Raw genomic sequence first — 115,343 nt, forward strand, 5'->3', positions numbered from 1 at the left:
TGCGCACGCTCAAGTCCAAGCTTAACGCTTTTCTTATACTGAAAAAACCAAGTGGCGAGACGCCGATGGCGGCCGAATGCTGTTTGTCAAAAGTACGGCACACGCCGTCGGAGTACCACAATGACCAAGCGAAGCGCCATGACTGCACTGATAGCCTGCATCCTTACGTTAATTGCCGTGTTCATCGTGCTGAATTTACTGCCCGGCGAAAATCGCATCGAGACCCAACTCACGCGCCAGTACAACACCGAAGACCCGCAATTCCGGCGCTCGATGGGCGTCCTGCTAGGGCCGCCTGTTCTGGAAGGCAATGCAGTCGAAGTGCTGGTCAACGGCGACGCGATCTTTGCCGCCATGCTCAAGGCGATCCGCGGCGCGCAAAAAACCATCACGTTCGAAACCTATATCTATTGGTCGGAATCGATCGGGCGCGAGTTCAGCCAGGCGCTGATGGAGCGCGCGCGGGCCGGCGTCAAGGTGCACGTAATGCTGGACTTCATCGGCAGCGTGAAAATGGACCCGGCCAGCCTGGACGCGATGAAACAGGCCGGCGTGCAGGTTGAGCGTTATCACAAACCCGTGTTGTGGAAACTGGCGCGCCTGAACAACCGCACCCACCGCAAATTGCTGGTGGTCGATGGCGCGGTCGGCTTCACCGGCGGCGTCGGCATTGCCGACCAGTGGCGCGGCAACGCGCAAGATGACAAGCACTGGCGCGACACCCATTTCCGGGTCGAAGGCCCGGTGGTAGGCCAAATCCAGGCTGTGTTCGTCGACAACTGGACCAAGGCTACCGGCCGTGTGCTGGACGGCATGGCGTACTTTCCGCCGCTCGAGCACGCCGGCACCAATGCGGCGCAAATGTTCAGCAGCTCGCCCACCGGCGGCAGCGAAAGCATGCAACTGATGTACCTGATGGCGATCACCGCGGCCCAGCACAGCATCCATTTGTCGAGCGCGTATTTCGTGCCAGATGACCTGACCGTGAAGACGCTGGCAGATGCGGCCAAGCGCGGCGTGAAGATCCAGATCATCACGCCCGGCACGGCAATCGATTCCGAAGTGGTGCGCAGCGCTTCGCGTTCGCGCTGGGGCGAACTGTTGCAGGCAGGGATAGAAATCGCCGAATTTCAGCCCACCATGTTTCATGTCAAGGCACTGGTGGTGGACGCGTTGCTGGTGTCGGTTGGCTCGACCAATTTTGACAACCGGTCGTTCAGCCTGAACGACGAAGCGAACCTGAATGTGATCGACCAAAACTTTGCGCTGCGCCAGATCGCCATTTTTGAGGACGATCTGCGGCGCTCGAAAACCACCACCCTGCAGGCGTGGCAGCAGCGGCCCTGGCAAGAAAAAATCACCGAACAAATCGCCTCGCTGCTGGGCTCGCAATTGTGACGAAAAAAATGGAATTCACCGCCAGATTCGCATTAGCCGCAAAAACGCATGCTGCGAACGCCGCGGATGCAGCAAGCGCAGCCGACACAGTGGATAATTGATGCAGGAATGGGAATGAGGAGTCGTCATGAATCGTCGCTTAAACCGTCGCTTATCGATCCGATATCTGTCCAGTCTGCTGCTGGCTGGCAGTCTGCTGCCTTTTGTCACGCGGGTCGTGGCAGCGCCCGCTCTGAAGATATCCAAGTCTGAATGGCAGAAATTGTTGCCAAAAAGCAGCTACGCAGTGCTATTTGAAGATGCCACCGAGCAGCCGCGCAGCAGTCCGCTGGACGCTGAAAAGCGCGCCGGCAACTATGTTTGCGCAGCCTGTTATCTGCCGCTGTTCAGTAGCGCGCAAAAATTCGATAGCGGCACAGGCTGGCCCAGTTTTTTCGATGTGTTGCCGGCTGCAGTTGAAAAACGCAGGGATTTCAAGCGGATTCTGCCGCGCACCGAATACCACTGCGCCCGTTGCGGCGGGCATCAGGGCCATGTATTCAACGACGGCCCGAAACCGACCGGGCTGCGCTACTGCAACAACGGCGTCGCGCTACAGTTTGTACCCTCGGACCGCAAACTGCCGGAGCTGCGAACATGAAAACAATACTGCAAGCCATCATGCTGCTGCTGGCATGCATGCAGCCGGGCTCCAGCGCACTGGCCCAGGCGGGCAGCGCCGCCAGTGCAGGATCAGCGCCGACGCCAACGGCAACCGCGATTTTTGCCGGCGGCTGCTTCTGGTGCGTCGAGGCCGATTTTGAAAAACTGCCCGGCGTACTGTCGGCGCAATCCGGCTACACCGGCGGCGGCACCGCGAATCCGACCTACGCGCAAGTCAGCGCCGGCGGCACCGGACATGCCGAGTCGGTGCGCGTTAGTTACGACCCCGCCAAAGTCAGTTATGCAACGCTGCTGGATTATTTCTGGCATCACATCGATCCGACCGTAAAAGACCGCCAGTTCTGCGATGTCGGCAATCAATACCGCAGCGCGATTTTTTATGACAACGATGCGCAGCGAGCGGCAGTCGAGGCCAGCAAGGCGGCGCTGCTCAAAAGCGGACAGATCAAGCAGATTTACACCGAAATCGTGCCGGCAAAGCAGTTTTACGTCGCCGAGGAATACCACCAGGATTATTACAAGAAGAACCCGATCCGCTATCGCTTCTACCGCGCCAATTGCGGCCGCGACGCACGGGTGGCGGAAGTCTGGGGTGGCAAGCACTAACTTCTGTATTGTTCTGATCCAGAATGGTGCTGGCAAACTGGGCCGAGCGCGACAGAAGCCAGTTCTGGCCGTAATTGAATTATACAACATACTGGATAACGTATATTTAATAACCGCATACAAATAATGCTGTGAAGCACATGTTTATTGGCATACTCCCGCATAAATCATCAGTTAAACGACCACGTATAAAACGAATCGAGAGCGGTGCTGGTGTCGGTTCTGGCTTGAGCGATAAACGCTTGCTCAGCATGTAGCGCAGCTTGACTAGAGTCGATGCGCCGCTGACGCCTTGCTCGAACGTCAAAAATGCAGGCGACGAGATGCGCTTGCCGAACGTCAGCACGGTGCTTTCCAGTACTTGCGCACGGCCAATGCCGAATTCGTCGAGGCCGATGGATTGCGCCACCCTGCACAGGCATCTGTTACCGCCGGTTCGAAGGCACCTTGTTCTTCCGGCAGATATTTCAGCCCGCAAACTCGACACAATTACGTCCCTTTTTCTTGGCTCGGTAAAGTGCTGCATCCGCCTTGGCCAAAGCAGCATAGACATCTGTTATGTCAGTGCCCACCATGGCTAACCCGATGCTGGAGGTCATTGATAACGCAACTCCTTCATTGTTCAGTATCTTGCTTGCCCGAATTCCCTGGCAAAGACGTTCCGCCACTGCCCACGCACCTTCGACAGTCGTGTTAGACAGCAAAATGGCGAATTCATCACCACCAAAGCGACCGAACAAATCGATATCCCGCAGCACCTTTTGGCAAACATTGACAAACACAACAATTGCCTGGTCACCAATGGCATGTCCGTGGGTATCGTTGATGTGTTTGAAGTGGTCAATATCAAGCATGAGTACAGCGAGGCTGGAGTTGTATCGCCGAGCCCGTTTTAATTCTATTTCAGACCTGGAAATAAAATAGCGTCGATTGGCAATCCCAGCAAGGGGATCTGTATTGGCCATTTCCGAGAGCGTTTCCTGTTGGCACATCAACGCCCAGTGTTCGCGCAAAATGAAGATCGCCATCCCCCAGAACAGCAGCAGAGCGATCACCTCCCCCCATGCACGCTGTCGCCAACCCGCCAGCCAGTCGGTATCTGCCTCGCCGAAAACAATGATGAAGGGCAGATCATCAACCTTGCGCACTCCATACAGACGACTTTCACCATCAAGAGGAAATCGAGAATGGAAGGTCGTGTAACTCTCGCCGGACGCAATGAACGCTCTGATCTGCGGATGATTTATTGTTTTTCCCAGCATTTCCGGCGCTGCCGGCTTCCTTGCCAGCAAGCTAAGCCACGTATCTGCGATCACGATGGTGCCATGCGGACCAACCGACACCTGCTCAAGCCATTTGGAGAAAAATTCCAGGTCAACGGCTATGCCTGCCAAACCGTGAAACCCGGGTGAAGCGCCCGGAAAGCGTCGGACCTGTGTGATAGACAGCCGCCCCGCTTTGCTGAGATACATGTGCGAAACAAATGTTTCGCGCTGCGGCTCAGTCTGAGATATCAGGCACCATTCTCGTTGACTGGCATCAACGCCTACCTTGGCATTCGTGTGAGTAATGATGCAATGTTTGTCGCTAAGTCCAACTCCAACGGCATTGGGTAGCGTTTTCCGCTTGACATCAATAAACTCCGAAATACGGGCATGCTGCATCGTGTCTGGATAGGGATAGCGGAGTTCTGTCAATGGCACATGGCTGACAATGTCACGCAACACATAGTCCGAGTTCTGCATCGATCCCTTGATCCACTCACTGACCAGATAGCTGGCATTGGCCACCCGCAACCGGGTGGCATTTTCTTCATTGAGATACGATAAGCGAAGATCGTATGCCGCCACTACAGCGAGTGCCAGACAAAAAAATATGCAGTAGAGAACGCTTTTGCGGTATTCAGGCATCACAGAACCTTGGAGAGACGAGAGACATTCTCGCGATTACAGAGCAAGGAAAATCAATCACCCGAGTCTTGACCCGATTGAATCATTAATGTCTCGCTCCGCAAGTAAGTCTCGCAGGGATCCTTCGTGTGTGTTGTCGAATTTTACAGTTCTTCGTGGAAATATGGCGAAAATGTCATACTTAACGGCACTATATGCTTCAGATTCACTCAGCTTCACCCATAGCGTTACTGTTGGTAATGCTGCAATCGTATGGGCAACGGCCACTTGAGAGTCTGACTTGCAGGCGGCGTTTGCCGCCGCGACTAAAACTTCACGCTCATCTCTAACGGTGGCCGCGCACCGGCAAAGTACCAGATAGTCCAATCACATGGCCGGATGACCGCAATGAAGGTAATATTCGGCCGGCCGCTCTTGGCCGACTGCGCTCTCCCAAAGCACCAACTCACCCCACACCTTATGCGTCAGCTAGCTTGGCGCTCGGACGCTCCGCGATACGGTCGCGCCAGGCTTGCAGATGGGTCATGCCTTCCGCGCCCGGTCTGAACTTGATCAATCGGGCGAATTCAACGGCGCAGAACGCGGTGATGTCGGCGATGGTGAATCGCTCGCCTGCGACGTAGGGACGCAATGCGAGTTGGCCATCGAGCCAGCGCGCAATCTCCCGCACTTTCTGGCCCTGCGCTGTGCCGTAATCGGGAAACTGGGGTTGTTCAAGCACCGCCAGCCCCGGATGGGTGTGACGCACGCAATTGGCGATGCTGGCAAAAAAATTGAACTCAATCTGACGATCTGCCATCTCGATGAAGGCGCGCTCTTCCCCATCGCGCCCCATTAAATTAGGCTCTGGATAGACCGCCTCAAGATAGGTGCAGATGGCCCGCGATTCGGCAAGGAAGCGGCCATCGTCAAGCTCCAGCACCGGCACCGTTGCCAAGGAATTACGCGTCAGGAAATCATCCTTCTTATGCTCGCGGCTGTTCAAGTCGACCAACTGGCGTTCCATGTCGCGCACGCCTTTTTCCGCCAGGAACATATCCACCCGTCTTGGGTTCGGCGCACGCGCCGATGTGTAAAGTTTCATGATTTCTCCTCTGATTGGAATGCTATTTTTGAAAACGGCACTACGCCGCTGTTCTGCTGTTCTGTGATTGGCCCATCTCCACCATCTTGCGCGCCTCTTCGGAAAATTTCTGCGCGGCAGCATCGTCATCGCGCACATCCAGGTTCGAGGGTGGCATCAGAATGCCGCGCTGCACAGCTGGCCGGGCGCGGATCAACGCCAGCCACCGCTTCAGATGCGGGAACGCCTCGACCGGCACCCCCGACCATCGGTGCGTACGGACCCAGGCCCAATTGGCAATATCGGCAATCGAGTAATCTCCGGCCAGATATTCATGATCCTTCAGATGCCCATCCAGAACCCGGAACAGGCGCGTGCATTCACCCTGGTAGCGATCAATCGCCGGCTGGATTTTTTCAGGAAAATAACGATAGAACACATTTGCCTGACCCATCATCGGACCGATGCCGCCCATCTGGAACATCAACCATTGCAGCACGCGTGATCGGCCCTGCGGATCGCCCGGCATCAGCTGTCCAGTTTTCTCGGCAAGATAGATCAGGATCGCGCCCGATTCAAAGATCGCAAAATCATCGGCAGCGTGATCCACGATCGCCGGAATGCGGCCGTTGGGATTGATCGCCAAAAACTCCGGTTGTTTTTGCTCATGCTCGCTAAAATCCAGCACGCGCATCGTATAAGGCAGTTGCAATTCTTCCAGTGCGATGGATATCTTGTGGCCGTTCGGTGTGGCGGCGGTAAACAACTCGATCATCTTGCGTCCCCTCCCGGAGTCTTATTTAAAGTGAAAGTGCGGTGTGGCTGTTAGGTTAAACCACTTTTTTATTCCTTGGCCATCAATGAAAAATGCAGCCTTTTCAGGGTCGGCACGGAAGTTTTTTACGCATCAAAAAAGATATATTTCAGAATGGTGATGCATGCCGGACCCAGCGGGCAACTGCAACTTCATGTTGAATCGGCAATATTCTGAACTTACCCGGTTACGCGCTCTCTGAAAGTTGTATAAGATTAATTCCTTTCAGGAGACCCAATGCGCAAAATTCTTCTTCCTTTTATTTTCATATCATCATTGCTGGTGTCAACAGCACACTCGGCGGAAAACAACATGCGTCCCGGATTATGGGAAATGACAACGACCTCAGATCTGTTGCGGCTAGTGCCGCAGATTCCGCCAGACCAAATGCAAAATTTGATGAACTTGGCCAGGCAGAACGGAATTGATATGCCGCAGATTCAGAATGGCGCGGCAACGTCCGAGGTGTGCATTACCCAGGAAATGGCGGATCAGAAAATTCCACCTGATTTTTACCAAAATCAATCGGGCTGTACCGCTAAAAACGCGACTCGTATCGGAAATAAATACAGATTGGAATTCACTTGCGACAACGCTAACCTGAAGGGAAATGGAACAGCGGAAGGGACTTTTACCAGCCCGGAGCGCTTTTCAGGACGCACTGAGTTCGATGGCGTTGCACAGGGAAATCCTCTCAATGAGCATGCCGATACCAGCGGCCGATGGGTTAGCGCACGCTGTGAAGCAGCCAAGTCACCGCAGTGAACTTGCGTGAAGCGGCCAGGATACCGCTGCCCGCAACCACGGCCTGAAAGGGCCGCAGCGCGATAAACTTCATGGGTACAACGCAGTAACAGCGCGCTTTCAATGTCCAAAATAAAATCAAAGAGTTCCAATATGCGTGAACAGAGAGAGCGCCTCAAGGTCCTCAGTGCCGGCATCTTCAGCCTGATCCTGGTGTTGGGCGTTGCCCGTTTTTCCTATACGCCCTTGTTGCCGCTGATGCAGCAGCAAGCGGGGCTTGGCGTTGCCGCAGCCGGTTGGCTGGCGGCCATCAACTACGCCGGCTACCTGAGCGGAGCGATCATCGCTTCCCTCATCAGCGACCTGGTGCTGAAGGATCGGCTGTACCGTATCGGCATGGTGCTGGCCATTGCCAGCACCGCGGTCATGGGCCTGACCACGGACATCACCATCTGGGCCCTGTCCCGGTACATCGCCGGCCTCAGCAGCGCCGCCGGCATGCTGCTCGGGACAGGCCTGATCCTGAACTGGCTGATCCGCCACAACCACAGGAGCGAATTAGGCATTCATTTTGCCGGTATTGGCCTGGGCATCGCTGGCTGCGCCGCCGCGGTGACGCTGTTCAGTCCGTGGCTGGACTGGCGCCAGCAGTGGTTCGCTTTTACCGCCCTCGGTTGTCTGCTCCTGGTGCCCGCGTTGCGCTGGTTGCCCGCGCCGGATCGAAGCAGCTTGACGAAAAGCGGGCAGAAGATGGAAGACCATCCGCCGAGCCCGCTTTATCTGCGCATCTTCATGGCCGCTTATTTCTGTGCCGGTTTCGGCTACGTGGTGAGCGCGACCTTCATCGTCGCCATCGTGAACAAGTTGCCGGGACTGGCCGGACAGGGCAACCTGGTGTTCCTGGCGATCGGGATTGGCGCCGCGCCGGCATGCATCAATTGGGACTTGATCGCCCGCCGCACCGGGGACCTCAACGCCCTGATATTGGCTTCCACACTGCAAATCATAGGGATCTTGTTGCCGGTCATGGTCGGCGGCCTGTTTGCCGCTCTTTTCGGGGCCTTGCTTTTCGGTGGAACGTTCATCGGCATGGTGAGCCTGGTGCTGACCATGGCGGGCCGCTATTACCCGACCCGCCCGGCCAAGATGATGGGCAAGATGACGCTCTCTTACGGCGCAGCCCAGATCGTCGGCCCGGCAATCACGGGCTCGCTGGCCGCCCACCTTGGCAGCTATAACGCCGGTCTGTACTTTGCGGCTGGGGTGATGGTCGTCGGCACGCTGCTACTGCTGGCGCTCAAGGCCGTAGAAATGCGCGATGCTACGGCTGTGGCCTCGATCCATGCGTCCTGCCCGCGACACTGAACCCTGCTCAACGTCCGGGCGCAGGTGTGTCGGAAATTTCGCGTTAATTGCGCATGACTGACGGCTTAATAATATTAATAAGGCATTAATACTTGAGTCGGTAGCCGGTCTTGAATATCCACGCCACTATCGCCAGGAATGCGGCCAGAAACACCACGGTCATGCTGAGGCTGACCGCAATACTCACATCGGCATTGCCGTAAAAACTCCAGCGGAATCCGCTGATCAGGTAAACCACCGGGTTGAACAGGCTGATCGTGTGCCAGATCGGCGGCAGCATCTTGATCGAATAAAAGCTGCCGCCGAGGAAGGTCAGCGGCGTGATTATCAGCAGCGGAACCAGTTGCAGTTTCTCGAAATTGTCGGCCCAGATGCCGATGATGAAACCGAACAGGCTGAAGGTCACGGCCGTCAGTACCAGAAACAGGATCATCCAAATCGGATGCAACACCTGCAGCGGAACGAATATCCCGGCCGTGGCCAAAATGATCAGGCCGAGCAGTATCGATTTCGTCGCTGCGGCGCCGACATAGCTGACCACGATCTCCCGATACGACACTGGCGCAGACAGCAGCTCGTAGATGGTTCCAGTGAACTTGGGGAAATAAATTCCGAAAGAGGCATTCGAGACGCTTTGCGTCAGCAACGACAACATGACCAGTCCCGGGACGATGAATGCGCCGTAGCTGATGCCGTCGATCTCGGTGATGCGCGAGCCTAGCGCGGCTCCGAAGACCACAAAATACAGCGACGTCGAAATCACCGGGGCGACGATGCTCTGCAACAGAGTGCGCCAGGCGCGCGCCATCTCGAACATATACATGGCGCGGATTGCGTGGAAATTCATTGTTCAGCCTTTATCAGATCGACGAAAATATTTTCAAGCGAACTCTGTGTGGTTTGAATATCCTTGAATCCGATGCCCGCTGCGCTCACGGCGTTGAGCAGCGAAATGATGGTGACCCTTTCCCCTTCCGTTGCGTAGGTATAGATCAATTGACTGCCATCGCCCGATAGGTTCAGGTTGTAGGCGGCAAGTTCGCTCGGGATGCGCTCTAGCGGTTGCTCCAACTGCAGCGTCAGCAATTTCTTGCCTAGTTTTCGCATCAGTTCTTTCTTGTCCTCAATCAGCAGGATCTCACCCTTGTTGATCACGCCGATTCTGTCGGCCATATCTTCGGCCTCGTCAATGTAATGGGTGGTCAAGATGATGGTCACGCCGCTATCCCGCAGCGAACGCACCAGTTGCCACATGTCGTGCCGCAGGTTGACATCGACGCCGGCGGTCGGCTCGTCGAGAAACAGGATCTGCGGTTCATGCGACAGCGCCTTGGCAATCAGCAAACGACGCTTCATGCCGCCGGACAGGGTGATGATCTTGTTATCCTTCTTGTCCCACAGCGACAAGTCCTTGAGAACTTTTTCGACGTAGGCGGGATTGGCCGGTTTGCCGAACAGTCCACGGCTGAAGGATACCGTCGCCCACACTGTTTCGAAGGCATCGGTGGTCAGCTCTTGCGGCACCAGACCGATCAGGGATCGCGTGGCGCGGAAATCAGTGACGATGTCGTGCCCATCAACCCGCACCGTTCCCTCGGATATATTCAGGATGCCGCAGATGCAGCTAATCAGCGTAGTCTTTCCGGCGCCATTGGGACCGAGCAATGCCAGGATTTCTCCACGGCGGATCTCCAGATTGATGTTTTTGAGGGCCTGATAGCCAGAGGCGTAGGTCTTGCAGAGATTTGCTATGGATATGATGTTTTGCATGAGCCGATCGATTTTGTAAACTGACAGTACGCACGGAGTACGAAATATGAAAAGCATTGTCCACGAAAGACACGAAAAGCACGAAAAAATGCACAACGATCAGCTTCGTAGGTCGGGTCAGCGTAGCGTAACCCGACATTTGCGGCTACGAATGTCGGGTTACGCTACGCTAACCCAACCTACCAAAAACCGTTGGAATACTTGTTCAGTTTTCTCGTGACAGGACCGGTGTTTCTGCAAATATAAACATACTGGATGACGTATATTTAATAACCGCATACAAATAATGCGGTAACGCACATGTTTATCGACATACCCCCTACAAACCATCAATCAAAGGGCCAGGTATAAAACAAATCGAGCGCGGTGCCGGTTTTGGCTTGCAGCGAGAAACGCTTGCCGAACGAACGTCAGCACGGTGTTTACCAGTCCTTGCGCGCGGCCGATGCCGTATGGGCCGGACCGCATCTTCAAGGATCGCCAGTAGGAGCAGGAGTTAGCGTCAGCTGTCCGCAGGCTCTGCCGGTTTTGCGCCAGAGTCGAGGCCCCATTCGAGCCAGTCCGCTCCAAACAGTTCAGCCGGATGCTGCGTGCGCTCGGACCCGTTTCCGCAGGCTAGGGAACCGACAGGACAATACTTGTCGCATCCCCAGCAAAGTCGTTCGGGATGCTCTGGATTCAAGGGAAATTTCTTTGCCATTTGGGTACCTTACTTCTGATGAGTAGCGTTCAGGCGCGATCAGTTAACGGCGCACATGGAACACACGCAGCACAAAATGCGGCAGCATCTATTGCACGCATTCATTAACCAATGGTGTATCCGCCGTCGACTACGATTTCCTGCCCATAGATATTTTTCGCCGCGTCCGAGGCGAGGAAAACGGACGTTTCGGCAATGTCTTCTGGCAGGCCGAACGCACCCAGCATCAGCCGCGCATTGATTTTTTCTGCGACTGCATTGAGGGCGTCGGGGGGCAGCCCAACTGTTGCCCACAAATTTGTGGCGATCGGGCCCGGTGCGATGGAATTGACGCGTATGCCCTTTGGCGCGAGTTCCGCAGCCAGGGTCTGCGACAGGGATTTGAGCGCTGCCTTGCTGGCGCTATAAATTGCCAACCCGGGGAATCCCACCTGCGTCAGAAAGGTCGTAATGAACTGTATCGAGCCGCCCTTGCGGATGTGCGGGACAAACAGGCGCGCTGTCTCGGCCGCACCGAACAGATTCACCGAAAACTGCGTCGCGAATGCGGCGGCCGTACTGTCTTCAAAGGAAGCAACGCGGGCAATGCCGGCATTCGGCACCAGGATATCAATTGCGCCAACACTTTCAACGACGGTCTTGAGCAAGCGTTCCAAGTCTTCCTGTCGGGTGACATCGCCGATCACAGCGCTCACCCGGCCCGGGCTGGCTGCTTCCAGCGCCCGCAGGCTGTCGCCATTGCGTGCAAAAGCAACAACCTTCGCCCCTTCAGCGACAAAATGTTCAACAATCGCGCGGCCGATGCCACCGCTCGCTCCGGTTACCACTGCAATCTTGCCGTCTAAACGTTTCATATATATTCCCGAAAAATTGTTCTGCGTTGTGATGCTTATCAGTCACTCCTCTAATTACTCTAACATAGATATATGTAAAGTATATCTTTTATGGCGTGTCGAAGCAGAGAGCGTTTGAGCAATCGCGAAGTGCGGTCAGCCCAGCGCCAACTTCTGTACGACGCAAAGATTGTGGCGCTGGAACTGGTTTAAATGCACCGCGCGGTTACCGCCGGCAGTTCTTCATTAGTATGCCGGCTGCATAGTTACGATTATGTGGAAAACTTCCTGTGACTATAAACATACCGGTCAATGTATATTTAATAACCGCATACAAATAATGCGGTAATACACATGTTTATAGGCATACTCCCGCACAAATCATAAATCAAAGGATTGGGCTACGTTCTCAAACACTGCGCAACCGGCGGCGCCAGACGCAGCAGCGCGTGATCGAGGTCCTTTGAATAAGGTAGGCCACAATGAATGCACCATTAATGCACAACAGCATCCAGTTCACCTTTGATGTAGCGCTGCGCCATCCGTTCCAGCGGTGTGACCTTTATCTTCGACGCCTGTCCGGCTGAGCCGAACGCTTCAAAGCGCACTTGGCATATTTCCTTGGCTGCTGCCGTGGCGTCCTTGAAAAACTTGCGCGGATCGAATTCGGACGGATGCTGGACCATGCTGCGGCGCATTGCGCCGGTCATTGCCAGGCGGATATCGGTGTCGATATTGACCTTGCGCACACCGTGCTTGATACCTTCCAGAATTTCTTCAACCGGCACACCATAGGTTTCCTTCATGTCACCGCCATACTGGCGGATGATGTCCAGCCATTCCTGCGGCACGGAAGAGGAACCGTGCATCACCAGGTGGGTATTGGGAATGCGCGCATGGATTTCCTTGATACGGCTAATCGCCAGAATGTCACCGGTAGGCTTGCGGCTGAACTTGTAGGCGCCATGGCTGGTGCCGATTGCAATCGCCAGAGCATCCACACCGGTTCGCTGGACGAAGTCGGCGGCTTGGGCAGGGTCGGTCAGCAATTGGTCGTGCGTCAGTATCCCCTCCGCGCCGGAGCCGTCTTCCTCACCCGCCTGACCGGATTCGAGCGAACCCAGACACCCCAGCTCACCCTCGACCGATACGCCGATGTAATGTGCGAAGTCCACCACCTTGCGGGTTACTTCCACATTGTAGTCATAGGACGAAGGCGTTTTCATATCTGTCATCAGCGAACCGTCCATCATTACGCTGGAAAAACCGGAACGGATCGAAGCCTGACATACCGCAGGGCTGCCGCCATGATCCTGATGCATGCAGATCGGGATATGCGGATAGGCTTCCACCGCTGCTTCCACCATCTTGCGCAAAAATGCTTCACCAGCATATTTACGCGCACCAGCCGAGGCTTGTAGGATCACTGGGCTGTCGCAAGCATCTGCCGCCTGCATGATGGCGAGAATCTGTTCCAGATTGTTGACGTTAAAAGCAGGCAGACCATATTGGTGGTCGGCAGCATGGTCTAGCAATTGGCGTAGCGATACGAGGGACATGTAAATCTCCTTAAAGGGTCTGAGGTATCAAACATTGAATTTTTCACCGACACGCACGATTTTCAACGTGTTCGTGCCGCCAGCAGTATCGATCGATTCACCAACCGTCAACACCAGCAGATCGCCGTGTTTGACCACACCGTTCTCAAGCAGCAAAGTTTGGGCATCAACCAGAAGCTGATCCCGGTTTTTGGCATGGGTTGGCATTAGCAAACTGCGTACATCACGGTATAGCGCCAGCCGCGTATAGGTTGCCGGATCAGGGGTAATGGCGTAAATAGGAACACCGGAGTTCAAACGGCTCATCCACAGTGCGGTCGAACCCGATTGGGTCAAGGCAACTATCGCCTTCACTTTCAGATGATGCGCGGAAAACAACGCCGCCATGGCAATCGACTGATCGATGCGCGTAAAACTCCGATTTAAAAACTCCTGATCGAGCCGCACCGGCAGGGATTTGTCTGCCGCGATGCAGGTGCGCGCCATCGCCTGCACCGCTTGCACCGGGTATTTTCCTGCAGCGGACTCGGCGGACAGCATCACGGCGTCGGTGCCGTCCAGAACGGCATTGGCTACGTCGGATACTTCGGCGCGTGTGGGGATGGGCGATGCAATCATGGATTCCATCATCTGCGTCGCCGTGATGACCAGCTTGTTCATCTCGCGTGCAACACGAATCATGTGTTTTTGCAGTGCCGGCACTGCTGCGTCCCCAACTTCGACGCCAAGATCGCCACGCGCCACCATGATGCCGTCGGATGCCTCAAGAATTGCTTCCAATGCCGCGATCGCTTCTACTCGTTCTATCTTGGCTATCAACATTGCACGCCCGCCATGCTGCTGCATGATTTTCCGTGCGAGTTGCATATCGGCAGCGCATTTAGGAAAGGATACGGCCAGGTAGTCCGCACCCATTTTCGAGGCGATTTCAATATCTTCAATATCTTTGATTTGCAATGAGGGTGCAGTCAGTCCGCCGCCTTGCTTATTGATGCCTTTATTGTTCGACAGAATGCCGCCGTGACGTACCGTGGTGGCGATACGTGTGCCGTCAATTGCTATGCAATCGAGGACGATCCTGCCGTCGTCCAGCAACAGCACATCTCCTGCTGAAACGTCTTGCGGCAGTTCCTTGTAATCGATGCCGCATTGGGATTCATCACCTGTTACGCATTCGGAATCTAGTACAAATGCTGCTCCTGCAACGAGCGTCACCTGGCCGTTCTTGAATTTTCCAATGCGAATCTTGGGACCCTGCAAGTCGCACAGGATGGCGACAGGACGTCCGATACGCGCCGCTATCTCTCGCACCATCGCAGCGCGGTTCAGATGTTCTTGCCCGGTTCCATGAGAAAAATTCAGCCGTACGACGCTTACGCCTGCCTCAATCATAAGCTTCAAGGTGGCCGTGTCGTCGCAGGCCGGCCCTAGCGTGGCTACAATTTTGGTGCGCTGTGTAAATAGAGTATCCATCATCAGATGCTTGCACGCTGTTTGAGCGCTTCTATGGCGGGGAGTGCCTTGCCTTCAAGAAACTCCAGAAACGCACCACCAGCTGTCGAAATGTAGTCGATCTGGTCTGCGATACCGAATGCATTGATCGCGGCGACGGTATCGCCCCCTCCAGCAATGGAGTAGGCCGGAGAGTCGGCAATTGCCCGGGCCAACACGCGGGTGCCTTCCGAAAATGCCTCGAACTCGAATACACCCACCGGGCCGTTCCAGACGATGGTACCGGCTGTTTGAAGCGTACACGCCAGCGCTGCTGCGCTGTCCGGACCGATGTCGAAAATCAGATCATCGGATTCAACGTCTTTGATCGATTTAATGCTAGGCGTTGCATCAGCAGAGAAGCGTTTGGCACATACCACGTCACTTGGCAACGGCACGGCCGCGCCACGCTTTTGCATTTTGTTAATGATGCGACGAGCTTCCTCCACCAGATCAGGCTCCGCCAGCGACTTGCCAATTGGCGTGCCTTGCGCCAGCAGGAATGTATTGGCAATCCCACCACCGACAATCAATTGATCCACCTTGTCAGCCAGCGCTTCGAGGATGGTGAGCTTGGTCGAGACTTTGGAACCAGCAACAATCGCCACTAGCGGTCTCTTGGCGTTCGCCAGCGCGGTGGTCAAGGCGCCCAGCTCGGCTGCCATCAGTGGGCCTGCGCAGGCAATTTTGGCATGACGGGCGATGCCTTCGGTGCTGGCCTCGGCACGGTGCGCGGTGCCGAACGCATCGTTGACATAGATGTCACATAGCGATGCCATCGTTTTTGCCAGCGTGGTGTCGTTGCTTTTTTCACCGACATTGCCACGGCAATTTTCGAGTACGATCACCTCGCCCGACGATACGTCAAAACTGCCATCAATCCAGTCTGACACCAATCGCACAGGTTGACCTAAGTGCTGGCTTAAGCACCGCGCAACCGGCGCGAGTGAATCACGCGGTAACAGCGCACCCTCGACTGGACGTCCCAGATGCGAAGTCACCATCACCCGCGCACCAGCATCGCGTGCGAAACGTACCCCCGCCATCGCAGCGCGGATACGCGTATCGTCGGTAATGTTGCCGGCGGCGTTTTGCGGCACATTGAAGTCGGCCCGAATGAAAACGCGTTGTCCGGCCAGTTGCGCAACGGAAAAATCCGTCAGTTTCTTGAATTGCATAGTGATCATCGCTTTTCTAGTTTGAAATTCGAGTAACATCAATCAGATCGAAACGACAACATTACGCACTGTCGAATGACCGCATCAAGCGGCAGACGCTATTATTATTTCCGCTATTACTTCGCCGCCATCAACGCAACCGTAGTGTCGAGCATCCGGTTCGAAAAGCCCCACTCGTTGTCATACCAGCTACCAACCTTGACCAGCTTGCCGGATACCTTGGTGAGAGACTCATCAAAGGTACTGGATGCCGGGTTGTGATTGAAATCCGCGCTTACCAAGGGTTCGTTGGTGTAACCCAAAATCCCTTTCAGTGCGTCTGAGGTGGACGCTTGTTTCATGATGGCATTGACTTCGGCGATGCTGGTTTCCCGTTCGGAGATGAAACTCAAGTCCACCATCGAGACATTGATAACCGGCACCCGTATCGCATAACCGTCGAGTTTTCCATTAAGTTCAGGCAGCACTAGTCCCACCGCTGCGGCCGCACCAGTTTTGGTCGGAATCATGCTCATCGTGGCCGAACGAGCGCGGCGCAGGTCTTCGTGCATCACATCAGTCAATACCTGATCGTTGGTATAGGCATGGATGGTGGTCATCAGGCCCGTGACTACGCCAATTTTTTCGTGCAACGGCTGGATCAGTGGCGCCAGGCAGTTGGTAGTGCAGGATGCGTTGGAAATGACGGTGTCGCTTGCCTTGAGCACCTGGTGGTTCACGCCATACACGATCGTCGCATCCACATCCTTGCCGCCGGGTGCGGAGATGATGACCTTTTTCGCACCGGCTTTAATGTGTGCCGACGCTTTTTCTTTGGTTGTAAAAAAGCCTGTGCACTCCAGGACCACATCCACACCCAGTTCGCCCCAAGGCAGTTCGGCCGGATTGCGGTTGGCCAGCACGCGTATGCGGTCGCCGTTGACTACCATGCAGTTGCCTTCTACCATCACACTGCCGGGGAATCTGCCATGCGTGGTGTCGTATTTGGTCAGGTGCGCATTAATTTCCGGGTCGCCCAAGTCGTTGATCGCAACGATCTGAATGTCATGCTTTTTATTCCCTTCGTAAAGGGCACGAAGTACGTTGCGGCCGATGCGGCCATAGCCATTGATGGCGACTTTGATGGTCATAGTGTCGTTTCTCATTCTGATTACAGGGACGACTGTGCAAGCAGAGCCGGTAATTCATTAAAGGATTCAATCAAGGCGTCACATTGCATGCCGCTGTATCCATCCGGTCCCGGGTAGCCGTAGCGCACGATATAGACCGGCATCCGGGCGGCGCGGGCAGCGATGACATCGACTGCCGAATCCCCCACCATCCACGATCTTTCCGGACTTACCTCCAGCACGCGGCAGGCATGTAACAGCGGCTCCGGTGCGGGTTTCATCTGCGGTATGGAGTCGCCACCCACCAGGATGTCAAAATACCCATCCAATCCGGAGATCTGCAGCAAAGATTCGGCAAATTCAAACGGTTTGTTAGTGACACAGGCCAGCCGATAACCTGCCTCTTTCAATGCCATCAGACCCTCTCGCACGCCAGGAAACACGGTACCGAAGTGACCGTTTGTATCCCGATAATGCGCATAGAACATTTCTTGCGCATACGGCTCATCAAATGTGTCGGAAATGCCACTGGCATGAAGTATGCGACGCACCAAATTGGGCACACCTTTACCGATGAAACTACGCACCGTCTTGAATGGCAAAGGCGGTGAGTCCAGTTCGTCCAGCATCCGGTTGGCAGCCGCAACAATGTCGGGTGCCGTGTCTAGCAGCGTGCCATCGAGGTCGATCAGGACCGCACGCGGCGATGTATCGATGCTGTTCATTAGCAACCCTTGATCACAGCAAGCGCACATTCGGCCATATGCGCAGGCGTCAACTTGAAGTGCTCATACAGTTGTTCCGCAGGAGCTGATTCACCGAAGGTATCGATACCGATGGCGATGCCGTTTTCTCCCACGACTGCGCGCCAGAACCAAGTCACCCCTGCCTCGATGCTCACGCGAGGAACACCCTTTGGCAAAACACGGTTGCGGTAGTTGGCATCCTGCGCATAAAAAGCTTCAACGCATGGCATAGAAACCACCCGTACGGCAGCGCCTTTTTGGGTTAATTGCACGGCTGCCGTCGCAGCTATTTCCACTTCAGAACCCGTCGCAATCAGCACCACCTGAGGCTTTGCGCAATCGATCAATACATAGCCGCCACGAGCGATATTGCTGACTTGCTCAGGATTACGCTCGAAAGGCGTCAATGCCTGGCGCGAAAGCACGAGACAGGTCGGGCCATCCGCACGCGTGATTGCCGCTTGCCAGGCGATGGCGGTCTCGCCCCCATCGCATGGGCGCCAGAGCCGGTTATTGGGAATCAAGCGCAGGCTGGCTGCGTGTTCAACCGGTTGGTGTGTCGGTCCGTCTTCACCCAGGCCGATAGAGTCATGCGTAAGGACATGAATCACGCGCTGTTTCATCAGCGCCGCCATGCGGATCGCATTACGCGAATAATCCGAGAACGTCATGAAAGTGCCGCCGTACGGAATAAAGCCGCCATACAGTGCCATGCCATTCATGATGGCGGCCATGCCGAACTCGCGCACGCCATAGCTCAGGTAATTCCCGCTGCCATGATGATTGACCCACACCGATGCCTTGACATTGGTCAGGTTGGAGCCGGATAAATCCGCCGATCCGCCAAAAAACTCAGGTAGCGTCGCCGTGATATGTTCGAGCACAATTTGCGAGGCTTTGCGGGTTGCCACCTTCTTGTGCAGTTCGCCAGGAGTATTGATCAGCTGCGCAAACTGCTCGGACAGCGCCGCGGGCAGGATGCCTGCGGTACGGCGGGCCAGTTCGGCGGCCAACTCGGGAAACGCGGTCCGATAAGCAGCAAAACGCGCTTCCCATTCGGACTGAAAGGCGCGACCGACGTCGCGCGCATCCCACGCCGCCGCCATCTCCGGCGGCACCTCAAACGGTGCAGCGGTCCAGCCTTTTTGCTCGCGCATCGCCGCAATCTCCTGGGCGCCAAGTGGGGCACCATGCACATCGTGGCCCCCGGCCTTGGTCGGTGCGCCCTGACCAATCGCGGTTTTGCAGCAGATGATGGTAGGTCGGCTGTGTTGCGACTTGGCCTGCCGGATCGCGGCGTCGAGCGCTTCGACATCATGTCCGTCGACAGCAGCGATCACGTTCCAGCCATAAGCGGCAAAGCGCTTGGGTGTGTCGTCGTTGAACCAGCCTTTGACGTTGCCATCGATGGAAATGCCGTTGTCGTCGTAAAAACAGATCAACTTGCCTAATCCGAGCGTACCCGCCAGCGAGCACACCTCATGACTGATACCTTCCATCAAGCAACCGTCACCCACAAACACGTAAGTGTGGTGGTCGATGATGGCATGACCCGGACGGTTGAAGCTGGCTGCCAGCATTTTTTCCGCCAGCGCCATGCCGACTGCGTTGGATAGTCCCTGGCCTAGCGGTCCGGTCGTGGTTTCGATACCCGGCGTCATGCCGACTTCCGGATGGCCCGGTGTTTTCGAATGCATCTGACGGAATTGTTTGATTTCCTCGATCGGCAAGTCGTAACCGGTCAGATGCAAGAGCGCGTAAATCAGCATGGAGGCATGGCCGTTGGACAGCACGAAGCGGTCGCGGTTGATCCACTTCGGGTCTGCCGGGTTGTGGCGCAGATGGCGCCGCCATAACACATCGGCGATTTCGGCCATCCCCATCGGGGCACCGGGATGACCGGATTTCGCTTTCTCTACCGCATCGGCGGCCAAAAAGCGCAATGCGTCTGCGGGGGTGGCGCCGGTAATCACCGCTTTGTCAGGAGCATTCATGAGAAACCTTTCTTAAAGTGTGCCCAGAGCGCGCTTTTTGCGCTCCATCATGCGCAGGATGAAGGGCGTGAAAATCAACTGCATCGCTAATTCCATTTTTCCGCCCGGCACCACGATGGTGTTGGCGCGCGACATGAATGAATCGGCCATCATATTCAGCAGATACTGAAAATCGATTCCCTTCGGATTGGCGAAGCGGATCACCACAAAGCTCTCGTCCGGTGCCGGGATTTCACGCGCAATGAACGGGTTGGAGGTATCCACGCAGGGCACGCGCTGAAAATTCACATGGGTGTGTGAGAACTGCGGACAGATGTGGTTCACATAATCCGGCATGCGACGCAGGATGGTATCGGTGACCGCCTCGGTCGAATAGCCGCGCTTGGACTTGTCGCGCCACAGCTTTTGAATCCACTCCAAATTAATGACCGGCACCACGCCGATCAACAGATCGGGATGCCGCGCGATATCGACCTTATCGTTGACCACGCCGCCATGTAACCCTTCGTAAAATAGCAGGTCGGTATCGGCGGGTAAATCCTCCCATTGGGTAAAGGTGCCTGGTTCCTGCTTGTACGGGGCGGCCTCTTCAGTATCGTGCAGATATTTGCGACATTTGGCGGCGCCAGTCTCTCCATAGGTGCGGAACAGGGTTTCAAGTTCCGCAAACAGATTGGTATCTGGACCGAAATGACTGAAATTCATATCGCCGATTTGTTCAGCCGCGGCAAGTTTCACCTTCATTTCGTTACGGTCATAGCGATGAAAACTATCGCCTTCGATAATGACCGAGCGCACGTTCTCGCGGCGAAAGATATTTTCAAAGGTACGGGTAACGGATGTGGTACCCGCGCCGGACGAGCCGGTAATGGCAATAATTGGATGGCATTCAGACATGATGTGCTCTCGAAAAAATTAATTAGATCCACGGAACAGGCTGCGCTCATTGAATAGCGGATTCGGCAGATCATCCTTCTGCGGCGCATTGTGATAGCTCTCGATACGCTCGACTTCATTGCGCGAACCAAAGATGAGACCGATACGTTGATGCAGCGACGTCGGTTGCACTGCCATGATCGATTGACGACCGGTACTGGCTTTACCGCCTGCCTGTTCCATGATGAAGCCGATCGGATTAGCTTCGTACAGCAGCCGTAGTCGACCTGGCTTGTCGGGGTCCTTACAGTCGCGTGGATACATGAACACACCACCGCGCATCAGAATGCGGTGCGCTTCGGCCACCATGGAGGCAATCCAGCGCATATTGAAGTCCTTACCGCGCACCCCTGCTTTACCGGCCATGCACTCATCCACATAGTGTTTAATCGGTTCTTCCCAGAAGCGGCTATTCGATGCATTGATGGCAAATTCATTCGTATCTGGCGGGATTTGCAAGCTGGGATGGGTCAAAATGAATTCGCCCAAATTAGGATCGAGGGTGAAGCCGTTGACGCCGTTCCCCACGGTCAGCACCAACATGGTTGCTGGCCCATATATGGCATAACCTGCAGCAAGCTGCTGCGCACCCGGTTGCAGGAAATCCTTTTCGCTGGCGCTTTGGATACCATCTGGTGCGCGCAGTATCGAGAAAATACTACCCACCGAAACATTGACGTCGATATTGGAAGAGCCATCGAGCGGGTCAAACACCAACAGGTATTTTCCCTTGGGAAACTGGTCTGGAATCTGATACGGATACTCCATTTCTTCGGATACCATTCCGGCCAGTTGGCCGCCCCATTCCGTGACATGCAAGAAAGCATCGTTACTCATGACATCGAGTTTTTTTTGCGTCTCACCCTGGACATTGACTGAGCCGCCTGCGCCACCCGCATTGCCGAGTACACCGCCCAGCGCGCCAAAGGCCACAGCACGCGCAATGCTCTTGCATGCCAGCGCAACATTCAAAATCAAGCCATTGAAATCGCCGCCGGCTTCCGGATAACGGCGCCGTTCTTCAATCAAGAACTGGGTCAGGGTAGTGCGGTTCTGGGTCAATGGCATGATGATCTCCGATGTGTTTTTATAGGGTGAAGGCTTGCGCGCGTAGTTGCTGCATGATGGTGCGGTAACCTTTATCTGGGTCCGGTGCGCTAAAAACTGCACTACCGGCTACAAAGGTATCGGCTCCAGCTTGTTGAATAACACCGATGTTGTCTGCCTTGACGCCGCCATCGACCTCAAGCCAGATGTCTTGACCGCCGGCAGCCTGATGGGCATCAATACGAGCGCGTACTGCTTTTAGTTTTGTGAGTGTGCTGGGGATAAACTTTTGGCCAGCAAAGCCTGGATTGACGCTCATTAACAGCACCATGTCGATTTTATCCATTACATAGTCGAGCAAATCCAGTGGCGTGGCGGGATTGAATACCAACCCGGCCTTGCAGCCATGCTCGCGGATCAGGCTGAGCGTGCGATCGACGTGGCGGCTCGCTTCCGGGTGGAAGGTGATGATATTGGCGCCCGCCTTCGCAAACAGTGGAATCAGCGCATCCACCGGTTCGACCATCAGATGCACGTCGATCGGGATCGTCACATGCGGGCGGATCGCTTCACACACCAGCGGGCCGATGGTCAGATTGGGCACGTAGTGGTTATCCATCACGTCAAAATGGACCAGGGCGGCCCCGGCGGCTTCGATGGCGCGCACTTCTTCTCCCAGCCGGGAAAAGTCAGCAGAAAGAATCGAAGGTGCGATGCGAATGTCTGACGTTTTCATTTTATGCCGCCTCAAATAAGGTGCCGTTATGCCAGCGCCGTAGCGCTGCCAAATCGACCCAGCGCTGGTCTGCACCGGGAACATGCTGGCCCATCGGTTGGTCTGGATCACCCAGATGCGGCAGCACAAGAAGTGCATCGTTGAACTGATGTCCGACCGTATAAGCGGTTGGCGTGATCAATGTCGGTATTCCCGCCGCACGGGCAGCGCGCAGGCCATTCTCCGAATCTTCGAAAGCGAGGCATTCTGATGCAGGCAGCGCGAGTACTTCGAGTGCGGCCAGATACACATCCGGTGCAGGCTTCTTGTTTTTGACTGTGGACCCATCGCATACGGTGACAAATAGACTGCGCCAATCGCTGCCTAGCGGCGTGCGCAGCAGCGCATCGATATTGGCAGGCGTGGTGGTGGTGGCGATCGCCATCGGCATCTGCGCTGCATGGGCTTCGCGAATGAGTCGCAGCATGCCGGGGCGCAAGGAGAGCTTGCCGCCACTGACCATGGTTTCATAGTGCCGCGTCTTGATGGCATGCGCCGCGGCTATCATTTCCTTGACCCTGCTGCCGCCTGCCTCGTCCGGATCGATCATGTTCCAGTAATACTGGAGTCGTTCCTTGCCACCTGCCACGTCGAGCAGGCCGGCATAAAGAGACTCGCTCCAGTGCCAATCGGGGCCGACCTCGGCAAACGCCGCGTTAAATGCATCGCGATGCGCGGTCTCGGTATCGGCCAGGGTGCCGTCCACATCAAAGATCAGTGCCTTTAACATGCTGCTTTCTCCTTCGCATCGGTCTGCGGGTTTGGCTTTGTAAATACGCGACTGGCCAGCAGATCAGGTGCAGTGATGGTCGTCAGTAATAAATCATCAGCTACCGCAGCTGAGTCTTGCATCAGTCGTGACGCATGTCGCAGCCGCGCCCGATCCAGTGCATTACGCACGCTGCGTGCGTTGGCAAAGTGCGGTTGCGCCATGCGACGTTCCAGATAGTCGGTAAATACACGCGTCGCATCGTCGTCAAAGCGGTATTGCATGGTTTCCAGCATCAGGTCGGCGATCTGCCCCAATTCACCGACGCCGTAGTCAGGAAAATCAATATGATGGGCAATACGTGACGACATGCCAGGATTGGATTCGAAAAACTTATCCATGCGGTCCTTGTAACCAGCCAGAATGACCACAAGATCATCCCGGTTGTTTTCCATCACTTGCAGCAGAATTTCAATCGCTTCCTGACCGTAGTCACGTTCGTTTTCAGGGCGATAAAGATAATAAGCTTCATCGATGAACAACACGCCGCCCATCGCTTTCTTCAGAACTTCCTTGGTCTTGGGCGCGGTGTGGCCGATATATTGACCCACCAGATCGTCGCGTGTTACCGAAACCAAATGCCCTTTACGGACATAACCCAGGCGATGCAATATGGCTGCCATACGTAAAGCAACGGTCGTTTTCCCTGTACCTGGATTACCAGAAAAACACATATGCAGGCTCGGAGCTCCCGCCGAAAAGCCGCGTTCAGAACGCAGTTTGTCCACTAACAACAATGCTGCAATGTCACGGATGCGTTGCTTGACCGGCGCCAGGCCAATCAACTCACGGTCCAGTTGCGCCAGTAGTTCCGTAATGCCTGAACTGGCTAGTGCCAGCGCAAACGGATTTGCTGGTGCGGCGGGTGTGATGTTCGGCGTTTGCATGATGAACTCGATATAAAGACGATGAAAGACGGATCAGTAACGCGCACCCTCTGGCTTGGCCTGCACCGCATAGCTCTCGATGCTGTAACGAATCGTGCGGCCGGCCTCCTCATGACGGACCAATCGAAAGCCTGGCTCGACTTCAGGACGGTTGACGATAAACGCCATCACCAGAGATTCCACGCCTTGGCGGGAATCAAACGCCGTCATGCGAATGTAATAGTTGGCAAATGTTTTACGACAGTTTTTCAGTTCCAGCATGATCCCGGCCGGGTCGCGCAGATCGAACATCGGCGGCCCGAACATTTCCCAATAGGTATTGCGTGGATGTGGGTCGTCGGTATATTCGATTGCCAGCGCCCAGCCTTTACCGAGGCAATAATCTATCTGTTTGGTGATTTGCTCGTCGGTCAGATCGGGCAAAAATGAAAATGTGCCTTGTGTAATTCGCATGATATTCCTCTTCAATTCTTTGTATGAACGTGCTTGCTTGCGTTAGGAAACGGAAGCCGTTGGGGCAAAATCAGACGTATCGGTTGAGGTGTAGTTGAATGAAATCTCACCCCAGGTATCGAGCGCCGCTTTCAATGGCGTGCACCATTTGGCAGCATCACGCAGAATTTCTGGCCCTTCGTTCTTGATATCTCGGCCTTCGTTACGTGCCAGTACCATGACTTCTAACGCTACACGGTTGGCGACTGCGCCCGCTTGAATGCCTTGCGGATGACCAATCGTGCCGCCACCGAACTGCAACACCACATCATCGCCAAACAGGTCCAGTAACTGATGCATCTGCCCTGCATGAATCCCGCCGGATGCGACTGGCATGACCTTGCGTAATGAGCCCCAGTCCTGATCAAAGAAGTTACCGCGTTGTAAGTCGACTTTGGTTTGCGTGTCGCGGCAAACGTTGTAATAGCCCTGCACCGTCATAGGGTCGCCTTCGAGCTTGCCGACTGCAGTCCCTGCGTGTAGATGATCGACACCACACATACGTAACCATTTAGCAATCACACGGAACGATACGCCGTGATTTTTTTGCCGCGTGTAAGTGCCGTGTCCGGCGCGGTGCATATGCAGCATCATGTCATTCTGCCGGCACCAGTTGGACATGGATTGGATAGCAGTCCAACCGACCACCAGATCAACCATGACGACAACCGATCCCAGATCTTTGGCGAACTCGGCACGACGGTACATTTCTTCCATGGTAGCGGCGGTAATGTTCAAGTAATGGCCTTTAACTTCACCCGTGGCAGCCGATGCGCGATTTACTGCCTCCATTACAAACAGGAAACGGTCACGCCAGTGCATGAATGCTTGCGAGTTGATGTTCTCGTCGTCCTTCATGAAATCAAGACCGCCTTTCAAGCCTTCATACACTACGCGACCGTAGTTGCGTCCTGACAAGCCCAGTTTTGGCTTGGTGGTTGCGCCGAGCAGAGGACGTCCAAATTTATCCAGGCGTTCACGTTCGACGATGATGCCGGTCGGTGGGCCAGGGAAGGTCTTGATGTAGGCAACCGGAAACTTCATATCTTCCAGGCGCGCTGCTTTCAACGGTTTGAAGCTAAAGACGTTACCAATAATGGAAGCGGTAACGTTGGCAATCGAGCCTTCTTCGAACAGTGACAGGTCGTAAGCTACCCAACAGAAGTATTGTCCTGGATTATTCGGCACCGGATCAACCCGATACGCTTTAGCGCGATACATGTCGCATGCTGTCAGCCGGTCAGTCCATACGACAGTCCAGGTGGCCGTTGATGATTCACCAGCCACTGCTGCTGCGGCTTCGATCGGATCGACGCCATCCTGCGGCGTGATGCGGAAAACGGCCAGCACATCGGTTTCCTTCGGCACGTAGTCGGCATCCCAATAGCCCATCTGTGCGTACTTAAGAACCCCGGCTGAATAGCGTTTCTTAGAATCCGTAATTTGTGTTGCTTCGTTGCTTCCCATCGCGCTCTCCTCAGTTGGGCCGAGGCCCGTTTGACTTCCTATGGACTTCACTATATAAAACGAATAGCATCAGGTCTAATAAATAAAAATTTAAATTTCATCAGTAAATACTTATAGATTGACAAGTCATGCGCCGCTATACCCTCCGCCAACTCGATACCTTTCTCGAAGTCGCTCGCCAACTGTCTATTTCGCGCGCGGCTGAAAAGCTGCACGTCACCCAGCCGGCGGTATCGATGCAGATGCGCCAACTCGAAGAAGCGGTCGGCATGCCGCTCTATGAGCAGACCGGCCGTAAAATTCGGCTCACTGATGCCGGGCAGGATTTTCAGCAGTACGCGATTGCTGCCATTGCGCAGTTGAAGCAACTGGAAGATGCGATGGCGGAACGGCGTGGCATCAAGAAGGGGCGCGTTGAACTGGCAATTGTCAGCACGGTGAAGTATTTCGTGCCGATGCTGCTGGTGCGCTTTCGCAAGAAGTTCCCGGACATTGAAGTGGCGTTACAAATTCACAACCGCGAGAGCATCGTGAACCTGCTCACGCGTAACGAGATCGACCTGGTGATCATGGGACACACTCCTGACACTATCGAATGTATCTCCACTGCATTTGCAACCAATCCGATGGGAGTTATCAGTGCACCAGAGCATCCTTTGTCGCGCAGACGTCATGCGCCATTGTCAATGCTGAACGAGCAAGATTTTGTGGTGCGGGAAAGCGGTTCTGGCACCCGAAAATTAATGGAGCAACTGTTTGCCGAATATGGAATAAACCCGCATATCGTGATGGAAATGCCGAGCAATGAAACCATCAAACAGGCTGTCATGGCAGGTATGGGGCTTAGTTTCCTGTCGCTGCGCACCACCCGACACGAGCTTGCGTCTGGCCATCTTGTGCTGTTGAATATTGAGGGTTTGCCGATTGTGCGCCACTGGCATGTTACGCACTTGGCATCGAAACGGCTTTCGCCGGCAGCCAGCGTGTTGAAGTCCTTTATGATTGAAGAGGCAGGTCCGCTGATCAATCTCTGGGCGTAATATCGACGCAGGACACCTACTCGGACGGCGCCAGCGGCAGTTCGATCACGAACTCCGCACCACCCTCTGGATGGTTGCGCGCATACAGCTTACCCACGTGCTGCTCGATGATGCCGTAGCTGATCGAAAGCCCGAGGCCCGTTCCCTTGCCAACGGGCTTGGTCGTAAAAAACGGGTCGAAGATGTGAGCCAGATGATCCGGCGAAATTCCGCTGCCATTGTCATGCAGGAAAAGCGAAACGACGTGTACATCAACCTGCGCCGTAATCCATAACTGCGGCGTAACGATACCGGCCGCCAGTGCAGCATCGTACGCATTGGTGATCAGGTTCATCAGCACTTGCAGCAGCTTACCGGCATTCCCCATCACGTTCAACTCTGCACCAGGCGTCCAGTGCACGATAAATTGGGGGGCGACTCCTTTACTGATCCAGTGAATAGCTCGTTCGATGACGCCGTTCAGATCGACCTTGATGCGCTCTTCCCGATCCACTGCGGAAAAGCGCTTGAGGCCATTAACGATGTCTGTGGTGCGGTGTGCGCCTTCCAGCGTACCCTCGATCAGCGAAGGCAGATCGTGCAGGATGTGGTCGATACGCAGCTCCTCACGTAAGGCGAGCAGCCCTTTTTGTGATGCCTTTTCATGCAGCGCCGTCATATACAAGGTCAGTCGTTCGCTGTAGCGCTTGAGCGCATGCACGTTACCCAGAACAAAACTGATGGGATTGTTTAACTCGTGCGCGACACCCGCAACCAGCCGCCCGAGCGACGCCATTTTTTCCGAATGGAGCAATTGCTGTTGGGTGCGCTTGAGTGCTTCGTGGGTATCGTTCAGCTCCCCATACGCCCGTTTGAGCTCGCCCATCGGCCGTCCCACGAACACATAACCGACCAACTTTCCGAGGCTATCCCGCCTCTGCGTACAGTTCACATCGACTGGCACCGCACCGTGCACGGGATGGGCCAGGTTGATCTCAACCACCTTACTGACAGCCTGCGGCGAGGTTTGTTCGACGACCCGACGGATGGTGTCGATGCTGGCGGAATCGGCCAGCAATTGATAGATCGGCATGCCGCGCAGATCATCCTCACCCACACCGACCAGCTTACGCAATGCGGCATTGGTTTCTTCGATGTCGCCAGCCCGATTGCAGGCGACCAACACATCCGACATGGCCGACAGCACGCTGAAGATGAACTGCTGCGAATCTTCAAGCTGTGCGTTTTTTTCTTCGAGGACGATCTCGTCTTTGACCAGCTGCGAATAGACTTCGTCCATTTTATGGATCACGTCCATCCACGTCGCCTCGTCGATGCCCTCCATCGGCAGCGCCGCGGTCGAGGCAACTGCATCGCTGGAGAGAGAATCTTCGGAAATTGATTTGCGATGCGACATGACCGACTTCAGAAAAATATCAGCATTAATGCACGGTGCAAACCATGCAGGGGTCAAACGAGCGCACGATATGCTGCACCGCCACCGGCGTCTCCTCGCCCGGCCGTACCTCAGCACCAACCAGCGCCGCTTCCAGCGCGCCGGGGACGCCCTCGGCATCGCGCGGCGAGAAGTTCCAAGAAGTAGGGGCGATGATCTGGTAATTGGCAATTTTTCCTTTGCGGATCGATACCCAGTGCCCCAGGCTACCGCGCGCAGCTTCCGTCAATCCCATGCCATCGGCATGTTGCGGCAAGGTTTCCTCTATAAAATAAGGAGTATCGGTACGCAAGGACTTGATCCATTGTTCCATCGCCGGCACCACCAGTGCCAGTTCCAGCAATCGCGCCAGCACACGGGTATAAACGGTCCCGCCGCAGCGCTTCACCGCATCGTGGATCAGCGGATGCCCATCGACCAGTTGCCGCGCCAGCGCCCCGGTTTCGAGTACCCGTCCATTAAGCCGGGGCGCCTTGTTCCAGGTGTAGGCATCGGGTTTGTCGATATCGGGCAAGGTCACGCCTTGGGTCGGATGCCGCGGTCCGCCGGCATCCGCCAGCCAGGCATGGGTGGCGTCTTCGCCGATCACGGCAGTATCCAGTGGCAAGCCCTGGTCGAGCAGGCCATCCCAGACCCCGCGCGCAAACGTCAGTTCACCCTCCGGCAACGGATAAGAACCATTCGACATGTACAGTCCTGGCCCCCGCCCCATGTGATCCAGGCCGATCTGCCAGGCCAGTGTCAGGAACAGGCGCAGGTCGCCATGATCCGGCGCGGCGGCAGCATGCCATTCGCGTAGTGCCGCTTCGCTGTCAATAGCGGCAATGCGTTCCAGTTGTGTGCCGAACAGGATCTGCTCCAGGAATGCCCGGAATTCGCGCACGCGTGCCAGCAGGCGAATACGCTCACCGGCATCGACCGCACGCGATGAGCCGGTCGGCTGGATCGAGTGCGTATGCGGCCATTTGCCACCGAGGGTCCCGAGCAGCGTGAACCACCGCTGGCGCGCTGCCAGTGCCAGTCGTGCGTGCTGCCCCTGTTGCGCCGTAAAACGTTCTTGCACGGCCGCATGCCACGACTGTTGTGCGTAATCGGAGCGCGTAAAATCAGGCATGAAAAAAAGGTAAAAATGGGTCAGATGATCGGCCAGATTTTCCGTCGCCAGCATCAGGTTGGTGACCAGTTGGCCATTCGGCGGCGGTGTCACACCCATCGCATCGGCCAGCGCACGCGCCGCCGCTACCGATTGTGAAACCGAACAAATACCGCAGATGCGCGGTACGTAGATCAGCGCATCCATTGCCGGTTTATTCAGCAGAATTTGCTCAAAGCCACGATACATCGGGGCATTGACATGCGCGCTTTGGACTCGGCCATCGACGATTTCCAGACTTACTTCGAGGTCGCCTTCAACCCGATTGAACGGGCCGACAATCAATCGTGTCATAGCATCCTCATTTCAGGCGTGTCTTGCGAATGGCAGGTACCACCACCAGGTGGTCGGCCGTCGCGTTTTCGCGCACCCGTTTGGGCGTAGCCGATTTCGACAGCGATGCCAGCGCAATAAACCAGGCTTTTGGCATATCGGTCGGCAGGCCAATCGGGATGCCGGCGATTTTCGGCGTGACATGAAATGCATGGCCGGGCTCTTCGAAACCGGGCTCGGTACAACTGATACAGGCATAACCGCCGCGAGTGCAGGAACCATCGCCATTCCACAATCGCGTATTGCAGTCGGCATGCACCTGCGTGCCCTTGCAACCCATATGCTCCATCATGCAGCCCAAGTCGGACGGCTTTTCTGCGCTGGCTTTAAATTCATAAAATTCGTTGCGGGTGCAACCGTGATGCACCAGATGATCGGCATAAAAACGTGGCCGCCCAAGTGCATCCATCTGGCTTGCATCAAACAGTTCAGCCGCCAGAGCCATCAAGGTTTCGAAAACCCAATTCGGATGCGTCGGACAGCCCGCGACATTGATCACCGGCAGCCCGGTACGCGAGCGGTAGTCCGCACCCAATAACCCACCAATCTGGTCGCCTTCATATTGCAGACCGCAGGCATCGGTCGGATTGCTGCCGGCCGCCGTAATGCCGCCATACGCGGCACAGGTGCCGACCGCCACCGTGTAATCAGCCACCGCCGCCAGCGCCTGTACCCATTCGATCATCGGTTTGCCAGTGCCTGCCAGGATATGAAAACGACCAGTGCCATGCGGTCCACGCAGCATCGAACCTTCCACGCAAAGCGCATGCAGCGGTATCTCGCCGTCAATGCAGGCGCGCAGGAGTCGCAAGGCATCGGCACCACTCTCGATCGACAGCGACGGATGCCACAGCATATTGATGCCGGCATCGGTAAGCGCGCCGAAAAAATCTGGGGTGTCGGCACACAGCAGCGACATGCTGCAACCGCCGCAGCCGCCAGACTGGAGCCACAACACGTTGAAACCTGCTTTTTTCGTCACAAAGGCAGTAGAAGACCTCATTTTTTCTCCAGTCCCAAACGGACCATTTTGTTGCGCAAGCCGACCCGCGACAGGCCCAGTTCCTTCGCGGCGTGCGTCTTGTTCCAGCGCAATCGCAGTAGCGTTTCTTTCAGGATGGCCGCCTCAACCACGTCCAGTCGCTCCTGCAAGGTTCCGCTGTGCGGCATATGCATGCCTGCTGCGCCATTAATATCGGCCGTCGTGTCAGGCTGGCCTTGCAATACTTTACTGGAGAAGGCCTGCGCCGTGATGAACGTATCGTCGGACAGCGTCAAGGCGACTGCCCGATAAATTTCGTTACGCAGTTCGCGGATATTGCCTGGCCAGCGATAGGTAATCAGGCTCGCCATCGCATCGAGTGCAAAGCTGCGTGCCGACAATCCCATCTCTCGCGAAGCCTGGACCAGCAGTGCCTCGGCGATCGGCACGATATCGCCCGGACGTTCACGCAGCGGCGGCATGGTCAGCGTCATGGAGGCTAGCCTATAATACAAATCCTGGCGAAAGCGACCTGCGTGGACTTCCTGTTCCAGATCACGATGGGTGGCGGCGATCACCCGCACACTAACCGGAATCGCATGCGTAGCGCCTACCGGACGGATTTCACCCTCCTGCAAAACGCGCAACAGCTTGACCTGAAATGCAAACGAGGTATCGCCGATCTCATCTAGCAACACGGTGCCGCCATCGGCACGCTGAAAAATTCCGATATGGTCATCGTAAGCGCCCGTAAACGATCCGCGCTTGTGCCCGAACAATTCAGATTCGAGCAAGTTATCCGAAATGGCACCACAGTTTTCCATCACGAATACACCTTCTGCACGCGGACTCGCATAGTGAATCGCACGCGCCAGCAACTCTTTGCCGCTGCCTGACTCGCCCAGCACCAATACCGACAAGTCGTAACGCGCTACGCGTGCGGCCAGTTCACAAATGCCGTCCATCGGGCTGCCGGCCACCCGAATGATGCGATTGAAGTCGAATGTATTCTGGAGCTGGGTCTGTTTTTCTGCAGTACGCGCCAACAACACTGATGTGCTGGTACGCAGATCTAAATCCAGACGGTGCATCTGCAGTTGCAAAATGCGCGCCTCAACAGCACAACGCACCGCATCCAGCAAGTGATCCGGCATCCACGGCTTCAATATATATTGATAAACGCCGGCGTCATTGATACCGGCAATGATGTCTTCAGAATCTGTATAGCCGGAGAGGATGATGCGTACGACATTGGGCCAGCGCTCGCGCACTTCCTTTAGAAATTGCACTCCGGAGGTGCCTGGCATGCGCTGATCACACAAGATCACGGCGGGTTCGTGACGCTCCATCGAGATACGTGCCTCGTCGGCGGAGCCAGCCGTAGATACATTAAAATCTTCTTCGAGCGTACGCCGAATCGCATCCTGCGAGCCGGTTTCATCATCAACTACCAGCACACTCGGCAAGTTATTAACGCCAAAACCGCTCATGATGCGACACGCGATTGAGGCGACGATCCAGTACGGTGGATCGCCAGATGACGCGGCGTCCAGGCATGGGGCATCTTATGCACAAAATGATAACGCGCTACGTGGTAACTCGGATCGAAGCCATAAAAATTACGGCGTATACGCGCCAGCTCCTCTTCGCGATAGCGCTGCAAGGGCTTGACTGCTTCATCCCGTCCGCGCCGGGCACGTTTGGCGGCAAGCTGTGCCTCGAAATCCTCCGACTGCGCCAGCGCCGACGCACGCACCCCAACCTCATTGAAAAATGCAGATGCATCTTGCCCGAATACGGCATCGACCAAACCGATCCTGAGTGCGTCCGAAGCTGCCAACGGAAGCCGGTCCTGCATCAGCCCGCGTGCACCCTCTGCGCCAACGCGCTGCGGCAACAGATAAGTCCAATATTCGGAGCCATACAGATTACCCATGTTTTTGTAATGCGGGTTCAACAAAACATTCTCGTGCCCCCAGACAAAATCGGCCGCCAGTGCCAAAAATGCGCCTCCCGCTCCGGCGTTGCCACGCAACGCTGACACTGTGAGGTGATCGGTGGCAGTGAGTATTTCCAGTGCAAGGTCATCCATTGCATTGATGTTATTCCAAGATTCGTCGGCGGCACTTTCGGATGGGCGGTGCGCCGCCGCTTCGATACGGTTCAAGTGTATGCCGTTACTGAAAAAATCTTCTCCTCCCAACAATACCAATACACGCGTCGGGCGCTGCCGGGCAAATTGGACGGCTGCACGCAAGTTCTGACATTGTTCGGTCGACATTGCACCATTGTAAAAATCAAACGACAGAAAGCCGACCAAACCGTCTTCACGATAACGCAATTCGCCCCATTCATCGAATGATCGCATCAACTCTGCCGGCCGTTCAGGCAACTGCGCGACGTGTTCTGGGAAGCACTGCGCGACCGGCAACTTGAATGGCTTGTCGGCAGCATCATCCGTTTGCAGAGGACGGGCATGACCGATCCAGACACCACCATCGATGGTTCGCCGCAATACTGCATGATCGCGCCGGGCGACGATCTCACCCGCAGCACCCGCCACGGAGGCCAGTACTGCCGAGGTGGCGGGATGGGCGTCGTACAAATAACAGGGCACATCGAACAGGCAATCCAACACGCCAGGTACGCTGTCTGCACTGTATATTTTTGCCAGAACCTCCGCGCTGCAATCGCGCTGCCAGTCGATCCTACGCTGCGTCTGTGGCAGCGATGGCCGCAAACGCCCGCCAGCAACCGCCATCTCCGCCAGTGGCAACGGCCGTGTACCGGCAGCGAATTTTTCGACTGCCGCCAGCACTGCATGCACCGCTGCATCTGTCACTTCGGTGCGATACACACTACTTTTTTTGGTGATGCGCAATGGAAAATTGACGTGCGCCCAAATATCACCGCCATCCATTTCTGCGTTGGCTTGCAAGACCGTCACGCCCCATTCGGCTTCTCCGTCGAGTATGGCCCAGTCGAGCGCCGAGGAACCGCGGTCGCCGACAATCCCCGGATGCACCACCAAGCACACATGCTGCTGCCAGATCGAGGCCGGGATCGCTCGTTTCAAAAAGGGCGCGACGATCAGATCGGGCTTGAACAAGGCCACCGCTTCTTCACTCACTGAATCAGCGATATCGAGCTCAACAGACACCAGATGCCCGCACCCGCGCAACGCCACAAACAGCCGTTGCGTCAGGCTATTAAAACTATGCGTGAGAAAAAGTATGCGCATGATCAGCAGATACGCGGCAGTTGCTCGCCAGACAGCCAGTCGACCACGCGTCGTCCGCCGAAACGGGTCCGCATCTGCACGAAGCCATGCGGATCATCGGTTACCGCGCCGATGCGCGCGGCATTTGCGCCCAGCGGATGCGTGCGCATGGCCGCCAACAGTTGTTCGGCGTCTTCCGCTGCGCAGATGGCAACCAGTTTGCCTTCATTGGCGACGTACAGCGGGTCGAGTCCGAGAAATTCGCATGCGGCATCGACTTGCGGCGACACCGGAATCGCCGTTTCCTCCAGTTCCATGCCGACACCGGATTGTTTGGCAATCTCGTTGAGCGTGGTGGCCAGCCCGCCACGCGTCGGGTCGCGCAAGACGCGCACGCCCGGCACCACCGCCAGCATGTGCGCGACCAGGCCATGCAGGGCCGCGGTATCAGACAGAATTTCAGTTTCGAAGTCGAGCGATTCGCGTTTCGACATGATCGCCACGCCATGGTCGCCGATCGTGCCTGAAATCAGAATTACGTTACCGGCACGGGCGCCGGCACCGTCAATGACAATACCGGGCGGCACCACGCCAATACCGGTGGTGGTAATGAACACGCCATCGCCCTTCCCGCGCTCAACGACCTTGGTATCGCCGGTAATGATCGGCACGCCCGCCTCGCGCGCTGCTTGCGCCATCGAGTCGACAATGCGCTTGAGTTCCGACAGAGCGAAACCTTCTTCGATGATAAAACTGGCAGACAGATACAACGGCTGGGCACCGGACATAGCGACATCATTGATGGTGCCATGCACCGACAGGCAGCCAATATCGCCACCAGGAAAAAATAATGGCGACACCACATGCGCATCGGTCGCCATCACCATGCGACCGGCAGGCACCGTAAAACTGGCCTGATCGTTACCCTGACGCAGCCACTCGTTATCGAATGCGGCAAGAAACAATTCTTCAATCAGCTGCGCCGATGCGCGACCGCCGGCACCGTGTCCCATGTCGATGCAGCCCTTCTTGAAGTCGAGCGAACGGACATAACTTTTTTTGACCACGCTATTCATGCTGCCACCACTGCGATGTCCCTGAATCGACCGTAAGAATAATGCGCGGCACAGGCTCCTTCACTCGAAACCATGCACGACCCCATCGGATTTTCCGGTGTGCAGACGGTACCGAATATCTTGCAATCGACAGGTTTCTTCACCCCGCGCAGGATCGCGCCGCATTCACAAGCCTTGTTATCGGGCACAGGCTTGTAAGCAAGGTCGTAGCGCCGCTCCGCATCGAATTGTGCATAATTAGACCGGATGCGTAATGCGCTGTATGGCACTTCACCCAGGCCGCGCCATTCGAATGTCGGTCGCAGCTCAAACACCTCGGACACCAAAGCCTGCGCGGTCAAGTTGCCATGAGCACTCACCGCACGGGCGAATTCGTTTTCCACTTCGCAACGGCCTTCATTGACCTGGCGAATCAGCATCAGGATCGCCTGCATCACATCGAGTGGCTCGAAGCCGGCGATCACCACTGGCTTGCGGTATTCCTCAGCAAAATGCACATACGGATCGGAACCGATGACTATGCTCACATGGGCCGGCCCGATGAAGCCGTCGATCGGTACAGTGCCGTAATCGCGCACTTCCGGCGACTCGAGAATATGCGTGATGGCCGACGGCGTCAGCACGTGGCAGCACAAGACACTGAAATTATCGAGGCCGCGCGCGTGGGCATCGCGGATCACCAATGCCGTCGGCGGCGTGGTGGTTTCGAAACCGATGGCAAAGAAGACCACTTCACGTTCCGGATTCTCTTGCGCGATCCGGAGTGCATCCGAGGCCGAGTACACCATGCGGATATCACCGCCGCGCGCCTTGGCCTTGATCAGCGACATCCCGCCGGAGGCCGGTACGCGCATTGTGTCGCCATAGGTGCAGACAATCACATTGCGTTCCAGCGCCAGTGTCAATGCGTGGTCGATGCGGCCGATCGGCAGCACACAGACCGGGCACCCAGGGCCATGGATCATGCGCACGTTATCGGGCAACAATTCGCTCACTCCGTAGCGCGAAATCGCATGCGTATGACCGCCGCAAAATTCCATGAAACTGTAGTTCCGTACCGGATTGGTTTCAATGCGGATGCGTGCGGCGATTTTTTGCGCGATATCGCCATCGCGAAATTCATCAATGTATTTCATGATGGGAGAGCCTCCGCAGAGTTCGATTCAAACATTGCCAATTCACCGAATAACGCCAGCGTGCGCAGCGCCTCTTCCGGATCGAGCTTACCGATGGCGTAGCCGACATGCAGAATCACATAATCACCCACTTCCACGCTATCAAGCAGCGCGGTGGAAATTTTCTTGCGTACGCCAGACAGGTCGATCATGGCCTGTTGATTGGACAGCACTTCCACGACACGAACAGGGATTGCTAAACACATGGGATGACCTCATTAAAAAGCAATTCAGAATCGTACGAACTGTGGACAGCCATCAATTGCTGACGGGCGACCCAAGCTTGACCGAGTGCCAACCCGGAGTCGCCGCAGGAAACCATTTGCGGCAGCAAGACGCGCAAGCCGCGTCGTGTCAATGCGGCGTGCAGGCGCCCGGTCATGATGCGGTTCAGGAAACAGCCGCCACCAAGAACGATGGTGGCCGCAGATTGGACACTAGTGGCCTGGTCAATCCATGCCACCAGCGCATCCACCAGCGTCAGATGGAAGAGTGCTGCACCACGAGCGATGGCTTGCGGATTGCCGTGATCGGCCAGCGCGAACAGGCTTGCCAACAGCGGCCGCAAGTCCAGGGTGCCATCTGCATCAAGCGTGTAATTCCCAGTATGTTCCGTTTCGCCATGATCGGCCAAATACGCTACCGCCATTTTTTCCAGCGCGATCGCCGCTTCCGCTTCAAACTGTTGTTTGACGCTGATTCCGAGGGCACCCGCTGCCGCATCGAACCAGCGGCCGGCACCCGTCGTTGCCGGGCAATGAATGCCGCGCTCCAGCATGGCCTGCACGGTACGCGCAGCCATCAGGCCGACACTACCAGAAAACCGTTGCGTGACTTCATCAGCGCGGCCCAGCGCATGCAAGGCGGCGGCAGCCATGCGCCACGGCTCACGCGCAGCGACATCGCCGCCGGGTAGCACCAGCTCCTGCAAATGTCCGAGACGCTGCCATGCCGCGCCATCCACCCGCAACAACTCACCACCCCACGCAAGCCCGTCCGTACCCAGACCGACGCCATCAAGCGCCAGACCAATGACCGCTTCCTGTAATCCATACTCGGCCATCGCCACGCCGATGTGTGCATGATGATGTTGTACGGCGATTGCGGGCACACCAAGCTGCCCTGCGATGCGCAGTGCCAGACGCGTACTAAAAAAATCTGGATGCAAGTCATGTGCGACCGCCACAATCGCACCCTCTGCCTGCGCCACCAAACGATGTACCGAATCTTCCAGCGCAACGCAATTGGCCGGATCGTCCAGATCGCCATGCACCGGAGTCCAGCGCACGCCGTCGTCCTGCAGCAGACACGCGGCATTCTTGAGCCAAGCGCCGCAGGCCAATATCGCCCCCGAAGCAGCCTTGCTCGTCGCTGGCAATGGTTGCAGTATCATGATCAAACCCCGCCTGCCTGCACCTTGAGTGCAGCCAGTTCGGCTTCCAGTGCAGTGATGCGATCTGTCAGCAGTTGTGGTGGTGTAGAGTCTGGCGCTCCGCCCACGCTGCGATGACCGGCCTCGATCCAGTCGAGCCATGCATCCATACCCTCCCCGCTGACCGCTGACAATTGCAAAATTTCTATCTGCGGATTGACACGCCGCGCGTACTCGATGCAGCGCGCCACATCGAACTGCAGATGGGGCAATAGATCCGTCTTGTTAAGCACCATCAAACGCGACACTGCAAACATATCGGGGTACTTGAGCGGCTTATCCTCGCCCTCGGTCACCGACAGGATGACGACCTTCGCTGCCTCGCCAAGATCCCACATCGACGGGCAAACCAGATTGCCGACGTTCTCGATAAACAAGATACCGCCCGGCTGCGTCGCCTGCGGTGCATCGTGATGATGTAAAGGTAGACGTGAGAAGGCATCGCTGACCATTTGTGCATCCAGATGACAGCCTTTGCCGGTGTTAATCTGGATTGCCGGAACACCGGTGGCACGGATGCGGTCGGCGTCGAAGCTAGTCTGCTGATCGCCTTCGATCACGGCAACCGGCACACCGCCAGCGCGCCGGTTCAAGGCGTCGATGGTCGCGCACAGCAATGTGGTCTTGCCGGAGCCGGGACTCGATACCAGATTCAATGCAAGGATGCCATGGCCGGCGAAATGCTCTCGGTTGTGCGCCGCATGGCGATTGTTTTCACCCAACACATCTTGTTCCAGGCGAATCGCCCGCGCTTGACTCATCCCCGGTACCGAGACGTTGGCAAGACCAGCGCCATAATGCAAATCACCGCTCGCGGCATCGACTGCCACATGATCCGCGGCATGGTGATGCTGCTGCACACCGTCATGTCCATGCGGATGAGGGTGATCATGCGCATGGGCTTGTTTGTTAGCGATTTCCGGCTGACCGGCCTGTTTGTCGTTCGCGCATCCACATACAACACACATGGCGCATCTCCTTTTTCGATTTGACGTCTGGCAGGTTTGACCTGTCTCGTTGATTCTACTGATGTTCTGCACTGTTAGTGCTCCCCCTCTCCTGCGGGTGGCGGGTGGCAGAAGGGGAGTGAAGCAGACTTCCTGTCAGATGGCTGCCATCATCCAGGCGCCGCTGGCGGCCACCATCGCCCCCGCTGCGCGTAACAACCAGCCCTGTTTATCCATGCCCTTACCAAGTACAAGACCTACGCCATGCAAGACTGCAGTGGACACGATGAAGCCGATGCCGTATTGCCATGCGCTGCCCAGCTGAGGCATTTCGGCACCGTGGGCATAGCCATGAAAAATGGCGAACAACGCCACGATCGCAGCACCGATTGCCGGCGTAACACGTACCGAAAACGCAATCAGGCACCCCAGTACCAGCACCGACATCGCGATGCCAATTTCGACCATCGGCAATCCAATATTAACCATGCCGGCACCACCGGCAACCGCCATGAGTCCCACAAAACTGGCTGGCACTAGCCATGTTGCACGACCGCCCAACTGATATGCCCAGACCCCGACTGCGACCATTGCCAGCAAATGATCAAGACCGAATAGTGGATGCGCGACACCCGCCATCAAGCCGCCGCCATGACCCGGATGGGCATTGGCTACGCCACAAAACACTACGGCGGCCAGAGCGATGCACCCACGAATAAATTTACTGCTCATATAATTCTCCTGGAATATAAATTTGATATCAATGCTTCGGATGACGGTGTGATGACAGCGGCCCTCATCATCTGAAGTTACCTATCTGACGTTACGCAGATCTACTACAAGTGAAAATATTGTCCACGAAAGACATGAAAAGCGCGAACTGGAGCCGGCGCAGAGAGTGTTTATATAATAACGGAGTATGCCAATTTTCATGGCAATTACCGCTTATATTCATTGCGTAAGCTAAATATACCCATGTTAAAAGAGGCCATAATCCACCCCTTTCCTACACCAGAGCGGCCGTTTTCTGCATATGCCATTCACAATGCGTAAGGCCAGTTAATTATCTTCAACCATCATGTCAAGGACCCGCAATTCACTACCGCTAGTGGCCTTTAGTTGGTAGTTGCCGCAGTGCTCGCAAGCATCGCCGTGCGCCAGCATCGTCACGGTGGTTTTGCATTGCAGGCACCACGCCTGACCGGCAGGTGTCTCGATTTCGATGCAGGCATGCTGCAGGCAGGTATCCTGCGCCATCACTTCCAGCGCAAAACGCAAAGCCCGCACTTCCACACCGCACAAGGTGCCTGCTTCCAGTCGTAGCAGCGTGACACGGGCAAAATGCTCGCGCTGTTCCGCTGCTTCGACGATCTTCAGAATACCGCTGGCGAGACTCACTTCATGCATGGATTACAAGCGCCCCCTGCCGCCGGTCTGGATATAAGTTAACAGTTCGTTTTGCTGACGATTAATGGCAGTTAATGTACTGTGAACACGCTTGATCACGGCGCGCATGAAATTGAATATAAGCTCCGGGTTTTCACTGATCAATGGGGCGATGTCAGCCTTGTTAAAACTGATCACACAGGAGTTTCCTAACGAACGCACCGTATCGGCGTGGCCGGAACCATCAATAAAACTCAGCTCGCCGATCAGGTCGCCTTTTTCGAGAACATGCAAAATACCAGGCGTCTGTTTTTCCTTGGACTCACTGGTAATTGCCAGGCGCCCCTTGGTGACTATGTAAAAACTGTTGGTTGACACGCCTTTTTCACACAGCACTTCATCATCTTCCAAATCCAGCTTCTGCGCCGCCCTCTCTGCCAGTATCTTTGCGCCATGTTCGCCGATATATTGGCCAATCGGTGCGTTATAAATTAATTGTGTCAGCTCTTCAGTATTTGTTTTCATTATTTTTCCAGATAGTGGTCATGAAAAAGCACGCGCCAAAATTGGCGTTGGTAAGCGCTTGTCTGTTGTCGGAGAACGCTCCATTGCAGTACGGCTAAACTGACTGGCCGCATGATCCAGATTTTTTTTCGCTTGTTCTGTGAGTCCGAGTTGCAGCTCCCATTCATAACCACGGATGGCGAGCACATACACTTCAGGTATGTTGCCGAATACCTGCTGACACGTTGCCATCACGGTTTCTATCGACATCGTGTGCGAAGTGAAACTGAAATCCATTTTCGGCTCCGCTTTGTACAAGCGAAAACTATCCAGCGTCGTATCCTTTGACGCATCGATAAATAACACCCGCTGTTTATGGCTGATCAAATCAGCGTCTTCCAAGTTAAGGTGATAAAACTTCACTTTTTCCGCTTTTGGGCAGGCAGACGTTGTTTCAAGCCAGTCGATAAATTCCCAGCCAAGGCCATCATCCTGACGTCCGATATTACCTATCCCGTAAATCAGGGCTAGCTCATCATTAAAATAATCCAGCGTGAGATTACTTTCTGCGTTCATCAATTTGATTTCCTTTCGCGTCAAGCAGCGTCACTTCCAGTGGCATTTCACCTAGAGCATGGGTGGCACAACTCAGGCAGGGGTCATACGCCCGAATACCGACCTCGATCGCGTTCATCATGCCTTCCGTGATCTCGGCCTTGCCGCCCAAGTATTCTTCGGCCACGCTACGCACGGTACGATTCATTACCTGATTGTTTTGTGTGGTGGCGACGACCAGATTGGCGAAGGTAATATTGCCTTCCTTATTGGCCTTGTAGTGATGCAGCAAAGTGCCGCGCGGTGCTTCCACCACGCCCACTCCTTCACCCGTCCACATCACATCCGTTGCGGTGACCACCAGCTGATCTTTTTGTAGATCCGGATCATTCAACAACTCCTTGATCAATTCGGCGGAGTGCAGAATTTCGATAGCTCTGGCCCAATTGGTATGCAAGGTCTTATTACTGGACTTGCCTTTGTTATAGGAATGAAATTTTTCCAGCGCGGCTTGTGACAGTGGCGTTGAATACGATTTTGTGACATTCACCCGCGCCAATGGGCCAACTCGCACCGAACCTTTTTCCCGACCGAGTTCCTTCAAGAACGGGAACTTCATATAGCTCCATTCTTCCGTCGCTTCAGAGAAATGGCCAAGATAATCGTGATAATCCAATTCGCGAACGACGTTCTTGTCGTTATCAATAATGCGCATCTTGCCGTGGTAATAGTCGACATCGCCATTATCGTCAACCAGGCACATGTCCAATGCTGGTGCATCCCCGAAGGTATCCACCATGGCGCGGTTTTTCTCATGGAAGTCATAAAACAGTTGCAGGCCTTCCATCGCATATTCGATAACCTTATCAATACTGGGAAGGCCAGCATCACCTTTGATGAATCTATCCCGTACTTCAGCAGTTAAATTGTTATTCACGCCACCGGGAATGGAACTGATGCCGTGCATTTTCTTACCCAGTACCGCCTGAATGAGTTCCTGTCCCCATTTGCGCAGCATGACAACCCGTTTAACCAGTTCCGGATTAGCGACCGCCAAACCCAGCACATTGCGCTTTTCGGGCGCCGCATCCATACCAAACAGCATTTCCGGCACGATCAGGTAAAAATAAGCCGTCGAGTGAGACTGCAGTTGCTGTGCGTAATGCCCTAATCGACGCATCTTCTCCGCAGTGGGGGTAATCAGATTATGTGTGGAATAACCGACACCCACCATATCATCCAGTGCTTTAGCTCCACACAGATGATGGCTGACAAAACAGATTCCACAAATACGCTGCAAAAGCATCGGCGCTTCCCAGTAAGGATGCCCCTGAATGAATTTTTCAAAGCCACGAAATTCAACCACGTGCAATTTCGCATCAATGACATTGTTATCATCATCCAGATGGATGGTGACTTTTCCATGCCCTTCGATACGGGTAACGGGGTCGATAATCAGTTTCCTGCTCATAATAGATATCCTTTTAATCGTATCGATTCATTGATGTAGGCAGATTCACTGCGCGTCCATTTACAAGGTCATCCAGTACCTTGAAAATAGCATCTCCATCAGGTGGGCATCCGGGGATAAAGTAATCCATCTTGACCACTTCGTGGCAGGGATAAACTTTGGTCGTTATCCTTGGGATATCAGGATGATTGGGAATAATGGGGATTACACCAGGTACGGCGGTGGCAGAATTGATATAGGCTTCCTCAAGACAATCGGTGAGTGACTCTTGATTACGCATGGCAGGTACGCCACCCCAGACAGCACAGGCACCGACCGAGATCAGGATGTCGCAATTCTCACGGAAATGTTCCAATGTCTCAATGTTTTCTTCGTTGGCCACGCCGCCTTCAACAAAGCCAACTACACAGCGTTCTGGAATGCGTTTGACGTCGGTTAATGATGAACGCAGAATGGTGACCTTATCCAAAAGGCCCAAAAGCCGTTCATCCATATCAAGAAATGACAGAGTACAGCCCCAGCAGCCACACAAGCCAATCATGGATACGTTGATTTTTCCTTCCTGGCTTGCCAGAAACGCAGCATCCGCTGGGGTTTTAGGTAAATCGTGACTGAACATTACGTTGTCAGTAGGATTAACTTCCTTCACAGAATGATTGCTCATTTATCGCCTCCCTCTAATGCGCGTTCACGTACCGACTTAATATCGAATTTTCGTTTCCCGATCGGATCATTGAAGCCAACCTTTTTTTCAATAATTGTGCCGACCGGACAAAGATCAACTGCACGAGTAACTTGCTCAGCAGTCATTTTATTGGCGAGTTCAGCATTAATTTCAATGCGTGCGTTAGTACCACGGCCGCTAATACTGAAGATTTTTTTTCCTGTTTCTTCATCACGAACAAATTCCACGCAACGCTGACAAAAAATACAACGATCCCGCTCGAGTAGAATCTTTTCGGACCCATAATCTTTTTGCCGTGATGTGAATCGATATTCGAAGCGAGACACCATCATCCCGACTTCGTAACCCACTGCCTGCAAATCACAGCGACCACTTTTTTCACAGCTTGGACAGTTGTGCGTACCTTCTGCAAACAGGCTTTCAACCAGCGCTTTGCGCATATCCGTGATTTCTGGCTCGTTGACCTCGACTTCCATCCCGTGAGCGACAGGAACGGTACAGGCAGCGGCAGTTGCGCCGCCCACTTTCACCGAACAAACGCGACAGGTTCCTAAGCACGGTTGGCCTTTCAGATAACAAAGCGTCGGAATGTAAATGCCATTTTCCGAGGCGACATCGACCAGATTGGCGCCTTTGCGGGCATTGATATTTTTTCCATCTATTTTGATTTGAATCACGATTCAATTCTCCTATCGTTCAGCGCCGAGATCGCTTCCAGATATCCCCTGCGACTTTCTTTCAGATCAAAGGAAGGCAGTAGCGGACCATCCTGCTGTACCAGTTTTGCCTGATATAGCTCAGGGAATTTTTCCAGTGTCGTAAGTATCGGTTTAGGTGACGTGCCGCCCAGTCCGCAGCGACTTGTCTTGCGCACCAGTTTGCCCCAGACGACCACTTCATCCAGATCTTTTTGACATGCCTTGCCGTCAATGACACGGGTGATTTTTTTGAACAAATCGACATTGCCGGAACGGCAGGGAACACAAATTCCGCACGATTCATTGACAAAGAACTGCATGAAATGCTGAACGATGGCAAGCAGATCACGGGAACGATTAAATATCATGAACGACCCGTTACAAGAGAGGTCTTCCAACGCAATGGCCCGATTGCCATCCTTTTCAACCGAGACGCAATCGCCCGACGGACCACTGATTTGTACTGCCCACGGATCTTTGGCACCCACTTTTTTCAACACCTCGTTAAGTGTGATGCCCCACTCGATTTCATAGATGCCTGGCGCATCGCAATCACCGGAAATACTTAACAGCCGGGTGCCTGCCGATTCGTCGGTACCCATGGATTTAAACCAGGTAGCCCCCTTTTCCATGATGCTGGTTACTGCCACAAAGGTTTCGACATTATTGGCACTCGTTGGCTTGCCGAGATAACCGATATTGACAGGGTAAGGCGGTTTAACACGCGGTGTGCCGCGTTTGCCTTCCATGGATTCGATCAGGGCAGTCTCATCACCGCAAATGTAAGCGCCCGCCCCCATCTGGATACGGATGTCGAAATCGAACTCCGGCTTTCCGCCAATGCCCTTACCCAGCAGGCCAAGTGCACGGAAATCGGCCAGCTGCTTTTCAAGATAATCCTTGAGATAGTAGTATTCAGAGCGCATGTAAATGATGCCTTCTTGCGCACCGATGGCATAACCGGCAGTGATCATGCCGAAAATAACTTCCTTGGGAGACTCCATCAACAAAACCCGGTCCTTGAATGTACCTGGCTCGCCCTCGTCCGCATTGCAGATGACAAATCGTGTTTTCTCATCGTTATCTGAACAAAGGCGCCATTTCAGTCCCGTTGAAAAGCCGGCACCGCCGCGCCCACGCAATCCCGATTCCGAAACAATGTTAATCACCACTTCAGGACGACTGCCAAGTAGCTGATCCAACAAGGTTTTGAAATTCTTTTCCTCTTGAAAAAATAACGTACCTCGTTCACGAATGTTGGAGTCCACCATCGTATTAACGTACGCTAAGGTATCGCTTGCCAAACCATCAGGATTGACGATGTGCGCGGGAAATTCCCCACCCTTTAAACGACTGATAATCTGCGACACTTTTTCCGGCGTTAATCGCGTGAACACCTCTTTGCCAATCAGCATTGCGGGTTCTTGGTCACTTAGGCCGATACAAGATGTTGTTTCCAGGCCGAATGTTCCTGTGGCATCTTTTTTACCAAAGACACATCCTGTTTCTTGTTCAAGCGCATCGTAGACAGCCTGATAACCATGCATTTTTGCGATAACCGTGTCACTTAAATAAATTTGATGCTTTGCCGGAGGCTTGCCAAGAAAAAAATGATAAAAAGAATAGGTCTCCCGTATATCCAACTCAGTCAAACCGAGTTTGTCTGCCATTTCTGGTAACAATTCATCTGGAATGTAACCCCACTGATGCTGGATATCCCAAAGAATATCCATTAAGCGGGTTCTGTCTAAATTGTGATGCGCAAGTATTTCGTGAATTTTTTCCATAAACTTTTAGTCCCATCTAAAGTTGATCACAAATAAGGCGGGGGCAAATAAGTCATTTTTATTTAACTTATAAAGCAACCAGCTATTTAATCGAAATATCAAATAGTTGGTTCGCCCATTGCATGCGCTATTTGCAGCACAAATGATGGCCCGAGCCCCAATGAGGTAGCTGTCAGTGAACAGCACTTTAGAAAACTGCGACGTGAAATACCTTGACGCCGCATGACCTCATAAAAAGTTTCAATCATTTGAAATCTCCTCGATATTCATTGTATTTTTTAAGTTACCCCGCTCCCGTCAATTGTTCTAATGGATGCTGCAACCGCATAACCATATGACAGGACTCCTATTAATGGGCAACTTCCGTGCCACAGCAACAAGGGTGGAAAAAATAGGCGAAAAGGTAGTATTTTTGGCGCATTGCCTGCCGACAATCGCTTTATACACAGTGATGTGACGATCTATCTAATCAGTAGGCAGTACAAAATGGAAGGCTGCTAACCGGCTGCAAGCATGGTGCAGTGCAGAAGAAACTCTCAGGCTGGAAAATTTAAACGATTAGATTTTATAGTTCTGTCACATTAATTTTCCTGATTAGTTACCTACCTCAGAGAACCGTAATTTTGTTGGGGGCTGAGGCTTCGTAAGAAGCGGCGCGTGTCAAGGTGGCCGGGGTCCGGCGAGGCGGTCAGATCTACACATGGCTCACCGAACGCACAACCACAGGTGTCAACGGATCGTTCAGTGGCACGAACTATTCGAGGGTCGAATTCACGTACCTTGGTAATGGGGTCTTTGCACCACTGATGAACTATGCTGGCGAGCTAGGGGATTTCACGGTTAATAGGCTTCACGGTCATCCTATACCCGCTGGATCTTGCTGCCGCCCCGCCCGGGGCTCATGCATCGTCACTCAGGTAGGCGTCTGCTTATGCTTGCTTCGTACCATCTTTGCAGTAGTGTGGGTGCTGACCTCAAATTGATTAGGAGCGCCAATTTGAAAGTACCAGGCCAAACACTCCCACTAGAAATAGCCTGTCACAAGAACTGATGAAGCCGGGCGGTCATTCCAGGGTCGGCCCATCGCACTGGATTGATCAATTCAGCGCTACACACACAAGGCCAACTCATGGCGATGGCGGCGTCCAACCGAGCCGCCGCCGGCAACTACCTCAGGCGAAGATGCCTCTGGCGGCAATAATCTTGCTGCCGTTTTGTCCTTGAATCTGCCAAGTGATTACTTGTAAAAATTCCTGTAACAATAAATATACTGGATAACGTATATTTAATAACCGCATACAAATAATGCGGTAACACACATGTTTATCAGCATACTCCAGCAAAAATCATCAATCAAAGGACCAGGTATAAAACAAGCCATGCGCAGATTGTGCGACTGATCAGCAAGGCGCTGAATCACCAATCAGTGCCAGGCGAGCATCTGGCAACCGATATGGCGGATTTAATGCTGCATGGTTGATTCACGCGCTTGTCCTTATCGCTGTTACGGGGTAGTTTGGCTAACGTGATTTTAAAAGGGCCTTTCATGCGTGTGCTATCACATCATATTGCGATACGTGTTATCGAGAATGAACATGATCGGTTGTCGTCTGTGACCCAAGGCATGCAGCATTTCGTGCGTGCCATCAACAAGGGCAAGAAAGCGCCGGACCCCAAGGTATTTCGGGCAATGCTCGTATACATTAGCGAGTACCCGCACAAAGTGCATCATCCGAAAGAAGATCAATACCTGTTTGCTCGGTTACGCGAGCGTACCAATCGAATCGATCAGACTCTTGAAGTACTGGAGTCTCAACACAAGCAAGGCGAGTCGCAGTTGTGCGCGCTGGAACTCGCGCTGACGCAATATGAGCTTGAGGGCGCCGCAGCATTCCAGTCATTTTTTGACATGGTGGAAACATATGCCAAATTCTATTCCGATCATATGGGCTTGGAAGAAGATGTGGTTCTTCCCGCCGCCATCAAATTCCTGACGCCGGATGACTGGGCCGTGATCGATGCGCAGTTTGCTGCCAATGCGGACCCACTTGCCGGTAGTGGATACAAGGAGAGCTTGGACAAACTGTTTTCACTGATTGTGAACATCACGCCTGCACCGGTTGGGCGCGGGCCTGCAACCTAGTGCGTAGGTTGGGCTAATGCTGTATCAGCCCAACGTCCAATGCGACAAACCGACTGAGAATCGTAGAGCGAACATACCGGAGTCACCTACTTTTTCATCATCAATCTCACCATCAGGAAATCGCGAAAGAAGATACGACTGAAAGTAAGGGGTATGTCGATAAGGGCACAATAAATGAATAAGCCTCGTTGTTTTTGTGGGTGGGGATGTTGGGCTGATACAGCATTAGCCCAACCTACCGTACTAAAAGCAACTTGCAGGCTGGCTTTCGGATTTGGTTTACCTGACCGTTATGCGTCATTTGTAAGAGATAGAATTTGACCCAAAAGATACATTCGACTTGCTCCAAACTGGACGCTCATCGTTGGAGTTGAACATCCAGTTAAGTTGCGGCATAGCTAGCCACCTTTCGCGCAAATAGCCAAAACGCCAGAGCACATGGGACAGCAAAGATAAGCAAATCCAGTGTCCACAAGGTCTGTTCAAATAGTGCAAGGCCAGCGAATTTTGCTTTTAACATCAGAGAATTTAAGCGTTAGATTTGGCAGCAATGGTTAAAGCTCGTTCCTTGTGAAGCATGTATGTATAGCTGCGAATAACTTACGAATCCATTCAGGGGATATCTTCTGGAAAACGACAACTACACCTTCGGCTTCACGATAGAGAAGCAAGGTGGAGAAAGAAAACATGATAAGCATAGCGGACACAAATACCAGCGCACGTGCTCCTTGCCAGCTCAAGCCAGTCCACTGGTTCCATAGTCCAAAGCCAGCTATGGGCAAAAAAATTCCTGAAACAACTGCGAACGACTTTACCAAACTCCAGATGAAAAAGCTTATGCCTCCCTCGATGAGCAAAGGAGTCGACGCACTGCCAGATAGGCCGCTCAAAACATAACTTAATAGTTGCGGTAAGGTGATGAGCGCCAAAATAGCGGAAAAGATTTGGAGGTCTGCATTTAGATTACACATGAAATCAAATAGATTTTTGATCCTCGCACCTGCGCTTCCTTGGAAAGTGCCGTGTTCGTCGATCGCTCCATTGTTGATGGCCCACCAAGCTATACCCCAGGTTACTACTAAGGACAGTGAGAAAAAATACCAAACCACGCGAATATCTCTGCCGTGCTTGCGACTGAGTTGTACGCAGGAATAGCAGATAATTAATATAAAAAAAATAAAAAAAATAAAAAAAATTGTAGCAAGAAGGGAAGTATGCATGGTTTTTGGATGTTAATTATGGGTGCTATATGGGGTATCTAATGCTGCAGCTAATTTGAATTAAGATTAAAAAAATATTCTGTCTAGCTCGGCTAGCTGCCCCCTACCCTAGCCGACGATGCGAGGAAACGCGGGCCGTTTTTTTGCGATTTCTTTTCAGTGCGTAGGTTGGGTTAATGCTGTATCAGCCCAACATTCAATGCGACAAACCGACTGAGAATCGTAGGGCTAACATACCGGAGTCACTTACTTTTTCATCATCAATCTCACCATCGGGAAATCGCGAGAGAAGAGATGACTGAAAGTTGGAGCTATGTCGATAAGGGCGCAATAAATGAATAAACCGCGTTGAATAAGCCGCGCCGTTTTTGTGGGTGGGGATGTTGGGCTGATACAGCATTAGCCCAACCTACCGCACTCACCTGGGACGCGAAGAACTTTTATGATCCGAAATCAGAAAATTAACACGAACCAGAATCAAACTCGAATTGGCTGTTGAAAGGATTCCATTTCTGCTTTGCCTGAAAGCGAACTTTGCGACCGCTATCATAAGTTCGATAACAAGCGGCGTTCTCACAGCTTGTGTTGCAACTCACAACGCCACGAACCTTGGCAGGGCGTGCCGGGTAGCGATCAGCTGAAGCGACTCGGGTGGGTGCCTCTTTGGGAGTTGCCGGTTTGATTGCCTCCTTAACGGCCGGGCGCTTAACGTATTGATCCAGTGCTTTCAGCAGATTGCCGGGCTTCGCGATGGCAAGCGTCAGAGTCTGTGCAGCTCCAATTTCCGGCATTAGCATGCCATCGGCTAGCGCCTTACGATTGCCTGTAGCTTTGTTGGTACTGGATGGGTCATTGGTCGCAGAAAGATTGTAGAGCGCATACGCTATAACTTGGCTTCTTTGTACGCCTTGACCATCGTCGTACATGGCCCCCAGATTGTTTTGCGCAGAGGCATTGCCCTGTTCTGCGGCCTTGCGATACCACTGCACAGCCTCGGCGTAATTCTGCGACACGCCTTGACCATTGCCGTACGCAAATCCCAAGCTGCGCTGCGCAGTGGCATCGCCCTGTTCTGCGGCCTTGCGGAACCAATTCACAGCCTCGGCATAATTCTGCGACACGCCTTGAGCATTGCCGTACGCAAATCCCAAGTTGCTTTGTGCGATGGCATCGCCCTGCTCTGCGGCCTTGCGGTACCACTGCACAGCCTCGGCGTAATTCTGCGGCACGCCTTGACCATTGTTGTACATGATTCCCAAGTTGTTTTGTGCGGTGGCATCACCCTGTTCTGCGGCCTTGCGGTACCAATTCACAGCCTCGGCGTAATTCTGCGGCACGCCTTGACCATTGGCGTACTTGACCCCCAGGCTATATTGCGCAGTAGCATCGCCCTGTTCTGCGGCCTTGCGGTACCACTTCACAGCCTCGGCGTGATTCTGGGGTACACCTTGGCCCTCTCTGTATAGGTACCCCAAGTTGTTTTGAGCAGTGGCATCGCCCTGTTCTGCGGCCTTGCGGAACCAATTCACAGCCTCGACGTAATTCTGGGGTACACCTTGACCGTCTCTGTATAGGTACCCCAATTTGCGCTGCGCAGTGGCTTCACCCTGTTCTGCTGCTTTGCGATACCACTGCACAGCCTCAGCGTAATTCTGCGGCACGCCTTGACCATTGCTGTACATGATTCCCAAGTTGCGCTGTGCAGTGGCTTCACCCTGTTTTGCTGCCTTGCGGTACCACTTCACAGCCTCGGCATAATTCTGGGGTACACCTTGGCCCTCTCTGTATAGGTACCCCAAGTTGCGCTGCGCATCGGCATCGCCCTGCTCGGCCAAGGGACGCCATTCTTTTATGGCTGTTGCGTAATCATTTTTATTGTATGCATCTAAGCCAGAGTCAAAGTCAGCGTAAACAGTAGAAGTAACGATAGCTAGCGGTAAGAAAAGACAAACAATGATTTTTCGCATGGGAGTGAGCGTGAATGAGAGAGAAATCTATTATAAGTTGCCAATAAAAAACAAATGTATTTTTTATCACAGGTAGTACTCACTAAAAACGGGCTTTTTCCGAGCAATTGAAAAAGAGATATTTGTGGATGGTTTGAAGCGTTTCTCACTTTTGAAACATCCGTGAATTTTTAAAAATAGTGCAACAATTCATAAATCAACGGATTGGATACGATAGCGTTTCAGCAAACAATCAATATCTGCCTGCAACTCGACGATAGATTATTGTTTGACTAAATCGCGACGTCTTGTGGAATGCAGGAGACTGGTTCGGGATGCAAAGACATTGATTTATAACTGGCATTGCGCCAGTTTTGACGGCTGATAAAAAGTGCATTATTCGACTTTGTCGTGTCTAACATTTACGCAAGTACGCTATACGACTTACTGCCTTCCGAGATATCCGCTGTGCGGTGCACACTGTGACCAGTAAAAAATATCGGCGATTATTCACATCGAGATGCCATTTGCTTGTAAGTGCGAATTTATTCGCATCAGCTCGCATGGAATCGATAACAGTGCGAATAAATTCGCACCTACGCCGCTTGTTGTTTCAATGTGAAAAGACCTGATTTTGAACAGAGTATCTACAGAAACCCCTCTGGTTTAGATGTCTTTTATAGGGGCAGAATAGTTACTTCAATCAAATGACCATGTATAAAACAAATCAAGCGCGGTGCTGGTGCCGGTTTCGGCTTGCAGCGAGAAACGTTTGCTCAACATGTAGCGCAATTTGACTAGCGTTGATGCGCCGCTGACGCCTTGCTCGTAGGTCAAAAATGCACGCGACGAGATGCGCTTGCCGAAGGTGAGTACGGTGGTTTCCAATCCTTGCGCACGGCCAATGCCGAATTCATCGAGGCCGATGGATTGCGCCACTTTCGCTTGCAGCGATGCGCCCTGGGACGCGCCGAACAAGGCGTTGGCGGCGGCTGAGAGTGCGTCGAACTGGCTGCCGGACGCGCTTTCGGTGCCGTGCCCGAGCACCAGCCAGGACAGCTTTTCGGTGTCCGGTACCGAGGGTGTGGAAACCAGCCTGGCGCGTGGCGCCAAGGCGTTGCCGCGCACTTCGACGCCGGCTTCGACATTGCCTTCGATCTCGGGCACCGGACGCACCGCCAGAATATTCAGCCCCGGATTGTCGATGGGGCCGCTGAAGGCGAGAATGCCGCGCCGGATTTCCAGCTTTTGGCCGTAGGCGGCGTATGTGCCTTTGACTACCTCAATGCTGCCGTTGGCGCGTGGCAACTGGCCATCGTCCACCCGCACCCGCAGGCTGCCGCCGACTTGCGCATCGAGCCCTTTGCCCTTGATGAAAAAGCGCTGACCCAAATCCAGCATCACATCCACCCGCAGCGGCAGCGATTTGCCGGCTTTGCTACTTTTGCCACCGTTTGCTTCGCGCCCCAGCACCACTACGTCGTCGCTGATGGTAGGCCCGCTCTCGCTGGGCAGCTCGAATATCGCGCGCTCGGCTTTGAACTTGCCGCCGATCTGCAGCCGTTTGTCGTCCAGCGTGATGTTGCTGTCGCCGCTCAACACCAACAGCCGTTCCGGGCTGGACAATGCCAGCAGCTTGTCGGCCGTCAGCGTCATTTGCACGCTGGGCCGGGCGTTGGCAAAGCGCGCCTCGCCCTGCACATTCAGCTTGCCTTGTTCGCCATCGAAGGCGAGTTTTTTCAATAGCAAACGGTCTCCCTGCAATTGCGCACGCAATACGCCGTTGCGCAGCTTTATGCCCTGCTCGGCCCAGCGCACGCCAAGTTGATCGCCGTTGATGTCGCCGGTCAAATTGGGCGCGCCCAGCGTGCCGGAGCCGCTAATCGCCAGCGCCAGCCGTCCTTGCAAATCCAGTTCGGGCCGGCCGACGACCGGCCCGATCCAATCCAGCGTGGGCAGGCTGGCAGTGCCGCTCATGGTCAGCGGGCTGGTCGCCGGCAAACTCCAACTGCCGGACGTGCCGCCGATTTTGGTGCTGCCGGCAAAGCGGCTACTGCCGACATGGCTGCCATCCATTTCAAACTCCAGCTTCAGCGCATTTTTGACAATATCGGCGCGCAAGGCCAGCTTGTTCAAGCCCAGCGCCAGCGGCGCGGCGTTACTTCCGGTGCGTATGGTGGCGTCGCCGCCTTCGCGGAACAGCCGCACGTTGCCGTCGATGAAACTATCGGCGTCGAGCGACCAGTCGGCACCGAAAGTCAATCCGCCGGCCAAATTCTGTTGCAGCGGCTCCGATAATTTCGCCAGCGTAGTCAGCGCAATGCCGCTGGCATGACCGCGGCTTTGCAAATGGCTGCCGTTCTTTTGCAGCGTTTGCAAATTCAGGCTGCCGCTGGGCAGCGCCAGCACGAAATCGGTCAATGAAAATTGCCCGGGACCGATTTTGAGCGGTGCCGGCGCTTGCAGCGTAAAGGCAAACGCGCCGCGATTTTGCAGGCTGCGAATCGCGCCATCCCAACCTGTGGCCTGCTGCCAGCCGCCGGCCAGGGTCGCTTTGAAATTTTCGCTTTGCTTATTTGCGTCACTACTTCCGCTAAGTTCGATGGTGTGCGCACGCCGGCTGCCGTTGGCCACCAGTCGCAACGCTTCGAATGCTTGCGTGCCGGAGCGCGCTTCGCCCAGCGCGATATCGGCTTGCAGCGGGCCATTTTCGCCTTGCTGCAAGCGACCGCTGGCGTGCAGGGTTTTGATGAAGGTTTCGCCCGGCAAGCGGATCTCGCTGCCATCCAGCGCAAAGCCGATCTGCAGTGCATCCTTGCTGCCGCTGACGTTGCCCTCGCCGCTTACAGCGCCGCCGAAATTCGGCCCCAATACGCTGAGTTGGCGCGCATCGAGACGCCAGTCAAGCCGGTCTTTCGGCGCGCCGAAATTACCTTTGAGCATGACGCTGTTGTTCGCCAGTTGCAGCGCGATATCGGCATTGGCGATGCGTGCGGCGTCGGCTTGCAACTTGCCGTGTCCGGACAAGGGCGCGCCCAGCAGCGTGCCGGGTTGCAGCGTGAAGTCGAGTGCGACCCGCCAATCCTTGGCAAGATTGCCGGTTGCATCGAGGTCGCCGCTGATATTGCCTTCCGGATAAGTGCCGAAAGCGGCCGGATTCAGGCGCGACATGGTGCCTTTCAGGCGGAACAGACCGCTGCCGCTCAGTGCCAGATTGCCGCGCGCCTTGAAGTCGCTATTGGCGAAACGCTGTGGCTTTTTCTCCTGCGGATTCAAGACCAGTCCTTGCGCGTTGGCATCGAACGCTAATTGCGGCGCTGCCATGCTGCCGGTCAGCGTGCCGGTGGCGCGCAACGCGCCGGCCAGACCTGCTTGCAGCATTGCCAGATTTTTCGCATCGATGCGCAGCGCCAGGCTATCTTTGGGCGCGCCGAAATTGCCTTGTGCGGCCATCAGATTGCCGCCGAGGCGCAACGCCATATCGACATTTTGCAGGCGCTGGGCATCGGCGCTTAATTTGACCTGACCGGACAACGGTTGTTTGAGCAAGCGACTCGGTTGCAACTTGATGTCCGCCGCGACTTGCCAGTTCGGTGCCAGATGACCTTCCAGACGCAGCGCGGCATTCACATCGGCCGCCGGATAAGCGCCGAAATCCGATGGATCAAAACGTTGAATGCTGCCGGTCAGCGCGAACGCTTGCGCGGTATCCGTGCGCGCTTGCCCTTGCAGACTGAGCGCACTCTTGCCGGCGCTGAGTTTGGCTTGCTGCAAATTCAGCAAGCCGTCGGCCAGCGTTGCATCGAGTGCCAGTTGATAGCGATCCTGCCCCAGCCGCGCTTTCAGCACTTGCCGGCCGTCCAGCGCGGACAACACGATATCGCCGGCGATGGCGGTGCGGTTGAGCTTGGTATCGAGCGCCTTCAGATTGATTTTGTCGGCATGCAGAGCAAATGCAGCCTTGCCATTTTTGACGCTGCCGCTGCCGCTGGCGCGACCGGCATCGGCCAGATCGAGCACCATGTCTTTGATATTTGCCGCCTCCAGCGTGCCATCGATGTGGGTGCTGATGCTGCGCAGCGGCAGGCTTTTTTTATCCATCGGGCCGGGTGGCAGCGTGTTGACGATATTCAGTTTGGCGCTGATGGTTTGGTCCGGCTGCACCTGGCCGGTCAGATCGATCGCGATTGCGGCCTGCGGCAAATCGCCATCGGCACTAAAACGGCTGGGGTCGATGCCGGTCGCTTGCAGCGCAATCCGGCGCAATGCGAAGGTGTCAAACGGCGCGATGGTCAAATCGCCGTGGCCGCTCGCGCCCTGCGCGTCAAAGTTGGCTTTGATCGTCAGCGCGCTCAGGTCGCCGTCCAACACGGCCTGCGCTTGGCTTACATCGCGCCCGGTTCCGTGTAAAAAATTGATCTGGCCGGTGAGTAAAAATGGCGGCTTCGCACCCAGTGTCAGGATTGCGTCCAGATTGCCCCACGGCGTGCCGGCAGCGGCATCCTGCACCCGCCATTGCTGCCGGCCGCCATGCAGCGCGAAATGGAGATCGTGCAATTCGGTGCGCGCACCGGCCGGGGAAATCATTACCAACTGACCCAATTGCGCCGCCTTGACTTCGACTTCCACAGGCACTGACAGGCTAGTCGGCAACAGCAGCGGCTCGTTCGATTCTTCCAGAGTTTGCAGCGTCAGGCGCGCCGCTTGCAGCTTTTCAATCCCGACATGGCCGCGCAACAACTGGGCCGGCGACCAGCGCAGATCGAGGTCATCCAGCGTAATCACTTTCTCGGGCGTGCCGGACGTACTGAACTTTCTATATTGCAATTGCTTGATATGCACCGGTGCCAGCAGCGAGCCGCTCACGCCGGTAAATGTCAGCGCGCCGTTGCTGGCGTTGGCCGCTTGCTGCAACACCCAGCGCAGGCTGGATTCACGCGGTATCAGGATTGCCGCCAGCAGCACGAATGCAAGCAGCAGCGACGACAATGCGATCCACCATGTGCGCCGCCTCAAAATGTCACCCCGAGCGAAAAATGCATGCGTACTTTCTTGTCCGACTGCCCATAAGCGATATCCAGATTGATCGGCCCGACCGGACTGCGCCAGCGCCCGCCAACGCCGTAACCCACTTTCGGCGTCAACTCGGCGACGGTATCGGCGGCGTTGCCGGCATCGACAAACACCGCGGCGCCCCATTGCGGCAAAAACCAATTCTGGTATTCGGCGCTGCCGACCGCCATATAACGCCCGCCGACGATGGCCGTGCCTTGCGCCACACCCAGCCCCTGATACGCGTAACCGCGCACCGACTGATCGCCGCCGGCACGGAACAGGTAAGCGTCCGGAACGCCATCCTTGCTACTCGAAGCGAGCGCGCCTATTTCGCCACGCAAGACCACGATGCCTTTTTTCCCCAGCGGGCTATAACGCACCACGCGCGCGCTGCTGCGCACAAAGCTTTGATCGGTCAGCAAGCCGCCCACCGCGCCGCCGATTTGCGCGTGGATGATGCTGCCATTGGTTGGAAACAGCAGGCTGTCGGTATCGCGCCAGGTGACGCCATACGTCAACGGCAACGACTGGCTGTTGCGCGGGGCGAACCCCTCGATTTCCTTTTGCTCGCGCAGGTATTCCAGCGTCAGGTTGCGCTCCAGCGTCGGCTTGCCCCAGACCCGTTTGCCTGAAATGCTGGAGACTTTGCCCACCTCGCCTGCGATGTCGCTGCGCACATACGACAGGCCAGTGCTGTACTGGACGCCTTCCTGCGTGAGCGGCAGATAGATGTCGGCTGTGGCCGACTGCTTTTTGGTTTCTATGGTCAGCGCGCTCTTGAGCTTGAGTTCCCTATCCGAAAAATTCAGGTCTTCATAAGTCAGCTTGGCGCGATTGCCGGTATTGGTGCTGTAACCGATCCCGATCCCGGATTTCCTGCGCTTGTTTTCCGTTACGGTCACGCGCACGGGCACCGGTGCCGACGACGGCCGCGCAGTAGCTGGAGTACTTGGAGTACTTTCAAGTTCTTCTGGCGTATCGATTTCGGCACTGACATCGACCCGGCTGAAATAGCCGCTGTCGAGCAAATGGGCTTGCAGCTCCAGCAGCGCAGCTTCGTTATAGGGATCGCCCGGCTTGATCTTGTTAATGCGGCTGATGATGGTGGCTGGATAACGTTGCAAGCCGTCGATGATCAGCGCGCCAAAATGAATCTCCGGGCCGCTGTCGATCACTACTTTCAGGGCAACCGTATGCGCCAGCGGATCGACGGTAGCGCGCGTTTGCGTCAGGCGCGCGCGCGGATAACGCTCCAGCAGCAACTTGCGCAGCAAACCACTCTTGGCCGACTCCCACGCCGCCTGCCGGAACACCAGGCCCGGCTGCAACGCCCAGCCGCCGCGCAATTCGGCCACCTGCGACTGGCTCGCAATCGCCTCTTCAAACGTCAGATCGACCGCGCCCACCAGCGCCGGCGCGCCGGCTGCAATCGTGAATTGAATCCGCCAGGCCTGGCCTTGCTGGGTGATTTCGGAAGTAATGGTCGGCGCATAAAAACCCTCGGTCGCCACCAGCGTCCTGATCTGATCGGGCGCTTGGCGGTACAGCCGCTGCAATTGTTCAACGTCAAGCCGCGGATTGTCGTGCCAACGATTCAGGTCGAGATTTTTTTCCAGCACATCCTTCAGGCCGGAGGGCGCATCCAGCACCACGGCATATTCCAGATTCTCGGCATGGGCGCACGCCGACAGCAGCAACAGGCCGACCGGCAGTAGTCGTAAAATTCGCTGCATCCGCTGCAACCGTTGCCCAAGGCTAAAAATAGTTCTGATCATTGCAAAATGCCCGTGGCTGCCATAAGGTTTGTATACTGAATTCAAATTCGGATTTTCAGCCGACATGTTACCGGACTCCCGGCCCCTGAGTTGCTATAGGGGGTATGGCAAAAAAACCATTACTTGCCGCACATCTAATAAGCGGCTTTAAAAAATACTGCAATAGGTATACTTCAGGAACCAAATATGACAAACGAACAACCCAACGCTGCGCTGGTGCTTTTCAGCGGCGGCCAGGACTCGACCACTTGCGTGGCGTGGGCGCTCTCGCAATATGCAAAAGTCGAAACCATCGGCTTTGATTACGGCCAGCGCCACAGCATAGAACTGACGGTGCGCCCCACCGTGCTGCAACAATTACGCACGCACTCGGCCGACTGGGACCGCAAGCTGGGCCAAGATCACCTGATCGACCTCGGGCTGCTGGGCAAGATTTCTGACACCGCATTAACCCAAAACGTCGAAATCGCGATGCAGGAAAACGGCTTGCCCAACACTTTCGTGCCCGGGCGCAACCTGCTATTCATGATGGTGGCGGCCACGGTAGCGTACCGGCGCGGGCTGGACGTGCTGGTCGGCGGCATGTGCGAAACCGATTTTTCCGGCTACCCCGATTGCCGCGACGACAGCATGAAAGCGCTGCAAGTTGCGCTCAACCTCGGCATGGCAACCCGCCTCAAGATTGACACGCCGCTGATGTGGATCGACAAGCGCCAAACCTGGCAACTGGCGCAGCAACTCGGCGGACAAAAGTTGGTCGACCTGATCCGCACCGGAACCCACACCTGCTACTTGGGTGAACGCGGCACGCTGCACGATTGGGGCTACGGCTGCGGAACATGCCCGGCCTGCGCGTTGCGGCAGCGCGGGTATCGGGAATTTGTCGGAGCGAAGGTATGAATTTAAATACCGAACACCTGAAACGCTGCATCCAGACGCTGCAATCCTCGCTGGTCTTGTTCGAGCGCGCCGAGCCGGACAGCATCGTCCAGGAAATTTTCCGCAATGCGATTGTCAAAGGTTACGAACTGGCGCAGGAAACCGGTTTCAAACTATTAAAAAAAGCCTTGCGCGAATATGGCCACGGCAGCAAAAAACTCGATCAAACGCCGGTCAAGGAGTTGCTGCGCTTATCGGCTACGCATGGCTTGATGACGCTGGAAGAAGTGGAGCGCTGGTTCGCCTACCGCGACAACCGCAACAATACTGCGCATGATTATGGTGAAGGATTTGCCAAGCAAACGCTGGTGCTGCTGCCGGCTTTCATTGCCGATGTCAGCAGTCTGGAAGCCATTTTGCACCAACGCTTCGGTGGGGCACAAGACAATGCCTGAACTCCCGCAGCACCGATTACACCTGCAGCCGCGCCACCTCGCGCTGCTGTGTCAAATGCTGGGTCAACATTTGCCGCAGGCCGATATATGGGCCTACGGCAGCCGCGTCACAGGGCAAGGGCATGACACCAGCGACCTTGATCTGGTGGTGCGCCAGCCTGACGATTTTCAACAGGAAATGATGGATTTGTGGAAACTGCAAGATGCGCTCATCGACAGCAACTTGCCGATCCATGTCGATGTCATCGACTGGGCGCGTATTCCGGAAAGTTTTCGTCAGGAAATTGAACGTGCTTATGTGGTGGTGCAGAAGGGCAAAGCGTAACCAAATCGCAATAGGACTGTCGACCTGGGCCGAAACGATCTCTGCTCAAAATCAAGCTTTTTCACGTTGAAACAGCAGCGCCGTAGGTGCGAATTCATTCGCATTTTCAACGATTCCATGCGAATGAATTCGCACCTACAAGAAAATGGCGTCCCAATGGGACGGAATACTGTTATTTGGATTTGTTGAGCAAATTGAAATGCTCAACTACTGGCGGTGACGCGAAATAGGGGCCAACGATAACGCGCCAATCTTGAAACGCAGCGGATTGGCGAAAATCGACCGTGTGGTTTTCCAGGGTTTCCCAGAAAATCATCAGCACGTAGCGCTCCGGAGATTCAATCCCACGGTTTATTTTGTAGCCACTAAAGCCTTTTGCCTTGGAAATCACTTCGTCAATACCACGCTGAATTGCGATATCGAAATCGGCTTGCTTACCGGCTTGTATGTGAATATCAGCAAGTTCGAGAATCATATTTTGTCCATTCTTGTGGTGTGGTTGTGCGCAGGATTACTGCATATGCGCAAGTTTAGACTATACCGAGCCTGATCCAATGACAGGCCAAACGCATAAAAAGCGCGCCGCGATGCGATTTAACATCGTGCGGCGCGCCCGGTTTTCGGGATCGATTAGATCATTACAGCTTGTCTGGATCAAACTTCGTTTCACGATAGATCGACTGGATCAGTTCCTTGCCGATTGTCGATTCGAACTCGCGATGTACCTTGATCAACGATTTTTTCAGCGCCGTCTTTTCTTCCTTCGACAAGGTGACGATCTGCGTCTTGCCGGAAGCCCTGATCTGGGCTAACGCTTCGTCGTCATCCTTTTTGGCAACGCTGTTGAAATATTGTGTGGTATCGCGCACAGCGCCGTCCAGCGTCTGGCGGATATCAGGCGGCAGGGCATCCCAGAATTTCTTATTGGCGATAAAGACATAGGCATGAAAGCCATGGTCGGTCATCGTCATGTATTTTTGCACTTCATAGAATTTCTGGGTCGAGATATTGGACGCCGGATTTTCCTGGCCATCTACCACGCCGGTTTGCAGTGCCTGGTAAACCTCGGAAAACGCCAGTACTTGCGGGTTGGCTCCGAGCGCGCGCATTTGCGCGTCCAGCACCTTGGAAGGCTGGATGCGGATTTTCAGCCCACGGAAATCTTCCGGCTTCTTGAGCGGCTTGTTGGTGGTCATTTCCTTGAAGGCATTGTCCCAGAACGCGAGACCGGCAATGCCTTTGCTATCGAGCTTCTTCAACAAGCGCTGTCCGATAGGTCCCTGGGTAATCTTGTGCGCATCGTCGAAATTATCAAAAAGATAGGGCAGATCGAAAACCTCGAATTCGCGCAGGCCCATTGAGCCAAACTTGGAAAAAGTCGGCGCCAGCATCTGCACCGCGCCAAGCTGCAACGCTTCCATTTCTTCCTTGTCCTTGTAAAGTTGGCTGTTGGCATAAACCTCCACCTTGACGCGCCCATTGGTGCGTTCTTCCGCCAGTTTCTTGAAATATTCGGCGGCTTTTCCCTTCGGCGTATCTGTAGCCACCACATGGCTGAACTTGATCATGATGGGTTGCTGGGCCCACACCGATGCGGCGCAGGCCAGTGCGGCAAACGCGAGTACGATTTTTTTGAGTGTCATTGCATGTCTCCTTCTTTTTTATAATGTACCTACAAAGTGCTGATCAGATCGCGTCGGCAATGGCCTTTCCTGCCTCGGTAGTGCTGGCATTTCCACCCAGATCACGGGTGCGCGCTCCGCTGCCGGCCAGTACCGTTTCGATCGCGCCCAGGATGGCGTCGTGCGCCTGCCGGTAGACGCCGCTGCCGTTGCCGAGAAAATCGAGCATCATCGCGCCCGACCAGATCATCGCGATCGGGTTGGCAATATTCTTGCCGTAGATGTCGGGCGCCGAGCCATGCACCGGCTCGAACAGCGACGGGAAATTGCGTTCGGGATTGAGATTCGCCGATGGTGCGATGCCGATGGTGCCGGTGCAGGCTGGCCCTAAGTCGGACAAAATGTCGCCAAACAGATTGGAGGCGACCACCACGTCGAAGCGATCCGGATTCAGCACGAAATGCGCAGCCAGGATATCGACGTGGTATTTATCCGAGCGCACCTCCGGATATTGCCCGGCCATCGCTTCCACCCGCTCGTCCCAGTACGGCATGCTGATGGCGATGCCGTTCGACTTGGTGGCCGAGGTCAGATGTTTTTTCGGCCGGCTTTGCGCCAGCTCGAACGCATATTTCAGTATCCGATCCACGCCCTTGCGGGTGAACACCGCTTCCTGCAGCACGAATTCGCGCTCGGTGCCTTCGAACATGCGCCCGCCGATAGCGGAATATTCACCTTCGGTATTTTCGCGCACCACGTAAAAATCGATATCGCCCGGCTTGCGCCCGGCCAGCGGACACGGCACGCCGGGCATCAGCCGCACCGGCCGCAGGTTCACGTATTCGTCGAAATCACGCCGGAACTTGATCAGCGAACCCCACAACGAAATATGGTCCGGCACCGTTGCAGGCCAGCCGGCCGCGCCGAAATAAATCGCATCGAATCCCTTGAGCTGCTCGAACCAGTCGGACGGCATCATCTGGCCGTGTTGTGCGTAATAGTCGCAACTGGCCCATTCGATATGCGTGTAATCGAGTTCGATACCGAACTTGCGGGCGGCGGCATCCACCGCCCGCAGCCCTTCCGGCATGACTTCCTTGCCGATACCGTCGCCCGGTATGACTGCGATTCTGTGTTTTTTCATGATTCCTCCGAGGGGTGATTAATCTGGCGCACGGAAAGGTGCGGCACAATGCCCGATCATCATAAAGGCGACATCGATGGATATAATCACGCAATGTGTAAATCGATAAAGCACGAATCGTGAATAATCTGCCGCTTCTCGACGACTTGCGACTGTTCTGCATTGTGGTGCACAAGTGCAGCTTCATAGCGGCTGCGATCGAACTGGGCGCATCGCCGGCATTCGTCAGCAAGCGCATCGCGCTGCTGGAACGCAAGCTGCAAGTGCGGCTGCTGCACCGGACCACGCGCCGCGTCTCGGTGACTGAAGACGGCGAAACCGTGTATCAATGGGCGCAGCGGATACTGGAAGATGTCGGCCAGATGACCGAGGCGGTGTCAACCGCGAAAACCACGCCACGCGGCCTGTTGCGCATTTGCACCAGTTCCGGCTTCGGCCGCAATCGGGTGGCGCCGGCGCTCTCCGAGCTGGCATTGCGCTACCCATCGCTAAAAGTCCAGCTTGAGCTGCTTGACCGCCCGGTCGACCTGATTGGCGAGGGCTTCGATCTCGACATCCGGATCGGCGCCGTGCATGAGCCGAACCTGATCGCCCGGCGGATTGCGGCCAATTCCCGCATCTTGTGCGCCGCGCCGGCTTATCTTGCAAAACAGGGCACGCCGACTGCGCTGGCAGACCTGGCACAACATCGCTGTATCGTCATCCGCGAACGCGACGAAGCATTCGGCCTGTGGCGATTGACCGGACCGCAAGGAATGGAAACCGTAAAAGTGGACGGTTATTTGTCGGCCAACAACGGCGAGATCGTGCATCGCTGGGCCATCGACGGACACGGCATCATCCTGCGTTCAATCTGGGATGTCGGCCCGAGCATCGAAGCCGGCGATCTGGTGCGGGTGCTGCCGGCATACCGGCAGGAAGCGGAAGTATGGGCGGTCTATCTGTCGCGGTTGAGCAGTTCCGCCAAGGTACGGGTATGCGTCCGGTTTCTCGAACAGTGGCTGAACGACGGATCACCGCCGTCAGGCGCGCAGTGAAGAAAAGAAGCGTGCGGCCAGGCTGTTTTAGGCACGGATCGCAGCGCATAAGCTGCGAATAAGAATTTTCAGACCTTTTTAGAAGGTTTTTTTACTAAAAACCAGCATCCGTCCGTTTTAGTCGGCTATAGACTGTATATTCCACCACGCATTTCTCCATCTCAATTTTCAATACGTTTTAAAGCATACTGTCTCATCATGGCCTCCAACAAAGCGCATCACGCAACTGGATGGGCTGCCGGCGTCATTGCCGCGGCCCTGGTGGTGCATGCTGGCGCAGGCGGCCCATATCATGTGTGGAGTTTCCTCACCTTTGTTGCGGGAATTTTTGGCGGAACAGCGCCAGATTGGCTTGAAGTAGCATGGTGGACCCGGCCGCGTCGCCTGTGGATCACGCACCGAACCTGGACCCATTGGGGCCTTGCCTGGATAGCGCTGCTGGCGTATTCCTATCTGGAACTGCGGCATCAATCCTGGGCGCCATTGCTATTTGGTTTTGCCGCCGGCGGAATCATGCATCTACTGGCCGACTGGCCCAATCCTCTGGGCGTGCCCTGGATTGTTGGACGTCATTCGCTCAAGCTCTGGAAAAGCGGCCGCTGCGATGTATTCGTGATCGCTGCGGCATGGATTGCCGCTCTTATGGTCACCGATAATCTCTTCTTCAAGAATGTCCATTCCTTAAAAGTGCTTGCTTTCGTAAAATCATTGCCAATGTGGTCGTAGCGATATGCGTTTTGTGCTGACCCAAACACGAAAATCGTCTTACGGTTGTGCCGCCACCAGGCATTGCCTATGGCACAATATTCCCTTTGCTTAGTACTTCCAAAATACGTTCACAACAGGGAATTACATGAAAATCGAAACCATGGCCGTCCACGCCGGCTATTCGCCGGACCCCACCACTAAATCCGCAGCGGTGCCGATTTACCAAACCGTCGCTTACGCGTTCGACAATGCCCAGCACGGCGCCGATCTGTTCGACCTGAAAGTGCCCGGCAATATTTACACCCGCATCATGAATCCAACCCAAGACGTGCTGGAAAAGCGCATCGCCGCACTGGAAGGCGGCATCGCCGCGCTGGCGGTGGCATCCGGCATGGCTGCCGTCACCTACGCGATCCAGACCATCACCGAGGCCGGCGACAATTTCATCTCCGCCACCCAGCTGTATGGCGGCACCTACAACCTGTTCGCCCACACGCTGCCGCAGATGGGTATCGAAGTGCGTTTCGCCGATGCGCGCCAGCCGGAAACCTTCGCGGCGCTGATCGACGACCGTACCAAGGCAATCTTCTGCGAATCGGTCGGTAATCCACTGGGCAACGTCACCGATTTCGCCAAGCTGGCTGAGATCGCCCACGCCCACGGCATCCCGCTGATCGTCGACAATACCGTGCCCAGCCCTTACCTGTGCCGGCCGTTTGAACACGGTGCCGATATCGTGGTCCATTCGCTGACAAAATATCTGGGTGGACATGGCAATAGCGTCGGCGGCGCGATCGTCGATAGCGGTAAATTCCCGTGGGCCGAGCACAAGGAACGCTTCAAGCGCCTGAACGAACCCGATGTGTCGTACCACGGCGTGGTGTATACCGACGCGCTGGGGCCTGCCGCCTACATCGGCCGCGCCCGCGTAGTGCCGCTGCGCAACATGGGGGCGGCAATTTCACCGATGAACGCGTTCCTGATTTTGCAAGGCATCGAAACCCTGGCGCTGCGCATGGACCGCATCTGCGACAACGCGCTGGCCCTCGCGCAATATTTGCAAAACCACCCGAAAGTAGCATGGGTCAATTACGCCGGGCTGGAAGATCATCCGGATCACGCGCTGGTGCAAAAATACATGGGCGGCAAAGCTTCCGGCCTCGTGTCGTTCGGCCTCAAATACAGCGATGCCGACCCGCGCGCGGCCGGCGCACGGGTACTCGATGCGCTGCAACTGTTCACCCGACTGGTCAACATCGGCGACGCCAAATCGCTGGCGACGCATCCGGCTTCGACCACGCACCGTCAACTGGATGCGGAAGAACTGGCCAAAGCCGGCGTATCGGAGGATATGCTGCGGCTGTCGGTTGGCATCGAGCATATCGATGACTTGCAGGCCGATTTGGAGCAGGCGCTGGCTGCGGCCTGAACCAGCTGTGATTGTTCGCCTGCACTAAAAAACGGCAGACCAGGCGGTTAATTGATGCGTAACAGAAAGAGCATCGATTAACCGCCTACAATGGCAAGCTCGGCACAATCAACGCCGCATCCATTTTTTTGCAAAGCGACGACTACCCAACCATGTCGAATCCTTCATTGAAAGAGCACACTATTTTGAATCCAGCCGTCACCGAAAATGAATTCATCGATTTATCGAAAATACTCGACAGTTTGAAGCGCAATTGGCTGATGTTGTTTGCATGCATAATCGCCGCCATGATTTGTGCCGCCCTATTGGCCAATGTTCTGCCATCGCGCTGGCAGGCATCCGTCACGATGCAAATTGGTCAAATGCCATCTCCGATAAATGCAATCATCCCTATCGAAGAGCCGGTTCAGACCATTGAAAGAGTTAAATTGCGCGAACTACAATCAAGCGCACTGATTGCACTCAAGCTGCCGCTGGATGAACGCGTAAATAAACACACCGATTTATTCAAAAAAACCATCAAGGCCAGCGCCATCAAGAACACCAATTTCATACAAATCAAGCTTGCCGGATTTACTCCGGATGAGGCGCAAAAAAATCTTGCCGCAACCGCACAAGCATTAATTGCCTCGCACAACGCGCTGGTGCTTCCAGCAAAAAATCGTCTAACAAGGCAATTACAAAACAATACGAAGAAAATCGCCGATGCGGAAGCAGAACGCGCAAAGTTGTTTCGCTTACTCGCCGATAGTGGCAGCTTGAAGTCTGCACCGCAGTTTGCGCCCAACATCGTCGCCATCAATCTGCTGGAAAACAAGGAAGCAGAATTGCGTTCACTGATCGTGGATAAAACCAGGCTGCAGGATTTACTGGAATCGATTGCTACCTATCCGACCAAGGTTATTGATGCAGTGCATGCAGACGATGCGCGTTATTTCCCGAAATTCAGCCTGTTCCTTGCCGCTGGCGCTTTTCTGGGATTGCTGCTGGGACTGGGAGTCGCACTGTGGCGCGACAGAAAGCAGTTCTGAATCGTCCGATCCCGATTTTGGCTCTGGAATGAAAAAGCCGGCATATTGTTATATGCCGGCTTTTTCATTTTGCAACACGCTATCGAGCGAGCAAACCCTGCCCACCCATCACTCCATCACGCTTCAAGCCACATGCTTGCCATGTGACGCAATCGGAATCACCTTGGCTGTATGCGGGGCCAAGAATTCAGCCAGTAATACCGCCTCCTTCTGCCTGGCTGCGCTCAGATGCCGTTCCTTGATATGGCCGAAACCGCGGATGTCTTCCGGGATGCTGGCGATGGCAACTGCTTGCGGCACGTTGTCTGCCGTCAGTTTCGACAGCAGTTGCGCAATCGTGTTGCGGTATTCTGCAATCAATGCGCGCTCGGTTTTACGTTCACCGGTGTAACCAAAAACGTCCAGCGCAGTGCCGCGCACGGCTTTGCATTTGGCCAGCACGCCGAAGGCTTTCATCATCCAGGGGCCAAATTCCTGCTTGATCAGATGGCCGTTGCTGTCGCGCTTGGCAAACAAGGGCGGCGCCAGGTGGAATTTCAGCCTGACATCGCCTTCGAACATGGCGGCGACCTTGTCCGCAAACGCACCGCTGGTATAGAGCCGCGCCACTTCGTACTCATCCTTGTAAGCCATTAATTTGAAATAATAACGCGCCACCGCTTCCGTCAATCGCAACGGCTTGCCGGCTCCAAGCAAAACCGATTCCGCCGTTTTCACCTGTTCGACAAAATCGCCGTATTGCTGCCCATAGGCGGCATTCTGGTACGCGCTCAGGTACGTCAAGCGCGTCGAGACCGTATCGTCCAAAGTGGGTGCACGCTTGATTGCGATCACCTGCGCCGGCGTCACCATGCGCTGCACTGCCGCCAAATCATGCGCGGCGCTGCGGCCCCAGATGAAGGATTTCTTATTGAATTCGACCGACACACCATTCAGTTCGATCGATCTGACGATGGCGGCTTCCGACAGCGGCACCCAGCCTTTTTGCCACGCATAGCCGAGCATGAACATATTGGTGGCAATCGCGTCGCCCATCAGGCCGGTGGCGAGGTTGCCGGCGTCGATCACATCGACATTGTCGGCACCGCAAGCGGCCCGAATGCTGCTCTCGGCCGCTGCGCCCGGATATTGCCAGTCCGGATTCTTGACGAAAGCCGCGGTCGGCGTGCCGGTCGAGTTGATCGCAGCAAAAGTGCGCCCTTCGCCAATGCGCGACAGCGCGTCGCGGCTGGCGGTGACGATCACGTCGCAACCGATCACCAGATCGGCCGCACCGGTGCCAACCCGGGTCGAATGGATATCTTGCTGATGGTCGGACAGGCGCACATGCGACATTACCGGGCCGCCTTTTTGCGCCAAACCGCTCATGTCGAGCACCGAGCAACCCTTGCCTTCCAGATGCGCGGCCATCGCCAGAATCTGGCCGACGGTGACCACACCGGTGCCGCCGATGCCAGTGACCAGAATGCCGAACGGCACCTTGGTGGTGGGCAAGACCGGTTGCGGCAATATCAACGTGCTAGTTTTATCAGCGTTTTTGCCAGATGCGTCCGCTTTTTTCGGCTTCTTCAGTTGACCGCCTTCGACTGTGACAAAACTCGGACAAAAGCCGGTGACGCAGGAGAAATCCTTGTTGCACGACGATTGATTGATCTGGCGCTTGCGGCCGAATTCGGTTTCCAGCGGCTCCACCGACAGGCAATTCGATTGCACGCTGCAATCGCCGCAACCTTCGCACACCGCTTCATTGATGACGACGCGCTTGGCTGGGTCTGGATAGGCATTGCGTTTCCGGCGGCGGCGTTTTTCGGAGGCGCAGGTCTGGTCGTAAATCATTGCCGATGCGCCTTCGATTTCGCGCAACTCGCGCTGTACGGCGTCGAGTTCTCTGCGATGGCGGATGGTGACGCCCGGAGCCCAATCGTATCCGGATGGATATTTGTCCGGCTCGTCCGTGACGACAATAATCGGCGTCACGCCTTCGGCCGCAATCTGGCGCGAAATCATGCCGGGGTCCAGCGGGCCGTCGAACGGCTGACCGCCGGTCATCGCAACCGCATCGTTGAACAGAATCTTGTAAGTGATATTCACCTTGGCAGCCACCGCAGCCCGAATCGCCAGCAAGCCGGAGTGCTGATATGTGCCGTCGCCCAAGTTGGCGAACACATGCTTCTCGTTGGTAAACGGCGCGTGACCGACCCAGGTCACGCCTTCCGCGCCCATGTGGGTGAAGGTGGCGGTTTCGCGCTCCATCCACAACACCATGTAATGGCAACCGATGCCGGCCAGCGCACGGCTGCCTTCCGGCAATTTGGTGGAAGTGTTGTGCGGACAACCGGAGCAAAAATGCGGGATGCGGTCTTTGGCCGGGTCCGGCTTGGCGCTGACTGTCAGGATCGCTTCCTTGGCTTCCAGATAGGCGATGCGCTGCTTGATGCGCGCCTCGACCGGGTGGCCGGCAAAATACTTCGAAATGCGGGTGGCGATGGCGCGCGCGATTTGCGCCGGGTTCAATTCATACGTCGCCGGCAACAGCCAATCGCCGTGGCCGCTGCGGTGCGGATTGCTCCACTCGCCGGTGTCATCAAACTTGCCGACCACGCGTGGCCGCTCATTGTCCGGCAAGTTGTACAGTTCTTCCTTGAGCTGGTATTCGAGAATCTGGCGCTTTTCTTCGACCACCAGAATTTCTTCCAGCCCTTGTGCAAACTCGTGCACGCCAGTCGCTTCCAGCGGCCAGGTCATGCCGATTTTGTACAGACGGATGCCGATTTCACGGGCGACAGTTTCATCAATGCCGAGGTCTTCCAGCGCTTGACGCGTATCCAGATAGGCCTTGCCGGCAGTGATAATGCCGATCTTCGCTTGCGGCGCGTCCCAGATGATCTGGTTCAACTTGTTGGCGCGCGCATACGCCAGCGCCGCATACCATTTGTAATTGTTCATCCGCGCTTCCTGCTCCAGCACGGCGTCCGGCCAGCGGATATTCAGACCGCCTTCGGGCAAATCGAAGTCAAGCGGCAACTGAATCCGGACCCGATCCGGATCGAGGTCGACGGTAGCGCCCGATTCGACGATATCGGTCACGCATTTCATCGCCACCCACAGGCCGGTGTAGCGACTCATCGCCAGCCCGTGCAAGCCGTAATCGAGATATTCCTGCACCGACGACGGATACAGCACCGGAATCCCGCAGGCTTTCAGAATATGTTCGCTCTGATGCGCGGTGGTCGATGATTTGGCCGCGTGATCGTCGCCGGCCAGCACCAGCACGCCGCCCAGCTTGGCGCTGCCTGCCATGTTGGCGTGCTTGAAAACATCGCCGCAGCGATCCACGCCCGGACCTTTGCCGTACCAAATGCCGAACACGCCTTCAAATTTGGCGTCCGGAAACAGATTGACCTGCTGCGTGCCCCAAATGCTGGTGGCTGCCAGGTCTTCGTTGATGCCGGGATGAAACTTGATGTTGTGGGCGTCCAGATACTTCTTCGCCTTCATCGCCGTCATATCGACGCTGCCCAAAGGCGAGCCGCGATAGCCGCTGATATAGCCGGCGGTATGCAAGCCGGCCAACTGGTCGCGCTGGCTTTGCAGCAGCGCCAGCCGGATCAAGGCCTGGGTGCCGGTCATGAAAGCGCGGCCGCGCTCCAGCGTGAATTTGTCGTCGAGGGAAATAGCGTCGAAGTCGAAGTTGTCGAGTTTAGGCGCAAGCGCTTGCGACTGCCCGGCGGGAAGGGGTGCATTCATGTTTGTCTCCGTGCCAAAAATTATTTTTCTGGGTGCGATGGTGTCGCTGTCAAACGAGCCTGCCTCGTGAGCAAACTGCTTTTAAATTTTGACTTTTTGCAGGGTAGCACAAGCGCTTGCTGCTGTGCCGTAGGATGGGTGAAACCCATCCAGATGGGATGGGCTTCACCCATCCTATGGGATTGCCAGATTCGTCTCATCCGGCAACAAGGTATCGGCAGGCAGCGCCGCCAGCGCTTTCAGACGCGCATAGATCGGCGTGAAATCCGGCTCGGTTGCATCAAACAATTGCTGGAAATTCGGAATCACGAAATAGCTTTCCTGATAGGAATCGATCTTGTACCGGGTGCGCATCACCCGTTCCACCGTCAATGAAATGCGGCGCGGCACAGGACTGTGCAGGCAATATTCGATCTCGCCGCCGGACGATAAAATGCCGGCGCCATACACGCGCAAACCCTGCGGGGTCTGGATCAGGCCGAATTCGATCGTGTACCAGTACAGCCGCGCCAGATATTCCAGCCCGTCGAGTTTCAGCGCCTTCAGCCCGGCCTGGCCGTAGCGCTGCAGATAATCGGCGAACACCGGATCGAGCAGCAGCGGGACATGGCCGAAGAAGTCGTGGAACACGTCCGGTTCGACGATGTAATCGAACTCCTCCGGCTTGCGCAACCAGACCGTGACCGGAAAGCGGCGGTGCGCCAGATGGGTGAAGAAAGTCAGGTCCGGCACCAGCCCGGGCACCGCCACCAGCCGCCAGCCGGTGGCCGCATACAGGATTTCGGAAGCCTGCGCCAGATCAGGGATGCCATCGGCCGCATCCAGTTTCGCCATCCCTTTGAGGAATTCGTCGCAGGCGCGACCCGGCACCAGCTGGGCCTGGCGCTGGTACAGCCGGCGCCACAGCGCGTGCTGCTCGGGCGTGTAGTTGTGCCAGTGCTGCTTCACCACGTACTCTGCATCGGCGTGGGTGTAGTCGCCGCGCAAGACGCCGGTGCTGGATTTTTCAGCCACCGTGGCAAAAAAATTGTTGGTATTTATGGCATTTACCGTATTCAGATTCTTGTCCATGATGCTATCGATTCACAAAAGAGCAGGCGCGGTGCGCCGGAGGGCGCGCAATACCACTAATACTCCCTTCAGCATTATTTTTTTAGTAATGGAATAATGCGGCAAATGGCGACAATTTACGCATACTCCACCACAATTTAATATGTACGCAGCAAGGTCAGAGCGCGTTTGATCCGGGCGCGCTCCAGGATGCAAACAGCGCCCGGCACTTCCTTTCACAGAAATTTTCATCGCCCTGGCTCGGCATGAACTCGAAGCCGCCGACGCCCGCCGGCTTGTCCCCAGGTTGAAAGTCCATGCCATTTATGTAAGCAGTATAGGCGCGCGCCTTTGGCATAAAATTGCGAAGAATTCCTCAATCCAGCTCCAGTTCGCAATAATATTGCTGAAACCCTCAGAGGCCCATCATGCCGACCATCGCACTCGACAAAACCGATCGCAAAATTCTTGCCATTCTGCAGTCCGACGGCCGTCTCTCCAATCAGGAAGTGGCCGAACGCGTCAATCTGTCGCCCTCGCCCTGCTTGCGGCGCATCAAGAATCTGGAACAGACCGGCGTCATCCGCCAATACGTAGCCTTGCTCGATCCCGCCAAAATCGGCCTCGGTTTGCTGGCTTACGTGGATGTGCGGCTGGCAAAGCACATCGATGCCGCCGCCGGCAGCGTGCGTTCGCCGCGCGCCGATTTCGCCGCGGCGGTCGAATTGTGGCCGGAAGTGGTGGCCTGTTACGCGATGACCGGGGACATGGATTATCTGCTGCGGGTGCACGTGGAAGACATGGCGCATTTTTCGCGCTTCATGATGGCGACGCTGTTGCGCCATCCGGCGGTGCTTGACGTCCGCTCCAGTTTTGCGCTGCAGCGAATCAAGGACACTACGGCATTGCCGTTGTGATTGGCATTAATATTGGGAGTATATGCAAAAACAGTGCAATTTCCGCATGCATATATTGCGATACATAAAATTACACTAGCCGGTATATTTTCTTGCCGAAAACAGGCAAAATCAGTCGCCCTTGAAGCCGGGCAGGTTTGCCAGCCACTTGACTGCGGCGCGGGTGTTGGCCTTGAGCGCGTAATCGAAGCTGGCGACTTGCTCTTCCACCGCTTCCTTGAACACGGTGCCTGGACTGGCCGGCAACAGTTTCAGGTAGGCATCGGCTTCGCCGTGGTCGCGGTGGATTTCCATTCCGGCTTTTTTGGCGATGTGGATCATCACCTGATTCGAAGACAGGCAATGCATGTAGAGCGTATCGACATCGGCATTGCGGCAATGGATGGCGGCGCGCACGAACAGTTTCGAGCCGACCCCGAGGCCGCGTCCGCTGGCATTGACCGAGACGCCAAACTCGGCGACCTGGTCTTTCAGCGTGGCGCTGACCGAATCCGGATACGCTTCACGCGGCGCAAACGCCAGGTGGCCGACGCCGACCAGCTTGAACTTGCTGTTGTATACGCCGAAGATGGTGTCGCGCGAAAAATTGAGTTGATCCACATACTGCGTAATCAAGTCATCCTTAAGCCGCGTGCCGAAGCGCAGGTAGCGGTCATGGTCATCCAGCGCCAGAAAATGCCGCGAAATGCGGTGACGGTCGCGCTCGGACAGTTCCTTGACGTAGACCGACGACGGGTCCAACTCGCCGGAATTATCATTCTTACCGACAACTGCGGCGGATAAAGTTTCCGGGAGATTATCTATTATGGTCATGCTGGGACTCCTTTATTGTGCAGCGCACAATAACGATACCACGTTCGGCTGCAGCCCGGTTTTTACTGCACATCACGGCCCGGACTGGCTGGTGTTCATCATAGCCTTAATCGCAGCCACCCGCGCCGCATGCAGCGCCGGCGCGATGCGTTGCGGCTGGTCCGGATAAGCTTGCGCAGTGTGCGCCGCAATCCGGCCGGCATCGACTGCTTGCGCGGTCGCCAGCGCCCGCAACAGAGGTTCGCGCTGAGCCCAGTTCTGAGCCGCGCCGCCGCTTGCTTCGCGACCGGCCAGGCTGGATGCCAGCGCCTGCAGCAGGTCGGCAAAACGCTGTGGTTTGCGCAGTGCGTCGCAGCGCTCGATCAGGCCCACGATGGCTTCGGCGTCCAGTGGCAGCGCCTGGCCGGGGTTGCCACCGGGATTGCCACTGAGATTACCAAATTCGCGCGCCGTCATGAGCGCGAGATCGCGGCAATCGTGCGGCAACCGCAGGCGCTCGCACACCGCTGCGGCGGCCGGGATCATGTCTGTGTCAGCACCGGCACTCGCGCCCGTATCTGCATCCGTACCTAAATCGTGCAGCAGCAGCGCAAAACGGATCGGCAACGCCAAATTTTGCCGCGCTGCAACATCGATGACCCGCATCGTTTGCAGACCGACCTCGGTGTCAGGATGGTGGCGGGACGGCGCGTCCCACACCGCATCCAGTTCCGGCAGCAGGCGCGCCAGCGCGCCGCAGTCGCGCAGCACATCGAACATGCGCGAGGGTTTTTCTTCCATCAAACCGCGCGCCAATTCCTGCCAGACCCGCTCCGGCACCAGCGCATCGACTTCGCCGGCGGCCACCATGTGTCGCATCAGCGCATTGGTTTCCACCGCCACCTGAAAATCATGCGGCGGCAGCGCAAAGCGGGCGGCAAAGCGCGCCAGCCGCAAAATCCGCACCGGATCTTCGGCAAACGCCGACGAGACATGACGGAATATCCGCGCCGCGATATCGCGCTGGCCGCCGAACGGGTCGATCAGAGTGCCGTCTTCGGCGCGGGCGATGGCATTGATGGTCAGGTCGCGCCGCACCAGATCCTGCTCCAGCGTGACATCAGGAGCGGCATGGAACAGGAAGCCTTTGTAGCCCGGCGCAGTCTTGCGTTCGGAACGGGCCAGCGCGTATTCCTCGTGCGTTTTGGGATGCAGAAATACCGGAAAATCCTTGCCCACCGGGGTGTAGCCATGCTGCAGCATCTGCTGCGGCGTGGCGCCAACCACCACATAATCGCGATCCTGCACCGGCAAACCCAGCAAGGCATCGCGCACAGCGCCGCCGACGGTGTAGATTTTCATTTGAACGAATCCGCCAACCTCAATCCGGGCCGGCGTCGTACTTGGCTGAACGCTCCGGCTCAGTCAGTGCTTCGCGCATCCATTGCGCCACCGCCGGATGGGCGGCAACCCGGTCGGCATACGCCTGCAGCGCCGGCGCCAACGCCACCTGATAGCTTCTGAAACGCATCACCACCGGCGCGTAGTAAGCGTCCGCAATCGAAAACGCACCGAACAGGAATTGATGGTGGCCGAAGTGCGCCAGGCATTCCTCCCAGATTTCGCAGATGCGGCCGATATCGGCCTGGGCATCGGGGGTGCGCCCTTTGCCGGGGAACGACATGCGGATATTCATCGTCATCGCGCTGCGCAAGCCGTTAAAGCCGGAATGCATCTCGGCGCAAATGCTGCGCGCCATGGCGCGGGCGGCGACATCCTGCGGCCACAGGTGCAAGTCGGGAAACTGCTCGGCCAGGTATTCGCAAATCGCCAGCGAATCCCAGACCGTGATCGCGCCGGCAAGCAGCACCGGCACCCGCCCGGCGGACGATATTTCAGCGATGCGGGTGGCGGTGTCGGGGCGGTCCAGCAGAATGCGACTTTCCTCGAACCGAATGCCGAACGCAGTCATCGCAATCCACGGCCGCATCGACCAGGACGAGTAATTCTTGTTGCCGATCACCAGCCTGAGTCTGGATTTGCCGCCATTGGTCAGCGTATCGGACAGTGTGGTATCGGAATCGGTAGTTTGCATGGCGCTCTTTCGTAATGACTTCGCTTACTTCGCTTACTTCGCTTACTTCGATCAACTTCGATCAACTTCGATCAACTTCGATCAACTTCGATTAACGGTGTGCGCGCGTGCGGTAATCGTCATAGCGCGCACGCGGGTAGCGGCCCGATAAATATTGCGGCGCAATCGCTTCCAGCGCCGCCGGCTTGATGCCCAGTTCCGGCGCAATCGGCGATGTTGCCCCCCCTGTTGCCACATTATCGACCTGCATCGAAGCCAGATTATCGCGGCTCATTACCGGGCCGAACGGCGCATATTCCAGCAGCAGCGCTTGCAGCCGCGCCAGCGATGGCGGCAGCGCAATTATCGGACGCGGATAACCGGCATACAAGCCGGCCAATTGCACCAACTGGCGCAAGCTGTATACCGTCGGGCCGGCCAGCTCATAAGTGCGGCCGATAGTTTGCTCGCATGCCAACGCGTTGACGAACGCGCGCGCCACATCCTCGACATGGATCGGCTGGAATTTCGCCTCTGCGCTGCCGAGCGGAACCACCGGCAATATTTTTTGCATAGCTGCGAACATGTTGAGGAAATGGTCTGCTGCGCCAAACATCACGGAAGGACGAAAGATGGTAGTCTTCAGGCCCGGCTCGGAGCGTGCGGCAACCTCCCCGGCGGCCTTGGAGCGCTGGTACATCGACGGCCCGTTGGCGTCCGCGCCCAGCGCGCTCATATGCAAATAACGCGACACGCCGCTAGCTGTGCAGGCAGCGACGATGCGTTTCGGCAATGCCACATGGGCGCGCTCAAAATCCGGGCCGTAAGACGTGCCTGCCGCCCCCGCACGCGAATGCAAAATCCCCACCAGGTTGACCACCGCATCGACGCCCTGCATCAGGCCGCGCAGAATCGCATCGTCATGCACATCAGCCTCGACCACATCGACTGTCGGCAGCGTGATCAGCGCCTTGGCGCGCTCGCGGTTGCGGGTCGGCACAATCACGACATGGCCGGCGTTCGACAATTGCGCAACCAGACTGCTGCCGACAAAGCCGCTGCCGCCGATCACTAAGACTGTTGGGTATCGCATGGGGTGTTGCTCCTTGAACTTGGTGTGCCGCTGCGGCAAAAATTATTATTTTGAATTGCAGGTTGGCGCTGAGCAAAACGCAGTCCAACCTACGGAAACTAGGCCTGGTATTTTTTACAACCGCAATGAATATATGCAGAAAATACTATGAAAACAGTGATACTCCTCACTTTTTAACAACCATTGCGTCGTGATTCTGGTTCGTTATTTTCGTGTCTTTCGTGAACAATCCATCCATTACTACTTCGGCGCCACCGATCCCAGACGCGCCTTGAGTGATTGCGGCTGGCCATCGAACAGGGCTGCATAATACGTGGCGTTGGACAGCACGTTCTTGACGTAACCACGGGTTTCTGAAAACGGGATGGTTTCGGCAAAGATTGCGCCTTCCACCGCCCCCGGCAAAGTGGCGCGCCAGGCCCGCGGCCGGCCGGGGCCGGCGTTGTAGGCTGCGGTTGCCAGCGCTTGCGAGCCGTCCAGATCGCCCAGCACGATATTCAGATAATTGGTGCCGAGCATGATGTTGGTGTCAATTTCGTTGACCCGGCCAGGAGAAAATTCGCCGAAGCCGATCCTGTTGGCAACCCACTTGGCGGTAGCCGGCATCAGTTGCATCAGGCCGGAAGCGCCGACGTTCGAGCGCGCATCCATGATGAAGCGCGATTCCTGCCGGATCAGCCCGTACACCCAGGCCATGTCGATGCCGAGCTTTTGCGTATTGACGCGCATGATGTCGCGAAACGGCGTCGGAAAGCGCTGCTCGAAATTGACTTCCGTTTTAGTGCGGTCGGAAGTGTTCACCATCCGGTCCAGCACATTGTTTTGCCGCGCAAACTCGGCCGCCGCCAAATGCTGGCGCTCACTAAATTTACGCAACTCCCAGTTCCATTCGCGCGTGCCTTCGAAGCGTAAATTCATCGCGAAAAACTTCAGCGCACGACGCAAACCCGCATTCACCGTCATTGCTGCCACTTCGCTTGGCGTAGCCTTAGCGGCACTGGCGGGAATAGTGATTTTGCCGCCGGTTTCTTCGATCGCCAACTGCCCGTAAAAATTGGTTTGATCGGCAATCGAGGCAAACATCTGTTGCGCCGCCGCGTTCTGCCCTTGCGCCTTCAGCGCACGCGCCGCCCAGTAAACCCAGGTTGCATCGGTGCGCAATATTACCGGCATCGCATCGATGGCCGCGCCGACCTGTTTCCAGTCGCCGACCCGCAAGGCGGCACGCGCACGCCACTGATATCCCTCCAGCGACAAACGGGCCCCATTCGCCCGACGCCAGTAATCGGCGGCTTCCGGAGCCAGATTGAGCGAAGCCGGCAAGGCAATCTGCGCCCAGCCCTGAGCCTGTTCCTGCCGGGCCAGAGCGGCGCTATTGCTGGCCAACCCGCGCGCGGCTTGCTCCGGACTGGATTTGGCGAGGCGGCCGAGCGCGATCAAGTACGCCTCGTGCGCCGCACGCCCGCTGCCTGGCCCGTAGGCTACTGTCAGCGCCGGCTGATTGATCGCACTTGCAACCTTTTCCACCATCGACAGATCGACCAGTGCGGTCAGTTGGCGCGCCAGCGCCACATTGTTAACTTCGGCCGCCAGCCGGACTTGCTGCCACAGATCGTTCTCATCAAACTGTTCGGTTTCGGCTAGCCCGGTCAGCAAAGCCACGCAAGCAGGGCCATAATTTTTCGGCTCTACCAGCAGCGCACGGGCTTCAACCGCCACCTGTTGCCGCTTGCTGATACGCGACATCAATGCATAACACTTGAGCTGGGTATCATCGTCGAGCGCGAATTGCGGATATTGCTCGTCGAATCTCTTCCAATCGCGCTGCTGGCCCAGTTCCAGCAGCCAGTCATTGCGCAAGCGATCGGCAATCGCAGTGCCGTCATAGCGCGCCAGATAGCTGCGAATTTCCGTCTCGGGCGCGGTTTTCAGGCGGGTCTTGAGGCGATAGTAATTGACATAGGAATCAATGTCATAATTTGCCAGCCGCGCCGCAATGCTGTCGGTTTTTTCGACATCATCTTGGCGTGCGGCAGCGCGCAAGGCAATGAAATCCTCGTCCGCGCCCAACTGGCCAGCCGACTTGAACTGCGCGTGGGCGACCGGCAACAGGGTCAGCGCTGCAGCAGCAAGTGCAATTCGGGTAATTCGTTTGATGGTAAACATAGACACAATTTCCACTACTTTCTCATGACAGGTTTCAGCATAACACGCGATTTCGGCAATATTTTAGCGCATGATGCGCCACTGCATCCACCGCAACCTGATGCTGTCGAAAATGACAAAACCATCCTGCGCCGCAGCCTGATCGCGCTACGGCGCGGCGTCGCCAGCGAACAGCGGGCGCAGTTTGATCTTGCCATCGGCAGCCACGTCGCCCACTGGTGGCGCGCGCATCCGGTACCGGTGCTGGGAGTTTATTGGCCGATCCGGCACGAACCGGATTTGCATGTTGTATATGCTGAACTGGCCGCGGCAGGCGTGCAGCTGGCGCTGCCGGTAGTGATAGTGCCCGACACGCCGTTGCAATTCGTCGCCTGGACGCCGGGCGCGCCGTTGGTCAAGGATGCTTTCGGGGTATCGATTCCGGCCACCATCGTCCCGCTACAGCCGCAAGCGCTGCTGATTCCTTGCGTCGGCTTCACGGCCGCCGGCATCCGGCTCGGTTATGGCGGCGGCTATTACGACCGCACGCTGGCAAGCGCTGCGCGTCCGCTCGCCATCGGCATCGCCTATAGCTGCACCAAAGCCGATTTTGCTGCCGCCGCGCACGATGTGGCGATGGACGCCATCGTCACTGAAAACGGCATGGTGGATGGGTGCAACCCATCACCTATCGTACTTACCGGATGATGGGTTGCACCCATCCTACGTAAGCCGTTGCAATATCGCGCTGGTCGGCGCCGACTGATTCATCGAGTAAAAATGCAAGCCAGGCGCGCCGCCGGCGAGCAGGCGCTCGCACAATTGCGTCACCACATCCAGCCCGAAAGCCTTGATGGAATCGGTATCGTCGCCGAAGCTGGCCAGCTTCAGCCGAATCCAGCGCGGGATTTCCGAGCCGCACATATCGGAAAAACGCATCAATTGCGAATAATTGGTAATCGGCATGATGCCCGGCACTACCGGCACCCGCACGCCGTGCTTGTGGGCGTTCTCCAGAAACTGGAAATAGGCATCGGCGTTGTAAAAATACTGGGTGATCGCAGCGTTCGCGCCAGCCTGCACTTTGCGCACGAAATTCTGCAAATCATCCTGCGGCGACTTCGCCTGCGGGTGCATTTCGGGATAGGCCGCCACCTCGATATGAAACCAGTCACCGGTCTCGGTACGGATGAACTCCACCAGTTCGCTGGCATACCGGAGTTCGCCGGCACCACCATAGCCGCTCGGCAAATCGCCGCGCAAGGCAACCAGTCGGCGAATCCCGTGCGCTTTGTAATCAGCCAGAATCGCGCGTATTGACTCCCGCGAACTGCCGACACAGGACAAATGCGGCGCAGCTTCCAAGCCTTCGCCCATGATTTCAATTACCGTATCGAGCGTGCCTTGTTGGGTGGAGCCACCGGCACCGAACGTCACCGAAAAATATTTCGGATGCAACTCGGCCAATTTTGCGCGCGTCGCACGCAGTTTTTCCGCCCCTTCAATCGTTTTTGGCGGAAAAAATTCGACGCTAAAGTTTTCTTTGGACATTTAATGTTTCAGAAGGATCGCCGACAAGGCCCAGGAAATAATGCTAAACAGCAAAGCGCCACCCACTGCCGACCAGAAGCCGCCGACATGAAAGCCATCCACCAGACTTGCCACCGCCCAGAACATCAGCCCATTGATGACAAAAATGAACAAGCCCATCGTCAGCACCGTGACCGGCAAAGTCAGCAGGATGAAAATCGGCCGGATCAAGGTATTGACCAGTCCCAGCAGCAACGCGGCAATTAAAGCGGTTACGAAATTGTCGACCCGCACCGAATGCATCAGGTAAGGCAAGGCCAGCAGAGCCAGCGTATTGATAAGCCATGAGACGAGTAAAAGCATGACGACCTCTTAGGTTAAATGCAGCGCATCAATCAAAAAAATAGCGCGATTTTGTAGGAGCGCACCCGGGCGCGAACAGTCCTGAAAGGACTGATAACGCAACTGAATAAGAGCCAGTCGCGCCCGGGTGCGTTCCTACACGGATTTACACCATCAATACCGATAATGCTCCGGCTTATAAGGGCCGGCCTTGGTCACGCCAATGTACGCGGCTTGCTCTTCGGTCAACTCAGTCAATTGCGCATTGAGTTTTTTCAATTGCAGGCGCGCCACTTTTTCATCCAGATGCTTGGGCAGCGTGTAGACGCCGACCGGATACGCGGCGGTGTTGACGAACAATTCGATTTGCGCAATGGTTTGATTGGCAAACGACGAACTCATTACATACGACGGATGACCGGTGCCGCAACCCAGATTCACCAATCGGCCTTCGGCCAGCAGGATGATGCGTTTGCCATTCGGGAAGATCACATGATCGACTTGTGGCTTGATGTTTTCCCAAGTGTATTGCTTGAGCGAGGCGACATCGATTTCATTGTCGAAATGGCCGATGTTGCAGACGATCGCCTGATCCTTCATCTTCACCAGATGTTCGTGGGTCAGGATGTGATAGTTGCCGGTGCAGGTGACGAAAATATCGCCATGTTCAGCGGCGTAATCCATCGTCACCACGCGGTAGCCTTCCATCGCCGCCTGCAACGCGCAGATCGGATCGATTTCCGTGACCCACACTTGCGCCGACAAAGCGCGCATCGCCTGTGCCGAACCCTTGCCGACGTCGCCATAACCGGCGATCACCGCCACCTTGCCGGCGATCATCACGTCGGTGGCGCGCTTGATGCCGTCCACCAGCGATTCGCGGCAACCGTACAAGTTGTCGAACTTGGATTTGGTGACCGAATCGTTGACATTGATGGCCGGGAACGCCAGCTTGCCTTCCTTGTGCATCTGGTACAGACGATGCACGCCGGTGGTGGTTTCTTCCGTTACGCCCTTGATTGCAGCCAGACGGCTGGAATACCAGCCGGGCTGCGTCGCCAGACGCTTCTTAATCGCGTTGAACAGACAGATTTCTTCCTCGGACGCCGGATTGTCCAGCACCGACGCATCTTTTTCGGCACGCGTGCCCAGATGCAGCAGCAAGGTCGCATCGCCGCCATCGTCGAGGATCATGTTGGCGTATTGGGTTTGCCCTTGTGCGCCATTGGTCCATTCGAAGATGCGATGGGTGAATTCCCAATAATCGTCTAGCGATTCGCCCTTGAAGGCAAACACCGGCGTGCCGCCAGCGGCAATCGCAGCAGCGGCGTGATCCTGGGTCGAATAAATATTGCACGAAGCCCAGCGCACGTCGGCACCGAGCGCTTCCAAGGTCTGGATCAATACCGCGGTCTGGATCGTCATGTGGATCGAGCCGGCAATCCGTGCGCCTTTGAGCGGCTGGGCAGCGGCGAATTCTTCGCGGATTGCCATCAAACCGGGCATTTCGGTTTCGGCGATGCGAATTTCCTTGTGGCCCCAATCGGCCAGAGCCATGTCGGCTACGGAATAATCTGCGGATGCTGCGGAGGTAGTACTTGTGGAATGGGAAACTGCGGCGTTCATCACGCCCTCCTTTCGGTTAGAAAAAAAGTAACGTGAGCGCAGTTGCGGGAAAGTGCCCAAGCCTGATATCGCTTACTGGAAGTAAGCAACACTGCAACGCTCCTTGGGGAGGGGAATTATACCTGATACGCACGGCCGTAGGATGGGTGAAACCCATCGCATATCGAACCTACATGATGGGTTGCACCCATCCTACGGTACTGCTGTTTTTTGTAGGAGCGCACCCGGGCGCGAACAGTCCTGAAAGGACTGATATCGGAATCGGATACGGTCCAGTCGCGCCCGGGTGCGCTCCTACCGTCCTATAACCCAGCCGCGGCGCGCAAGTCCGCAGCTTTGTCAGTGCGCTCCCAGGTGAATTCCGGCTCTTCGCGGCCGAAGTGGCCGTAGGCGGCGGTCTTGGCATAAATCGGACGCAGCAAATCGAGCATCTGGATAATGGCTTTCGGACGCAGGTCAAAATGTTCCAGCACCAGATGCGCCAGTTCGCCGTCGCTGATCTTGCCGGTGCCGAATGTGGTCACCATGACCGAAGTCGGCTTGGCCACGCCGATCGCATACGAAACCTGGATCTGGCAACGTTCGGCCAGACCGGCGGCGACGATATTCTTCGCCACATAACGGCCGGCGTAAGCGGCGGAACGATCCACCTTGCTTGGGTCCTTGCCGGAAAACGCGCCGCCGCCGTGCGGCGCTGCGCCGCCGTAGGTATCGACGATAATCTTGCGCCCGGTCAGGCCGCAATCGCCTTGCGGGCCGCCGATGACGAAACGGCCGGTCGGATTGATCAGGTAGCGGGTTTCTTTCAGCCACTCGCTCGGCACCACCGGTTTGATGATTTCCTCGATTGCCGCTTGCTCGATATCCTTGTGCTGCATTTCCGGCGCATGCTGGGTCGACAACACGATGGTGTCGATGGCGACCGGGCGGCCGTCCACATATTTCAAAGTGACTTGCGATTTGGCGTCCGGGCGCAGCCACGGCAGGCGGCCATCCTTGCGCAATTGCGACTGGCGCTCGACGATGCGGTGGGCGTAATGGATCGCCGCCGGCATCAGTTCCGGCGTCTCATCACAAGCGTAACCGAACATCAAGCCTTGATCGCCCGCGCCCTGGTCGAGGTCAAGTCCCTGACCGACATTGACGCCCTGGGCGATATCCTGCGATTGCTGGTCGTAGCACATCATCACCGCGCAACCCTTGTAATCGATGCCGTATTCGGTATTGTCGTAGCCGATGCGCTTCAAGGTTTCGCGCGCGATGCGAATGTAATCGACCTGCGCGCTGGAAGAAATTTCACCGGCCAGGATCACCAGGCCGGTATTGCACAAGGTTTCGGCGGCAACCCGGCCGGCCGGGTCTTGCTCCAGCACGGCGTCGAGGATGGCGTCGGAAATCTGGTCGGCGACTTTGTCGGGATGACCTTCCGATACGGATTCGGAGGTGAAAAGATAGGTGTTGGCCATGACAGGCTCCTTGTAACGATTTTGGCAATGTCGCGGCCAATCCAATGAGCCTGCGACGCTTTAGCGAAATTTATAGACCGCCTCGCAAGTTGTCTCTGTTAACTCGGCGGTTACTGCAATGTGATATTTTACGCTCCTTGCTAGCAATCGGCACAGCCACCCTCTTCCATCATGCTCGTCACTCTGTTTCGCCTGCTGTCCCGCCTTCCGTTGCCCATCCTGCACGCGATGGGCAGCGCGCTGGGCTGGCTGGTCTATCTGGCCTCGCCCTCGCATCGCCGGCGGCTGTCAGAAAATATCCGCCGCGCCGGCCACGCCGCCCATCGCAGCGCGGCCATCCGCGAGTCCGGCAAAAGCATCCTGGAGCTGGCTTTCGTCTGGTGCGCGCCGCCGGCGCGGGTGTTGCGCTGCGCCACGGTCGAAAATTGGGAACTGGTGCAAGCCGCGCTCGACGCCAGGCAGGGCGTGATCTTCCTGACTCCGCACCTGGGCTGTTTCGAGATCATCGCCCAGTCCATCGCTGCCAGAACGCCGCTCACCGTGCTGTACCGCCCACCCCACAAGGACGCGCTGAAACCGCTGATCGAAGGCGCACGCGCGCGCGAAAATCTGTTGCTGGCAGCGGCCAATCTGTCGGGAGTGCGGGCCTTGTTCAAGTGCCTGAAAAAAGGCGGCGCGATCGGCTTGCTGCCGGATCAAACGCCGCAGCACGGCGAAGGCGTGTGGGCCGATTTCTTCGGCAAGCCGGCCTACACCATGACGCTGTCGGCCAAGCTGCATCAACTGTCCGGTGCGCCGATCATCCTGTCGTATGCGGAACGGCTGCCGTTCGGACGCGGCTACATCGTGCGCTTCATCCGTTTCGAGGAAGCGCTGGGCGAAACGCCTGAAACACAGGCTGCGGCCATCAATCGCGCGATGGAAAAATTGATTGCGCGCTGCCCGGCGCAGTATTTCTGGAGCTACAACCGCTACAAAGTCCCGTCCGGCGTGGCAGCGCCAGAAACACCGCCGGAGCAGGCATGAGGCTATTGCTGGGAGTGATGTGGCTGCTGCACTGGCTGCCGTTGCCGCTGCTGGGGCGCTTGGGCGAAGCCATCGGCAGCCTATTGTTTATGCTGCTGAAGTCGCGCCGCCATATCACCTTGACCAATTTGCGCCTGTGTCTGCCTGACTTGAGCCAGGCTGAACGCAAAAAAATCGCCAAACAGCACTTCCAGGCCTATGCCCGCAGCGTGCTGGAACGCGGCATTCTGTGGTGGGCCTCGGAAGCGCGCCTGCGCCGGCTGATCCGGGTAGTGCCGCACGTGCCGCTGGACGCGATTGCAGCCCGGCCGACCATCCTGCTGTGCCCGCACTTCGTCGGCCTCGACGTGGCCGGAGTCGCGGTGATGTTGGAATCCTCGCTATGCTCGATCTATACCCCGCAACGCAATCGGCAGTTTGACGCTGCGTTGCGCCGGGGCCGCTCGCGCTTTCGGCCGGTGCAACTGTTTGCGCGCAGCGAAGGCGTCAAACCGATCCTCCGCGCGATGCGGCAGCGGGTGCCGTTCTTCATGCTGCCGGACATGGATTTCGGCGCCAGAGATGCCGAATTCGTGCCGTTTTTCGGCATTCCCGCCGCCACCCTGACCGCGCCGGCCCGGATTGCCGGCATTACCGGCGCGCAAGTGATCCCGGTCATCGCCACCTATCTGCCGCATTACCAGGGCTGGAAGGTGACGTTTTATCCTGCCGTGGAGAATTACCCGGGCGAAGATCTGATTGCAGCCACCCGGGCCATGAATGCCTTCATCGAACAGCGCATTCTGGAAGCGCCGGCGGAATATTTCTGGACCCACAAACGCTTCAAGACGCGCCCGCCGGGCGTGCCGAGCGTATACGTACAGAATCGTAGGTTGGATGAGCGCTAGCGTAATCCGACATTCTCCGCCATACATGTCGGATTACGCGATAAAGCCGCTCATCCAACCTACGACACCTGCATACCAATACTCAATAATGTATTTTTAAATACCGCATGTATATATGCGTAAACAGCATTGTTTTAACTTATACCCCCAATAAAATGAAACTAAAATTCACCAAAATGCACGGCGCAGGGAATGATTTCGTGGTGATCGACGCGATACACCAGCAGATCGATTTCACACCGGCGCAGTGGCAATTCATCGCCGACCGCCGTTTCGGCATCGGCGCCGATCAGATGCTGGTAGTGGAACCAGCGCCAACCCCGGAAGTGGATTTCCGCTACCGGATTTACAACGCCGACGGCGGCGAAGTCGAGCAATGCGGCAACGGCGCGCGCGCCTTCGTGCGCTTCGTGACGGAAAAAGGCTTGACCGACAAGCGCAGCATTCGGGTGCAAACCCTGTCCGGCGTGATCGAACCGCGACTCGAAGCCGACGGCCAGATTACCGTCAACATGGGTGCGCCGGTACTGGCCCCGGCGCAAGTGCCGTTCGACGCCCACGACCTGCAAGGCAAAACCGAGGGCAGCGACACGCTGTGGCCGCTGGACATCAATGACGCCACGGTCTGGGTCTCGGTAGTTTCGATGGGCAACCCGCATGCGGTGCAAGTGGTGGCGGACGCAGAACAAGCGCCGCTCGCTGCCGACGGCCCGCAGATCGAACATCACCCGCGCTTCCCGAAACGCGTCAATGCCGGCTTCATGCAAATCGTCAATCGTCATCAGATCAAATTGCGCGTATTCGAGCGCGGCACCGGCGAAACCCTGGCTTGCGGCACCGGCGCTTGCGCAGCGGCAGTGGCCGGCATCCGGCGCGGCCTGCTGGATTCACCAGTGCAAGTCAGCATGCGTGGCGGAGAACTATCGATCGCCTGGGCCGGCCAAACCGAGCCGGTAATGCTGACCGGCCCGGCAGTAACCGTGTTCGAGGGCGAAATCGAAATCCCGGATTAAATCTGTTTTGCTCCTCTCTCCCGCTTGCGGGAGAGAGGCCGGGAGAGAGGGAGTCAGCAAGCATTCCGACCGCACCAACATGGCAATGCAGTCAAGGTTGCGCCTTGTTTTGACACCTTGCATATTGCGAGTACCCTCACTTGCAGTGCGCACACAGGCTTGCAAGCCTGTGCCGCTACGCTGGCGAATGGCATGCCATTCGAATTCCCAGCTACGCCCCTCAGCCCCTCTCCCACAAGTGGGAGAGGGGAGATTCAATCATTCCCAACCAAAGCCTTCAGCCGGTACTGGCGCTGGCGGTAATTGCCTTCCGGCCCGCCCGGGCCGGAATCGACATCCTCAAAAATCCGCTTGATGCGGCGCAACGCTTGCAATTCTTCGGCTGTTTGCAACAAAATCAAACGGCGTTTGCTGCGCGCATTCTGGGCCCGGATATCGACTTGCAGGCAATGGCCGCAGTCGGCCAGATCCAGATCAATCAGCAAGGCTTCCGCCCGTGACAACCCAAACAGCGCCGCCAGTTCGATGCGCGCGGCCAGAAACGGATGGGCCGCGATCATGTCGCGGGTAAGCTGCCGTTGCGCCGCCAGCGCCCACGGCGCCGGGGTCGCCGGGGTTGCGACCTTGGTCAGCAACAACAAGGCTTCCCGACTACCTTGCGCCGCCGCTTTTTGCAGCCAGTAGGCAGCGCGCACGTCGTTCGAAATTGCCTCACGACGGCTGCGCCAGGCACTGGAACCGCACTCCAGTTGCGCCGCGCAATGCCCCATTTCGGCCGCCTGCTCCAGATAACGCCTGGAGTCAGGCAGGCACCGCTGCGAAAACTCCGCCTTCAGGTATACCCGCGACAAGGCAAACCAAGCCTCGGCCGAACCTTGCTCGCCGGCCTGCGTGAGCCAGAATATCGCCTTCTTGTAATGCGCGGAACCCGGTGCCGACGCCGCCCGCGCACCATCCAGGTCGATCCGGGCCAGCCACAAACCGAGCGCCAACTGGGCCGCACGGTCGCCTGCATACGCGGCCAGCTCCCAGCAGCGCTGCATCAGCACAATGTCTGCCACACAGGCATGCGCGGTGCCGGACAGCGCCTGTCCGGTGCGCGACAACAATGTCACGTCCGCCGCCGCCATGTGCTGCACCTGCGCCTTGAGCACATCCGGCGCATCCACCGCAACAATATGCGCGATGCCGCTGATCAGCGAGCGCGCCAGCGGCAATGCGCGACGCAGAAAGCCTTTCCAGTCCGACGCCGCCCACGCGTGTTCGGCCAGCACCTGCTGCGCTTGCGCCACGCCGCCATCGGCAGCACGGCCGGCCCACACCAAAGGCGTCTCTTCCGGCCCCTGCGGTGGCGGCGGCAGTGTCAGAGGCTGCAGCAACGACGGCGCCGCCGGCCCAGGGTATTGAGAGGCCGCGCGGATGCCGGCCTGCTGCGCCAGCAACCACTGCGCCTCGGCAATGCCAGCCTGCGCCGCCGCCTGCAATGCCTGCAAAGCCTTGTCGCGCAAGGCCGGGTCCAGTGCGCTGATGGGCTTCAAATTGGGTTTCGGCTCCGGCTCCAGTAGCAGACTGGCAAACACCAGCCCCGCCGGCAGCACCCCGGCATCGAGGGCACGCTCGTACCAGACCAGATAAGACAACGGCTTGGCAGTCCGGCGCACCGTCTCGAAAGGAATATGGTTGCCGATCAACATCCAGGCGGCGCTCTCGCCCTGATGCGCGGCCCGGTCCAGCCAATGCAGCGCGGTCGTCAGGCTTTGCGGCAAGCCGCCGCCGCCAAACAGGTAGCGCGTGCCCAGCGCCAGTTGCGCGGCAGCATCTCCGGCGCGCGCGCCCCGGATCATCGCCAGCTCTTCACGTGTGGCCATAATTACAGTCCTGCCTAAAAATAATGCGTATGAAAAATCGCCCCATCAACAAGGCTTGGGAGGTAAATACCGAATAAAATCACAATAAACGTATTCTTAAAACAACAATTTACCACGTCCCAGTACAAATCGCTTGCCAGAACCTCGCCAACAGATGCGCGGACCCTGCACCATTACGATAATCGCACACGACAAAATATGTTCCCGAAAAACAACAATGCCAGATAATTAGAGGTATTTATCAAATGCATCAAAAGCCAAAACGCCAAACCTGCGGCAGTAGCGCAGTTAAACCCTATCTTCTAACCCATCCGCAACAAACGGATCACCGGACAACAAATTCCATTTTGGAGATACAAGTGAAAAAGACCCTCATCGCATTGGCAGTACTCGGCTCAATTGCCGGCGTAGCACAAGCACAATCTTCCGTTACTATCTACGGCGTTGTCGACGTCGGCATTGCGCATGAAAACAACGGCAGCACTTCCGTCACCAGAATGGATAGCGGCAATTTGAACGGTAGCCGCATCGGTTTCAAAGGCACCGAAGACCTCGGTGGCGGTCTGTCCGCGATTTTCCAATTCGAAAATGGCTTTAACGCTGATACTGGCGCACAGGCAGATGCAGCAAAATTGTTTAACCGCCAAGCTTTTGTTGGTCTGGCCAGCGGCTTCGGTACCGTCAAGCTCGGCCGTCAACAAAACCCTGTCTACGCCAACGCGGCAACCTTCGATCCGTTTGGCAATGCTCTGGCTGGCGACTCATCCCGCTTGTTCAGCTATAACGGCAGCCGCACCGACAACCTAATCACTTATAACTACGCTGCCAGCGGCTTCCGTGGTGAATTGCAATATGGCATGGGTGAAGTTGCTGGCAACTCATCCGCCAGCCGCGTTATTGCAGGTTTCGTCGGCTACAAGAATGGCCCGATCGACGTTGTGTTGACGCACCAGAATATCAATAACGCAACTGACACTAACACCACCAAGATGACATTGCTGGGCGGTAATTATGATTTCGGCGTGGTTAAAGCCTTTGCTTCCTATGCATGGGAAAACGACGTTGTAATTAGCGCAACTACTCCAGTTCGCGACCAACGCGATGCACTGGTTGGCTTGACCGCACCGGTCGGCGCAGCAGGCACCGTCATGGTTTCTTATGTCCGCAAAACGGATAAGTCCGTCGACGACGCAGATGCTAATCTGATTGCTATCGGATACACGCACAACCTGTCCAAGCGTACCGCTCTGTACACCAGCTACGGCGTATTGCGTAACGATGACAATGCTAACTACAGAACTGTTATCCGTGGCGAAAAAGACAAATTGTTCAATGTCGGTCTCCGTCACTCGTTCTAATCGTTTAACGGCCTGGATCAGGCCCTGCACGATTTGAATCCCAGTAAAAAAGCGCCTACGGGCGCTTTTTTACTGGGTAATTTCGTCTATCTCCGTACCGTACCAGGCGCAGACTTCACAATACGCATGTAACAAAAAAACCACACTCGCCAGGCAATTTAAATTATTTAACAAAATTTTCCTGATGCGCCGCACCAATCTTCTATCACTTCACCTGATAAATCATAAGGTATCGTACATATTCAGCTGATTTGAATATTTAGAGCAGCATTCCTCTTTAACTAAGGACGAACAAAATGAAAAAAACTCTCATCGCATTGGCAGTACTGGCATCAGTAGCCGGCGTAGCGCAAGCACAATCCGCAGTCACCATCTACGGTAAAGTGGATCTGGGTATCACCAAATTGACAGGCGACACGACAGACCTGGGCTTAAACAACGCAGCACAAATGCAAGCCAACCACGCTAGCCGTATTGGTTTCAAGGGTACTGAAGATCTGGGCGGCGGTTTGTCTGCACTGTTCCAAATCGAAAATCGTTTCAATGCTGACACCGGCGCAGTATCACCTGGAAATTCATTGTTCAGCGGCCCAGCATTCGTTGGTCTGGCTGGTGGTTTCGGTGCGGTTAAAATGGGCCGTAACTGGAGCACCATCGACAGCGTAAGCACCGCAGCAATCGATCCATTCGAAGGCGACGGCATTGGCGGCATGAATACAGTAACGCGTGCTCGCATCAACAACTCGGTCACTTACTACACTCCAGAAATGAGCGGCTTTGGTGGTCAAGCGCAATACATCCTGGGCGAAAAACCAGCTGGCGCAGTTGCTGCTGGCACAGACAATGACGGCTACGCTGTTGGCGTGAACTACAATAACGGCCCGATCTACCTCGGCGCTGGTTATGGCGTTGAAGAAAACACCGACAAAGCGAGCATCTGGGCTGTTTCCGGTTCGTATGCATTTGGCCCAGCTAAAGTCGCTCTCGGCTACGATCAAAGAGACAGCAAAATTGCTGGTCAACCAAAAGCCAAGAATGCAGTTGTTGCACTCACTTATGGCATCGGTGCTGGCTTGATCAAAGCTGCTTACAACCAAACACGAGATGGTGTGGATAACACGCTCAACGGTGTCGATGGCCCTGTAGCTCTCGGCGGCACTTTCGACAAGATCCAGAAATTGTCGATCGGCTATCAACACAATCTGTCCAAGCGCACTTCGCTGTATGCTGACGTTGCACGCACCAAGTACACTCTGGACAACGCAGTGGGCAACGACAGCCGCTCAACAACTGGCGTTGGCTTGGGTGTTACACACAACTTCTGATTATCTGAAGACATGACTTGATCGCTTGCCAGACACAGCAATGGTCCGGCAGCGATTGGGTTGATGCTTCGATAAACCACAAGTTGAACGGGCGCAGATGGGAAACCATCTGCGCCCGTTTTATTATTTGGGTATTCGTAAAACCAAGTTGGCAATCAATCGGATGATCCCGCTGTTTGCCTGACTTTCCAAGCCGCGAATTCAGATGGGCGTAGCCCGTACCGTGCCAGTGCGCCCTCGTGCAGTCGGCGCAATTCCTCGACGATTAGCGCTTGCACGTTCTCGCGATTAGGTTCTTCCACATGCGCTGCAACACACTGCTGAATGACTGAGTACTTTTCAGTAAGTCGTTAGCGGAAGGCATAGTATTTTTTGGCGTAGTTTGTTTAGGCGATGGCGTAATTGTGGCGCAGTTCGCCCCACCTAATTTGCATCTGCCCGGAACGCCGATATACTGGGCAAACTGCATCTTCGCTGCCACTGCCTTAAAGACGATCCCATGACTATTCCGCTTGACTCCCATTCTGTTGCGCAATTTCTGTCAAACACGCCCGGTTTTTTTGAAGAGCATGCCGTCTTGCTGGGGCGGATACGGCTGTCGAGTCCGTTGACCGGCCGCGCGCTGTCTTTGCAGGAGCGCCAGATGGAAGTGATGCGCGAAAAGTACAAGGTGCTGGAGCTGCAACTATCGGATTTGCTGCACCACGGGCAGGAAAACGATGCGATTGCGCATAAATTCCAAAGTTGGACGCGGTCGCTGCTGCAAGCGCGCAACGATGTCGATTTGCCGCATGTGCTGGTGACCGGTTTGCAAACCGTTTTCGACGTGCCACAAGCTACCTTGCGGCTCTGGCGCGTGGCGCCGGATTACGCCCATGCCTGGTTTGCCGAAGATGGTGCAGACGACGCGATGATTTTTGCCAGAAGCCTGACCGCGCCCTATTGCGGCGCGAATAACGATTTCAATGCGGTGCGCTGGCTGGAAGACGCCGCCAGCGTGCAATCCACCGCGATCATCCCGCTGCGGCTCGGAAGCGCGCCGGAAACCTTCGGCCTGCTGGTGCTGGGTTCCAGCGATCCGCAGCGCTTCGCCGCCGGCATGGCGACCGATTTCCTGAGTGAAATCGGCACCACCGCCAGCGCCGCACTGACCTGTTTGCTGGATTGAAAAGAGACGCATTCGAATATTAATGCAACATTTTTTTACAAAAATCAACTCTTGTGCGCCTCAACATAAGCCCGTAAAACAGCATTAATGCGCGTCTGATAACGCGGCCCATGCGCCTTGAAAAAGGCCAGGACATCATCATCGACCCGCAAACTGATTTGATGCTTGGTCGGAACTTTCATTTCCCGGCTATGCGCCGCACGCGCAAACCAGTCGTCCGTCAATTCAGGAATCTCCGAATAGTCGATCTGCTGGTCTTTGATCGCATCCATCCGCACTTTGGATGCGTCACTCAATTTGCGCGGAGTGCTTGGATCAAGCTCGAAGCGCACGATACTTTCTTTGCTCTCTTTCATTTGATTTCCTTGCTGAAATTAGTCTAATTACCTCACCCCATGTTTGGCTAAATTGGTCTGCGCCTTGCCTGGGTTGAATTCTATTTGCATGACGTTAGTATATACATTTGAATGTTTAGCTCAATAAAATGGATACAACTAGGAAATCCCGATAAAAATGTAATTGTTCAGCCCGCTATGAGATAACCACTACCTCTCTCCCGGCCTCTCTCCACAAGCGAATCGCATGGCGATTCGGGCACCAGGAAAAGCCATGCCGGGAGAGAGGAAAAAGCCCCTGATAGCAAAAATCAGTGCGCACAAACCATGCAATGCGGGTTGCGATGGATTGCGATGCTGGTCCATTCCATGTCGCGTGCATCGAGCAGCAATAAGCGCCCCGCCAGAGAGGCGCCTATTGCCGAAATCAGTTTCAAGGCTTCCGCCGCCTGCATCGATCCTATGATTCCTACCAGGGGTGCAAATACGCCCATGGTCGAGCAACGGATTTCTTCGTATTGTTGATCGGGCGGGAACAGGCAGGCGTAGCAGGGGCCGTCTGCTTCGCGCTTATCGAAAACACTGATCTGACCATCGAACTTGATTGCCGCTCCCGATACCAAGGGAACTCGGTTGACTACGCAGGCATGGTTTATTGCATGGCGGGTGGCAAAATTGTCGCTGCAATCGAGGACAACACTTGCGCCCGCAACCAATTCCGCCAGCCGATCGCCTTGCAAACGTTCATTGAGGGCGATTACGTTTACCTCGGGATTGATTTGCGCCAGAGTCTTTTGCCCGGAAAGTACCTTTGCCTGGCCGATGCGCCCGGTTGTGTGCAAAATTTGTCGCTGCAAATTGGTTAGGTCAACCGTGTCATTGTCGACCAGGGTGATGGTGCCAACGCCGGCGGATGCCAGATAGAAAGCGGCAGGCGAACCCAGTCCTCCTGCACCGATAATCAGCACGTGGGCTGCCAGGATCTTCTCCTGCCCATCTATGCCGATTTCATCCAGCAGAATATGGCGTGAATAGCGTAACAGTTGATTGTCATTCATCGTGTACCGTGTAATCCAAGAAGTGATGCCCACAAAAAAGCCGCATTACTGCGGCGTTTTTGCGGGTGCTAGCGATTATTTTTTCTTGTTGGCATCAGCTTTGTCAGCTTTGTCGGCTTTGTCACTTGCCGAACTGCCGGCAATTTCGGGCTTAACCTTGGCGACTTGTACTGGCAATCCTTTGAGGTGATTCATTGCCTGTGCCAGCTGGAAGTCATCCGGGCCGCCGTACTCAAGCGGCTTGCGTTTTTTCTCAAGAGCAATCAGGCGTTGTTCTTCTTCCAGCGCATCGCGATTAGTGTTGACAGCATCAGCTTGCTTGACCGTATCGCCGTTGGTCAAATGCTTTTGAAGATCGGCTTCGCGCAGTCGCAAACCGTTCAGGCCATCACCATCTGCATATTCTTCCACCAACACGTCGGGAACGATTCCCTTGGCCTGGATAGAGCGGCCATTCGGGGTGTAATAGCGTGCGGTAGTCAATTTCACCGCAGTATCAGCCGACAATTGCCGGATGGTCTGTACCGAGCCTTTGCCAAATGTTTGGGTGCCCATGATGGTTGCCCGCTTGTAATCCTGCAACGCGCCCGCCACGATTTCAGAGGCTGAGGCAGAACCGGTGTTGACCAGCACCACCATGGGCACCTTCTTGATCGCCTCCGGCAGTTTGGAGAGCGGATCGCTTAATGCCCGGGATGCATAATATTCGCGCTTGGCATAGAAGGTTGCCTTGGAATCCGGTAATTGGCCGTTGGTGGATACAATCACCACATCTTTGGGCAGAAATGCTGCGGAAACCCCAATTGCGCCAGGCAATACGCCACCCGGATCATTGCGCAGATCCAGCACCAAGCCTTTCATGTTCGGCTCCTTGCTGTACAAATCGTCAATTTTCTTGGCAAGGTCATCTACCGTCGGTTCCTGGAACTGTGCTACGCGCAGCCATCCATACCCAGGCTCAATTATTTTGGCTTTAACGCTCTGGACGTGGATTTCTTGTCGGACAATTGCGATGATCAGCGGTTTGTCTTCATCCTTGCGCGCGATAGTCAGCGTGATTTTGGTATTCGGCTCGCCGCGCATTTTCTTGACGGCCTGATCGAGCGTCATGCCCTTGACCGGCGTTGAGTCGAGGCGGGTAATCAAATCGCCGGCCTTGATTCCAGCGCGGTAAGCGGGGGAGTCTTCGATCGGCGAAATGACTTTTACATAACCGTCTTCCATCCCTACCTCAATCCCAAGGCCGACAAATTTGCCTTGGGTGCCCTCGCGCAATTCCTTGAATGACTTCTTGTCCAGATAGGATGAATGCGGGTCCAGCGACGCGACCATGCCCGAGATGGCTTCGGTCAGCAGCTTTTTATCTTCTACCGGTTCGACATAGTCGGATTTGATCAGGCCGAAGACATCGGCCAACTGGCGCAACTCCTCGTACGGGAGCGGCGAGCTTACCGACTTTTGCGCAAGTGCAGAAAACTGCATGGATGCGGCTACGCCAGCAATCAAACCGAGACTGATCAGACCAAAATTTTTGAGTTTGCTGCCCATGTATCACCTAATAGTTACCCAGCCAAGTGGGTCGAATGCGCGGCCCTGATGCCGCATTTCAAAGTATAAGCCGGATTGCTCGTTACCACCGCTAGTGCCGGTGCTAGAGATGGCTTCGCCAGATTTGACCGCATCTCCCGAGCGTTTGAAAAGAGCCCGATTATTGCCGTAAATCGTCATGTACTGACTGCCATGATCAACGATGATCAGATTGCCGAAACCACGCAGCCAGTCCGCAAATATAACACGCCCCGCAGCGACGGCCTTTACCTCAAGACCCTCGCCGGCGCGGATGAACAACCCTTTCGAGCTGGGGCCGTCGCCCCGTTTGCCGCCGAACTTCACCACTAATTCGCCGCGTATCGGCAATCGCAACTGGCCCCGCATTTTGGCGAATACGCCTTCCTGAATGCTGGCGTCTGGAGTAAGTTCATTGCGCGCCGGCGACTCTGCCGGTTTCAGCGCGGCATCATCAGCTTCTGAATTAGTTGGCCGATTTTTTTCAACAGTGGCCGAAGCTTTACGTCCAGTATCTTTTTTGGCTTGCAACGCTTGTTGCTGCAGGCGCTCGGCCCGCAATCGCTCTGCTTTGGCCCTGGCCGCCAACTGTTCCTGACGCCGTTTCTCCTGTGCGATTGCCTCGGCCTTTTTCTGCGCTTGAATCAGCTGCGCCAGCTTCGTCACCAACCCTCCCAGACGTTGATCATCGCGCTCCAGATGGCCGGCTTCTTTGCGCTGCGTCACGAGTTTGCTCGACAGTTGCGTCAATAAACGCGCGCGGCGGGCTTTTTCCTGTTCCAGCGAGGCTTTTTGCTCGCGCTCTTCCTGGGCGATTTCATCCAGTTCGTCTTTGGCGTTCTGCGCCGCAGCCTGATTGAGTTCGACGGCTTTCAGATTGACGCGCAGCGATTCGACCATGCGGGCTTGCGCTTGCGACACATAACCCATGTATCGCAGTTCGCGATTGATGCGGTTGGGGTTATCGCCCGACAGCAAAAGTTTGGTGCGGTCTTCATTGCCGGCCATATAGCGCTCCCGCAATAGTTGCGCCAATTGGCTCTGCTCCACCTGTACCGTTTTGGTGAGTTCACTTTGTTGTTGCGCCAGTTGCGATAGCCGGACTTGGGTCTGCGTTTGCTCTGCGCTCAGGTCACGCAGGGAGCGAGTGGCGTTCGAAATCGCGCTTTCAGATTTGTCCAGTGCATCCGCCGCGCTATCTTTGGCGGTTTCGGTTTGTGCAATGTCACGTTTGAGTTCGCCCAGTTTTTGTCGTAAATCGGTGCGCTCGGATTCGGCGACCAATTTTTGTTTGGCGCGTTCGGTAATTTTGTCGGCAGCAAACGCGCTCTGCGGTACAGATAGGGATACGGCTAGCATGCCGCACAGCACAGCGCCATGCGCCAGTGCTGCGAACCAAGGACGCCTGCCGCGCCCGTCAGGGCGCTGATAATGCTCTAGCAAAGTTGACATCGGCGCCGAATTACTTCGCCTTGCCCTGGCTGGCAACCGCTTGCGCTGCAGCGGCAATGGCCACTGGGTCGCCCAGGTAATAGCTTTTGATCGGCTTCAGGTCGGCATCCAGTTCATACACCAGCGGCTGCCCGTTGGGGACGTTCAGTCCGACGATATCGGCGTCGCTGATGCCATCGAGCATCTTGATCAGCGCCCGCAGGCTGTTGCCGTGAGCGCTGATGATGATGCGCTTGCCGGCGCGGATGGCCGGAGCGATGGAATCGTCCCAGGCCGGCATCACGCGCGCCACCGTATCTTTCAGACATTCGGTGCGCGGAATCTGTGCGCGCGAAAGGCCCGCATAACGCGGATCGTCATACGAATTGCGCGGGTCTTGCGGCGCCAGCGGCTGCGGTGGAATATCGTAGCTGCGCCGCCATGCCAATACTTGCGCATCGCCGTATTCGGCTGCGGTTTCGGCCTTGTTCAAACCTTGCAGAGCGCCGTAGTGGCGCTCGTTGAGACGCCAGTCATGCACTACCGGCAGCCACATCAGATCCATCTCGTCGAGCGTGCCCCAGAGCGTGCGGATCGCACGCTTGAGCACCGAGGTGTAAGCGAGGTCGAAGGTAAAACCGGCTTCGCGCAGCACGGCGCCGGCCTGTTTGGCTTCGGCGACGCCTTTTGCGGTCAGATCGACGTCGGTCCAGCCGGTGAAACGGTTGTCAAGATTCCAGGTGGATTCGCCGTGGCGCATTAAGACTAATTTATACATGTTGGGGAATGGGAAGCGTAAAAAGAGTTAAGTTCGAAGCTTAAGTTCGGGCTGCGTTTGGGCTGCGTTTGGGCTGCGTTGGATTGAATTTTGTCTTCTATTTTATAATGATGTGCTTGGCTGCGGTCCATTCATCGTTAAACCGGCCATTGCATGTATGCGCTGATGCGGCTTAAACGGTGCTTGTCGGTATGAAACTGCTGATTTACAGCTGCCGGTTATGGGTACGGTTATGGGTAATCTTATTAGACTTTTATCATTGGAAACTTGTGAAATTCATTCTTGAAAATATCAGCTTGTTTGGCTTGGCGCTCCTTTCAGGTGGTGCTTTGCTGGTGCCCGGCTTGTTGCGGCGCGGATCGAAGGTGAGTTTGTTGCAGGCAACCCAGATCATCAATCAGGGCAAGGCCTTGATTCTGGACGTGCGCGAGCCGGAAGAATTCGCTGCCGGCCATCTGCAGGGCGCGAAAAACATCAGCCAGAAAACTCTGCCGGCGAAATTGGGCGAACTCGAAAAATTCAAGGGCAAACCGGTCATCGTCGTCTGTGCGACCGGGACCCGTTCGGCTAGCGCAACCGCGCGATTAAAAAAAGCCGGCTTCAGCGAAGCGGTGAGTCTGGATGGCGGCATGACTGCCTGGCAGGCGCAGGGCTTGCCAACCGTTAAATAAAGGAAGAACAGAAATATGACAGCACATGTATTGATGTACAGCACCGGAGTCTGCCCTTACTGCGTGATGGCGGAGCGTCTTTTGACAGCCAGGGGCGTGGACCAGATTGAAAAGGTGCGGATTGATCTCGACCCGCAGCAGCGCGATGCGATGATGGAAAAGACCGGCCGCCGCACGGTGCCGCAAATCTATATCGGCGACACCTACGTGGGCGGTTTCGACGATTTGTCGGCGCTGGACCATGCGGGCAGGCTTGATGCGCTGCTCAAAGGCGCTTAAGCTGCATTCTTGGCATTACAATACCCCACTAGACGGGCGCGGGAGCACGATTGCAGATTTCCTAGCGCCCATTTTCAAACCTTATGAAAGCGTTTCATGACTGAAGAAGTCCAGCAACCCGTATTCCAAATCCAGCGCGTGTATCTGAAAGACCTGTCTCTGGAGCAACCGAATTCACCGGCGATTTTCCTGGAGCAAGAGGCGCCGAATATCGAAGTCGCAGTCGATGTCGGGGTCGACAATCTGGCTGACGGAATTTTTGAATCTACTGTGACGATTACCGTCACCGCCAAGATCAATGACAAGGTGGCATTTCTGGTCGAAGGCAAGCAAGCCGGCATTTTTGAAGCGCGCCACATTCCGTCCGAGCAGATCGACGCCTTGCTGGGGATTGGTTGCCCGAACATCGTGTATCCGTATTTGCGCGCCAACATCGCCGATGCGATTACCCGTGCCGGATTTCCGCCGGTGCATTTGTCCGAAATCAATTTCGAAGTGTTTTATCAGCAGCGCCAGCAAGCCCTCGCTGAACAAAGCGCATCCGCCATCCTGGCGCCGGATGGCACGCCTACCACGCACTGAAGTACGCACTTTGCCGCCCTGCCGGAGCCCGTTCATGAAGACCGCAGTTTTCGCTGTATGTTTGGGATTAATGATGGCGGCTGGCATAGCGCAGGCGGCCGATTTCAAATCGGTCGCAGCGGCGCCGGCCATCATGTACGACGCGCCTTCGGTGCGCGGCGCCAAAGTATTCATCGCGCCGCGCAATATGCCGCTGGAAGTAATCCTGAGCTACGGCAACTGGGTCAAGGTGCGCGACGCCAGCGGCGATCTGTCATGGGTCGAATCCAGCGCGCTGAGTGCGCAGCGCTGGGTGGTCGTCAGTGTCGCCAATGCGCAGATCCGGGCCTCGCAGGACGAAGCCGCCAGCGTCGTCTTCAGCGCCGACAAAAACGTCTTGCTCGAATTACTGGCGCCGGCCGCATCTGGCTGGCTCAAGGTAAAACACCGCGACGGCCAGAGCGGCTACGTCAAGGCAGCCGACGTGTGGGGCGAATAGTCTTATCAGTAAATAGCGGGGGTATGCCTAAAAACCACTACTTTCCCGCATATATTTACTGCGGCAATGATTTATACAGCGCCTGGTATCAATTCAATCACAAACATCAGGAAACGCTTGCCTGAAGCGCCGTCCGGCCCTCTGCAATGCCGACGCACCCTCTCGAAAAATAACTCCATACCGCCATGTCAACCGATCCCACCTTGTTTTCCATGCCTATCACAATCCTCGGCGCTGGCGCCTGGGGCACCGCTCTGGCGATATCGCTGGCTGAACGGCAGCGGGTCGTGCTGTGGGGGCGCGACGCCGAACTGATCCGCGACTGCGCGGCGCGGCGCGAAAACTGTCGCTTTTTGCCGGGCATCCGCTTGCCGGATGCGCTCGAATTGAGCCCCGATTTCGAGCACGCCGTCGCGCATGCTGCGGCCGATGGCTTGCTGGTCGCCGCCACCCCGGTGGCCGGCTTGCGCTCGCTGCTGGAACGCCTGAAACCGTATGCGCCGGCCAATATAATCTGGCTGTGCAAAGGCTTCGAAGAACAAACCCGGCTGCTGCCGCATGAAGTGGTGCTCGATGTGCTGGGCCAGCGCATCTCGTCCGGCACGCTGTCGGGGCCGTCGTTCGCGCAGGAAGTGGCGCGCGGCCTGCCTTGCGCGCTGACGTTTGCCACCACCTCGCAAGACTTCCGGGATCATGCGGTGCGCGCGATTCATGGCGGCAATATCCGGGTGTATTCGAGCGAGGATCAAATCGGGGTCGAGGTGGGCGGTGCGGTCAAGAATATCCTGGCGATTGCCACCGGGATCGCCGATGGGCTGGGGCTGGGGCACAACGCCCGCGCCGCGCTGATTACGCGCGGCCTGGCTGAAATCACGCGGCTCGGCGTGGTGCTCGGCGGCCAAGCCGAAACCTTCATGGGGCTGGCCGGGATGGGCGACCTGATTCTGACCTGCACCGGCGACCTGTCGCGCAATCGCCAGGTCGGCTTGGGGCTGGCGCAAGGCAAGCCGCTGGCCACGATCGTGGCCGATCTCGGACATGTAGCCGAAGGCGTGCGATGCGCGCAGGCGGTGCGCGCGCTGGCGCTTGAGCGCGGGGTCAGCATGCCGATTACCGATGCGGTGGCCGGCGTGCTGTTCGACGGCGATCCGGTGCAAGAGATGGTGGCGCGCCTGTTGGCGCGCGATCCGCGCGAAGAATCAGTCTAAACGCCGACGGCGGAAATGACCGCCCGCTGCCGCAACGCCAGCAACCCGCCGAGGCACAGCGTCAGCGCCGAAAACACCAGGCCCCGCTGCAAACCGCCAGCACCATCGGCGATCCAGCCGACTGCGCTGGGCCCGACAATCTGACCGAAGGCGAACACCGTGGTAAAGGCGCTGATCCCGGCCGACCATGCCGGCGGCGGCAAGTTGTGCCGCACCAGCGCGGTGGTGGACGCCACCACCGATAAAAAGACGCCGCCGAACAGCACGCCTGATGCGAATACCACCAACGGACTCGCGGAGAGTGCCGGCAACAGCGTGGCCAGCGCCAGCAAGCCGTTCAAAATCGCCAGCGACTGGCCGCCCTTGAAATGGTCCAGCATGCGGGCCCAGATGCGCGACGAAGCCAGCACCGCCAGTCCCAGCATGGTGTAAAACAGCGTGATCAGCGGCGCACGCATGCCCTGTTGCTTCAGCAGCGCGATGACGAAAGTCATATAGCCGATATAGCCGGCTCCGAACATGAAATAGGCCGCCAGCCCATAGCCGAAAGAGCGCGCCCGAAATCGTCCATGCGCGCCGGCCGGCCGCGGCGCATCCGGGATCTGCCGGGCCGGCGCTGCCATTCCCAGCGTCGCCAGCAGACAAGTGCCGGCCAAGGTGAGCCAGGCCCATTGCCAGCCGTGCGCAGCGCCGAAGGTCACGGCTGCGGCCAGCGCGGCGGGCACCAGCCAGGCCGACAAGACGATGCCGAAACCGGTGCCGCCGTAATACAGGCCGATCAGAAAACCGGCGTGACGCGGATGCATACCGCCCAGGCGCGCCGCCAGCACGCCGCCGGAAATAAACGTGAAGGCACTGGCCACGCCCGACAGGACGCGCTGCCCCATCAGCAAGTTGGTGTCAGTGACAAAGCCGGACAGCAGCATGAACAGCGCCGCCAGCAGCGCGCCGGCAACCAGCATCCGGTGCGCGCCGAAGCGCCGCATCAGGGCGGGCGTCATCAGCGCGCCGATGAAGTAACCGAAGGCATTGCCGGTATTCATCGCGCCGGCCAGCAGATAAGTCCAGCCCAGGTCGCTGCGCATCGGCGGCAGCAACAGCGCATAAGAAAAGCGCGCCATGCCGAGCGAGACGGCGGCGCCCAGCGAGATGGCAAGCGCGGTCAGGAACGGGAGGCGTACGGCGAGACTATTCAAAGTGGTTGGCATGATTGGGATTGTGACGGCAATGCAACCGAATGTAGCATGTGCTCCAAAGCAATGCACAGCCCGGGGAAAGTCGCATGCCGGGGCTGATCGCAGCTTGCGGGGCCACCCGGCATTTCCAATCAGAAGCGGATGCAAACCGGGCAATTAATGCGGCATGCAACATGGCTATAATGCTGCAGCAAATTGCTTCGAGGTAATGCAAGTCCATCCCCGCGCAAAGCGAATGCCATCAGGGCGCATGCTGATATCCAGTGCTGAAACGGGATGGATCAACTCCCTGGCGGCGTGAACATAAAAACATTATCCACATCGACTTCGACGTCTAATCAGCACCACTCTATTAAAGATAAGAGCATTCCATGAAAATGGCAGACATTAAGATCGGTACATGGCTTGCACTCGGATTTTCGATTGTAATTATCCAGCTGGTGCTCATCGCAGGGATCGGCTCCTGGCAGTTGCAAAGCATCGGCAGCAGCGTCACAACGATGGTTGACCACGAAATGCAGAAAGAGCGCCTGTTCTCTGAATGGGCTGCCAACACGAACCTCAATGGCGCGCGCACCATCGCGGTGGCGGAATCCAATGATCCGGCAAGGCAGCAACAAGTCCAGGCCAAAATCAAAGAAACCAGCGCAAAGATCACAGAGATTCAAAAGAAGCTGGAAACGTTCGAGAAAAGTGCCGACGAAACCGCCCTGCTCGCCCAGATCGGCGACAAACGTAAAATTTACATTGCAGCCCGCGAAGAAATTTTCAGGGAAAAAATCAGCAATGCAGAAAATGCGCGAACGCTGATACAAGCCAAACTGGAACCGGCGCTGGACGACTATGTAGCCAGTATCAAGAAACTCTCGGCTTATCAAACGGAGTCGATTGCAAAAACGGTGGTACAGACCAAGGAGCAGTCGCGCACTTCAGTGCTGCTGCTGGCCTTATTAGGCGCTGTAGCCACGCTCTTCGGCATCGTTATCGCGCTGATCATCAGGCATGGCATCAAAAAACAGTTGGGCGGCGAACCAAGTTATGCCACCAACATTACGCGCCGCATCGCGCAGGGCGATCTGACGGTTGCGGTGAATTTGAAAGATAACGATCGGACCAGCCTGCTGCATGCGCTAAAAGAGATGCGCGACAGCCTCGTCAATATTGTTGGACAGGTGCGCAGCGGCACCGACACCATCGCTACCGCCTCCAGCCAAATCGCGGCCGGCAACATGGATCTGTCCTCGCGCACCGAACAGCAAGCCAGTTCCCTTGAAGAAACCGCGTCCTCGATGGAAGAGCTGACCAGCACCGTGCAGCAAAATGCCGACAATGCGCGCCAGGCCAACGTCCTGGCCTTGACCGCTTCCGACGTCGCGCAAAAAGGCGGCGCGGTGGTGGCGCAAGTGGTAGACACCATGGCGTCAATCAATGATTCATCCAGGAAAATCGCCGACATCATCGGCGTCATCGACGGCATCGCATTCCAGACCAACATTCTGGCTTTGAATGCGGCTGTCGAAGCAGCCCGTGCCGGCGAGCAGGGCCGCGGCTTTGCGGTGGTCGCAACCGAAGTGCGCAGCCTGGCGCAGCGCAGTGCCAGTGCCGCGAAGGAAATCAAAACCCTGATCGGCGATTCGGTGGAAAAAGTGGATCAGGGCGCCAAGCTGGTCGACCAGGCCGGCGTCACCATGGAAGAGATCGTCGCCAGCGTCAAGCGGGTCACTGACATCATGGGTGAAATCACGTCGGCCAGCCGGGAACAAACTTCCGGCATCGAACAAATCAATCAAGCCATCAGCCAGATGGATCAGGTCACCCAGCAAAATGCGGCGCTGGTGGAAGAAGCCGCTGCCGCCGCTGCATCGCTGCAGGATCAGGCGGGAAATCTGTCGCAAGTGGTGAGCGTGTTCAAGCTCGATCGACTGCAATTGACCAGCGCCGCTGCGCCTGGCCGGCTTGTCAATGCGGCTGCCGCATTGCCGAATGCCGGCAAGCGCACCATCGACAGGAAAGCGGTGCCGCCGGCCCAAAAATTGGCCGCGCCGACAGCCGGCGCAGATGGCCAGTGGGAGGAATTTTAAGAATCCCGCGCTTACGGGACTCAATGTGCAGTCACGTAATTTTCAGTCCACTATGAACAATCCTTTTTCCCTGCCGGATGGCGAGAGTCGGAGCGTTCGTAGGGGCGGGTTCCAAACCCGCCCTTGTACTTTGACGGCAAAACTCATAGCGGGCTGAATAGTCACGCAGTCACTAATAAATGCATGAGTATATGTAAAAACATAGTACTTTCCGCATATATTCATTGCGGATTATAAAAATACAATAGCCAGTATATTTATCGCTGCAACTTCATGCCGCGGCCTTCTTGAGCAAGATCATGATCAGCACCGAGGCATTTTCGAGTGCTTCCAGCGCGTGCATTTCATCGCCGGCCAGGAAGATCATGTCGCCGGCATGCAGATTCTGAACCCGCCCATGCGCGATGAAGGCGACGCTGCCTTCCAGGCATTGCACGGTGACTTCGCCCGAGACCTTGTGTGACGGCATTGTCTTGCCGCGCGGCATGGTCAGGCGCATAACTTCTAGCTGCGGGGTTTTGATCAGGGCGATCGATGAAAAAGTTGCGCATTTTTCGCCCAACGGACGCAGGTCGATTACGGTGCCGGATGTGGCGTGCGATAGTGCCATGGGAATCTCCTTAAGTTTTTCCAGCATGACCGTAGCACGAATCAGCGCTGCTGGCTGCCAGGCAATCCCGATGGGAGCGCCTGCGCCTGCGGAACTCGGCAGTGCGGCCCCAAGTCCCATTCCGGTTGCTTGCGATGGCGCAAGTAGCGCGTGGTTTCCGCGCCGACGCTTCGACCGCTTCGGCCTTATACTCATGGTTCTTTTTCTATTTTTAACAAGAAATGCTTATGCCGAATGTTTCCATATTCCACGTACCACGCCGCCTGGGTAACGCCATGCAGCGCGGCTTTACTCTGATCGAGATCATGGTCGTGGTCGTGATCATGGGCGTGCTGGCGGCGCTGGTGGTACCGAAACTGATGGGCCGCACCGACGAAGCGCGCATTGTTGCAGCCAAGCAGGATATTGCAACCATCATGCAGGCGCTCAAACTGTACAAGCTCGATAACCAGCGCTATCCGACCACCGAGCAAGGCTTGGCGGCGCTGACTACGCGGCCGACTTCCGGCCCGGCCGCCAACGGCTGGAAAACCGGCGGTTATCTGGATAAGGTGCCGAAAGACCCGTGGGGCGGTGCTTATCAGTTGCTGTCACCCGGCCTCAAAGGCGAGATCGACGTGTTTTCGTTCGGCGCCGACGGCCAGCCTGGCGGCGCCGCTAACGATGCCGATATCGGCTCGTGGGATCTGTAACCACATTCGGACTTGCCCAGCGGCACTCGCTTGCGCGCGGTTTTACCTTGCTGGAACTGATGATCGTCATCGTGATTATCGGCATCACGCTCGGCGCGGTGGCGTTCAACGCGCTGCCGGATGCGCGCCAGTCGCTGCAAAACGAAGCCCAGCGCATCGCGCTCTTGCTGCAACTGGCGCGCGACGAAGCGATCGTGCGCAACCGGCCGGTTGCCTTCGAGCTGGAGCCGGATCGTTACCGCTTCCTGGTGCATGAGGACCACGCCTGGCAAGTCATCACACAGGATGACTTGCTGCGCGAGCGCTTGTTCAAAAGTGCGCCGCTAGCGCTGTCGATCAACCCGCCGTTGGCGGCTACCGATGGGCCGCTGCGCATCGTGTTCGGGCGCGAGCCGGTCGACAAGCCTTTCGTGCTGACGCTGTCATTGGAGACAGTCAGCGTCGTCATTCGCGCCGATGGCATCGGCCATTTCGTGGCGGACTGAGATGGCGCGAACCCCAAACCGCGTCGCCGCCGGCTTTACCCTGCTCGAAGTGCTGGTGGCGCTGGTGATCGTCGGTACCTCGCTGGGCGCGAGCTTGCGCGCGGTGGGGAGTCTGACCCAAAACAGCGCAGGTTTGCGCGCCGCGATGATGGCCAACTGGTCGGCCGAAAACCGCCTGAGCCAAATCCGCCTGGCGCACGAATGGCCGGCCTTCGGCAAGCGCGGGTTCGATTGCCCGCAAGGCCGCTTGCAACTGGTCTGCGAGGAAGAAGTCATCGCCACCCCGAACCCGAATTTCCGCCGGGTCGAAGTCAGCGTGTTCGAGTCCGGCAATCTGGAACGGCGCATTATCAAGCTGGTGCAGGTGGTGCCCAATGGTCTATAAACCCAGCCGGCGCGGCTTTACCCTGATTGAATTGCTGGTCGCCATCAGCATCCTGGCGATTGTCGCGGTACTCGGCTGGCGCGGGCTGGATGGCATCGTGCGCGCACGCGTGGCGCTGACCACCGAACTGGAGCAAACCCGCGGCCTGCAACTGGCATTCGCGCAACTGCAAAGCGATGCTGAACATTTCGCCAGCGCAACCAGTATCGGCCGCCCGACGCTGGCGGCAGAAGACGGACGCCTGACGTTGATTCGCACCGTATTTGCCGACGATCAGCCATCACGCCTGCAAGTGGTGGCTTATCGCATCCGGAATGGCGAGTTGATCCGGCGCGAATCGATCGCTACCCGCGACCTGAGCGCGCTCGACGCGCTCTGGAAAAGTAGCGTCAGCGGCACTGACACCGACACTGCACCGGCGGTGGTATTGCAAAGCGCGGTATCGGGCCTGACGATGCGCTTGTGGTGGAGTGGCGGCACCGACTGGCACACCGACTACAGCAGCACCACTGCCGCGAGCGGGCTGGAAGTCGTACTGACAGTGCTGCAGACCGGCCAAACGCTGCGCATGACCAAGATCTTCCTGCTGGGGGCGTCATGAGGCGCGTGCCATGGGCCGCCCAGCGCGGCGTGGCCATCATCACCGCGCTGCTGCTGACAGCGCTGGCGGTGACGATAGTTGCCAGCCTGTTCTGGCAGCAACAGGTGCAGGTGCGCTCGATCGAAAATCAGCGCTTGCACCTGCAGACCAAGTGGATTTTGCGCGGTGCGCTCGACTGGGCGCGCTTGGTGCTGCGCGAAGATGCCAAGTTTTCCCGCGTCGATACGCTCGATGAGCCGTGGTCAGTGTCGCTGGCAGAAACCCGGCTCGACCAGTATGTCGAAAACGGCCGTACCGATAGCGATCAGAGCGACGCCACTCTGTCGGGTCAGATTGTGGATGCGCAAGGACGCTTCAATCTCGCCAATCTGGCGCAAAGCGGCAAAATCAACCCGCGCGAAATCGCCGTCTTTGCGCGCTTGCTGGGCAGTCTGCAACTGAATACCGGCCTGGCACAAGCGGTGGCAGACACCATGGCGCGCGCCCAGCCAATCGCTCCAGCCTCAATTGGTGGCAGTACGCAGGCGGGAGTTGCAATCCAGTCAGGTGCGCAGCCAATCGCTCCAGCCTCGACCGGCAATGCGCCGGCGGGCGCTGCCAGCCAGCCCGAGCCCGGCCTGCAGCCGCTAGAATTATTGCAGGTCGACGATTTGCTGGCGGTGCCCGGATTCACTGCACCGCTACTGGCCCCGCTGCGCGATTTCGTGACCTTGCTGCCGAACATTACGCTAATCAATGTGAATACCGCTTCGGCCCAGGTATTGGCGGCCAGAATTGATACACTCTCGCTATCGGATGCCACGGCGCTAGTGGCCGCGCGCGCAAAGACGCCTTTTCGCAGCAGCGCCGACTTTATTGCGCTCTTGCCACCGGGTAAGGCGGGTGCGGTAAGCGCCAACGACTTTGCGGTGGCGACAAATTATTTCATCGTCAATGGCAAAGTGCGCCTGAACCGTGCCACCATGGAGATGCAGGCCCTGATTGAGCGTAGCGATCGCACCACCAAGCTAATCTGGGTTCGGGACAATTAATATTTCGGGAAATTTGACACCGTGAGCATACTGTACATCCGCCATCCTTCCAAAGCCGCCTTCGACGCCGCGCTGATGCCGCTGCCATGCCGGTTTGCACTGGTATCGAACAGCGGCGCAGTCGAGCGCGAGGGACTCTCCGCGCTGCCCGGCCTGACCGACGCAATCCGGCAGGCGCTCCGGGTGGTGCTGCTGCTGGCCGCCAGCGATGTCAGCTTGTTGCGCGTCAAGGTGCCGCCGTTGTCAAGTGCCCGGCTGAAGGCAGTGCTGCCCAACCTGGTCGAGGATCAATTGATGTCGGACCCGGCCGAGTGCGCGTTTGCCGTCGGCACAGCGCAGGACGGCATGCGCACGGTAGCGGTGGTCAATCGCGCCTGGCTGGAACAGTTATCCGCGAGCCTGACCGCGCTGGGGGCGCGCCAGTTGGTAGCCGTGCCGGCCCAGCTCTGCCTGCCGTACCAGCCTCCCGCGGTTGCTGCGACAGTCACTGAATACGGCGCTGACAGCGACGTTGCCTTGCGCTGGTCGGAGCAGGATGGAATCGGCTTTTGCGTCGGCGCCACAGATGGCAATGGTGCGCGCGAAGTCATCGATGCATTGCGGCTCATGGCGCCGCAAGCCGACCTGATTCTGCAAGTGTCGCCGGCCAGCGTGGCGGCTTATCAGCAGGCAGCAACTGCTGCCGACGATGCGCAACTGCAGATCGTGACCGAAGACTGGGTTCAGTGCGCCGCTGCTGCCAAGGGCGTGACGCTGGATTTGATGAGCGGGTTGGGCGCGTCGGCCGGTCCGCAGGTGAACTGGCGGCCGTGGCGCTGGCCGGCGGCGCTGGCGCTGCTGGCGGTTCTGGTGAATATTGTCGGGCTTAATGCCAACTGGCTGCAGTTGCAGCACGAAGCCGATTTCCTGCATGACGGTATGCATCAGACTTTCCGCGCCGCCTTTCCGAAAGAAAGCGTGATCATCGATCCGGTGGCCCAAATGCAGCAAAAAATCAGTGCCGCCAAGCAAGGTGCTGGCCAGGCTGGGCCGGATGATTTTCTGACGCTGGCGGGTGCCTTTGGGAACGCCTGGGCCGGTCTGCTGCAAGCGGACAAAGCGGGCCAAGCGCAGGCCGCGATTGCCGCGATCGAATACCGCGAGCGCAGCCTGCTGGTGCGCCTGAAGCCTGCTGATGCGGTCAAACCCGATGCCATCCGGCAGGTCTTGGCACCGCACAAGCTGGCGTTGACCGAACAAGGCGCTGGCGTCTGGCAGATCAGGAGTACGCGATGAATCTCAACCGCAAGTTTTCCAGAAAATGGGCGCTCCAGTCCGTCCGCTTTGCCGATAGGCGCGCTACAGCGGCGCACTTCTGGGCTGAGCGCAATCGGCGCGAGCGCATCCTGATCGCGCTTGGTAGCGCAGTGGTTTTGCTGGGCCTGTTGTACCTGCTGTTGATCGACCCGGCCTTGCAGGGCCGCACCCAGCTGCACAAAAATCTGCCGGTCTTGCGGCACCAATCCGCACAATTGCAGGCAATGGCCAAACAGGCTGCCGCCTTGCCCGCCGCAGCGAGGCCGGCTGCCGCTGCAGCGGGCGTGAGCAAAGAAAGCATCGAGGCGGCGCTGCAGAAAAACGGTCTAAAGGCGCAAAGCGTGGTGTGGAGCGGTGATTTTGCCCGACTGCAATTCGCAGAAGTCCCTTTCGGCGCGCTGCTGGACGCCTTGCAGGCGCTACAGAAAACGACGCGGCTGGCGGTAGTCGAGGCCAATGTTACAGCAACAACCATGGCCGGCAGCGTCAAAGCCAGCCTGACCCTGCGTGCGCCAAAGGCCGATTGAGTGGCGCGCATCTTGCTCTGGTTGCTGGCGGGTTGCGTCAGCGTCGCCCTTACGGTGCTGGCATACTTGCCGGCCAGTTGGATGGCAACACTACTGGAGGCGCAGACCGCAGGACGCTTGACGCTGGGCGATGCGCAGGGCACGCTCTGGAACGGCTCGGCCTCGATCGGCGGTGCGCCCGGCGTCAGAGATCCGGTCACGCCCTTGCTGCCGGGCCGATTTTCATGGCATTTATCACCGCTGCTGTTGCTGGGCCAAGTCAGACTGCAGCTGGAAAACCCCGCTGCGCTGACGCAGCCGGTCAGTATTAGCGGCAGTTGGTCGCAGTGGCGGGTCAGTGCGGCAGAAGTCCTGTTGCCAGCGGAACGGCTGACCGGATTGGGCGCGCCGCTCAATACGATAGCGCCCAGCGGCCGGATGCGCTTGTCCTGGAGTCCGCTGCAATTGGCGCGTCGTGGCCAAAAGATCGATCTGCAGGGCGCACTGCGGCTGGATATCGAAGATATAGCGTCGCGTCTGTCGCCGATCAAGCCACTGGGCGCTTATCTGGTAACAATGGAATGGCGCGGGCAGAGCGCGCAACTGGTGCTCAAGACCGTCAAGGGTCCGCTGCTGCTGAATGGCGGTGGCGCGCTGGAGAATGGCCGTCTGCGTTTTTCCGGCACCGCCGAGGCGGCCGCCGGACAACAGGAAAAATTGGCTAACCTGTTGAATTTACTGGGCCAGCGCCGCATGGTCGCTGGCCGTGATGTGATCGCTTTAGAGTTCAGATAATGAAAAAACAATCAAATACGGCGGTGGGGAACAGCATGCAAAAACACATTAAGAAAAACGCCCAATGGCAGCGCTTGCGCGCGACCGCGGTATTCCTGCTGAGCGTTGCGGCAATCCCGCCGGCCTGGCCGGCCGCGGCCGCCAATAACGAAGCGACGCTGAATTTCGTCGGTGCCGATATCGAATCCGTGATCAAGGCGATCGGCCACTACACCAACACCACTTTCATCATCGATCCGCGCGTCAAGGGCACCATCAATCTGGTGGCCGAGACTGCGCTGACCAAGGCGCAAGCCTTCAGCCTGCTAGCGTCAGCCTTGCGCTTGCAGGGGTATGCAATGGTAGCCGGCGATGGTTTCACCAAGGTGGTGCCGGAAGCCGATGCCAAACTGCAAGCGACCCCGACCCAAGTCAGGAGCGACGCGGTTCGCCTCAAGGGCGACCAGATCGGAACCCGGATCTTTCGCCTGAATTATGAATCGGCCGGCAATCTGGTGGCGGTGTTGCGGCCGCTGATTTCGCCCAACAACACGATCAATGCCAATCCGGGCAACAATTCGCTGGTGATTACCGACTATGCCGATAACCTGAACCGGCTGGGAAAAATCATTAGCGCGCTGGACGCTCCCGCCAGCGGAGATATGGATGTGGTGCCGGTGCGCTACGCGATTGCCGCCGATATCGCGCTCATGATCAATAAACTGCTGGAACCGGGCGCCGCGGCACCTGGCACGGATTCCGGCCGCGTCAACCTGATTGCAGATAGCCGCACCAATGCGGTGATCGTGCGCGCGCCGTCACTGGCACGCGCGAATCTGGCCAAATCGCTGATCGCCAAACTGGACCAGCCGACCGCGCAACCCGGCAACGTGCATGTGGTTTACCTGAAAAACGCCGATGCCACCAAGCTGGCGCTGACCTTGCGTTCGGTGGTCGGCTCGGATGGCACGGCGCCAGGCTCGACCCCGGCGACATCAGCACCGGCGCCCATGCAAAATACCGCCAACGGGATGTCCGGGTCCATGCCGCCTTCTGCCGCACCGGCCGTATTGTCGTCCGGCGGTTCGGCTGGTTTTATCCAGGCCGACACCGCCACCAATACCCTGATCATCACCGCCAGCGAGCCTGTGTATCGCAATCTGCGCACCGTCATCGACCAGCTCGACGTGCGCCGGGCCCAGGTCTATATCGAATCGCTGATCGTCGAAGTCACAGCCGACAAGGCGGCCGAGTTCGGCATCCAGTGGCTCGGTTTGTCCGGCAATAGCGGCAGCAGCTATCGGGTCGGCGGCGGCGCCGCGTTTGCCACCGGCGGCGACAATATCCTCAATCTGGCAACCGGAAATGGCGCGGTAACGCCGGGCGCCGGTCTGACGCTGGGGATATTTCGCCAGATCAACGGCAAGCTCGGCCTGGGTGCGCTGGCGCGGGCGCTGGAGTCCGACGCCAATACCAATATCCTGTCGACCCCGAACCTGATCACGCTCGACAATGAAGAAGCTAAAATCATTGTCGGCCAGAACGTGCCTTTCATCACCGGCCAGTACACCACGCAAGCATCGGGCGGCGGCGCCGGCGTCAATCCGTTCCAGACCATCGAGCGTAAAGACGTCGGCCTGTCGCTGCGGGTGCGGCCGCAAATTTCCGAGGGCGGTACCGTGAAGATGGCGATTTACCAGGAGACTTCGGCGGTCCAGAGCACCGCCAACACGGCCGGCATCATCACCAGCAAGCGCTCGATTGAAACCAATGTGCTGGCCGATGACGGCCAGATTATCGTGCTCGGCGGCTTGATCGAAGATACCGTGGGTGACAGTGCCGAAAAAGTACCCGGCCTGGGCGATATTCCGATCATCGGCAACCTGTTCAAATACCAGAAGCGCAGCCGCAAGAAAACCAATCTGATGGTGTTTTTGCGCCCGACCGTGATCCGCAGCAGCGAGCAGAGCGCCAGCGTGGTGGCCGATCGCTACGATTACATCCGCGGCACCGAAGTCGCCGCTCAGCCGGCCAGAACCGCCTTTTTACCGGATACCGGCGCACCGATTCTGCCGCCGCTAGAAAGCGGCCAACCCATCGGCGGCTCGTTCCTGAAACCGCAGCCAAGGGTCAGTGTGCCGGACGCAAACGGCAATGGCGGCGCGGCGATCCAGGTCACGCCCGCTGCGCCGGAGGCAGAGTCGAGATAATGAACAGCATGATGAACGAGGCCCGCTTGTTGCCGTATGCGTATGCGCGCGATTTCGCGCTGCTGGCGTACCGCAAGACCGAGGATCACGAAAATACGGTCGAGGTATGGTTTTCCGATGCGACGCCGCCGACCGCGATTGCCGAAGTGAGCCGCCGCTTCGGCCGCGTCAAGCTGAAATCCCTTCCGCACGAGGAACTCAAGGCGGCGATTGCCAAAGCCTACGCCGGCTCCGGCGGCGATGCCGCGCAGGTGGTGGGTGAAGTCGAGTCCGATCTCGACCTGACCCGACTGATGCAGGACATGCCGGCCATCGAGGATCTGCTGGAATCGGCCGACGATGCACCGGTGATCCGCATGATCAATGCGCTGCTGACCCAGGCGCTGCGCGAAGGCGCGTCCGACATCCACATCGAGCCGTTCGAGCTATCTTCGGTGGTGCGGTTCCGGATCGACGGCGCGCTGCGCGATGTGGTGCGGCCGAAGAAGGCAATCCACGCGGCGCTGATCTCGCGCATCAAGATCATGGCGCAACTCGATATTTCCGAGAAACGTCTGCCGCAAGATGGCCGCATCACGCTGCGGGTCGGCGGCAAGCCGGTCGACGTGCGGGTCTCCACCTTGCCCACCGGGCATGGCGAGCGCGCGGTGTTGCGCTTGCTGGACAAGGAAGCCGGCCAGCTCGATCTGCAGAATCTGGGCATGGGCGATGCGCTGCTGCCGCAGTTTGCCAAACTGATCGCGCAGCCGCACGGCATCGTGCTGGTGACCGGGCCGACCGGTTCCGGCAAGACCACTACCCTGTATGCGGCGCTGACGCGTCTGAACACCACCGCCACCAATATCCTGACGGTGGAAGACCCGATCGAATACGATCTGGCCGGGGTCGGCCAGACCCAAGTCAACCCACGCATCGACATGAGCTTCGCCAAGGCGCTGCGGGCGATCCTGCGGCAAGATCCGGACATCATCATGATCGGTGAAATCCGCGATCTGGAAACCGCGCAGATTGCGGTGCAGGCCTCGCTCACCGGCCATCTGGTGCTGGCAACCTTGCATACCAACGATTCCGCCGCTGCGGTGACGCGCTTGCTCGACATGGGGATTGAACCGTTCCTGCTGTCGTCGTCGCTGCTCGGGGTGCTGGCGCAGCGCCTGGTGCGCAAGTTGTGCCCGCATTGCCGGCAACATGACGGCCAAAACTGGCAACCGGTTGGCTGCGACAAGTGCGGCCATTCCGGGTATCAGGGCCGGGTCGGCGTCTATGAATTGTTACAGACCACCGATGAAATCCGCGCGCTGATCCATCACAGCGCATCCGAAGCCGAGATCCGCAGCGCCGCCCAGCGCGACGGCATGCAGACCATGCGCGAAGATGGCGAGCGCTGGCTGGCCGACGGTACCACCTCGCAGGCCGAATTGCTGCGCGTGACGAAAGAATAGGATCATGGCAGTTTTTCGTTACGAAGCCGTGAATGCCCTGGGCGCCACCAGCAAAGGCGTGGTCAACGCCGACAGCGCCCGTGCGGCGCGCACCGATCTGCGCCTGCAGGGTTTGACGCCGATTGCGGTGGAGCCGATTACCACCCAGGTCGATGCCTCCGGCGCGCGCCGCCGGCACCGCTTCGGCGAGCGCTTGTCGACCAATGAACTGTCGTTGTTTACGCGCCAGATGGCGAGCTTGCTGGAAGCCAGCCTACCGCTGGAACAGGCGTTTTCCGCGTTGCTGGAACAAGCCGAGCGGCCGTATGTACGCGACCTGATCGCATCGATCCGCTCCGAAGTGATGGGCGGCGCATCGCTGTCGGACGCCTTGTCCCAGCATCCGCGCGATTTTGCCGAGATTTACCGCGCTCTGGTCGCCTCCGGCGAGCAAATCGGCCAACTGGCGCGGGTACTGTCGCGGCTGGCCGACTTTATCGAACGGCGCAATGCGCTGGTGCAAAAGGTCAAACTCGCTTTTACTTATCCGGCCATCGTCTCGGTAGTGGCATTTGCGATCGTGATCTTTTTGCTGACGTATGTGGTGCCGCAAATCGTTTCCGTGTTCTCCAATACCAAGCAAAAGCTGCCGCTGCTGACAGTGATGATGCTGGCAATTTCCGATTTCGTGCGGAATTACGGCGTGTTTGTGTTGCTGGCGATCATCGCGCTGGGTTTCGCTTGGCGCGCCGCGCTGCAGAATCCGGCCACCAAAATGCGCTGGCACAAATGGCTGCTGACTGCGCCGCTGTACGGCAAATTCGAGCGCAGCCTGAATACGTCGCGCTTTGCCAGCACGCTGGCGATCACGATCGGTTCCGGGGTGCCGATTTTGCGTGCGCTGCAGACCAGCCGCGACACGCTGTCGAATGTCGCCATGCGCGAGCAAGTCGAAGAAGCCGCTGCTGCGGTGCGCGAAGGCGTCAGCCTGGCGCGCGCGCTGTCGGCGCGCCAGCATTTCCCGCCGATGCTGATCCACATGATCCGCGCCGGTGAAGCCACCGGCGAATTGCCGTCGATGCTGGAGCGCGCAGCCACTTCCCAGGAGCAGGATCTGGAACGCCGCACGCTGACCATCGCCGGCTTGCTGGAGCCGGCGCTGATCCTGATCATGGGCGTGGTGGTGCTGCTGATCGTGCTGGCGGTGCTGATGCCGATCATCGAGATCAATCAGTTGGTGCATTAACATCAGTATCGTAGGATGGGTGAAACCCATCG

105 protein-coding genes, 1 pseudogene and 1 riboswitch are annotated in these 115,343 nt (G+C 56.5%); of the genes and pseudogenes, 39 read left to right on the top strand and 67 right to left on the bottom strand.

Annotated features, from left to right (window positions below):
• Window positions 1-120: 120 nt before the first annotated feature.
• From cls to msrA, 3 genes are all read left to right on the top strand, one after another.
• Entirely contained in the window at window positions 121-1,398 is a 1,278-nt protein-coding gene (gene cls, locus KGFNPO_RS15245; protein WP_472632085.1) for a cardiolipin synthase, read from the top strand.
• A gap of 127 nt (window positions 1,399-1,525) precedes the next feature.
• On the top strand, window positions 1,526-2,038 hold the full coding sequence (gene msrB, locus KGFNPO_RS15250; protein WP_472632086.1) for a peptide-methionine (R)-S-oxide reductase MsrB: 513 nt from the start codon (window positions 1,526-1,528) through the stop codon (window positions 2,036-2,038).
• Complete coding sequence (gene msrA, locus KGFNPO_RS15255) at window positions 2,035-2,667, top strand: peptide-methionine (S)-S-oxide reductase MsrA (protein WP_472632087.1); 633 nt, start codon at window positions 2,035-2,037, stop codon at window positions 2,665-2,667. Before msrB ends, msrA begins: the two co-directional genes overlap by 4 nt.
• Before the next feature lie 106 nt (window positions 2,668-2,773).
• Here the strand turns inward: msrA and KGFNPO_RS15260 are convergent, their stop codons facing one another.
• The 4 genes from KGFNPO_RS15260 to KGFNPO_RS15275 all read right to left on the bottom strand — a co-directional run bounded on the left by KGFNPO_RS15260 (window position 2,774) and on the right by KGFNPO_RS15275 (window position 6,415).
• Window positions 2,774-3,076, bottom strand: coding sequence for a hypothetical protein (locus tag KGFNPO_RS15260; RefSeq protein ID WP_472632088.1), 303 nt, complete (start codon window positions 3,074-3,076; stop codon window positions 2,774-2,776).
• Between the two features lie 58 nt (window positions 3,077-3,134).
• Complete coding sequence (locus KGFNPO_RS15265; protein WP_472632089.1) at window positions 3,135-4,577, bottom strand: sensor domain-containing diguanylate cyclase; 1,443 nt, start codon at window positions 4,575-4,577, stop codon at window positions 3,135-3,137.
• Between the two features lie 457 nt (window positions 4,578-5,034).
• Entirely contained in the window at window positions 5,035-5,661 is a 627-nt protein-coding gene (locus KGFNPO_RS15270; RefSeq protein ID WP_472632090.1) for a glutathione S-transferase family protein, read from the bottom strand.
• A 40-nt stretch (window positions 5,662-5,701) separates the two neighbouring features.
• On the bottom strand, window positions 5,702-6,415 hold the full coding sequence (locus tag KGFNPO_RS15275; RefSeq protein ID WP_472632091.1) for a glutathione S-transferase family protein: 714 nt from the start codon (window positions 6,413-6,415) through the stop codon (window positions 5,702-5,704).
• A gap of 276 nt (window positions 6,416-6,691) precedes the next feature.
• On the opposite strand from KGFNPO_RS15275, the gene KGFNPO_RS15280 reads away from it, so the two are divergent.
• Entirely contained in the window at window positions 6,692-7,219 is a 528-nt protein-coding gene (locus KGFNPO_RS15280; protein ID WP_472632092.1) for a DUF3617 domain-containing protein, read from the top strand.
• A gap of 132 nt (window positions 7,220-7,351) precedes the next feature.
• Window positions 7,352-8,563: a YbfB/YjiJ family MFS transporter gene (locus KGFNPO_RS15285; protein ID WP_472632093.1), complete on the top strand. Its 1,212-nt coding sequence runs from the start codon at window positions 7,352-7,354 to the stop codon at window positions 8,561-8,563.
• An 85-nt stretch (window positions 8,564-8,648) separates the two neighbouring features.
• On the opposite strand, the gene KGFNPO_RS15290 is transcribed toward KGFNPO_RS15285, so the two are convergent.
• The 17 genes from KGFNPO_RS15290 to KGFNPO_RS15370 form a co-directional block, all read right to left on the bottom strand.
• Window positions 8,649-9,410: an ABC transporter permease gene (locus KGFNPO_RS15290; protein ID WP_472632094.1), complete on the bottom strand. Its 762-nt coding sequence runs from the start codon at window positions 9,408-9,410 to the stop codon at window positions 8,649-8,651.
• Entirely contained in the window at window positions 9,407-10,333 is a 927-nt protein-coding gene (locus tag KGFNPO_RS15295) for an ABC transporter ATP-binding protein (protein ID WP_472632095.1), read from the bottom strand. The genes KGFNPO_RS15290 and KGFNPO_RS15295 overlap by 4 nt, the downstream gene beginning before the upstream one ends.
• Window positions 10,334-10,835: 502 nt before the next feature.
• Complete coding sequence (locus tag KGFNPO_RS15300) at window positions 10,836-11,033, bottom strand: DUF3079 domain-containing protein (protein ID WP_472632096.1); 198 nt, start codon at window positions 11,031-11,033, stop codon at window positions 10,836-10,838.
• A 104-nt stretch (window positions 11,034-11,137) separates the two neighbouring features.
• Window positions 11,138-11,887 (bottom strand): SDR family NAD(P)-dependent oxidoreductase, encoded by a 750-nt coding sequence (locus KGFNPO_RS15305; protein ID WP_472632097.1) that lies wholly within the window; start codon window positions 11,885-11,887, stop codon window positions 11,138-11,140.
• 473 nt (window positions 11,888-12,360) lie between these two features.
• On the bottom strand, window positions 12,361-13,425 hold the full coding sequence (fba, locus tag KGFNPO_RS15310; protein WP_472632098.1) for a class II fructose-bisphosphate aldolase: 1,065 nt from the start codon (window positions 13,423-13,425) through the stop codon (window positions 12,361-12,363).
• Window positions 13,426-13,452: 27 nt separating this feature from the next.
• Window positions 13,453-14,901 (bottom strand): pyruvate kinase, encoded by a 1,449-nt coding sequence (gene pyk, locus KGFNPO_RS15315; protein WP_472632099.1) that lies wholly within the window; start codon window positions 14,899-14,901, stop codon window positions 13,453-13,455.
• Window positions 14,901-16,094, bottom strand: a complete 1,194-nt coding sequence (locus tag KGFNPO_RS15320; RefSeq protein ID WP_472634504.1) for a phosphoglycerate kinase — start codon at window positions 16,092-16,094, stop codon at window positions 14,901-14,903. Before KGFNPO_RS15320 ends, pyk begins: the two co-directional genes overlap by 1 nt.
• A gap of 116 nt (window positions 16,095-16,210) precedes the next feature.
• Window positions 16,211-17,224 (bottom strand): type I glyceraldehyde-3-phosphate dehydrogenase, encoded by a 1,014-nt coding sequence (gap, locus tag KGFNPO_RS15325; RefSeq protein ID WP_472632100.1) that lies wholly within the window; start codon window positions 17,222-17,224, stop codon window positions 16,211-16,213.
• 20 nt (window positions 17,225-17,244) lie between these two features.
• Entirely contained in the window at window positions 17,245-17,928 is a 684-nt protein-coding gene (gph, locus tag KGFNPO_RS15330; RefSeq protein WP_472632101.1) for a phosphoglycolate phosphatase, read from the bottom strand.
• Window positions 17,928-19,943 carry a transketolase gene (gene tkt / locus KGFNPO_RS15335; RefSeq protein ID WP_472632102.1) on the bottom strand — a complete coding sequence of 672 codons (2,016 nt, stop codon included), beginning with the start codon at window positions 19,941-19,943 and terminating at the stop codon, window positions 17,928-17,930. Before tkt ends, gph begins: the two co-directional genes overlap by 1 nt.
• Window positions 19,944-19,955: 12 nt before the next feature.
• Window positions 19,956-20,840, bottom strand: a complete 885-nt coding sequence (locus KGFNPO_RS15340; protein ID WP_472632103.1) for a phosphoribulokinase — start codon at window positions 20,838-20,840, stop codon at window positions 19,956-19,958.
• A gap of 18 nt (window positions 20,841-20,858) precedes the next feature.
• Window positions 20,859-21,947: a class 1 fructose-bisphosphatase gene (locus KGFNPO_RS15345; RefSeq protein ID WP_472632104.1), complete on the bottom strand. Its 1,089-nt coding sequence runs from the start codon at window positions 21,945-21,947 to the stop codon at window positions 20,859-20,861.
• Window positions 21,948-21,966: 19 nt separating this feature from the next.
• Complete coding sequence (gene rpe, locus KGFNPO_RS15350) at window positions 21,967-22,662, bottom strand: ribulose-phosphate 3-epimerase (RefSeq protein WP_472632105.1); 696 nt, start codon at window positions 22,660-22,662, stop codon at window positions 21,967-21,969.
• 1 nt (window position 22,663) lies between these two features.
• The gene (locus tag KGFNPO_RS15355) at window positions 22,664-23,431 is read right to left on the bottom strand and encodes an HAD family hydrolase (RefSeq protein ID WP_472632106.1); all 768 of its coding nucleotides are present in this window, start codon (window positions 23,429-23,431) and stop codon (window positions 22,664-22,666) included.
• Window positions 23,425-24,357, bottom strand: a complete 933-nt coding sequence (gene cbbX, locus KGFNPO_RS15360; protein WP_472632107.1) for a CbbX protein — start codon at window positions 24,355-24,357, stop codon at window positions 23,425-23,427. Before cbbX ends, KGFNPO_RS15355 begins: the two co-directional genes overlap by 7 nt.
• A 33-nt stretch (window positions 24,358-24,390) precedes the next feature.
• Window positions 24,391-24,810, bottom strand: a complete 420-nt coding sequence (locus KGFNPO_RS15365; protein ID WP_472632108.1) for a ribulose bisphosphate carboxylase small subunit — start codon at window positions 24,808-24,810, stop codon at window positions 24,391-24,393.
• A 42-nt stretch (window positions 24,811-24,852) separates the two neighbouring features.
• Window positions 24,853-26,316: a form I ribulose bisphosphate carboxylase large subunit gene (locus KGFNPO_RS15370; protein WP_472632109.1), complete on the bottom strand. Its 1,464-nt coding sequence runs from the start codon at window positions 26,314-26,316 to the stop codon at window positions 24,853-24,855.
• A 128-nt stretch (window positions 26,317-26,444) separates the two neighbouring features.
• Between KGFNPO_RS15370 and KGFNPO_RS15375 the strand changes: the two genes are divergently transcribed.
• Window positions 26,445-27,356, top strand: coding sequence for a LysR family transcriptional regulator (locus KGFNPO_RS15375; protein WP_472632110.1), 912 nt, complete (start codon window positions 26,445-26,447; stop codon window positions 27,354-27,356).
• Between the two features lie 16 nt (window positions 27,357-27,372).
• Here KGFNPO_RS15375 and KGFNPO_RS15380 read toward each other — a convergent pair whose 3' ends face one another.
• From KGFNPO_RS15380 to KGFNPO_RS15470, 19 genes and pseudogenes are all read right to left on the bottom strand, one after another.
• Window positions 27,373-28,680 carry a sensor histidine kinase gene (locus tag KGFNPO_RS15380; protein WP_472634505.1) on the bottom strand — a complete coding sequence of 436 codons (1,308 nt, stop codon included), beginning with the start codon at window positions 28,678-28,680 and terminating at the stop codon, window positions 27,373-27,375.
• A gap of 97 nt (window positions 28,681-28,777) precedes the next feature.
• Window positions 28,778-30,238, bottom strand: a complete 1,461-nt coding sequence (locus tag KGFNPO_RS15385) for a nickel-dependent hydrogenase large subunit (RefSeq protein WP_472632111.1) — start codon at window positions 30,236-30,238, stop codon at window positions 28,778-28,780.
• A 7-nt stretch (window positions 30,239-30,245) separates the two neighbouring features.
• Window positions 30,246-31,280 (bottom strand): NADH-quinone oxidoreductase subunit B family protein, encoded by a 1,035-nt coding sequence (locus KGFNPO_RS15390; RefSeq protein ID WP_472632112.1) that lies wholly within the window; start codon window positions 31,278-31,280, stop codon window positions 30,246-30,248.
• A complete protein-coding gene (locus tag KGFNPO_RS15395) occupies window positions 31,277-32,749 on the bottom strand; it encodes a sigma-54-dependent transcriptional regulator (protein ID WP_472632113.1) in 1,473 nt (490 codons plus the stop codon). The genes KGFNPO_RS15390 and KGFNPO_RS15395 overlap by 4 nt, the downstream gene beginning before the upstream one ends.
• Complete coding sequence (locus KGFNPO_RS15400) at window positions 32,746-34,500, bottom strand: enoyl-CoA hydratase-related protein (protein ID WP_472632114.1); 1,755 nt, start codon at window positions 34,498-34,500, stop codon at window positions 32,746-32,748. The genes KGFNPO_RS15395 and KGFNPO_RS15400 overlap by 4 nt, the downstream gene beginning before the upstream one ends.
• A 2-nt stretch (window positions 34,501-34,502) precedes the next feature.
• Window positions 34,503-35,555, bottom strand: a complete 1,053-nt coding sequence (gene hypE / locus KGFNPO_RS15405; RefSeq protein WP_472632115.1) for a hydrogenase expression/formation protein HypE — start codon at window positions 35,553-35,555, stop codon at window positions 34,503-34,505.
• Complete coding sequence (gene hypD / locus KGFNPO_RS15410) at window positions 35,552-36,691, bottom strand: hydrogenase formation protein HypD (RefSeq protein ID WP_472632116.1); 1,140 nt, start codon at window positions 36,689-36,691, stop codon at window positions 35,552-35,554. Before hypD ends, hypE begins: the two co-directional genes overlap by 4 nt.
• Complete coding sequence (locus KGFNPO_RS15415; protein WP_472632117.1) at window positions 36,688-36,936, bottom strand: HypC/HybG/HupF family hydrogenase formation chaperone; 249 nt, start codon at window positions 36,934-36,936, stop codon at window positions 36,688-36,690. Before KGFNPO_RS15415 ends, hypD begins: the two co-directional genes overlap by 4 nt.
• The gene (locus KGFNPO_RS15420; protein WP_472632118.1) at window positions 36,927-38,123 is read right to left on the bottom strand and encodes a Kae1-like domain-containing protein; all 1,197 of its coding nucleotides are present in this window, start codon (window positions 38,121-38,123) and stop codon (window positions 36,927-36,929) included. The genes KGFNPO_RS15415 and KGFNPO_RS15420 overlap by 10 nt, the downstream gene beginning before the upstream one ends.
• 2 nt (window positions 38,124-38,125) lie before the next feature.
• On the bottom strand, window positions 38,126-39,130 hold the full coding sequence (gene hypB / locus KGFNPO_RS15425; RefSeq protein WP_472632119.1) for a hydrogenase nickel incorporation protein HypB: 1,005 nt from the start codon (window positions 39,128-39,130) through the stop codon (window positions 38,126-38,128).
• 135 nt (window positions 39,131-39,265) lie between these two features.
• Entirely contained in the window at window positions 39,266-39,841 is a 576-nt protein-coding gene (locus tag KGFNPO_RS15430) for a HupE/UreJ family protein (protein WP_472632120.1), read from the bottom strand.
• A gap of 327 nt (window positions 39,842-40,168) precedes the next feature.
• Window positions 40,169-40,516, bottom strand: coding sequence for a hydrogenase maturation nickel metallochaperone HypA/HybF (locus KGFNPO_RS15435; protein ID WP_472632121.1), 348 nt, complete (start codon window positions 40,514-40,516; stop codon window positions 40,169-40,171).
• A 3-nt stretch (window positions 40,517-40,519) separates the two neighbouring features.
• Window positions 40,520-41,020: a Crp/Fnr family transcriptional regulator gene (locus KGFNPO_RS15440; RefSeq protein WP_472632122.1), complete on the bottom strand. Its 501-nt coding sequence runs from the start codon at window positions 41,018-41,020 to the stop codon at window positions 40,520-40,522.
• An 18-nt stretch (window positions 41,021-41,038) separates the two neighbouring features.
• Window positions 41,039-41,575 (bottom strand): hydrogenase maturation protease, encoded by a 537-nt coding sequence (locus tag KGFNPO_RS15445; RefSeq protein ID WP_472632123.1) that lies wholly within the window; start codon window positions 41,573-41,575, stop codon window positions 41,039-41,041.
• Window positions 41,559-43,025, bottom strand: a complete 1,467-nt coding sequence (locus tag KGFNPO_RS15450) for a Ni/Fe hydrogenase subunit alpha (RefSeq protein ID WP_472632124.1) — start codon at window positions 43,023-43,025, stop codon at window positions 41,559-41,561. The genes KGFNPO_RS15445 and KGFNPO_RS15450 overlap by 17 nt, the downstream gene beginning before the upstream one ends.
• Before the next feature lie 13 nt (window positions 43,026-43,038).
• The gene (locus tag KGFNPO_RS15455; RefSeq protein ID WP_472632125.1) at window positions 43,039-43,689 is read right to left on the bottom strand and encodes an NADH-quinone oxidoreductase subunit B family protein; all 651 of its coding nucleotides are present in this window, start codon (window positions 43,687-43,689) and stop codon (window positions 43,039-43,041) included.
• Window positions 43,686-44,387 (bottom strand): 2Fe-2S iron-sulfur cluster-binding protein, encoded by a 702-nt coding sequence (locus KGFNPO_RS15460; protein WP_472632126.1) that lies wholly within the window; start codon window positions 44,385-44,387, stop codon window positions 43,686-43,688. Before KGFNPO_RS15460 ends, KGFNPO_RS15455 begins: the two co-directional genes overlap by 4 nt.
• A complete protein-coding gene (locus KGFNPO_RS15465) occupies window positions 44,384-46,195 on the bottom strand; it encodes an NAD(P)H-dependent oxidoreductase subunit E (protein WP_472632127.1) in 1,812 nt (603 codons plus the stop codon). The genes KGFNPO_RS15460 and KGFNPO_RS15465 overlap by 4 nt, the downstream gene beginning before the upstream one ends.
• Window positions 46,196-46,311: 116 nt before the next feature.
• Window positions 46,312-46,443: pseudogene (locus KGFNPO_RS15470) on the bottom strand (twin-arginine translocation signal domain-containing protein); the annotation flags it as partial.
• A gap of 1,298 nt (window positions 46,444-47,741) precedes the next feature.
• On the opposite strand from KGFNPO_RS15470, the gene KGFNPO_RS15475 reads away from it, so the two are divergent.
• A complete protein-coding gene (locus KGFNPO_RS15475) occupies window positions 47,742-48,338 on the top strand; it encodes a hemerythrin domain-containing protein (RefSeq protein ID WP_472632128.1) in 597 nt (198 codons plus the stop codon).
• Between the two features lie 554 nt (window positions 48,339-48,892).
• Here the strand turns inward: KGFNPO_RS15475 and KGFNPO_RS15480 are convergent.
• The 4 genes from KGFNPO_RS15480 to KGFNPO_RS15495 all read right to left on the bottom strand — a co-directional run bounded on the left by KGFNPO_RS15480 (window position 48,893) and on the right by KGFNPO_RS15495 (window position 58,292).
• Window positions 48,893-49,558 (bottom strand): hypothetical protein, encoded by a 666-nt coding sequence (locus KGFNPO_RS15480; RefSeq protein ID WP_472632129.1) that lies wholly within the window; start codon window positions 49,556-49,558, stop codon window positions 48,893-48,895.
• Window positions 49,559-50,019: 461 nt separating this feature from the next.
• Entirely contained in the window at window positions 50,020-51,525 is a 1,506-nt protein-coding gene (locus tag KGFNPO_RS15485; protein ID WP_472632130.1) for an SEL1-like repeat protein, read from the bottom strand.
• Between the two features lie 678 nt (window positions 51,526-52,203).
• Window positions 52,204-56,520 carry a translocation/assembly module TamB domain-containing protein gene (locus KGFNPO_RS15490; protein WP_472632131.1) on the bottom strand — a complete coding sequence of 1,439 codons (4,317 nt, stop codon included), beginning with the start codon at window positions 56,518-56,520 and terminating at the stop codon, window positions 52,204-52,206.
• Window positions 56,517-58,292 carry an autotransporter assembly complex protein TamA gene (locus tag KGFNPO_RS15495; RefSeq protein WP_472632132.1) on the bottom strand — a complete coding sequence of 592 codons (1,776 nt, stop codon included), beginning with the start codon at window positions 58,290-58,292 and terminating at the stop codon, window positions 56,517-56,519. The genes KGFNPO_RS15490 and KGFNPO_RS15495 overlap by 4 nt, the downstream gene beginning before the upstream one ends.
• A gap of 228 nt (window positions 58,293-58,520) precedes the next feature.
• On the opposite strand from KGFNPO_RS15495, the gene queC reads away from it, so the two are divergent.
• From queC to KGFNPO_RS15510, 3 genes are read left to right on the top strand one after another with little or no spacing between them, the layout of a single operon-like run.
• Entirely contained in the window at window positions 58,521-59,234 is a 714-nt protein-coding gene (gene queC / locus KGFNPO_RS15500; protein ID WP_472632133.1) for a 7-cyano-7-deazaguanine synthase QueC, read from the top strand.
• Window positions 59,231-59,668 carry a nucleotidyltransferase substrate binding protein gene (locus KGFNPO_RS15505; RefSeq protein ID WP_472632134.1) on the top strand — a complete coding sequence of 146 codons (438 nt, stop codon included), beginning with the start codon at window positions 59,231-59,233 and terminating at the stop codon, window positions 59,666-59,668. The genes queC and KGFNPO_RS15505 overlap by 4 nt, the downstream gene beginning before the upstream one ends.
• A complete protein-coding gene (locus KGFNPO_RS15510) occupies window positions 59,661-59,993 on the top strand; it encodes a nucleotidyltransferase family protein (protein WP_472632135.1) in 333 nt (110 codons plus the stop codon). The genes KGFNPO_RS15505 and KGFNPO_RS15510 overlap by 8 nt, the downstream gene beginning before the upstream one ends.
• Before the next feature lie 172 nt (window positions 59,994-60,165).
• Here KGFNPO_RS15510 and KGFNPO_RS15515 read toward each other — a convergent pair whose 3' ends face one another.
• From KGFNPO_RS15515 to KGFNPO_RS15525, 3 genes are all read right to left on the bottom strand, one after another.
• Window positions 60,166-60,468, bottom strand: a complete 303-nt coding sequence (locus tag KGFNPO_RS15515; protein WP_472632136.1) for an antibiotic biosynthesis monooxygenase family protein — start codon at window positions 60,466-60,468, stop codon at window positions 60,166-60,168.
• A 163-nt stretch (window positions 60,469-60,631) separates the two neighbouring features.
• Entirely contained in the window at window positions 60,632-61,636 is a 1,005-nt protein-coding gene (locus tag KGFNPO_RS15520; protein ID WP_472632137.1) for a TRAP transporter substrate-binding protein, read from the bottom strand.
• A 43-nt stretch (window positions 61,637-61,679) separates the two neighbouring features.
• Window positions 61,680-62,759: a tartrate dehydrogenase gene (locus KGFNPO_RS15525; RefSeq protein ID WP_472632138.1), complete on the bottom strand. Its 1,080-nt coding sequence runs from the start codon at window positions 62,757-62,759 to the stop codon at window positions 61,680-61,682.
• A gap of 119 nt (window positions 62,760-62,878) precedes the next feature.
• On the opposite strand from KGFNPO_RS15525, the gene KGFNPO_RS15530 reads away from it, so the two are divergent.
• From KGFNPO_RS15530 to KGFNPO_RS15545, 4 genes are all read left to right on the top strand, one after another.
• The gene (locus tag KGFNPO_RS15530; RefSeq protein WP_472632139.1) at window positions 62,879-63,796 is read left to right on the top strand and encodes a LysR substrate-binding domain-containing protein; all 918 of its coding nucleotides are present in this window, start codon (window positions 62,879-62,881) and stop codon (window positions 63,794-63,796) included.
• Between the two features lie 198 nt (window positions 63,797-63,994).
• Window positions 63,995-64,522 carry a metal-dependent hydrolase gene (locus KGFNPO_RS15535; protein WP_472632140.1) on the top strand — a complete coding sequence of 176 codons (528 nt, stop codon included), beginning with the start codon at window positions 63,995-63,997 and terminating at the stop codon, window positions 64,520-64,522.
• A gap of 127 nt (window positions 64,523-64,649) precedes the next feature.
• A complete protein-coding gene (locus KGFNPO_RS15540; protein WP_472632141.1) occupies window positions 64,650-65,933 on the top strand; it encodes an O-acetylhomoserine aminocarboxypropyltransferase/cysteine synthase family protein in 1,284 nt (427 codons plus the stop codon).
• 152 nt (window positions 65,934-66,085) lie between these two features.
• Window positions 66,086-66,964, top strand: a complete 879-nt coding sequence (locus KGFNPO_RS15545; RefSeq protein WP_472632142.1) for a Wzz/FepE/Etk N-terminal domain-containing protein — start codon at window positions 66,086-66,088, stop codon at window positions 66,962-66,964.
• A 123-nt stretch (window positions 66,965-67,087) separates the two neighbouring features.
• Here KGFNPO_RS15545 and KGFNPO_RS15550 read toward each other — a convergent pair whose 3' ends face one another.
• From KGFNPO_RS15550 to KGFNPO_RS15560, 3 genes are all read right to left on the bottom strand, one after another.
• Window positions 67,088-70,711: an indolepyruvate ferredoxin oxidoreductase family protein gene (locus KGFNPO_RS15550; RefSeq protein WP_472632143.1), complete on the bottom strand. Its 3,624-nt coding sequence runs from the start codon at window positions 70,709-70,711 to the stop codon at window positions 67,088-67,090.
• 174 nt (window positions 70,712-70,885) lie between these two features.
• The gene (gene phhA / locus KGFNPO_RS15555; protein ID WP_472632144.1) at window positions 70,886-71,782 is read right to left on the bottom strand and encodes a phenylalanine 4-monooxygenase; all 897 of its coding nucleotides are present in this window, start codon (window positions 71,780-71,782) and stop codon (window positions 70,886-70,888) included.
• A 157-nt stretch (window positions 71,783-71,939) separates the two neighbouring features.
• A complete protein-coding gene (locus KGFNPO_RS15560) occupies window positions 71,940-72,080 on the bottom strand; it encodes a hypothetical protein (protein ID WP_472632145.1) in 141 nt (46 codons plus the stop codon).
• A gap of 109 nt (window positions 72,081-72,189) precedes the next feature.
• Here KGFNPO_RS15560 and KGFNPO_RS15565 point away from each other — a divergent pair, with 109 nt between their 5' ends.
• Complete coding sequence (locus tag KGFNPO_RS15565) at window positions 72,190-72,678, top strand: Lrp/AsnC family transcriptional regulator (protein ID WP_472632146.1); 489 nt, start codon at window positions 72,190-72,192, stop codon at window positions 72,676-72,678.
• A gap of 111 nt (window positions 72,679-72,789) precedes the next feature.
• Here KGFNPO_RS15565 and KGFNPO_RS15570 read toward each other — a convergent pair whose 3' ends face one another.
• From KGFNPO_RS15570 to KGFNPO_RS15590, 5 genes are all read right to left on the bottom strand, one after another.
• Window positions 72,790-73,491: a GNAT family N-acetyltransferase gene (locus KGFNPO_RS15570; protein WP_472632147.1), complete on the bottom strand. Its 702-nt coding sequence runs from the start codon at window positions 73,489-73,491 to the stop codon at window positions 72,790-72,792.
• Between the two features lie 72 nt (window positions 73,492-73,563).
• Window positions 73,564-74,832: a multifunctional CCA addition/repair protein gene (locus tag KGFNPO_RS15575; protein ID WP_472632148.1), complete on the bottom strand. Its 1,269-nt coding sequence runs from the start codon at window positions 74,830-74,832 to the stop codon at window positions 73,564-73,566.
• 19 nt (window positions 74,833-74,851) lie between these two features.
• Window positions 74,852-75,565: a glutathione S-transferase family protein gene (locus KGFNPO_RS15580; protein ID WP_472632149.1), complete on the bottom strand. Its 714-nt coding sequence runs from the start codon at window positions 75,563-75,565 to the stop codon at window positions 74,852-74,854.
• A 91-nt stretch (window positions 75,566-75,656) separates the two neighbouring features.
• Window positions 75,657-76,637, bottom strand: a complete 981-nt coding sequence (locus KGFNPO_RS15585) for a complex I NDUFA9 subunit family protein (protein ID WP_472632150.1) — start codon at window positions 76,635-76,637, stop codon at window positions 75,657-75,659.
• 240 nt (window positions 76,638-76,877) lie between these two features.
• Complete coding sequence (locus KGFNPO_RS15590) at window positions 76,878-78,803, bottom strand: lytic transglycosylase domain-containing protein (RefSeq protein ID WP_472632151.1); 1,926 nt, start codon at window positions 78,801-78,803, stop codon at window positions 76,878-76,880.
• 24 nt (window positions 78,804-78,827) lie between these two features.
• Here KGFNPO_RS15590 and KGFNPO_RS15595 point away from each other — a divergent pair, with 24 nt between their 5' ends.
• A complete protein-coding gene (locus KGFNPO_RS15595; protein WP_472632152.1) occupies window positions 78,828-79,490 on the top strand; it encodes a 5-formyltetrahydrofolate cyclo-ligase in 663 nt (220 codons plus the stop codon).
• Between the two features lie 15 nt (window positions 79,491-79,505).
• On the opposite strand, the gene metF is transcribed toward KGFNPO_RS15595, so the two are convergent.
• The 4 genes from metF to metK form a co-directional block, all read right to left on the bottom strand.
• Window positions 79,506-80,333, bottom strand: coding sequence for a methylenetetrahydrofolate reductase [NAD(P)H] (metF, locus tag KGFNPO_RS15600; RefSeq protein WP_472632153.1), 828 nt, complete (start codon window positions 80,331-80,333; stop codon window positions 79,506-79,508).
• On the bottom strand, window positions 80,334-80,675 hold the full coding sequence (locus KGFNPO_RS15605; RefSeq protein ID WP_472632154.1) for a phage holin family protein: 342 nt from the start codon (window positions 80,673-80,675) through the stop codon (window positions 80,334-80,336).
• Window positions 80,676-80,828: 153 nt separating this feature from the next.
• Window positions 80,829-82,280, bottom strand: a complete 1,452-nt coding sequence (ahcY, locus tag KGFNPO_RS15610; protein ID WP_472632155.1) for an adenosylhomocysteinase — start codon at window positions 82,278-82,280, stop codon at window positions 80,829-80,831.
• Window positions 82,281-82,307: 27 nt separating this feature from the next.
• Window positions 82,308-82,391, bottom strand: a riboswitch (S-adenosyl-L-homocysteine riboswitch).
• Between the two features lie 191 nt (window positions 82,392-82,582).
• Window positions 82,583-83,746: a methionine adenosyltransferase gene (gene metK / locus KGFNPO_RS15615; protein WP_472632156.1), complete on the bottom strand. Its 1,164-nt coding sequence runs from the start codon at window positions 83,744-83,746 to the stop codon at window positions 82,583-82,585.
• Between the two features lie 171 nt (window positions 83,747-83,917).
• Here metK and KGFNPO_RS15620 point away from each other — a divergent pair, with 171 nt between their 5' ends.
• The 3 genes from KGFNPO_RS15620 (at window position 83,918) to dapF (ending at window position 86,672) form a co-directional block, all read left to right on the top strand.
• Window positions 83,918-84,772 carry a lysophospholipid acyltransferase family protein gene (locus KGFNPO_RS15620; RefSeq protein ID WP_472632157.1) on the top strand — a complete coding sequence of 285 codons (855 nt, stop codon included), beginning with the start codon at window positions 83,918-83,920 and terminating at the stop codon, window positions 84,770-84,772.
• Window positions 84,769-85,659, top strand: coding sequence for an LpxL/LpxP family acyltransferase (locus KGFNPO_RS15625; RefSeq protein WP_472632158.1), 891 nt, complete (start codon window positions 84,769-84,771; stop codon window positions 85,657-85,659). Before KGFNPO_RS15620 ends, KGFNPO_RS15625 begins: the two co-directional genes overlap by 4 nt.
• Window positions 85,660-85,814: 155 nt before the next feature.
• A complete protein-coding gene (dapF, locus tag KGFNPO_RS15630; RefSeq protein ID WP_472632159.1) occupies window positions 85,815-86,672 on the top strand; it encodes a diaminopimelate epimerase in 858 nt (285 codons plus the stop codon).
• Between the two features lie 254 nt (window positions 86,673-86,926).
• Here the strand turns inward: dapF and KGFNPO_RS15635 are convergent, their stop codons facing one another.
• Complete coding sequence (locus KGFNPO_RS15635; RefSeq protein ID WP_472632160.1) at window positions 86,927-88,540, bottom strand: tetratricopeptide repeat protein; 1,614 nt, start codon at window positions 88,538-88,540, stop codon at window positions 86,927-86,929.
• A gap of 245 nt (window positions 88,541-88,785) precedes the next feature.
• Between KGFNPO_RS15635 and KGFNPO_RS15640 the strand changes: the two genes are divergently transcribed.
• From KGFNPO_RS15640 to KGFNPO_RS15650, 3 genes are all read left to right on the top strand, one after another.
• Entirely contained in the window at window positions 88,786-89,898 is a 1,113-nt protein-coding gene (locus KGFNPO_RS15640; protein ID WP_472632161.1) for a porin, read from the top strand.
• Window positions 89,899-90,194: 296 nt separating this feature from the next.
• Window positions 90,195-91,223: a porin gene (locus tag KGFNPO_RS15645; protein ID WP_472632162.1), complete on the top strand. Its 1,029-nt coding sequence runs from the start codon at window positions 90,195-90,197 to the stop codon at window positions 91,221-91,223.
• Between the two features lie 499 nt (window positions 91,224-91,722).
• On the top strand, window positions 91,723-92,391 hold the full coding sequence (locus KGFNPO_RS15650) for a DUF484 family protein (RefSeq protein ID WP_472632163.1): 669 nt from the start codon (window positions 91,723-91,725) through the stop codon (window positions 92,389-92,391).
• A gap of 44 nt (window positions 92,392-92,435) precedes the next feature.
• Here the strand turns inward: KGFNPO_RS15650 and KGFNPO_RS15655 are convergent, their stop codons facing one another.
• From KGFNPO_RS15655 to gpmA, 5 genes are all read right to left on the bottom strand, one after another.
• Window positions 92,436-92,747, bottom strand: a complete 312-nt coding sequence (locus tag KGFNPO_RS15655) for a BrnA antitoxin family protein (RefSeq protein WP_472632164.1) — start codon at window positions 92,745-92,747, stop codon at window positions 92,436-92,438.
• A gap of 290 nt (window positions 92,748-93,037) precedes the next feature.
• Window positions 93,038-93,784, bottom strand: a complete 747-nt coding sequence (locus tag KGFNPO_RS15660) for a HesA/MoeB/ThiF family protein (RefSeq protein WP_472632165.1) — start codon at window positions 93,782-93,784, stop codon at window positions 93,038-93,040.
• Between the two features lie 75 nt (window positions 93,785-93,859).
• Window positions 93,860-95,332, bottom strand: a complete 1,473-nt coding sequence (locus tag KGFNPO_RS15665) for a S41 family peptidase (RefSeq protein ID WP_472632166.1) — start codon at window positions 95,330-95,332, stop codon at window positions 93,860-93,862.
• Between the two features lie 3 nt (window positions 95,333-95,335).
• Window positions 95,336-96,709 carry a murein hydrolase activator EnvC family protein gene (locus tag KGFNPO_RS15670; protein WP_472634506.1) on the bottom strand — a complete coding sequence of 458 codons (1,374 nt, stop codon included), beginning with the start codon at window positions 96,707-96,709 and terminating at the stop codon, window positions 95,336-95,338.
• Window positions 96,710-96,812: 103 nt separating this feature from the next.
• Entirely contained in the window at window positions 96,813-97,559 is a 747-nt protein-coding gene (gpmA, locus tag KGFNPO_RS15675) for a 2,3-diphosphoglycerate-dependent phosphoglycerate mutase (protein ID WP_472632167.1), read from the bottom strand.
• Between the two features lie 269 nt (window positions 97,560-97,828).
• Between gpmA and KGFNPO_RS15680 the strand changes: the two genes are divergently transcribed.
• From KGFNPO_RS15680 to KGFNPO_RS15700, 5 genes are all read left to right on the top strand, one after another.
• The gene (locus KGFNPO_RS15680) at window positions 97,829-98,230 is read left to right on the top strand and encodes a rhodanese-like domain-containing protein (protein WP_472632168.1); all 402 of its coding nucleotides are present in this window, start codon (window positions 97,829-97,831) and stop codon (window positions 98,228-98,230) included.
• Window positions 98,231-98,245: 15 nt separating this feature from the next.
• Window positions 98,246-98,509: a glutaredoxin 3 gene (gene grxC, locus KGFNPO_RS15685; protein WP_472632169.1), complete on the top strand. Its 264-nt coding sequence runs from the start codon at window positions 98,246-98,248 to the stop codon at window positions 98,507-98,509.
• Window positions 98,510-98,605: 96 nt separating this feature from the next.
• Window positions 98,606-99,091 (top strand): protein-export chaperone SecB, encoded by a 486-nt coding sequence (gene secB / locus KGFNPO_RS15690; protein ID WP_472632170.1) that lies wholly within the window; start codon window positions 98,606-98,608, stop codon window positions 99,089-99,091.
• Between the two features lie 34 nt (window positions 99,092-99,125).
• Entirely contained in the window at window positions 99,126-99,569 is a 444-nt protein-coding gene (locus tag KGFNPO_RS15695; RefSeq protein ID WP_472632171.1) for an SH3 domain-containing protein, read from the top strand.
• 212 nt (window positions 99,570-99,781) lie between these two features.
• Entirely contained in the window at window positions 99,782-100,777 is a 996-nt protein-coding gene (locus KGFNPO_RS15700) for an NAD(P)H-dependent glycerol-3-phosphate dehydrogenase (RefSeq protein WP_472634507.1), read from the top strand.
• Here KGFNPO_RS15700 and KGFNPO_RS15705 read toward each other — a convergent pair.
• A complete protein-coding gene (locus KGFNPO_RS15705; RefSeq protein ID WP_472632172.1) occupies window positions 100,774-101,985 on the bottom strand; it encodes a YbfB/YjiJ family MFS transporter in 1,212 nt (403 codons plus the stop codon). The genes KGFNPO_RS15700 and KGFNPO_RS15705 overlap by 4 nt on opposite strands.
• 359 nt (window positions 101,986-102,344) lie before the next feature.
• On the opposite strand from KGFNPO_RS15705, the gene KGFNPO_RS15710 reads away from it, so the two are divergent.
• Window positions 102,345-104,054, top strand: a complete 1,710-nt coding sequence (locus KGFNPO_RS15710; protein ID WP_472632173.1) for a methyl-accepting chemotaxis protein — start codon at window positions 102,345-102,347, stop codon at window positions 104,052-104,054.
• 271 nt (window positions 104,055-104,325) lie between these two features.
• On the opposite strand, the gene KGFNPO_RS15715 is transcribed toward KGFNPO_RS15710, so the two are convergent.
• Window positions 104,326-104,664 (bottom strand): cupin domain-containing protein, encoded by a 339-nt coding sequence (locus KGFNPO_RS15715; RefSeq protein WP_472632174.1) that lies wholly within the window; start codon window positions 104,662-104,664, stop codon window positions 104,326-104,328.
• Window positions 104,665-104,891: 227 nt separating this feature from the next.
• Between KGFNPO_RS15715 and gspG the strand changes: the two genes are divergently transcribed.
• Genes gspG through gspF form a run of 11 tightly spaced genes read left to right on the top strand, consistent with a single transcriptional unit; the run spans window position 104,892 to window position 115,311 of the window.
• Window positions 104,892-105,356, top strand: coding sequence for a type II secretion system major pseudopilin GspG (gspG, locus tag KGFNPO_RS15720; protein WP_472632175.1), 465 nt, complete (start codon window positions 104,892-104,894; stop codon window positions 105,354-105,356).
• Entirely contained in the window at window positions 105,344-105,841 is a 498-nt protein-coding gene (gspH, locus tag KGFNPO_RS15725; protein ID WP_472632176.1) for a type II secretion system minor pseudopilin GspH, read from the top strand. The genes gspG and gspH overlap by 13 nt, the downstream gene beginning before the upstream one ends.
• A 1-nt stretch (window position 105,842) precedes the next feature.
• Window positions 105,843-106,226 (top strand): type II secretion system minor pseudopilin GspI, encoded by a 384-nt coding sequence (gene gspI, locus KGFNPO_RS15730; protein ID WP_472632177.1) that lies wholly within the window; start codon window positions 105,843-105,845, stop codon window positions 106,224-106,226.
• Complete coding sequence (locus KGFNPO_RS15735; protein ID WP_472632178.1) at window positions 106,216-106,827, top strand: PulJ/GspJ family protein; 612 nt, start codon at window positions 106,216-106,218, stop codon at window positions 106,825-106,827. Before gspI ends, KGFNPO_RS15735 begins: the two co-directional genes overlap by 11 nt.
• Window positions 106,824-107,858: a type II secretion system minor pseudopilin GspK gene (gene gspK / locus KGFNPO_RS15740; RefSeq protein ID WP_472632179.1), complete on the top strand. Its 1,035-nt coding sequence runs from the start codon at window positions 106,824-106,826 to the stop codon at window positions 107,856-107,858. The genes KGFNPO_RS15735 and gspK overlap by 4 nt, the downstream gene beginning before the upstream one ends.
• A 21-nt stretch (window positions 107,859-107,879) precedes the next feature.
• Entirely contained in the window at window positions 107,880-109,133 is a 1,254-nt protein-coding gene (gene gspL, locus KGFNPO_RS15745) for a type II secretion system protein GspL (RefSeq protein WP_472632180.1), read from the top strand.
• Entirely contained in the window at window positions 109,130-109,681 is a 552-nt protein-coding gene (gspM, locus tag KGFNPO_RS15750) for a type II secretion system protein GspM (RefSeq protein ID WP_472632181.1), read from the top strand. Before gspL ends, gspM begins: the two co-directional genes overlap by 4 nt.
• Window positions 109,682-110,455 (top strand): type II secretion system protein N, encoded by a 774-nt coding sequence (locus KGFNPO_RS15755; protein ID WP_472632182.1) that lies wholly within the window; start codon window positions 109,682-109,684, stop codon window positions 110,453-110,455. It abuts the gene before it with no gap.
• A gap of 35 nt (window positions 110,456-110,490) precedes the next feature.
• A complete protein-coding gene (gspD, locus tag KGFNPO_RS15760; protein ID WP_472632183.1) occupies window positions 110,491-112,644 on the top strand; it encodes a type II secretion system secretin GspD in 2,154 nt (717 codons plus the stop codon).
• The gene (gspE, locus tag KGFNPO_RS15765; RefSeq protein ID WP_472632184.1) at window positions 112,644-114,086 is read left to right on the top strand and encodes a type II secretion system ATPase GspE; all 1,443 of its coding nucleotides are present in this window, start codon (window positions 112,644-112,646) and stop codon (window positions 114,084-114,086) included. Before gspD ends, gspE begins: the two co-directional genes overlap by 1 nt.
• A 4-nt stretch (window positions 114,087-114,090) precedes the next feature.
• A complete protein-coding gene (gene gspF / locus KGFNPO_RS15770; RefSeq protein WP_472632185.1) occupies window positions 114,091-115,311 on the top strand; it encodes a type II secretion system inner membrane protein GspF in 1,221 nt (406 codons plus the stop codon).
• The last annotated feature ends 32 nt before the right edge of the window (window positions 115,312-115,343 follow it).

The sequence above is a fragment of the Gelidimonas diazotrophica genome, from assembly GCF_055694025.1.

Coding starts and splice junctions, on each gene's coding strand:
- cls (WP_472632085.1), top strand. CDS start 121: ATGACCAAGCGAAGCGCCATGACTGCACTGATAGCCTGCATCCTTACG.
- msrB (WP_472632086.1), top strand. CDS start 1,526: ATGAATCGTCGCTTAAACCGTCGCTTATCGATCCGATATCTGTCCAGT.
- msrA (WP_472632087.1), top strand. CDS start 2,035: ATGAAAACAATACTGCAAGCCATCATGCTGCTGCTGGCATGCATGCAG.
- KGFNPO_RS15265 (WP_472632089.1), bottom strand. CDS start 4,577: ATGCCTGAATACCGCAAAAGCGTTCTCTACTGCATATTTTTTTGTCTG.
- KGFNPO_RS15270 (WP_472632090.1), bottom strand. CDS start 5,661: ATGAAACTTTACACATCGGCGCGTGCGCCGAACCCAAGACGGGTGGAT.
- KGFNPO_RS15275 (WP_472632091.1), bottom strand. CDS start 6,415: ATGATCGAGTTGTTTACCGCCGCCACACCGAACGGCCACAAGATATCC.
- KGFNPO_RS15280 (WP_472632092.1), top strand. CDS start 6,692: ATGCGCAAAATTCTTCTTCCTTTTATTTTCATATCATCATTGCTGGTG.
- KGFNPO_RS15285 (WP_472632093.1), top strand. CDS start 7,352: ATGCGTGAACAGAGAGAGCGCCTCAAGGTCCTCAGTGCCGGCATCTTC.
- KGFNPO_RS15290 (WP_472632094.1), bottom strand. CDS start 9,410: ATGAATTTCCACGCAATCCGCGCCATGTATATGTTCGAGATGGCGCGC.
- KGFNPO_RS15295 (WP_472632095.1), bottom strand. CDS start 10,333: ATGCAAAACATCATATCCATAGCAAATCTCTGCAAGACCTACGCCTCT.
- KGFNPO_RS15300 (WP_472632096.1), bottom strand. CDS start 11,033: ATGGCAAAGAAATTTCCCTTGAATCCAGAGCATCCCGAACGACTTTGC.
- KGFNPO_RS15305 (WP_472632097.1), bottom strand. CDS start 11,887: ATGAAACGTTTAGACGGCAAGATTGCAGTGGTAACCGGAGCGAGCGGT.
- fba (WP_472632098.1), bottom strand. CDS start 13,425: ATGTCCCTCGTATCGCTACGCCAATTGCTAGACCATGCTGCCGACCAC.
- pyk (WP_472632099.1), bottom strand. CDS start 14,901: ATGATGGATACTCTATTTACACAGCGCACCAAAATTGTAGCCACGCTA.
- KGFNPO_RS15320 (WP_472634504.1), bottom strand. CDS start 16,094: ATGCAATTCAAGAAACTGACGGATTTTTCCGTTGCGCAACTGGCCGGA.
- gap (WP_472632100.1), bottom strand. CDS start 17,224: ATGACCATCAAAGTCGCCATCAATGGCTATGGCCGCATCGGCCGCAAC.
- gph (WP_472632101.1), bottom strand. CDS start 17,928: ATGAACAGCATCGATACATCGCCGCGTGCGGTCCTGATCGACCTCGAT.
- tkt (WP_472632102.1), bottom strand. CDS start 19,943: ATGAATGCTCCTGACAAAGCGGTGATTACCGGCGCCACCCCCGCAGAC.
- KGFNPO_RS15340 (WP_472632103.1), bottom strand. CDS start 20,840: ATGTCTGAATGCCATCCAATTATTGCCATTACCGGCTCGTCCGGCGCG.
- KGFNPO_RS15345 (WP_472632104.1), bottom strand. CDS start 21,947: ATGCCATTGACCCAGAACCGCACTACCCTGACCCAGTTCTTGATTGAA.
- rpe (WP_472632105.1), bottom strand. CDS start 22,662: ATGAAAACGTCAGACATTCGCATCGCACCTTCGATTCTTTCTGCTGAC.
- KGFNPO_RS15355 (WP_472632106.1), bottom strand. CDS start 23,431: ATGTTAAAGGCACTGATCTTTGATGTGGACGGCACCCTGGCCGATACC.
- cbbX (WP_472632107.1), bottom strand. CDS start 24,357: ATGCAAACGCCGAACATCACACCCGCCGCACCAGCAAATCCGTTTGCG.
- KGFNPO_RS15365 (WP_472632108.1), bottom strand. CDS start 24,810: ATGCGAATTACACAAGGCACATTTTCATTTTTGCCCGATCTGACCGAC.
- KGFNPO_RS15370 (WP_472632109.1), bottom strand. CDS start 26,316: ATGGGAAGCAACGAAGCAACACAAATTACGGATTCTAAGAAACGCTAT.
- KGFNPO_RS15375 (WP_472632110.1), top strand. CDS start 26,445: ATGCGCCGCTATACCCTCCGCCAACTCGATACCTTTCTCGAAGTCGCT.
- KGFNPO_RS15380 (WP_472634505.1), bottom strand. CDS start 28,680: ATGGAGGGCATCGACGAGGCGACGTGGATGGACGTGATCCATAAAATG.
- KGFNPO_RS15385 (WP_472632111.1), bottom strand. CDS start 30,238: ATGACACGATTGATTGTCGGCCCGTTCAATCGGGTTGAAGGCGACCTC.
- KGFNPO_RS15390 (WP_472632112.1), bottom strand. CDS start 31,280: ATGAGGTCTTCTACTGCCTTTGTGACGAAAAAAGCAGGTTTCAACGTG.
- KGFNPO_RS15395 (WP_472632113.1), bottom strand. CDS start 32,749: ATGAGCGGTTTTGGCGTTAATAACTTGCCGAGTGTGCTGGTAGTTGAT.
- KGFNPO_RS15400 (WP_472632114.1), bottom strand. CDS start 34,500: ATGCGCATACTTTTTCTCACGCATAGTTTTAATAGCCTGACGCAACGG.
- hypE (WP_472632115.1), bottom strand. CDS start 35,555: ATGAATAGCGTGGTCAAAAAAAGTTATGTCCGTTCGCTCGACTTCAAG.
- hypD (WP_472632116.1), bottom strand. CDS start 36,691: ATGAAATACATTGATGAATTTCGCGATGGCGATATCGCGCAAAAAATC.
- KGFNPO_RS15415 (WP_472632117.1), bottom strand. CDS start 36,936: ATGTGTTTAGCAATCCCTGTTCGTGTCGTGGAAGTGCTGTCCAATCAA.
- KGFNPO_RS15420 (WP_472632118.1), bottom strand. CDS start 38,123: ATGATACTGCAACCATTGCCAGCGACGAGCAAGGCTGCTTCGGGGGCG.
- hypB (WP_472632119.1), bottom strand. CDS start 39,130: ATGTGTGTTGTATGTGGATGCGCGAACGACAAACAGGCCGGTCAGCCG.
- KGFNPO_RS15430 (WP_472632120.1), bottom strand. CDS start 39,841: ATGAGCAGTAAATTTATTCGTGGGTGCATCGCTCTGGCCGCCGTAGTG.
- KGFNPO_RS15435 (WP_472632121.1), bottom strand. CDS start 40,516: ATGCATGAAGTGAGTCTCGCCAGCGGTATTCTGAAGATCGTCGAAGCA.
- KGFNPO_RS15440 (WP_472632122.1), bottom strand. CDS start 41,020: ATGAAAACAAATACTGAAGAGCTGACACAATTAATTTATAACGCACCG.
- KGFNPO_RS15445 (WP_472632123.1), bottom strand. CDS start 41,575: ATGAACGCAGAAAGTAATCTCACGCTGGATTATTTTAATGATGAGCTA.
- KGFNPO_RS15450 (WP_472632124.1), bottom strand. CDS start 43,025: ATGAGCAGGAAACTGATTATCGACCCCGTTACCCGTATCGAAGGGCAT.
- KGFNPO_RS15455 (WP_472632125.1), bottom strand. CDS start 43,689: ATGAGCAATCATTCTGTGAAGGAAGTTAATCCTACTGACAACGTAATG.
- KGFNPO_RS15465 (WP_472632127.1), bottom strand. CDS start 46,195: ATGGAAAAAATTCACGAAATACTTGCGCATCACAATTTAGACAGAACC.
- KGFNPO_RS15475 (WP_472632128.1), top strand. CDS start 47,742: ATGCGTGTGCTATCACATCATATTGCGATACGTGTTATCGAGAATGAA.
- KGFNPO_RS15480 (WP_472632129.1), bottom strand. CDS start 49,558: ATGCATACTTCCCTTCTTGCTACAATTTTTTTTATTTTTTTTATTTTT.
- KGFNPO_RS15485 (WP_472632130.1), bottom strand. CDS start 51,525: ATGCGAAAAATCATTGTTTGTCTTTTCTTACCGCTAGCTATCGTTACT.
- KGFNPO_RS15495 (WP_472632132.1), bottom strand. CDS start 58,292: ATGCAGCGAATTTTACGACTACTGCCGGTCGGCCTGTTGCTGCTGTCG.
- queC (WP_472632133.1), top strand. CDS start 58,521: ATGACAAACGAACAACCCAACGCTGCGCTGGTGCTTTTCAGCGGCGGC.
- KGFNPO_RS15505 (WP_472632134.1), top strand. CDS start 59,231: ATGAATTTAAATACCGAACACCTGAAACGCTGCATCCAGACGCTGCAA.
- KGFNPO_RS15510 (WP_472632135.1), top strand. CDS start 59,661: ATGCCTGAACTCCCGCAGCACCGATTACACCTGCAGCCGCGCCACCTC.
- KGFNPO_RS15515 (WP_472632136.1), bottom strand. CDS start 60,468: ATGATTCTCGAACTTGCTGATATTCACATACAAGCCGGTAAGCAAGCC.
- KGFNPO_RS15520 (WP_472632137.1), bottom strand. CDS start 61,636: ATGACACTCAAAAAAATCGTACTCGCGTTTGCCGCACTGGCCTGCGCC.
- KGFNPO_RS15525 (WP_472632138.1), bottom strand. CDS start 62,759: ATGAAAAAACACAGAATCGCAGTCATACCGGGCGACGGTATCGGCAAG.
- KGFNPO_RS15535 (WP_472632140.1), top strand. CDS start 63,995: ATGGCCTCCAACAAAGCGCATCACGCAACTGGATGGGCTGCCGGCGTC.
- KGFNPO_RS15540 (WP_472632141.1), top strand. CDS start 64,650: ATGAAAATCGAAACCATGGCCGTCCACGCCGGCTATTCGCCGGACCCC.
- KGFNPO_RS15545 (WP_472632142.1), top strand. CDS start 66,086: ATGTCGAATCCTTCATTGAAAGAGCACACTATTTTGAATCCAGCCGTC.
- KGFNPO_RS15550 (WP_472632143.1), bottom strand. CDS start 70,711: ATGAATGCACCCCTTCCCGCCGGGCAGTCGCAAGCGCTTGCGCCTAAA.
- phhA (WP_472632144.1), bottom strand. CDS start 71,782: ATGGACAAGAATCTGAATACGGTAAATGCCATAAATACCAACAATTTT.
- KGFNPO_RS15560 (WP_472632145.1), bottom strand. CDS start 72,080: ATGGACTTTCAACCTGGGGACAAGCCGGCGGGCGTCGGCGGCTTCGAG.
- KGFNPO_RS15565 (WP_472632146.1), top strand. CDS start 72,190: ATGCCGACCATCGCACTCGACAAAACCGATCGCAAAATTCTTGCCATT.
- KGFNPO_RS15570 (WP_472632147.1), bottom strand. CDS start 73,491: ATGACCATAATAGATAATCTCCCGGAAACTTTATCCGCCGCAGTTGTC.
- KGFNPO_RS15575 (WP_472632148.1), bottom strand. CDS start 74,832: ATGAAAATCTACACCGTCGGCGGCGCTGTGCGCGATGCCTTGCTGGGT.
- KGFNPO_RS15580 (WP_472632149.1), bottom strand. CDS start 75,565: ATGCAAACTACCGATTCCGATACCACACTGTCCGATACGCTGACCAAT.
- KGFNPO_RS15585 (WP_472632150.1), bottom strand. CDS start 76,637: ATGCGATACCCAACAGTCTTAGTGATCGGCGGCAGCGGCTTTGTCGGC.
- KGFNPO_RS15590 (WP_472632151.1), bottom strand. CDS start 78,803: ATGTTTACCATCAAACGAATTACCCGAATTGCACTTGCTGCTGCAGCG.
- KGFNPO_RS15595 (WP_472632152.1), top strand. CDS start 78,828: ATGACAGGTTTCAGCATAACACGCGATTTCGGCAATATTTTAGCGCAT.
- metF (WP_472632153.1), bottom strand. CDS start 80,333: ATGTCCAAAGAAAACTTTAGCGTCGAATTTTTTCCGCCAAAAACGATT.
- KGFNPO_RS15605 (WP_472632154.1), bottom strand. CDS start 80,675: ATGCTTTTACTCGTCTCATGGCTTATCAATACGCTGGCTCTGCTGGCC.
- ahcY (WP_472632155.1), bottom strand. CDS start 82,280: ATGAACGCCGCAGTTTCCCATTCCACAAGTACTACCTCCGCAGCATCC.
- metK (WP_472632156.1), bottom strand. CDS start 83,746: ATGGCCAACACCTATCTTTTCACCTCCGAATCCGTATCGGAAGGTCAT.
- KGFNPO_RS15620 (WP_472632157.1), top strand. CDS start 83,918: ATGCTCGTCACTCTGTTTCGCCTGCTGTCCCGCCTTCCGTTGCCCATC.
- KGFNPO_RS15625 (WP_472632158.1), top strand. CDS start 84,769: ATGAGGCTATTGCTGGGAGTGATGTGGCTGCTGCACTGGCTGCCGTTG.
- dapF (WP_472632159.1), top strand. CDS start 85,815: ATGAAACTAAAATTCACCAAAATGCACGGCGCAGGGAATGATTTCGTG.
- KGFNPO_RS15635 (WP_472632160.1), bottom strand. CDS start 88,540: ATGGCCACACGTGAAGAGCTGGCGATGATCCGGGGCGCGCGCGCCGGA.
- KGFNPO_RS15640 (WP_472632161.1), top strand. CDS start 88,786: ATGCATCAAAAGCCAAAACGCCAAACCTGCGGCAGTAGCGCAGTTAAA.
- KGFNPO_RS15645 (WP_472632162.1), top strand. CDS start 90,195: ATGAAAAAAACTCTCATCGCATTGGCAGTACTGGCATCAGTAGCCGGC.
- KGFNPO_RS15650 (WP_472632163.1), top strand. CDS start 91,723: ATGACTATTCCGCTTGACTCCCATTCTGTTGCGCAATTTCTGTCAAAC.
- KGFNPO_RS15655 (WP_472632164.1), bottom strand. CDS start 92,747: ATGAAAGAGAGCAAAGAAAGTATCGTGCGCTTCGAGCTTGATCCAAGC.
- KGFNPO_RS15660 (WP_472632165.1), bottom strand. CDS start 93,784: ATGAATGACAATCAACTGTTACGCTATTCACGCCATATTCTGCTGGAT.
- KGFNPO_RS15665 (WP_472632166.1), bottom strand. CDS start 95,332: ATGGGCAGCAAACTCAAAAATTTTGGTCTGATCAGTCTCGGTTTGATT.
- KGFNPO_RS15670 (WP_472634506.1), bottom strand. CDS start 96,709: ATGCTAGCCGTATCCCTATCTGTACCGCAGAGCGCGTTTGCTGCCGAC.
- gpmA (WP_472632167.1), bottom strand. CDS start 97,559: ATGTATAAATTAGTCTTAATGCGCCACGGCGAATCCACCTGGAATCTT.
- grxC (WP_472632169.1), top strand. CDS start 98,246: ATGACAGCACATGTATTGATGTACAGCACCGGAGTCTGCCCTTACTGC.
- secB (WP_472632170.1), top strand. CDS start 98,606: ATGACTGAAGAAGTCCAGCAACCCGTATTCCAAATCCAGCGCGTGTAT.
- KGFNPO_RS15695 (WP_472632171.1), top strand. CDS start 99,126: ATGAAGACCGCAGTTTTCGCTGTATGTTTGGGATTAATGATGGCGGCT.
- KGFNPO_RS15700 (WP_472634507.1), top strand. CDS start 99,782: ATGCCTATCACAATCCTCGGCGCTGGCGCCTGGGGCACCGCTCTGGCG.
- KGFNPO_RS15705 (WP_472632172.1), bottom strand. CDS start 101,985: ATGCCAACCACTTTGAATAGTCTCGCCGTACGCCTCCCGTTCCTGACC.
- KGFNPO_RS15710 (WP_472632173.1), top strand. CDS start 102,345: ATGAAAATGGCAGACATTAAGATCGGTACATGGCTTGCACTCGGATTT.
- KGFNPO_RS15715 (WP_472632174.1), bottom strand. CDS start 104,664: ATGGCACTATCGCACGCCACATCCGGCACCGTAATCGACCTGCGTCCG.
- gspG (WP_472632175.1), top strand. CDS start 104,892: ATGCCGAATGTTTCCATATTCCACGTACCACGCCGCCTGGGTAACGCC.
- gspI (WP_472632177.1), top strand. CDS start 105,843: ATGGCGCGAACCCCAAACCGCGTCGCCGCCGGCTTTACCCTGCTCGAA.
- KGFNPO_RS15735 (WP_472632178.1), top strand. CDS start 106,216: ATGGTCTATAAACCCAGCCGGCGCGGCTTTACCCTGATTGAATTGCTG.
- gspK (WP_472632179.1), top strand. CDS start 106,824: ATGAGGCGCGTGCCATGGGCCGCCCAGCGCGGCGTGGCCATCATCACC.
- gspM (WP_472632181.1), top strand. CDS start 109,130: ATGAATCTCAACCGCAAGTTTTCCAGAAAATGGGCGCTCCAGTCCGTC.
- gspD (WP_472632183.1), top strand. CDS start 110,491: ATGCAAAAACACATTAAGAAAAACGCCCAATGGCAGCGCTTGCGCGCG.
- gspE (WP_472632184.1), top strand. CDS start 112,644: ATGAACAGCATGATGAACGAGGCCCGCTTGTTGCCGTATGCGTATGCG.
- gspF (WP_472632185.1), top strand. CDS start 114,091: ATGGCAGTTTTTCGTTACGAAGCCGTGAATGCCCTGGGCGCCACCAGC.